This window comes from Lysinibacillus sp. F12 (assembly GCF_057773605.1).
In genome coordinates this window covers 1-115,343 of record NZ_JBYMLP010000004.1, presented here as the reverse complement: position 1 = coordinate 115,343, position 115,343 = coordinate 1, and the positions used below count along the sequence as shown (strand labels likewise).

At 37.7% G+C, this 115,343-nt stretch carries 114 protein-coding genes, 2 pseudogenes, 1 riboswitch and 1 other annotated feature (1 of these 118 running past the window's edge); of the genes and pseudogenes, 79 read left to right on the top strand and 37 right to left on the bottom strand.

Going from position 1 to position 115,343, the window contains the following annotated elements; all coding sequences use genetic code 11:
- Positions 1 to 259: the 3' portion of a restriction endonuclease subunit S gene (locus tag AC3CH7_RS18390; protein ID WP_488381810.1), read on the top strand. The gene continues 959 nt to the left of window position 1, outside the view; the window shows 259 of its 1,218 coding nt (coding positions 960-1,218); its start codon lies off the left edge, out of view; its stop codon occupies positions 257 to 259.
- Between the two features lie 1,059 nt (positions 260 to 1,318).
- On the opposite strand, the gene AC3CH7_RS18385 is transcribed toward AC3CH7_RS18390, so the two are convergent.
- Positions 1,319 to 3,064: a methyl-accepting chemotaxis protein gene (locus AC3CH7_RS18385; protein WP_488381809.1), complete on the bottom strand. Its 1,746-nt coding sequence runs from the start codon at positions 3,062 to 3,064 to the stop codon at positions 1,319 to 1,321.
- A gap of 405 nt (positions 3,065 to 3,469) precedes the next feature.
- Positions 3,470 to 3,722: a binding site (T-box leader), on the top strand.
- 81 nt (positions 3,723 to 3,803) lie between these two features.
- Between AC3CH7_RS18385 and AC3CH7_RS18380 the strand changes: the two genes are divergently transcribed.
- From AC3CH7_RS18380 to AC3CH7_RS18370, 3 genes are all read left to right on the top strand, one after another.
- Complete coding sequence (locus tag AC3CH7_RS18380) at positions 3,804 to 5,165, top strand: amino acid permease (protein WP_200990632.1); 1,362 nt, start codon at positions 3,804 to 3,806, stop codon at positions 5,163 to 5,165.
- 128 nt (positions 5,166 to 5,293) lie between these two features.
- Positions 5,294 to 5,443 carry a hypothetical protein gene (locus AC3CH7_RS18375; RefSeq protein ID WP_012292280.1) on the top strand — a complete coding sequence of 50 codons (150 nt, stop codon included), beginning with the start codon at positions 5,294 to 5,296 and terminating at the stop codon, positions 5,441 to 5,443.
- Between the two features lie 333 nt (positions 5,444 to 5,776).
- Positions 5,777 to 6,718: an alpha/beta hydrolase gene (locus AC3CH7_RS18370; protein WP_171821101.1), complete on the top strand. Its 942-nt coding sequence runs from the start codon at positions 5,777 to 5,779 to the stop codon at positions 6,716 to 6,718.
- A 154-nt stretch (positions 6,719 to 6,872) separates the two neighbouring features.
- On the opposite strand, the gene deoC is transcribed toward AC3CH7_RS18370, so the two are convergent.
- A complete protein-coding gene (gene deoC / locus AC3CH7_RS18365) occupies positions 6,873 to 7,517 on the bottom strand; it encodes a deoxyribose-phosphate aldolase (RefSeq protein ID WP_031417744.1) in 645 nt (214 codons plus the stop codon).
- Between the two features lie 396 nt (positions 7,518 to 7,913).
- Between deoC and AC3CH7_RS18360 the strand changes: the two are divergent.
- Positions 7,914 to 9,158: pseudogene (locus AC3CH7_RS18360) on the top strand (MFS transporter); the annotation flags it as partial.
- 66 nt (positions 9,159 to 9,224) lie between these two features.
- On the opposite strand, the gene AC3CH7_RS18355 reads toward AC3CH7_RS18360, so the two are convergent.
- On the bottom strand, positions 9,225 to 9,665 hold the full coding sequence (locus AC3CH7_RS18355; RefSeq protein WP_025116607.1) for a cell wall hydrolase: 441 nt from the start codon (positions 9,663 to 9,665) through the stop codon (positions 9,225 to 9,227).
- 141 nt (positions 9,666 to 9,806) lie between these two features.
- Positions 9,807 to 10,358 (bottom strand): ECF transporter S component, encoded by a 552-nt coding sequence (locus AC3CH7_RS18350; protein ID WP_012292287.1) that lies wholly within the window; start codon positions 10,356 to 10,358, stop codon positions 9,807 to 9,809.
- A 175-nt stretch (positions 10,359 to 10,533) separates the two neighbouring features.
- On the opposite strand from AC3CH7_RS18350, the gene AC3CH7_RS18345 reads away from it, so the two are divergent.
- Positions 10,534 to 11,382 (top strand): pyridoxamine kinase, encoded by an 849-nt coding sequence (locus AC3CH7_RS18345; RefSeq protein WP_012292288.1) that lies wholly within the window; start codon positions 10,534 to 10,536, stop codon positions 11,380 to 11,382.
- 63 nt (positions 11,383 to 11,445) lie between these two features.
- Positions 11,446 to 11,955: a GNAT family N-acetyltransferase gene (locus AC3CH7_RS18340; RefSeq protein ID WP_488381808.1), complete on the top strand. Its 510-nt coding sequence runs from the start codon at positions 11,446 to 11,448 to the stop codon at positions 11,953 to 11,955.
- Positions 11,956 to 11,985: 30 nt separating this feature from the next.
- Here the strand turns inward: AC3CH7_RS18340 and AC3CH7_RS18335 are convergent, their stop codons facing one another.
- Together AC3CH7_RS18335 and AC3CH7_RS18330 are read right to left on the bottom strand one after the other, a co-directional pair.
- A complete protein-coding gene (locus tag AC3CH7_RS18335) occupies positions 11,986 to 12,249 on the bottom strand; it encodes a hypothetical protein (RefSeq protein ID WP_416277942.1) in 264 nt (87 codons plus the stop codon).
- 107 nt (positions 12,250 to 12,356) lie between these two features.
- Positions 12,357 to 12,512, bottom strand: coding sequence for a YvrJ family protein (locus AC3CH7_RS18330; RefSeq protein ID WP_080695160.1), 156 nt, complete (start codon positions 12,510 to 12,512; stop codon positions 12,357 to 12,359).
- A gap of 172 nt (positions 12,513 to 12,684) precedes the next feature.
- Between AC3CH7_RS18330 and AC3CH7_RS18325 the strand changes: the two genes are divergently transcribed.
- Together AC3CH7_RS18325 and AC3CH7_RS18320 are read left to right on the top strand one after the other, a co-directional pair.
- A complete protein-coding gene (locus AC3CH7_RS18325; protein WP_036160539.1) occupies positions 12,685 to 13,236 on the top strand; it encodes a sigma-70 family RNA polymerase sigma factor in 552 nt (183 codons plus the stop codon).
- 3 nt (positions 13,237 to 13,239) lie between these two features.
- Complete coding sequence (locus tag AC3CH7_RS18320) at positions 13,240 to 13,437, top strand: hypothetical protein (protein WP_012292293.1); 198 nt, start codon at positions 13,240 to 13,242, stop codon at positions 13,435 to 13,437.
- 50 nt (positions 13,438 to 13,487) lie between these two features.
- Here AC3CH7_RS18320 and AC3CH7_RS18315 read toward each other — a convergent pair whose 3' ends face one another.
- Together AC3CH7_RS18315 and AC3CH7_RS18310 are read right to left on the bottom strand one after the other, a co-directional pair.
- Positions 13,488 to 14,387: a 3-hydroxyacyl-CoA dehydrogenase gene (locus tag AC3CH7_RS18315; protein WP_012292294.1), complete on the bottom strand. Its 900-nt coding sequence runs from the start codon at positions 14,385 to 14,387 to the stop codon at positions 13,488 to 13,490.
- Between the two features lie 226 nt (positions 14,388 to 14,613).
- On the bottom strand, positions 14,614 to 15,510 hold the full coding sequence (locus AC3CH7_RS18310) for a copper oxidase (protein WP_012292295.1): 897 nt from the start codon (positions 15,508 to 15,510) through the stop codon (positions 14,614 to 14,616).
- Between the two features lie 335 nt (positions 15,511 to 15,845).
- On the opposite strand from AC3CH7_RS18310, the gene AC3CH7_RS18305 reads away from it, so the two are divergent.
- The gene (locus AC3CH7_RS18305) at positions 15,846 to 16,907 is read left to right on the top strand and encodes an S-layer homology domain-containing protein (protein WP_488381807.1); all 1,062 of its coding nucleotides are present in this window, start codon (positions 15,846 to 15,848) and stop codon (positions 16,905 to 16,907) included.
- Positions 16,908 to 17,057: 150 nt separating this feature from the next.
- Here AC3CH7_RS18305 and AC3CH7_RS18300 read toward each other — a convergent pair whose 3' ends face one another.
- Positions 17,058 to 17,744 carry a ZIP family metal transporter gene (locus tag AC3CH7_RS18300; RefSeq protein ID WP_227256897.1) on the bottom strand — a complete coding sequence of 229 codons (687 nt, stop codon included), beginning with the start codon at positions 17,742 to 17,744 and terminating at the stop codon, positions 17,058 to 17,060.
- 229 nt (positions 17,745 to 17,973) lie between these two features.
- Between AC3CH7_RS18300 and AC3CH7_RS18295 the strand changes: the two genes are divergently transcribed.
- Together AC3CH7_RS18295 and AC3CH7_RS18290 are read left to right on the top strand one after the other, a co-directional pair.
- Positions 17,974 to 19,662 carry an FAD-dependent oxidoreductase gene (locus AC3CH7_RS18295; RefSeq protein ID WP_036217870.1) on the top strand — a complete coding sequence of 563 codons (1,689 nt, stop codon included), beginning with the start codon at positions 17,974 to 17,976 and terminating at the stop codon, positions 19,660 to 19,662.
- Positions 19,663 to 19,797: 135 nt separating this feature from the next.
- Complete coding sequence (locus AC3CH7_RS18290) at positions 19,798 to 21,417, top strand: GNAT family N-acetyltransferase (protein ID WP_488381806.1); 1,620 nt, start codon at positions 19,798 to 19,800, stop codon at positions 21,415 to 21,417.
- Between the two features lie 48 nt (positions 21,418 to 21,465).
- Here the strand turns inward: AC3CH7_RS18290 and AC3CH7_RS18285 are convergent, their stop codons facing one another.
- Positions 21,466 to 22,089 (bottom strand): hypothetical protein, encoded by a 624-nt coding sequence (locus AC3CH7_RS18285; RefSeq protein ID WP_012292300.1) that lies wholly within the window; start codon positions 22,087 to 22,089, stop codon positions 21,466 to 21,468.
- A gap of 279 nt (positions 22,090 to 22,368) precedes the next feature.
- On the opposite strand from AC3CH7_RS18285, the gene AC3CH7_RS18280 reads away from it, so the two are divergent.
- The 8 genes from AC3CH7_RS18280 (at position 22,369) to AC3CH7_RS18245 (ending at position 30,363) form a co-directional block, all read left to right on the top strand.
- Positions 22,369 to 22,818 carry an SACOL1771 family peroxiredoxin gene (locus tag AC3CH7_RS18280; RefSeq protein WP_012292301.1) on the top strand — a complete coding sequence of 150 codons (450 nt, stop codon included), beginning with the start codon at positions 22,369 to 22,371 and terminating at the stop codon, positions 22,816 to 22,818.
- A 140-nt stretch (positions 22,819 to 22,958) separates the two neighbouring features.
- Complete coding sequence (locus tag AC3CH7_RS18275) at positions 22,959 to 23,594, top strand: sugar transferase (RefSeq protein WP_012292302.1); 636 nt, start codon at positions 22,959 to 22,961, stop codon at positions 23,592 to 23,594.
- Between the two features lie 10 nt (positions 23,595 to 23,604).
- Positions 23,605 to 24,735: a glycosyltransferase family 4 protein gene (locus AC3CH7_RS18270; RefSeq protein ID WP_031417731.1), complete on the top strand. Its 1,131-nt coding sequence runs from the start codon at positions 23,605 to 23,607 to the stop codon at positions 24,733 to 24,735.
- Between the two features lies 1 nt (position 24,736).
- Positions 24,737 to 26,410 carry a GNAT family N-acetyltransferase gene (locus AC3CH7_RS18265; protein ID WP_099806075.1) on the top strand — a complete coding sequence of 558 codons (1,674 nt, stop codon included), beginning with the start codon at positions 24,737 to 24,739 and terminating at the stop codon, positions 26,408 to 26,410.
- Between the two features lie 22 nt (positions 26,411 to 26,432).
- A complete protein-coding gene (locus AC3CH7_RS18260) occupies positions 26,433 to 27,137 on the top strand; it encodes a hypothetical protein (RefSeq protein ID WP_036164330.1) in 705 nt (234 codons plus the stop codon).
- A gap of 4 nt (positions 27,138 to 27,141) precedes the next feature.
- Positions 27,142 to 28,134, top strand: a complete 993-nt coding sequence (locus AC3CH7_RS18255; RefSeq protein ID WP_036164311.1) for a polysaccharide deacetylase family protein — start codon at positions 27,142 to 27,144, stop codon at positions 28,132 to 28,134.
- 240 nt (positions 28,135 to 28,374) lie between these two features.
- Positions 28,375 to 29,367, top strand: a complete 993-nt coding sequence (locus AC3CH7_RS18250; protein WP_031417726.1) for an agmatinase family protein — start codon at positions 28,375 to 28,377, stop codon at positions 29,365 to 29,367.
- Positions 29,368 to 29,475: 108 nt separating this feature from the next.
- On the top strand, positions 29,476 to 30,363 hold the full coding sequence (locus AC3CH7_RS18245) for a 5'-3' exonuclease (RefSeq protein WP_171821103.1): 888 nt from the start codon (positions 29,476 to 29,478) through the stop codon (positions 30,361 to 30,363).
- A 90-nt stretch (positions 30,364 to 30,453) separates the two neighbouring features.
- Here the strand turns inward: AC3CH7_RS18245 and AC3CH7_RS18240 are convergent, their stop codons facing one another.
- On the bottom strand, positions 30,454 to 30,957 hold the full coding sequence (locus AC3CH7_RS18240) for a C39 family peptidase (RefSeq protein WP_036160547.1): 504 nt from the start codon (positions 30,955 to 30,957) through the stop codon (positions 30,454 to 30,456).
- Between the two features lie 59 nt (positions 30,958 to 31,016).
- Positions 31,017 to 31,334 (bottom strand): thioredoxin family protein, encoded by a 318-nt coding sequence (locus AC3CH7_RS18235; RefSeq protein ID WP_031417721.1) that lies wholly within the window; start codon positions 31,332 to 31,334, stop codon positions 31,017 to 31,019.
- A 376-nt stretch (positions 31,335 to 31,710) separates the two neighbouring features.
- On the opposite strand from AC3CH7_RS18235, the gene AC3CH7_RS18230 reads away from it, so the two are divergent.
- The 15 genes from AC3CH7_RS18230 (at position 31,711) to AC3CH7_RS18160 (ending at position 50,108) form a co-directional block, all read left to right on the top strand.
- A complete protein-coding gene (locus AC3CH7_RS18230) occupies positions 31,711 to 34,095 on the top strand; it encodes a 3-hydroxyacyl-CoA dehydrogenase/enoyl-CoA hydratase family protein (protein WP_031417719.1) in 2,385 nt (794 codons plus the stop codon).
- Between the two features lie 48 nt (positions 34,096 to 34,143).
- Entirely contained in the window at positions 34,144 to 35,316 is a 1,173-nt protein-coding gene (locus AC3CH7_RS18225) for an acetyl-CoA C-acetyltransferase (protein ID WP_031417718.1), read from the top strand.
- A 254-nt stretch (positions 35,317 to 35,570) separates the two neighbouring features.
- Complete coding sequence (locus tag AC3CH7_RS18220) at positions 35,571 to 37,355, top strand: acyl-CoA dehydrogenase family protein (RefSeq protein WP_012292313.1); 1,785 nt, start codon at positions 35,571 to 35,573, stop codon at positions 37,353 to 37,355.
- Between the two features lie 186 nt (positions 37,356 to 37,541).
- A complete protein-coding gene (locus AC3CH7_RS18215) occupies positions 37,542 to 37,898 on the top strand; it encodes an arsenate reductase family protein (protein ID WP_031417717.1) in 357 nt (118 codons plus the stop codon).
- An 81-nt stretch (positions 37,899 to 37,979) separates the two neighbouring features.
- Positions 37,980 to 38,360, top strand: coding sequence for a glycine cleavage system protein GcvH (gene gcvH, locus AC3CH7_RS18210; protein WP_025116632.1), 381 nt, complete (start codon positions 37,980 to 37,982; stop codon positions 38,358 to 38,360).
- Positions 38,361 to 38,451: 91 nt separating this feature from the next.
- Complete coding sequence (locus AC3CH7_RS18205; RefSeq protein WP_031417716.1) at positions 38,452 to 38,793, top strand: toprim domain-containing protein; 342 nt, start codon at positions 38,452 to 38,454, stop codon at positions 38,791 to 38,793.
- Between the two features lie 15 nt (positions 38,794 to 38,808).
- Complete coding sequence (locus AC3CH7_RS18200; protein ID WP_012292318.1) at positions 38,809 to 39,120, top strand: thioredoxin family protein; 312 nt, start codon at positions 38,809 to 38,811, stop codon at positions 39,118 to 39,120.
- Between the two features lie 56 nt (positions 39,121 to 39,176).
- A riboswitch (SAM riboswitch) is annotated at positions 39,177 to 39,280 on the top strand.
- Between the two features lie 83 nt (positions 39,281 to 39,363).
- A complete protein-coding gene (locus AC3CH7_RS18195) occupies positions 39,364 to 40,392 on the top strand; it encodes a methionine ABC transporter ATP-binding protein (protein ID WP_031417715.1) in 1,029 nt (342 codons plus the stop codon).
- The gene (locus tag AC3CH7_RS18190; RefSeq protein ID WP_031417714.1) at positions 40,382 to 41,050 is read left to right on the top strand and encodes a methionine ABC transporter permease; all 669 of its coding nucleotides are present in this window, start codon (positions 40,382 to 40,384) and stop codon (positions 41,048 to 41,050) included. The genes AC3CH7_RS18195 and AC3CH7_RS18190 overlap by 11 nt, the downstream gene beginning before the upstream one ends.
- Before the next feature lie 66 nt (positions 41,051 to 41,116).
- Positions 41,117 to 41,968 (top strand): MetQ/NlpA family ABC transporter substrate-binding protein, encoded by an 852-nt coding sequence (locus AC3CH7_RS18185; protein ID WP_036217875.1) that lies wholly within the window; start codon positions 41,117 to 41,119, stop codon positions 41,966 to 41,968.
- Positions 41,969 to 42,656: 688 nt separating this feature from the next.
- Positions 42,657 to 43,961, top strand: a complete 1,305-nt coding sequence (locus AC3CH7_RS18180; RefSeq protein WP_488381832.1) for a nucleotide sugar dehydrogenase — start codon at positions 42,657 to 42,659, stop codon at positions 43,959 to 43,961.
- A gap of 16 nt (positions 43,962 to 43,977) precedes the next feature.
- Positions 43,978 to 45,408: a polysaccharide deacetylase family protein gene (locus AC3CH7_RS18175; protein WP_416277936.1), complete on the top strand. Its 1,431-nt coding sequence runs from the start codon at positions 43,978 to 43,980 to the stop codon at positions 45,406 to 45,408.
- Positions 45,405 to 47,276: a glycosyltransferase family 2 protein gene (locus tag AC3CH7_RS18170; RefSeq protein WP_036164317.1), complete on the top strand. Its 1,872-nt coding sequence runs from the start codon at positions 45,405 to 45,407 to the stop codon at positions 47,274 to 47,276. Before AC3CH7_RS18175 ends, AC3CH7_RS18170 begins: the two co-directional genes overlap by 4 nt.
- Positions 47,273 to 49,024, top strand: coding sequence for a polysaccharide deacetylase family protein (locus tag AC3CH7_RS18165; RefSeq protein WP_012292326.1), 1,752 nt, complete (start codon positions 47,273 to 47,275; stop codon positions 49,022 to 49,024). The genes AC3CH7_RS18170 and AC3CH7_RS18165 overlap by 4 nt, the downstream gene beginning before the upstream one ends.
- A gap of 22 nt (positions 49,025 to 49,046) precedes the next feature.
- Positions 49,047 to 50,108, top strand: a complete 1,062-nt coding sequence (locus AC3CH7_RS18160) for a glycosyl hydrolase family 18 protein (RefSeq protein WP_099806109.1) — start codon at positions 49,047 to 49,049, stop codon at positions 50,106 to 50,108.
- Between the two features lie 323 nt (positions 50,109 to 50,431).
- Here AC3CH7_RS18160 and gltC read toward each other — a convergent pair whose 3' ends face one another.
- Positions 50,432 to 51,334, bottom strand: coding sequence for a glutamate biosynthesis transcriptional regulator GltC (gene gltC, locus AC3CH7_RS18155; RefSeq protein ID WP_031417711.1), 903 nt, complete (start codon positions 51,332 to 51,334; stop codon positions 50,432 to 50,434).
- A 521-nt stretch (positions 51,335 to 51,855) separates the two neighbouring features.
- Between gltC and sufC the strand changes: the two genes are divergently transcribed.
- From sufC to AC3CH7_RS18090, 13 genes are all read left to right on the top strand, one after another.
- Entirely contained in the window at positions 51,856 to 52,635 is a 780-nt protein-coding gene (gene sufC / locus AC3CH7_RS18150) for a Fe-S cluster assembly ATPase SufC (protein WP_016994918.1), read from the top strand.
- Positions 52,636 to 52,653: 18 nt separating this feature from the next.
- Complete coding sequence (sufD, locus tag AC3CH7_RS18145) at positions 52,654 to 53,961, top strand: Fe-S cluster assembly protein SufD (protein WP_012292330.1); 1,308 nt, start codon at positions 52,654 to 52,656, stop codon at positions 53,959 to 53,961.
- Positions 53,961 to 55,190: a cysteine desulfurase gene (locus tag AC3CH7_RS18140; RefSeq protein WP_012292331.1), complete on the top strand. Its 1,230-nt coding sequence runs from the start codon at positions 53,961 to 53,963 to the stop codon at positions 55,188 to 55,190. Before sufD ends, AC3CH7_RS18140 begins: the two co-directional genes overlap by 1 nt.
- A complete protein-coding gene (gene sufU / locus AC3CH7_RS18135; protein WP_012292332.1) occupies positions 55,180 to 55,605 on the top strand; it encodes a Fe-S cluster assembly sulfur transfer protein SufU in 426 nt (141 codons plus the stop codon). Before AC3CH7_RS18140 ends, sufU begins: the two co-directional genes overlap by 11 nt.
- Positions 55,606 to 55,703: 98 nt before the next feature.
- Entirely contained in the window at positions 55,704 to 57,101 is a 1,398-nt protein-coding gene (gene sufB, locus AC3CH7_RS18130) for a Fe-S cluster assembly protein SufB (protein ID WP_031417705.1), read from the top strand.
- A gap of 162 nt (positions 57,102 to 57,263) precedes the next feature.
- Entirely contained in the window at positions 57,264 to 58,259 is a 996-nt protein-coding gene (locus tag AC3CH7_RS18125) for an ABC transporter substrate-binding protein (RefSeq protein WP_488381805.1), read from the top strand.
- Positions 58,260 to 58,393: 134 nt separating this feature from the next.
- Positions 58,394 to 59,251 (top strand): DUF72 domain-containing protein, encoded by an 858-nt coding sequence (locus AC3CH7_RS18120; RefSeq protein WP_488381804.1) that lies wholly within the window; start codon positions 58,394 to 58,396, stop codon positions 59,249 to 59,251.
- Complete coding sequence (locus tag AC3CH7_RS18115; RefSeq protein WP_012292336.1) at positions 59,251 to 60,075, top strand: sulfite exporter TauE/SafE family protein; 825 nt, start codon at positions 59,251 to 59,253, stop codon at positions 60,073 to 60,075. The genes AC3CH7_RS18120 and AC3CH7_RS18115 overlap by 1 nt, the downstream gene beginning before the upstream one ends.
- Positions 60,076 to 60,110: 35 nt before the next feature.
- Complete coding sequence (locus AC3CH7_RS18110; RefSeq protein ID WP_036164322.1) at positions 60,111 to 61,475, top strand: bifunctional metallophosphatase/5'-nucleotidase; 1,365 nt, start codon at positions 60,111 to 60,113, stop codon at positions 61,473 to 61,475.
- Positions 61,476 to 61,511: 36 nt separating this feature from the next.
- Positions 61,512 to 62,621 carry an HD-GYP domain-containing protein gene (locus AC3CH7_RS18105; protein WP_012292338.1) on the top strand — a complete coding sequence of 370 codons (1,110 nt, stop codon included), beginning with the start codon at positions 61,512 to 61,514 and terminating at the stop codon, positions 62,619 to 62,621.
- A gap of 23 nt (positions 62,622 to 62,644) precedes the next feature.
- Complete coding sequence (gene yunB, locus AC3CH7_RS18100; protein ID WP_012292339.1) at positions 62,645 to 63,442, top strand: sporulation protein YunB; 798 nt, start codon at positions 62,645 to 62,647, stop codon at positions 63,440 to 63,442.
- Between the two features lie 106 nt (positions 63,443 to 63,548).
- Positions 63,549 to 64,466 (top strand): lipoyl synthase, encoded by a 918-nt coding sequence (gene lipA / locus AC3CH7_RS18095; RefSeq protein ID WP_031417697.1) that lies wholly within the window; start codon positions 63,549 to 63,551, stop codon positions 64,464 to 64,466.
- 32 nt (positions 64,467 to 64,498) lie between these two features.
- Positions 64,499 to 64,849, top strand: coding sequence for a YutD family protein (locus AC3CH7_RS18090; protein WP_031417695.1), 351 nt, complete (start codon positions 64,499 to 64,501; stop codon positions 64,847 to 64,849).
- Between the two features lie 161 nt (positions 64,850 to 65,010).
- On the opposite strand, the pseudogene AC3CH7_RS18085 reads toward AC3CH7_RS18090, so the two are convergent.
- Positions 65,011 to 65,589, bottom strand: a pseudogene (locus AC3CH7_RS18085) (transposase); the annotation flags it as partial.
- Between the two features lie 349 nt (positions 65,590 to 65,938).
- On the opposite strand from AC3CH7_RS18085, the gene AC3CH7_RS18080 reads away from it, so the two are divergent.
- Together AC3CH7_RS18080 and AC3CH7_RS18075 are read left to right on the top strand one after the other, a co-directional pair.
- Positions 65,939 to 66,466 (top strand): D-glycero-alpha-D-manno-heptose-1,7-bisphosphate 7-phosphatase, encoded by a 528-nt coding sequence (locus AC3CH7_RS18080; RefSeq protein WP_012292342.1) that lies wholly within the window; start codon positions 65,939 to 65,941, stop codon positions 66,464 to 66,466.
- A gap of 62 nt (positions 66,467 to 66,528) precedes the next feature.
- Positions 66,529 to 66,711, top strand: coding sequence for a hypothetical protein (locus AC3CH7_RS18075; RefSeq protein WP_031418564.1), 183 nt, complete (start codon positions 66,529 to 66,531; stop codon positions 66,709 to 66,711).
- A 128-nt stretch (positions 66,712 to 66,839) separates the two neighbouring features.
- Here AC3CH7_RS18075 and AC3CH7_RS18070 read toward each other — a convergent pair whose 3' ends face one another.
- A complete protein-coding gene (locus AC3CH7_RS18070; RefSeq protein WP_008178058.1) occupies positions 66,840 to 67,106 on the bottom strand; it encodes a DUF3055 domain-containing protein in 267 nt (88 codons plus the stop codon).
- 88 nt (positions 67,107 to 67,194) lie between these two features.
- Between AC3CH7_RS18070 and AC3CH7_RS18065 the strand changes: the two genes are divergently transcribed.
- Both AC3CH7_RS18065 and AC3CH7_RS18060 read left to right on the top strand, forming a co-directional pair.
- A complete protein-coding gene (locus AC3CH7_RS18065) occupies positions 67,195 to 67,647 on the top strand; it encodes a DUF86 domain-containing protein (RefSeq protein WP_031418562.1) in 453 nt (150 codons plus the stop codon).
- Positions 67,644 to 68,396 (top strand): TIGR01457 family HAD-type hydrolase, encoded by a 753-nt coding sequence (locus AC3CH7_RS18060; protein WP_488381803.1) that lies wholly within the window; start codon positions 67,644 to 67,646, stop codon positions 68,394 to 68,396. Before AC3CH7_RS18065 ends, AC3CH7_RS18060 begins: the two co-directional genes overlap by 4 nt.
- Positions 68,397 to 68,477: 81 nt before the next feature.
- On the opposite strand, the gene AC3CH7_RS18055 is transcribed toward AC3CH7_RS18060, so the two are convergent.
- A complete protein-coding gene (locus AC3CH7_RS18055) occupies positions 68,478 to 68,714 on the bottom strand; it encodes a YuzB family protein (protein ID WP_008178065.1) in 237 nt (78 codons plus the stop codon).
- A 269-nt stretch (positions 68,715 to 68,983) separates the two neighbouring features.
- Here AC3CH7_RS18055 and AC3CH7_RS18050 point away from each other — a divergent pair, with 269 nt between their 5' ends.
- On the top strand, positions 68,984 to 70,048 hold the full coding sequence (locus AC3CH7_RS18050) for an NAD(P)/FAD-dependent oxidoreductase (protein ID WP_036166460.1): 1,065 nt from the start codon (positions 68,984 to 68,986) through the stop codon (positions 70,046 to 70,048).
- Between the two features lie 46 nt (positions 70,049 to 70,094).
- On the opposite strand, the gene AC3CH7_RS18045 is transcribed toward AC3CH7_RS18050, so the two are convergent.
- Entirely contained in the window at positions 70,095 to 70,430 is a 336-nt protein-coding gene (locus AC3CH7_RS18045) for a YuzD family protein (RefSeq protein WP_031418558.1), read from the bottom strand.
- 84 nt (positions 70,431 to 70,514) lie between these two features.
- On the opposite strand from AC3CH7_RS18045, the gene AC3CH7_RS18040 reads away from it, so the two are divergent.
- Entirely contained in the window at positions 70,515 to 70,751 is a 237-nt protein-coding gene (locus AC3CH7_RS18040) for a NifU family protein (protein WP_004228295.1), read from the top strand.
- A 47-nt stretch (positions 70,752 to 70,798) separates the two neighbouring features.
- On the opposite strand, the gene AC3CH7_RS18035 is transcribed toward AC3CH7_RS18040, so the two are convergent.
- The gene (locus AC3CH7_RS18035; RefSeq protein WP_012292350.1) at positions 70,799 to 71,491 is read right to left on the bottom strand and encodes a DUF2225 domain-containing protein; all 693 of its coding nucleotides are present in this window, start codon (positions 71,489 to 71,491) and stop codon (positions 70,799 to 70,801) included.
- 186 nt (positions 71,492 to 71,677) lie between these two features.
- Here AC3CH7_RS18035 and AC3CH7_RS18030 point away from each other — a divergent pair, with 186 nt between their 5' ends.
- Positions 71,678 to 72,052 (top strand): HesB/IscA family protein, encoded by a 375-nt coding sequence (locus AC3CH7_RS18030; RefSeq protein ID WP_025116662.1) that lies wholly within the window; start codon positions 71,678 to 71,680, stop codon positions 72,050 to 72,052.
- A 240-nt stretch (positions 72,053 to 72,292) separates the two neighbouring features.
- Here the strand turns inward: AC3CH7_RS18030 and AC3CH7_RS18025 are convergent, their stop codons facing one another.
- Positions 72,293 to 72,814, bottom strand: coding sequence for a GNAT family N-acetyltransferase (locus AC3CH7_RS18025; protein WP_099806392.1), 522 nt, complete (start codon positions 72,812 to 72,814; stop codon positions 72,293 to 72,295).
- Between the two features lie 159 nt (positions 72,815 to 72,973).
- Entirely contained in the window at positions 72,974 to 73,525 is a 552-nt protein-coding gene (locus tag AC3CH7_RS18020) for a hypothetical protein (RefSeq protein WP_488381802.1), read from the bottom strand.
- A gap of 171 nt (positions 73,526 to 73,696) precedes the next feature.
- Between AC3CH7_RS18020 and AC3CH7_RS18015 the strand changes: the two genes are divergently transcribed.
- The 5 genes from AC3CH7_RS18015 to AC3CH7_RS17995 all read left to right on the top strand — a co-directional run bounded on the left by AC3CH7_RS18015 (position 73,697) and on the right by AC3CH7_RS17995 (position 79,164).
- Complete coding sequence (locus tag AC3CH7_RS18015) at positions 73,697 to 74,194, top strand: NUDIX hydrolase (RefSeq protein WP_099806393.1); 498 nt, start codon at positions 73,697 to 73,699, stop codon at positions 74,192 to 74,194.
- A gap of 24 nt (positions 74,195 to 74,218) precedes the next feature.
- Positions 74,219 to 75,970, top strand: a complete 1,752-nt coding sequence (locus AC3CH7_RS18010; RefSeq protein ID WP_036160556.1) for a sensor histidine kinase — start codon at positions 74,219 to 74,221, stop codon at positions 75,968 to 75,970.
- A gap of 6 nt (positions 75,971 to 75,976) precedes the next feature.
- Positions 75,977 to 76,720, top strand: coding sequence for a LytR/AlgR family response regulator transcription factor (locus AC3CH7_RS18005; protein WP_036217940.1), 744 nt, complete (start codon positions 75,977 to 75,979; stop codon positions 76,718 to 76,720).
- Positions 76,721 to 76,838: 118 nt separating this feature from the next.
- Positions 76,839 to 78,632 (top strand): carbon starvation CstA family protein, encoded by a 1,794-nt coding sequence (locus AC3CH7_RS18000; RefSeq protein WP_031418550.1) that lies wholly within the window; start codon positions 76,839 to 76,841, stop codon positions 78,630 to 78,632.
- A gap of 202 nt (positions 78,633 to 78,834) precedes the next feature.
- A complete protein-coding gene (locus AC3CH7_RS17995) occupies positions 78,835 to 79,164 on the top strand; it encodes a YuiB family protein (RefSeq protein ID WP_012292359.1) in 330 nt (109 codons plus the stop codon).
- 96 nt (positions 79,165 to 79,260) lie between these two features.
- On the opposite strand, the gene AC3CH7_RS17990 is transcribed toward AC3CH7_RS17995, so the two are convergent.
- A complete protein-coding gene (locus tag AC3CH7_RS17990; RefSeq protein WP_036160560.1) occupies positions 79,261 to 79,743 on the bottom strand; it encodes a divergent PAP2 family protein in 483 nt (160 codons plus the stop codon).
- 123 nt (positions 79,744 to 79,866) lie between these two features.
- Between AC3CH7_RS17990 and AC3CH7_RS17985 the strand changes: the two genes are divergently transcribed.
- The 7 genes from AC3CH7_RS17985 to cysI all read left to right on the top strand — a co-directional run bounded on the left by AC3CH7_RS17985 (position 79,867) and on the right by cysI (position 87,419).
- A complete protein-coding gene (locus AC3CH7_RS17985) occupies positions 79,867 to 81,375 on the top strand; it encodes a leucyl aminopeptidase (RefSeq protein WP_488381801.1) in 1,509 nt (502 codons plus the stop codon).
- Positions 81,376 to 81,509: 134 nt separating this feature from the next.
- Complete coding sequence (locus tag AC3CH7_RS17980; RefSeq protein WP_012292362.1) at positions 81,510 to 81,713, top strand: hypothetical protein; 204 nt, start codon at positions 81,510 to 81,512, stop codon at positions 81,711 to 81,713.
- Between the two features lie 394 nt (positions 81,714 to 82,107).
- Positions 82,108 to 82,881: a uroporphyrinogen-III C-methyltransferase gene (gene cobA / locus AC3CH7_RS17975; RefSeq protein ID WP_012292363.1), complete on the top strand. Its 774-nt coding sequence runs from the start codon at positions 82,108 to 82,110 to the stop codon at positions 82,879 to 82,881.
- 12 nt (positions 82,882 to 82,893) lie between these two features.
- Complete coding sequence (locus AC3CH7_RS17970; RefSeq protein WP_012292364.1) at positions 82,894 to 83,634, top strand: sirohydrochlorin chelatase; 741 nt, start codon at positions 82,894 to 82,896, stop codon at positions 83,632 to 83,634.
- Entirely contained in the window at positions 83,634 to 83,783 is a 150-nt protein-coding gene (locus tag AC3CH7_RS17965; protein ID WP_012292365.1) for a YezD family protein, read from the top strand. The genes AC3CH7_RS17970 and AC3CH7_RS17965 overlap by 1 nt, the downstream gene beginning before the upstream one ends.
- A 45-nt stretch (positions 83,784 to 83,828) precedes the next feature.
- Positions 83,829 to 85,613, top strand: coding sequence for an assimilatory sulfite reductase (NADPH) flavoprotein subunit (locus AC3CH7_RS17960; protein ID WP_488381800.1), 1,785 nt, complete (start codon positions 83,829 to 83,831; stop codon positions 85,611 to 85,613).
- An 87-nt stretch (positions 85,614 to 85,700) separates the two neighbouring features.
- Entirely contained in the window at positions 85,701 to 87,419 is a 1,719-nt protein-coding gene (gene cysI / locus AC3CH7_RS17955; protein WP_012292367.1) for an assimilatory sulfite reductase (NADPH) hemoprotein subunit, read from the top strand.
- 40 nt (positions 87,420 to 87,459) lie between these two features.
- On the opposite strand, the gene AC3CH7_RS17950 is transcribed toward cysI, so the two are convergent.
- The 4 genes from AC3CH7_RS17950 to AC3CH7_RS17935 are packed head-to-tail and all read right to left on the bottom strand — an operon-like array spanning position 87,460 to position 91,326.
- A complete protein-coding gene (locus AC3CH7_RS17950; protein ID WP_488381799.1) occupies positions 87,460 to 88,530 on the bottom strand; it encodes a sulfate/molybdate ABC transporter ATP-binding protein in 1,071 nt (356 codons plus the stop codon).
- A 15-nt stretch (positions 88,531 to 88,545) separates the two neighbouring features.
- Entirely contained in the window at positions 88,546 to 89,418 is an 873-nt protein-coding gene (gene cysW, locus AC3CH7_RS17945) for a sulfate ABC transporter permease subunit CysW (RefSeq protein WP_012292369.1), read from the bottom strand.
- Positions 89,419 to 89,428: 10 nt separating this feature from the next.
- On the bottom strand, positions 89,429 to 90,262 hold the full coding sequence (gene cysT / locus AC3CH7_RS17940; protein WP_012292370.1) for a sulfate ABC transporter permease subunit CysT: 834 nt from the start codon (positions 90,260 to 90,262) through the stop codon (positions 89,429 to 89,431).
- A gap of 11 nt (positions 90,263 to 90,273) precedes the next feature.
- Positions 90,274 to 91,326, bottom strand: coding sequence for a sulfate ABC transporter substrate-binding protein (locus AC3CH7_RS17935; protein ID WP_036217952.1), 1,053 nt, complete (start codon positions 91,324 to 91,326; stop codon positions 90,274 to 90,276).
- A gap of 453 nt (positions 91,327 to 91,779) precedes the next feature.
- Between AC3CH7_RS17935 and AC3CH7_RS17930 the strand changes: the two genes are divergently transcribed.
- The 4 genes from AC3CH7_RS17930 (at position 91,780) to cysC (ending at position 95,366) form a co-directional block, all read left to right on the top strand.
- Positions 91,780 to 92,481 carry a phosphoadenylyl-sulfate reductase gene (locus AC3CH7_RS17930; protein ID WP_012292372.1) on the top strand — a complete coding sequence of 234 codons (702 nt, stop codon included), beginning with the start codon at positions 91,780 to 91,782 and terminating at the stop codon, positions 92,479 to 92,481.
- Between the two features lie 12 nt (positions 92,482 to 92,493).
- Positions 92,494 to 93,558, top strand: coding sequence for a sulfate permease (gene cysP / locus AC3CH7_RS17925; protein ID WP_036166476.1), 1,065 nt, complete (start codon positions 92,494 to 92,496; stop codon positions 93,556 to 93,558).
- A 78-nt stretch (positions 93,559 to 93,636) separates the two neighbouring features.
- Positions 93,637 to 94,776: a sulfate adenylyltransferase gene (gene sat / locus AC3CH7_RS17920; protein WP_031418541.1), complete on the top strand. Its 1,140-nt coding sequence runs from the start codon at positions 93,637 to 93,639 to the stop codon at positions 94,774 to 94,776.
- The gene (gene cysC / locus AC3CH7_RS17915; RefSeq protein ID WP_012292375.1) at positions 94,773 to 95,366 is read left to right on the top strand and encodes an adenylyl-sulfate kinase; all 594 of its coding nucleotides are present in this window, start codon (positions 94,773 to 94,775) and stop codon (positions 95,364 to 95,366) included. The genes sat and cysC overlap by 4 nt, the downstream gene beginning before the upstream one ends.
- 56 nt (positions 95,367 to 95,422) lie before the next feature.
- Here cysC and mnhG read toward each other — a convergent pair whose 3' ends face one another.
- The 7 genes from mnhG to AC3CH7_RS17880 are packed head-to-tail and all read right to left on the bottom strand — an operon-like array spanning position 95,423 to position 101,178.
- The gene (mnhG, locus tag AC3CH7_RS17910; RefSeq protein ID WP_012292376.1) at positions 95,423 to 95,791 is read right to left on the bottom strand and encodes a monovalent cation/H(+) antiporter subunit G; all 369 of its coding nucleotides are present in this window, start codon (positions 95,789 to 95,791) and stop codon (positions 95,423 to 95,425) included.
- Entirely contained in the window at positions 95,775 to 96,056 is a 282-nt protein-coding gene (locus AC3CH7_RS17905; protein WP_012292377.1) for a Na(+)/H(+) antiporter subunit F1, read from the bottom strand. Before AC3CH7_RS17905 ends, mnhG begins: the two co-directional genes overlap by 17 nt.
- The gene (locus AC3CH7_RS17900) at positions 96,053 to 96,532 is read right to left on the bottom strand and encodes a Na+/H+ antiporter subunit E (RefSeq protein ID WP_012292378.1); all 480 of its coding nucleotides are present in this window, start codon (positions 96,530 to 96,532) and stop codon (positions 96,053 to 96,055) included. Before AC3CH7_RS17900 ends, AC3CH7_RS17905 begins: the two co-directional genes overlap by 4 nt.
- Positions 96,533 to 96,536: 4 nt before the next feature.
- Positions 96,537 to 98,024, bottom strand: coding sequence for a Na+/H+ antiporter subunit D (locus AC3CH7_RS17895; RefSeq protein WP_012292379.1), 1,488 nt, complete (start codon positions 98,022 to 98,024; stop codon positions 96,537 to 96,539).
- A complete protein-coding gene (locus AC3CH7_RS17890; RefSeq protein WP_012292380.1) occupies positions 98,017 to 98,358 on the bottom strand; it encodes a Na(+)/H(+) antiporter subunit C in 342 nt (113 codons plus the stop codon). Before AC3CH7_RS17890 ends, AC3CH7_RS17895 begins: the two co-directional genes overlap by 8 nt.
- Positions 98,358 to 98,780, bottom strand: a complete 423-nt coding sequence (locus AC3CH7_RS17885; RefSeq protein ID WP_012292381.1) for a Na(+)/H(+) antiporter subunit B — start codon at positions 98,778 to 98,780, stop codon at positions 98,358 to 98,360. Before AC3CH7_RS17885 ends, AC3CH7_RS17890 begins: the two co-directional genes overlap by 1 nt.
- Complete coding sequence (locus tag AC3CH7_RS17880) at positions 98,767 to 101,178, bottom strand: Na+/H+ antiporter subunit A (RefSeq protein ID WP_099806397.1); 2,412 nt, start codon at positions 101,176 to 101,178, stop codon at positions 98,767 to 98,769. The genes AC3CH7_RS17885 and AC3CH7_RS17880 overlap by 14 nt, the downstream gene beginning before the upstream one ends.
- 154 nt (positions 101,179 to 101,332) lie before the next feature.
- Between AC3CH7_RS17880 and AC3CH7_RS17875 the strand changes: the two genes are divergently transcribed.
- Entirely contained in the window at positions 101,333 to 101,896 is a 564-nt protein-coding gene (locus AC3CH7_RS17875) for a DUF5366 family protein (RefSeq protein WP_099806398.1), read from the top strand.
- A gap of 148 nt (positions 101,897 to 102,044) precedes the next feature.
- Here the strand turns inward: AC3CH7_RS17875 and AC3CH7_RS17870 are convergent, their stop codons facing one another.
- A complete protein-coding gene (locus AC3CH7_RS17870; RefSeq protein WP_197150249.1) occupies positions 102,045 to 103,895 on the bottom strand; it encodes a transglycosylase domain-containing protein in 1,851 nt (616 codons plus the stop codon).
- 237 nt (positions 103,896 to 104,132) lie between these two features.
- On the opposite strand from AC3CH7_RS17870, the gene AC3CH7_RS17865 reads away from it, so the two are divergent.
- Both AC3CH7_RS17865 and AC3CH7_RS17860 read left to right on the top strand, forming a co-directional pair.
- Entirely contained in the window at positions 104,133 to 104,720 is a 588-nt protein-coding gene (locus AC3CH7_RS17865) for a peptidylprolyl isomerase (RefSeq protein WP_012292385.1), read from the top strand.
- A gap of 22 nt (positions 104,721 to 104,742) precedes the next feature.
- Positions 104,743 to 104,955 (top strand): hypothetical protein, encoded by a 213-nt coding sequence (locus AC3CH7_RS17860; protein WP_012292386.1) that lies wholly within the window; start codon positions 104,743 to 104,745, stop codon positions 104,953 to 104,955.
- 40 nt (positions 104,956 to 104,995) lie between these two features.
- On the opposite strand, the gene AC3CH7_RS17855 is transcribed toward AC3CH7_RS17860, so the two are convergent.
- Both AC3CH7_RS17855 and AC3CH7_RS17850 read right to left on the bottom strand, forming a co-directional pair.
- Positions 104,996 to 106,417 carry a magnesium transporter CorA family protein gene (locus AC3CH7_RS17855; protein WP_036166487.1) on the bottom strand — a complete coding sequence of 474 codons (1,422 nt, stop codon included), beginning with the start codon at positions 106,415 to 106,417 and terminating at the stop codon, positions 104,996 to 104,998.
- Positions 106,418 to 106,528: 111 nt separating this feature from the next.
- Positions 106,529 to 107,704, bottom strand: coding sequence for a MalY/PatB family protein (locus AC3CH7_RS17850; protein ID WP_031418536.1), 1,176 nt, complete (start codon positions 107,702 to 107,704; stop codon positions 106,529 to 106,531).
- Positions 107,705 to 107,777: 73 nt separating this feature from the next.
- On the opposite strand from AC3CH7_RS17850, the gene AC3CH7_RS17845 reads away from it, so the two are divergent.
- The gene (locus AC3CH7_RS17845; RefSeq protein ID WP_031418535.1) at positions 107,778 to 108,038 is read left to right on the top strand and encodes a DUF1871 family protein; all 261 of its coding nucleotides are present in this window, start codon (positions 107,778 to 107,780) and stop codon (positions 108,036 to 108,038) included.
- 82 nt (positions 108,039 to 108,120) lie between these two features.
- On the opposite strand, the gene AC3CH7_RS17840 is transcribed toward AC3CH7_RS17845, so the two are convergent.
- On the bottom strand, positions 108,121 to 109,461 hold the full coding sequence (locus tag AC3CH7_RS17840) for a sodium-dependent transporter (RefSeq protein ID WP_031418534.1): 1,341 nt from the start codon (positions 109,459 to 109,461) through the stop codon (positions 108,121 to 108,123).
- Positions 109,462 to 109,670: 209 nt separating this feature from the next.
- Here AC3CH7_RS17840 and AC3CH7_RS17835 point away from each other — a divergent pair, with 209 nt between their 5' ends.
- From AC3CH7_RS17835 to yugI, 3 genes are all read left to right on the top strand, one after another.
- Positions 109,671 to 110,219: an RNA polymerase sigma factor gene (locus AC3CH7_RS17835; protein WP_012292392.1), complete on the top strand. Its 549-nt coding sequence runs from the start codon at positions 109,671 to 109,673 to the stop codon at positions 110,217 to 110,219.
- Positions 110,212 to 111,843, top strand: coding sequence for a hypothetical protein (locus AC3CH7_RS17830; RefSeq protein WP_012292393.1), 1,632 nt, complete (start codon positions 110,212 to 110,214; stop codon positions 111,841 to 111,843). The genes AC3CH7_RS17835 and AC3CH7_RS17830 overlap by 8 nt, the downstream gene beginning before the upstream one ends.
- 84 nt (positions 111,844 to 111,927) lie before the next feature.
- A complete protein-coding gene (gene yugI, locus AC3CH7_RS17825; RefSeq protein WP_012292394.1) occupies positions 111,928 to 112,305 on the top strand; it encodes a S1 domain-containing post-transcriptional regulator GSP13 in 378 nt (125 codons plus the stop codon).
- Positions 112,306 to 112,349: 44 nt separating this feature from the next.
- On the opposite strand, the gene AC3CH7_RS17820 is transcribed toward yugI, so the two are convergent.
- Positions 112,350 to 113,657, bottom strand: a complete 1,308-nt coding sequence (locus AC3CH7_RS17820) for an AAA-type ATPase lid domain-containing protein (protein ID WP_488381798.1) — start codon at positions 113,655 to 113,657, stop codon at positions 112,350 to 112,352.
- A 145-nt stretch (positions 113,658 to 113,802) separates the two neighbouring features.
- Between AC3CH7_RS17820 and pruA the strand changes: the two genes are divergently transcribed.
- Positions 113,803 to 115,343: L-glutamate gamma-semialdehyde dehydrogenase (gene pruA, locus AC3CH7_RS17815; RefSeq protein ID WP_061504551.1), on the top strand; the 1,541-nt coding region annotated here is incomplete at its 3' end.

Below are 115,343 nucleotides of genomic sequence, written 5' to 3'. Positions count from 1 at the left end.
AGATAAAATGCCGCAATTACTTTTTTATCATACTATAAATAAAATTGATTTATCCAACTATGGCTATGCGAGGCATTTCAAATTTTTAAAGGATTGTTTAATAGTTGTTCCAGATATGAGAACTGCAGATCAATTTATTAAACAAATTGATCCTATGTATAAATTGATTTCCCGTAAGATATTTGAAAACCTTGAACTAACAAAAATTCGTGATTGGCTGATGCCGATGCTTATGAATGGACAAATCACACTAGAATAGGGTATTCAAGGTTAAGGATAAGGGGAGGGCGAGTCAAATCTTAAGCACCCCTTCATCGAAAAATCGCATAATTCGCTAAGCTTGGATACTCCAAAAACTGCTAAAACAAAGATACATAACCTTGTAAGCCTTGATTTCAAAGGGTTTACGGGTTGTGTCGCTATTTTTATTTCGTCTAATAGTATAGTTTTTTTGCTATAAAATTACCTAATAAACCTTTAGTTTATCTTCATAATTCTTAGTTTAACTCCATCGTCTATAGACAGTATACGCTATTTGCCTTATCTATCGTTTTCCATACTTGGGGTGAGGTGAAAAGTATGGAGGGAAAACAAAAGAATAGTCATTAGTTTTTTTATATCGTGAAATCTGGGTAACAAAATACAGGTACGAGGTATTACATGGTCCAATAGCTATAAGACCATGTTTACACATGTGGAGTTAGTGTGGGTATAATCAGAAATATGGGTTTACAATTAATACCTTATGAATAACTTAAGATGCACAGACTTTAGGATTAATAAAGAAACTGTCTTGCCCCCGCAACGTAATACATTTAAAACGTAGTCAAAAACGTAGTCAAAAAAATCAATTGCCCCCGCAAGCATTGAGATAACAACATTCTGAGACGGTAGGTTCGACTCCCGCCGTCTCCATCATACAAAATTATTAGATTTCATGGAAAACCATGTGACTTAAAGCATAAATTTTATAAATGGAAATTTTATACTTTTAAGAATTTTACAGTTGAATATTATTCACTTCTTAGGTAATTCACTAAAAAAGTGTCTTATTAATAATAAAGTTGTTTTTCAACAAGAGAGCCATATTGTTAAACAACACCAAAAGAGTATGGATATCATTTTTTGAAATTGAAGTATCAACCTACCGAAAAACAAAAGCAACGAATCATTTGATTCGTTGCTTTTGTTTTACAATCTAGTGTATGTTTCATCAAAAACTCCAAACAGTCTGGAATGCCTTCAGTTTTGTAAAGTCTTTAAACCGGTTATTTTTTTCGGCTTAGGCCATGTTCAATGTTCATAACATTGCTAACTTTTATATAGTATATCGCTCCATTAAAGAATTTAATTCACGATTTAGTTCCGTTAGTTTTTCAGCAGCATGAGCTACATCTGTAATTGCTTTAATGTGCTCGTCGATGGAAGACGCAATTTCCTGTACTGAAGCGGCCGTCTGCTCTGATACGCTGGACGCACTTTCGATTCCTTCACTCATCAACTTATTATAGGATGTCATCACGTCCATTTCTTTATTAACGGCTAATATGGAATCTACAATTTGTTTAACAGAATCAGACATCTGATTGAATTTACTTTGTGTTAGGGCTACATCATCATTTAACTTTTTAGCAGTTTCCATTGTTCCTTCTACAGTTTCAACTGTTTTAGTAGTTTCTGAAACAATGGATGAAACTACGCCTTGTACTTGGTGGGTGGCCATTTTCGATTGTTCTGCTAGTTTTCTTATTTCATCGGCAACCACTGAGAATCCTCTACCATACTCACCTGCTCTTGCAGCTTCAATACTCGCATTTAAAGCTAGTAAATTGGTTTGTTCTGCGATTGTTTCAATGGTTTCCATCACCTGTGTGATTTGATTTATTTGATCATGTAATTTTTTAATTTCATCACTGACTTCTTGTGAGGCTGCTAGTGAAATAGTATTGGACTGTTGTAATTGTTGTACTATTTCAATTCCCTCGGATGATATTTTTTCTGCATGTTTTGTAATGTCGTACATAACTTTACTTTGTTTTTCTGTGGTTTCTATAGAATTGGATAATAGCTCTACTGTTTGGTTTATGGTATCCAAATCGTGGGCTTGTTCCTGTGTACCAGTAGCAATTTCAGTAATGGCTCTACCAACTTCGTCACTACTAGCAGATGTTTCTTCTGAAACGGCAGATAAGTTAGTTGCTGAATCCAATAAATGTTCACTTGTATTTTTAGTCTTTTCGACGAGCGTGCATAATTGCTGTGACATTTTATTGAAAGCGGTCGCAAGTTGTCCAATTTCGTCATTTGATTCAGGTAGATGGGTAACCATTATATGACCATCAGAAATTTTCGTTGCGGCTTCAGCTACTTCTTTTAACGTGTTTAATTTCTTCCGAATACCTAAATAAAATACCAGTGAGCTTAAAGTAATAAGTACGACTGTTGCACCAAAGATAATATATTGTAAAATGTTTAATCCTTCATAAAATTCATCTTGAAAGACAGCAATTCCAATAGTCCAGCCCCAAGGCTCAAAATATTCTGTATAGGCTGTTTTATCTTTAAAAGAACCATCTGGCTGTTTATCAGAATAAATGACAAAGCGATCTGATTCATTTTTGGACTTGCCGCCTGCAATGATTTTTTCGCGATTACTTCTGTTCAGGTCATCGGCAGGAGCTCCCCCTATTTTAGAAGGATGGAGTTGTAACACTAAATCCTCGTCAAAAGCTAATATATACCCATTTTCTTTGTAAGTAAAATTGGATTTTTGATAATCGTACTCTCCCATTTCATTGACGGGTCCATTTAGAATAATTCTGGCTTGTTCTTTTCCTTCTTCTAATGTTATTTTGCCACTTTCCACTTCTTCATTAATCAATTCTATTGAAGTATAGGCCCCTTTGACAATGCTTTGGAGTTCTCTTTGACCTGATTCTAAGAGCTGATCTTTGGCAACCCAATAGCTTGTTGAGCCGATAATCACAACTGTTACAAGTATAATAATTGTGATTAGTAGCATTAACTTCCCAGAGATGCTTCGTAACCGTAAATTTTTCTTCATCATTCGCTTCCTCCCGCAACTATATATAGGTATATTTCGACAGTAATCTACATAATTCAATAGTATGGAAATTATTTTTATAGTAGGCTAAAGGTTCTATCATAAACTAGAAGCAAATTCTTATGATTAAAAGGATGAATTTAATTCTATTATTGGCCAGTATGCTGAAGGAAAGTTAAAAACTAGTTAAAGACTATCATTAAAATTTGGCAATATTTGAATCAAATAATATAACAAGTAAAACGTCTTTCTTTATAAAAGGGCTAAATTACTGAATAAAATTTGGTGAGTTGTATGTATTTAGTAAAATGTCATATATAAGTTAAGCGGGTTATGAAGAAAATGGTATTGACAAAATATTTTTTTTCTGTAAAATGAAAAACAATTCAAAAATATTTGTATAGAACAAAGGCTATGAAAAGAAATAGTATCAGTTATTTTTACGAACAGAAAGTTACCGGTTGATGAGAGGTGCATGTAAAACGATTGAGAATTCATCTTGGAGCTGTGTACCGAAAGGATCATTCCTGAGTAGGCTACACCGGTAAGCATCCGTAATCATGTGCGAGAGTATCGTCAAATGACCGTACTTCTTAAGGTAAGTAATGTGAATTGCTTATAAATTAAAGGTGGTAACACGAGTTGAATCGTCCTTTTGGTTAATCCAAAAGGGCGTTTTTTTTTATTCCTTTTTTGAGCAAAGTATTTGAAAATCTATACGTATTAGGAGTTAGACATTATGAATGACAATCATCAAGATTCACAGCTAAAACGCGGATTAAGTACTCGTCACATGCAATTAATTGCACTTGGCGGGTCCATTGGGGTCGGTTTATTTTATGGCTCTAGTTCAACCATTCAAATGGCTGGACCATCTATTTTACTAGCTTATTTAATTGGCGGATTAGTTATTTTCACCATTATGCGTGCATTAGGTGAAATGGCAGTAGCGGAACCTGTATCAGGCTCGTTCAGTACGTACGCGAATAAATATTTAGGACGCTTTGCGGGGTTCTTATCGGGCTGGACGTATTGGTTTATGTGGATTGTCGTTGGTATGGCAGAATTAACAGTAGTCGGTGTATACATTAACTATTGGTTTCCGGATATTCCACAATGGGTAACTGCTCTTGTAGTACTTGTTATGATGACGCTTGTAAACTTAGCAAATGTAAAAGCCTACGGAGAATTTGAATTCTGGTTTGCGATGATTAAAGTTGTTGCGATTATCGGGATGATCGTTCTTGGATTAGCCATTATTTTCTTCGGTGTTGGTAACCACGGTGAAGCAATTGGCTTCGAAAATTTATGGGCACACGGTGGCTTCATGCCAAACGGTTTCCATGGTATTTTAATGTCACTTGTATTAGTTATGTTCTCATTCGGTGGGGTTGAATTAGTTGGTATTTCTGCTGGAGAAGCAAAAAATCCTAGCAAGTCCATTCCTTCTGCTATTAACAACATCGTTTGGCGTATTTTAATTTTCTACATTGGTGCATTGGGCGTTATGATGGTTATTTATCCTTGGAACGAAGTTGGTTCAGAAGGTAGCCCGTTCGTTCAAATTTTCGATTACGTCGGCATCCCTGCTGCAGCTCACATTATTAACTTTGTTGTTATTACAGCAGCAATGTCTGCATTTAATAGTGGTTTATACGGTTCAGGACGTATGCTTCACAACTTATCGGTACAAAAAAATGGTCCAAACTATTTTAAAACGGTAAGCAAAAACGGTAGTCCGCGTAGAGGGATTTTATTTTCTTCAGCGGTGTTATTAATGGCAGTTGTCTTAAACTATGTAGTACCTGAAAAAGTGTTCATCTATATTTCTGCTGTTGCGACTGTTGCAGTCATTACAAGCTGGATGATTATTTTATTTGCACAATTGAAATTTAGAAGGGCAAAAACGAAAGAAGAAGTAGCTGAACTAAAATTCAAAATTCCGCTTTATCCACTTTCTACGTATATTGCCATTGCCTTCTTATTAATGGTTATTGTGTTAATGGCGTTTATTCCGGACATGCGTGTTGCCCTATATGTCGCACCAATTTGGTTTTTCATCTTATTTGTTGGATACAAAGGTATCAATATTAAAAAATAGTTACAACATTTCATTTAACATCAAAAAAGTCCTTTTGGTTAACTCGGTTGGCTATGCCTATAATGTATACATCAGCAAATTAAGGTACAATAGAATATCTGTAAGACAGGAAAAGTAGGTGAACCAACATGGGGAAATATCAATTAGATACTAAAGGTAAGGTTGCTGTGGCAAAGTATCATGAAAAACACAAGCCTGCCAAATTTGATAAAAAGCAGCAACTTGAGAAAATACGTGCGGAGTATTTGAAAAAGAAGCAAGAACAAACAGATCAATAATATGAATTAAAACATAGGAAGATGAATATCTCCCTATGTTTTTTCAATTTGATAATAGCGTTTTTGATTCTTGACAAAAACTCGTCATCAGGTATCCATTCTTTGTTAATAGATTTTGACATTACGTGAACCGCCCTAGCATTTTTTTATTTGTTCATCCTCTGTTCATATGGTTGTCATGAGGGGGACATCTTCATTGTATAGGGTATTCTTAACGGCTTGCGAAAGTGGCCGGGATTGAAGAGGCGAAGTTGATAACGAAAGGGAGGAGTGGCACGAGATCAAAATAGTAAAAGGCTTTCACTGGCTGTTTTATATCGTCGTGCAAAGAGAATGAAAAAAAAGATAACCATTATAGGTAAAATACTAGCGGGTTTAGTTATAGCTATATTACTTTTTTTATTGATTGTTTTCTTAGTCAATACAATTTGCAGCAAAATGGAGCAGGGGAAAATAGAAACGTATGGTCAGTCTGTAAGAGTAGACGGAAAAAATATGAATGTTTTCATTCAGGGAGAGGGCGAGGAAATTGTCGTACTTTTACCTGGTTATGGAACGGCAGCACCGGGACTTGATTTTCAACCATTGGTAGATGAATTGTCTCCATTTTACAAGGTTGTTGTCGTTGAGCCATTTGGTTATGGATTGAGTGATTTAACTGAGAAGGAGCGGAGTTCAGAAAATATTGTTAGTGAAGTACATGAAGCTTTACAGCAGCTTCATATTGAGCGGTATATTCTAATGGGTCATTCGATTTCGGGCCTTTATGGACTGGATTATGTGAATAAATATCCTAATGAAGTGAGTGGATTTGTGGGGCTCGATAGTAGTGTACCGACGATTAGCGAGAAAAAGATTGGTGCTTCCATCATTACCACTATAAAATTCCTTAAACAATCGGGTTTAGCAAGATTGCAGGTGAAGCTGGGTGATGACCCATACGCCGAGCTATCATATGATGAAAAAACAAAAGAACAATTAAGAATGCTACAGCATAAAAACCTGTATAATTCCACTCAGTTAAATGAAGCTGAAATTATGTATGAAAATTTTAAAGCAGCTGAAAATTTATCATTTCCAAAAGATCTTCCTGTTATTTTCTTTATCCAAGCGAATCATCCAGTCACTGATAGATGGGTACCAGAGCATCAAAGGCAAATAAAAAATTCAGTGTATGGTCAGGTCGTGACATTTGACGGGGATCATTATTTGTATCGTGCACAAGCAAAAGAAATTGTGGATAGCTTAAGAGAATTTATGAAAGTGGTAAGGTAGTGAGCTAATCTGTAACATAGTCGAGTCAACTAGGTGAGTCATCAATTAAGCGTAAAAGCCTCATGGGTGCTACAAATAAACGCTCATTTAAATTTCCCTTTATGCATATGGCTAAGTGATTTAAAACCGCCCATTTGGACGGTTTTTTTCACTTTTAACGAAGTATTTTTACAGCAGAGCTAGTGCCTATTCTTGAGGCACCTGCATCTATCATAAATTTTATATCTTCCATGGTACTTACTCCGCCTGAAGCTTTTACCCCAACATTTGGTCCGACTGCTTGTCTCATTATCGCAACGTCTTTAGCAGTTGCTCCATGCAGTGAAAAACCTGTGGAGGTTTTAAGAAAATCGGCGCCAGCTTTTACGGCTATTTGGCATGCACGAATTTTTTCTTCATCTGTTAAGAGACATGCTTCTATAATCACTTTTACTAGCGCTTTTCCTTGTACAGCGTTGACAATCATTGAAATTTCTTTTTCCACTAGCATGTTGTTTTTGTTATTTTTTAATTCTGCTATATTCATCACTACATCTATTTCGGTGGCTCCGTTACCAATGGCATTTAAAGTCTCGAATACTTTCGTTTCAGTTGTGTTTGCACCTAAAGGAAATCCTATTACTGTGCATATATTCACATCCGACTCACGTAATAGATCAGCAGATAAGCTCACCCATGTAGGATTCACGCATACAGATGCGAACCCGTATTGTATGGCTTCTTGGCATAATTGAATGATTTCTTTTTCGGTCGTATTAGGTGAAAGTAATGTGTGGTCTATTAATTTTGCATAGTCCATAAATATATCATCTCCGGCTTCAAACTATGATTCTGACAAATAGGCGATAGGACATGTTTAGCTGGAAAGCGATGTTTCCCTACTAAAAAGGTCTGTAAGGATGTTAAGCAACCTACGTGTTATATATTAAAGGGTTTAACATTTTTTAGACCATCCAGTTTATGTGATTTTTCCTCATCCATTAGGACCTAGGTCTTTATGTGTTTTTAAGTTCAATTTTCTAGAAATTAAATATGGTCCATATATTTCCAACATTTAGCTTGCAGTTGGGTGCAATTGGGTATTTGAAATTTTTGAAATAGGTTTGAAATATTAAATGTGACACTGGCAAAAAAAGGTCTCCCCCCAACCACCAATTCATATACATAAGGTAAAAACTAATAGGAGTAGTGATTATTGGACAAACAACATCACAGGTATAGATGGGTTGTGTTTGTTGCGGTATTGTTTACGTATTTGTTAATGGCCAGTCAACGAACTGCTCCCGGGTTAATTACAGACCAATTGATGAGCGATTTTGGGGTGATGGCATCGACCATTGGGCTATTGACGAGTATCCAATTTTTTGTGTATACGAGTTTACAAATTCCGATGGGGGTTTTAGCTGATCGGTTTGGACCGAACTTGTTTCTTATAATGGGTGCTCTCCTTACAGGGCTAGGCACGATTCTGTATAGTCTAGGTACACATGAATTCATCCTATTTTTTTCTAGAATACTTACTGGTATAGGAGACGCGACCATTTGGGTGAATATGGTGCTTATTTTGGCACAATGGTTTCAGAAGAAGGAATTTGTTCGTTTAATTGGCTTTGCAGGTATGACAGGTAGTCTAGGGTTCTTATTGGCGACGGTTCCTTTTGCTACTTTGATTCTTTTATTGGGTTGGAGAATTTCATTTTTTTCAACGGGACTCTTATTATGTTTATGTGGTGTTCTTCTTTATTTTGTACTTGTTAAAAATGCGAAACGTATCTTTTCAGTAAAATCGATAGTGGAAGCTGAAGTGCTACAACGTGAGAAAACGTCTGTTTTATTACGGAAAATATTTTTAAATCGACAAGCTTGGGCTTTATTTTTTTGCCATTTTGGGGTTGTTGGGGGATATGTTGGCTTTATCAGTTCGTGGGCTGTTCCCTACGGAATCCATATGTATGAGATGACACGTTCAGAGGCCAGTCAGCTAATTATGATTGGTCTTTTTGGAGCACTTATCGGGGCTCCTCTAACAAGCTGGCTAGCTGGCCGGCTAGAAACGATTAAGAAGCCTTATATAGGTGTTCAATTGGCTGTTTTATTGAGTTGGTTATCCTTTCTCTTACGGAAGGGGCATCCGTCCCTTTATTTACTTATTATACTATTCTTCATCATCGGCTTTGGATATGGAGCAAGTGCCTTAACGTTCGCGGCGGTTCGCCAAACTTTTCCTATCAGTGAATCTGGTATCGTTTCTGGCTTTGCGAATACGGGAGGCTTTTTAAGCGCTGCATTACTACCGATTATTTTTGGCTATGTGTTGGATTATTTTCAATCCACTTCAGGTTATTTAGGGGATGGGTACTACTATGGGTTTTTCACCCCAGTTTTATTCTCCGCCATTGGCTTGATGGGAGTACTATTATTGAAGGAACAGCGTATGAGAGCAGGCAAAAAATGTCAAATAGATGAAAGGAATACCTGTAAAATAAGGTATTCCTCTTTCAACGACTTACCCCATATAAACACTTTCACAAGTATCTGGTGCTGGTTCATAGAAGCAATGATTTTTAAATTGCCCTGTAAACGGTTGGCCGTACCATGTTGGGGGACATGGGGCATACGGATTGAAGTACCAAAGGGCGTATTTGGCTGGGTGCTGACGCCAGAAGTCTAAGTTCTGTTTGGCTAATCTTTTTTCCGTTTCTCTGGCACGTTGGTAAAACATATTGCCTTTTTGAACGGCTTCAAATGAATAATTTCCTCCTTGCACTTGATAAATCACTTGCTCGATAGTTCTAACATCGTTAAAGTCTAAGCAAGATGCAACAGCGCGATTGACAATCACATTGCCTACGTATAACATACCTTGCTGTCCTTCACCTTCAGCCTCTGCTCGCATCATCCTTGCCATTAATGCAACGTCTGCATCACGGTATTTTACTCTTGGCATTTTTACCACCTCCACCATATAGTATGAAAATGATCGAGGCTAATTTCACGTTATCCTGAAAATTAGCCGTTTTCTATATACGAGGAAAGAAAAAAACGCCATTCGAGCTGCAAAATAAATGAGCAGGATGGCGTGTTTATATTAAAAATTCCTTTTGAAATAGGGGGTTTTTTTCAGAACGACACATACTGGAATAGCGATAATTAGGCCAACCATGTTTTGAATAACATCACCAGGAATGGATGCTAACGGTGCAATCCAGCTATTGAACATAATCGCTTGCCCGATATAATAGACGGCAATCATTACGGGCATGGATACAACAGCCCCTAAAATGTTTAAACCAATATGGTCGCCTTTATATCCTTTTGACCAAGCAATTTTACCAACGATAAAGCCTTGTAATGCGCGTGAAATAATAGTAGTGGGTGCCCAAATTAACCAGCCCCCTACGATATCGAACAAGCCCATTCCGATGGCTCCTGCAAGTGCTCCCTTTTTTGGACCAAATAAAATGGCTGAGATAAACAGCATGGATGTCCCTAAGTGAATCAGCCCACCTTGACCAAAAGGTAATTTTAGATTAATAAACATGGTTGCAACGAAAACAAGTGCCGCTAAAATGGCTGTAATGACTAAATCAAATGTTTTCGTACGTGGTCTTGTATAGGATGATCTTTGTATATTTTGCATCTTTATCTTCCTCACTATGATGAATATTTTGATGATTTTTACTTTAGCAAAGGACTGACTGTTGTAAAAGTGTCAATTTTATAAAAAAGTTAGAGGTCAGTTGATGGATATTTTCGCATTTTACGAATTGTGATACGATGAGGTGAGTATAAACAGGATGAGTTAGGTGGAATGTATGATGAAAAAAGTGGCTGTAATTCAGGATATGTCATCCTTTGGGAAGTGCTCGTTAACGGCTGCAATGCCTGTATTATCTGTGATGGGTATGCAGGCGGTGCCATTGCCAACTGCGATTTTAACGGCGCAAACAGGATACTCGAGCTTTTATTGTGAGGATTTAACCTCAAGGATGGACTACTTTATGGATGAGTGGAGCAAACTTGGGGCGAGCTTTGATGGCATTCATACGGGCTTTGTTACAGGGAAAGAGCAAATCGATAATATTTTTCGTTTTTTAGGCGTGTTTCACTCAACAGATACAACCTTGCTAGTTGATCCTGTAATGGGGGATCACGGTGAGGTATATAAAATGTTTACGGGCGACTTACTGGAGCGAATGAAGGAGCTAGTAAAGTGTGCCGACATTATTACGCCAAATGTGACGGAATGTTGCTTGCTCACAGGTTTGTCGTTTGAGAGGATGCAAAGCTATCAGCATGAAATAGATTATATTCAGGTCCTAGAAGAAGCGGGTCAGCAGCTCCAACAGGCCACTGGTGCAAAAGTCATTATAACTGGCTTGAATCCACCAACAGCTGCGGGCAAGCGTTATGTGGGCAATATGTTTGTCGATGCGGAGCGGTCTTTCCATAGTATTCGTGACTATAATGGTGAAAGCTACTCAGGCACGGGTGATCTATTTGCGTCTGTTATTATGGGCGGCATGATGCGTGGGCAGGATTTAGTGGAATCCATGAAGCTAGCAGAGACGTTTTTAGCAGCTGCTATTGAAGCGACTTCCAAGGAGCAAGTACCGCGCGAGGCAGGTGTTCATTTTGAACAATTTTTACGGATGTTACTTTAGAAAAAAGTTTTTAACGTTTTAAAAACGTTGTTAGCGATCAATAGAAATGGGAGGGGAAGACATATGGAAATTAGGTTATTAACAGCACAAGATGCTACATCCTATCGAACATTAAGATTAGAGGGATTACAAACAAATCCTGAGGCATTTGGTTCAAGCTTTGAAGAGGAAAAAGATATGGCGCTTGAGTTGTTTGCAAATAGACTGGAAGCGCAAGGTTCTTTTACCTTCGGAGCATTTGATCAGAATGAGTTGTGTGGGATTGCCACATTAGTGCAGGAAAGCAAAATGAAGCTAAAGCATAAGGCAAGCATTTTTGCTGTTTATGTGTCTCCCAAAAAGCGAGGGCATGGCTTAGGTAAACGTTTGATGCAGGAAATAATCAAGCAAGGAAAGCAATTAGCCGATGTAGAGCAGATTAACTTAACCGTAGTATCTTCTAATGAATCGGCAAAAGGACTGTACACATCATTAGGCTTTCTAATGTTCGGGACAGAGAAGAGAGCTTTAAAAATAGACCAGCAATGCTTTGATGAAGATTATATGGTTCTATATGTAAAGCCTTTGAAGTAAATCCAAACTTCAAAGGCATTTATGCAAAATTCAAAAAAACAATACAATGAATAAAGTAATGACCGCAATAAAAAGAGCTAATAAAGTGCTAACCGTACTTACTTTCTTTTTCAGTAACCATAAGCTTAGCGCAACAATAATGATTGATAATGGGAGTATCAGCCAAAATACAAGATTGCCCAAGTATTCAATTTGAATGGGGAATGAATCATAAAAGTAATTATAAGTGATGCCTAGCATGAAAAAAATGGTTATGGCTATATCGGCTGATACCATTGTATTGTGAGTAATCATAATCCCCTCCCATCTCAGAAATATTTATTTTTACATATATTGTATGCAAAGACAGAGCGAAATCACACGGCAGCATTCATTAATAGGATGCTGCCGTATTTTTTTTACTATTCCTCATGTTTATTTAAACTTCTGATGATGACAGCTTCTAAATTTTCCATTTTCTTTTCAAATCGCATAAAGAGATAGATGGTGATGGCCATTGGAAATCCTGAATTACCAATTAAGTTCATCCACATTTGAATATTTTCGGGTGTTAGCATGACATCTTCCTCCTTCACCAATGTTGTGTCTTACATATGTAAAAGTGGTTTTAAGTTAAATAAAAACAATATTAATTTGATTTTTAAGAACATTTGTTCTTATTTTGGTTTATAATAGATAGATGATAGTCACTTTATTTAGCAAGAAGGCGGATAGATAGGAGTGATGATGATGAAAAACGAGAACTATAAAATCGAGAATTTTTTTGGCAGGAATATGGAACAGATAAAAAATCCAATTATCAAAAGCTTTTTGGCTAATGCTAAAAACCTTTATTTGGTTGAAAAAGCAATTTTATATCCAACTGATTGTAATATGAAATTGGTTGATGAAACATTTCAATTACACTATATAAATGTTCAAAAAATAAAATATGTCAGTAATTTAATTTATTTCTATAGCTTGGATTTTGATAAAAAAAGGAGAAGATTACACGACCGTTTCTTATTAATTGTAGACGATGGTCTATTTGAGACTGGGATGGTGAGAAAGGACGAAATCATTCAAGAAGGGTTATTAGACGCTGTTGAAAACGAAGAATTATTTCAATCTTTGAAAAGCTTAACGGATAAGCAGCTTCAAATTTTAGAAATGATTTATGCTCATGATTATTCGATAAAAGCTGTTGCTGAAACATTACAAACAACACCCCAAAATATATCGAATCTTCATCGAAAGGCATTAAAAAAACTACAACAAAAGCTTCGTAAAGAGGAGGGGTAAGGGATGGAAAGGGAAAATAGCTATCACGAGGAGTCACTTCAATTCATCGAGAATTTTTCACCTAAAATTAAACAATGTCTCCATCAGACAAGCTATCAGGAAAGAGAAGATTTGGAGCAGGAGATTAAATTAAAAATTATTGAAAAACTTGCGACAAAGGAATTTATCAATACCCCTAGCTTTTGGGATTTCTTCACCTAAGCCAAAAAAAGAGCAATTATCCTTGTTTGTGGACAATTGCTCTCTTTTCATTAACCTTTTAAGAAATCTGGTTTAGCAAAGCTTGGGTTTGGATAGGTATAGAAGCCCTCACCTGTTGCACGACCGAGCTTACCTTTTTCGATGTACTCTGTTTTCAGTAGGTTGGCAAGCTTTTTCATGTTTTCATCACCAGTAGCCGTTGCTTTTGCTTCAACAATGTTATAGGCAGTGTTGATACCAACGATGTCTAAGATGGCGAATGGACCAAGAGGCGCGCCTGTACCAATCATCCATGTTTTATCAATCGTTTCCGGGTCTGCCACTTCTTTTACTAATAAAGATTCGGCGGCATCTAAAAATGGTACGAGCAATGAGTTTAAAATATAGCCAGGTTGCTCCTTATATAATGGTAGTGGAACCATGCCGATTGCACGTGCAAATGCAACAACCTCATCGAATACTTTCATATCTGTGCCTGGGTGTTTCATAATTTCAGCTGTGTTGTTTTTCCAAATAGTATTGGCAAAATGTAGAGCTAAAAATTTCTCAGGACGGCCTGTTGCTTCTGCAAATTGGCTAGGTAATAAAGTAGATGAGTTAGTCGCAAAAATTGTTTTGGCAGGTGCTACTTTGCCAAGGTTCGTATAAAATTCTGTTTTAATTTGGACAACTTCAGGGATTGCTTCAATTACAAGATCAGCATCAGCAACAGCTTGTGCTAAGTCGCTTTTAAATGTTAGTCGAGCATAGGCAGCATCTACTTCTTCTTGTGTAGCTCCTAAGTCTTGTTGATAAAGTGGTTTCAATTTTGTAATACGATCCTGTGCATTTTTCAACGCCTCGTCGTTAATATCGTAAATGGTTACTTGAAAACCTTTAAAAGCAGATTGATAAGCAATTTGACTTCCTAAGACACCGCTACCTGCGACCGTAATATTTTGATAATTCATCGAAATTCCTCCTTTAAAATTGTTACATTAATATAATAGTGTGGATATGTAAAAAATCCTTCGATACTATTCCATACTACTTCTTTAGGTAATATAAAATCAAATGATAGCCTCTATTATTATAATGATATAAAGTTTATGGTCTTGCTCCTTTACAAGTATGTACCCAATATCGACTAAACATAACTGTAGAAATAAAAAAGACAGCAACTAAGCTGTCCATGTCTTAACAATAATCCACTGTGGTAAACATCCCGCCAACATCAGGAGCGCCGTTATTGGTAACGTGGTGAGGCATATGACAATGGAGAGGCCAAATGCCTGGGTTATTGGCCAGAAATTCTATATCCCACGTTTCACCAGATGCCACAAGAATAGTGTTTTTTGCGATTTGGGTATGACGAGCAATTGGAAAACCATCTGCGCCAACAACATGAAATTGATGGCCATGCAAATGGATGGGATGGTGATGCATTTGGATATTGCCAAAACGAATTTTTACTGTATCACCGAAATTTACAGATAAGGATTTGGTGAAGGGATAGCACTTCCCGTTCATCGTAAAAAAATTAAATTCTGGCTTCTTAAAATTTAAAGGATACGTGCCCTTCGTAAGAGCCCCCCAGGGTAATTGATCAACTGCCCATTCCTGTAATAAACATAAATAATCTTTGTGCTGTGAAAGGTTCTGTTTGCTTGGATCTTCAACAATAAACCCTCCTAATAGGCCAGCATTATCTTGCACAGCTACATTTACATGAGAGTGATACATATACGTCCCTGGTGGATTTTTTATCGTAAAGTGATAATCAAAATAATGCCCCGGTTCAATAAAAGGGGATGGTTCAATAGGTGGTACACCATCCATAGCATTTGGCACCATTAAGCCATGCCAATGTACACTTGTTTTTTCGGGCAACCGATTAATTACACGAATACAAACACGATCCCCTGGAAAAACGCGGATGGTCGGACCGGGTGTAGAACCATTGTAGCCCCATACCTGAATGAATATCCCATTTACTAGCTCCCATGTTATTTCCTCTGCAGTCAAGGTGAACAGCTTTGTTCCATCTACTTGAATTCTATAAGGTAAATCTGAAATACCAGGGGTAATAACCATTTAGCACCCTCCTGAAGGTTAATCTTCACTATTGTATGTCAATGGTGATTCAATGTAGGACTAGTTACTTTATACCTATTTTTTCATATTTATTACATTAGTAGCATATATAAGGGGAATGATGTTTTGTAAATGACTAGCCTATGCATACATAACATAAAAACTTATCTTATTTCTTCAATGGTCTTTGCTGTGAGTGAAAATAGAGGTAGTCCTATTATAATAGGACGAAAATAGGTCTTTTTATATAATTATTGTAGAATTTACATATTTTTATAGAAATACAAACTATTGATTTAGTACACTGAATTTATAGATCAAAGGAGGAAATAGTAATGAAGAAAATATTGTTAGCCGGAGCACTAAGCATTGTATGTTTTACAGGAGGATTTGGTGGACAAGCGTATGCACAGGAAGCGGTAGATGTTGCAAATTTGATTCATCAAAAGCAAACAGTAGCAGCTGCTGATCAATTACAAGCCATGTCCTATCAAGATATCTATAAAATATTACTACTATCTAAGGTAGGCTATGAAAATAATGAGGTTACAATCGTTACAACAAATACAAATATAACCGTGAAAATTTCACTAGAGGCGATTCTTCAATCCTATAAAGATGGTACAAATCTTTATCCGGAAGGCGAAAAAGATTTTACGGAAAACTATGAAGAAATTAAGAAATTATTCGGTAACGCTATTCAAATTCGAATTACGCAAACTGGAAATGGCTTTAAGAGTGAAATCTTTACGGCAAATAAATGGGAAGCTATAAGTGCGGCAGATTTAAATAGTATGTTAGTAGTATTTGCTCGTGCAGATGTGGAATTAAAACCAGGTGGGTACTTCAAGGATGCAATTGGACATTGGGCAGAGAGCTATATTCAATTGCTCTATCAAGCAGATATTATAAATGGCTCATCTGCCACAACATTTAATCCAAATGGACAAGTTACTCGTGGAGAACTGGCAGCTATTATTTTCAGAGCATCAGGTTTAGATGTAAATGAAGATTATGAAGGACCAGCTACTTATACGGACCTTAATGGCTTTTGGGGTGCGAAGGAAGTAGCCATTTTAGAAGAGTATGGCTTAATTGATATTTTCGATGGTAGTAAGTTCGAGCCCAAAAAACCTGTTACACGTGAGGAAATGGCATACGTGACAGCGAGATATTTAGAAGCTATGGAAGTGGATCTTTCTAAAGTAAGCAAGACCAATACATTTACAGATAAAAATCAAATGCGCAAGGAAACAGTAGAGTCTATTGGTTTATTGCAGCAATTAGGGATTTTAAATGGTACGAATGGTAAGTTTAATCCGAAAGGAAATCTTACTCGTGCAGAGGTTTCAAAAATTCTTACACTCACACTAATGGAATTAAGTGACGAGGAATAACAATAAAAAGCAATCCACCTTATGATTGTGGATTACTTGAATTCATGGCAAAGGTCGTCGAAAAGCTCACTCTCGATGGCCTTTGTCATTTTTTCTCGCAGCTCATGGCAAAGCAAGTAGGAATAAACGGTTTTACTTTAATTTCATAGTCTATTCGACCAGTGTATGGAAGATATAGCTTAGGAGATAGCCTAAAATGAGATACATAAAAAATGATCTGAACGAGACATACCTTAGTTGATGCAAAATGAATTCAGAGATGCTGGCTGTGGCAATCAACCCTATAGATATGCCCATTAAGATACCCTGTGCCTTTTCGGGTAATGCCCAATATTGCCCAAACCAGATGAAAATACTGAAAAAGACAGAGAAGATAAAGAAATAAATAAAAAGTCTCCATAGCCTCTCGCCCTGAGAAATGAGTGCGGTTGATAGGGCAAAACCTTCAGGAACATGGTGAAGAATAATGGAGGCTGTGAGAGAAATACTTAGTGCTGCATTACCAAGTAAATTGCCAACAGTAAGACTAATGGGTATGGTATGAATAATCATGGCAAGGGTTAGTAGGGAGACAGAGGGATTTTGCGCATGAGAAGCATGGAATAAAGTATCTAACAGTTGAAAAATGAAATAGCCAATAAAAATACCGAGTATAATTCCAAATGATTGATAGATTTGAAAGGAAGAAGGAATGATATCTAGAACGAGTAGGCCTACTAGAAAACCACCACATAATAATGACAGCCCTTGTGTTGTATGTTGAAATAGCTTAGAGAAAATCCAGGCAATTGCGCCACCAAAGCTCACACTGAAAAATAGAAATCCACCAAGTATCATTGCACTCACCTGTAAAATCCCCCGCCTCATCATAAACTTAAAGTCGTTTTTTCAAATATATGCTAAGTAAAGTTGAATATGCTTGTAGCAAACTTTCTTGAAATGGGATGTCAGCTTTATGTAGGAAAATGGCGAACCTATTAAATTGACTGAAAATTAGTTTAATTCTATACTTCTTTAAGAGGGAGATTATATTCATCGATTTAGCTCATAGGGGAGGAATGGTTGAATGAAGTGGGATGCAAGTTTTGATGTAGTTGTAGTAGGGTCTGGAGCAGCGGGATTGACAGCAGGTTTATCAGCAAAATTACAAGGATTGAAATCATTAGTCATTGAAAAAACAGATCGTTATGGTGGTGCTTCTGCAATTTCTGGTGGTGCCTTATGGATTCCCAATAATCATGTTATTAAAGGTGAAGGTGTCCCAGATACACATGAACTTGCACGCCAATATTTAGATGCCACAATAGGTGATCGTGTACCCGAAGCGTTAAAGGAAGCTTATATCACGAAAGGGCCAGAAATGTTGCGTTTTTTATACAATAAAACGAACCATATGCGCTTCCAATATGCCAAAGGCTATTCCGATTATTATCCTGAAAAATTGGGTGGTTTGTCGCAGGGACGCTCCATTGAACCACTTATTTTCGATTTAACAAAAATGGGCTCACTAGCTGATCATATGCGTCGAGCAACTCTATCGACCAAAGGCTTTACGATGAATAGTTACGAGTTTCATAAGGTCAATATGATTACGCGAACGTTCAAAGGGAAAACAACAGCATTGAGATTAGGAATACGTTTAGTGAAATCTAAGGTGACAAAGAGCGAGCCAGTAGCGCTAGGTGAAGCATTAGTGGCTCGTCTACGATTATCACTTGCCGAAGCAAATGGAGAGCTTTGGTTATCAACGGCTTTTAAAAATTTCATAATGGATAATGAAAGAGTAGTTGGCGTGATAATTGAACGTGATGGACAAGAGCAGCGGATAGAGGCAAAAAGAGGTGTTGTCTTGTCGTCGGGTGGCTTTTCACATCATCAGGCATTGAGGGAAAAGTATTTACCAGCTCCTACTAATGCTGCTTGGACATCTTCACCTGTGGGGCAAACAGGGGATATCATTGAACCTAGTGTGACAATTGGAGCTACTCTCGATTTAATGGATAAGGTATGGGGAGCACCTTCTGTTATTGATCCACAAGGACAGCCATTCTTCCTTGTGGCTGATAGGGGTGTACCTAATATGGTGGTTGTAGATAGTGCAGGACAACGCTATGTCAATGAAGCAGCACCTTATCATGAGTTTGTAGATACAATGTACAAACATCAAGAGGAGACGAAGCAGGCTGTACCTTCCTGGATACTTATTGATACAGCTGCTAAAAGCCGTTATATTTTTACAGGACTGTTTCCTGGACAAGCGTTTCCGAAAAGCTGGTATGACCATGGAATCGTGAAAAGTGCCGAAACGATTGAGGATCTTGCGAGGCAAATGGATGTGCCGAAAGAAAACTTAGTCGAGACGGTCAATCGTTTTAACATCTTTGCACACAATGGTCATGATGATGACTTTAATCGAGGCGATAGTGCTTATGATAATTACTACGGGGACCCGACATTACCTAACCCTAATTTAGCAGAGTTAAAGAAAGCTCCATTTTATGCTTTGCGTCTCTATCCTGGAGATATTGGTACAAAGGGTGGAGTAGTAGTGGATGAATTTGCTCGTGTTGTGAAAAAGGATGGCCAACCAATAGAAGGATTGTATGCATCAGGTAATTGCTCAGCGTCTATTATGGGGGAAACCTATCCAGGACCAGGTGCAACGATTGGACCTGGTATGACACTTAGCTATATAGCAACTACACATATGGCTAATGCCGTCACTAAAATAGAGGAACCACTTATAAAGGTATAGTGTGTGCGAAACCCTTCCTATTCATTTGAATAGGGAGGGTTTCACGTTGGTGGACTGTTCTAATACTTTCTTGCTAGGAATATAGTGGCTACTAAATATGTGGTGAGGATAACGAAAAGGGAGCGATTCAGTGCGGTGCTAGACTATAAAATAATCACTTCAATGGACATGTTAGAGCCCTATCGAAGTACTTGGTCAGGTATACTCGAACAAGGAAAAAATAATAATCCTTTTATTGAATACGAATGGGTTACGACATGGTGGGCAACGCTTGGTATACATGACAATGTAGAAATATTTATAGTCGAGCATCAAGGGACCGCTGTGGCATTTTTTCCGTTAGTTCATACTGTCGGTTTTGGTAAAATTCATTACTTTGGTTTTTTAGGACAAGGGTATGCGACTTATATGGAAGTGATAGCAGAGAAGCAATGGATGGAGCGGGCCATTCATTATATATTGAAGGTGTTCACGCAAAAATATAAGCGTTATTTGCTCGTGTTTCAGGGGCTCATTGAAAGTAAAGATACTTCTCAACAACTTGAGAAATATGCGATAGAATACCAGATGCCTTATTCTATATTTCGAACTGTAACGTCATTTATAGATTTTCAATCAATGACAGTTGATGACTTTTTAAAAAAGCATCGCAAGACATTTAAAAGCATTAAGCGTTATGAGAAGAAATTAAAATTATTTGGACACCTTGACTTTCAGGACGTTGGCGTCAATCATTTTCATAAAATGTTTACGCTTTTTACGCGAAGATGGCGCAAGAAGCTGGACAAAAGTCGATTTACCGAAGCACAGACTCGATTGTTTTATGAACGCTTGGCTGATGTCTCTAATGAAGCCTTTAGAGTCGAGGTTGACAGTTTGCAATTTGAAGGGCATTGGATTAGCTTTACTATTGATTTATGCTGTAGAGATCGTAATTTTTGTCAGGCTATGGGCCATGAGCCTGATTTCAATAGGTTTGGCCCTGGCAGTTTAATAGAAAAGGAAAACATGCTCAAAGCACATGATTCAGGCTTTCGTTATTATGATTTTGGTAGTGGCTATGAGCCCTATAAGTTTCAATGGTATACCGATATTGATTTTACACGAAAATTTATTATGAGTACGAAAGGCACTACTGAGGGCTTTATTCGATCATGGATGGTATTACGAGATCGGGTAAAAGGAAAATTAACAAACAATCACCAGCTTGTGAAATTGAAGCGGGACAGGTTAGGGGAATTGTTGTATTTTTTAAAGCATGCTCGAACAAGAGAATGGTTACGATTAATGAAAGGGGTCCTTCAACGAATCGTAGCTATTCATAGGATAGACATCTATATCGCGGAGCAAAAATACGATCAAGGATATATGCCCTTTGAAGAGCTACATATGAAGGATATTATGACACTGAATGAGCGGCCTGCTTATATCGCGCATTTTTATAAGGGAAATCGTTTTTTTGGTGATGGAGATCAAATTGTTTATAGGAGGCACGATCATATAGCGTACGAAGAAGTGAGCGGCTATACGTACGAGCTATCTGCCAATATGTCTTTCATCAGAGAATACGACACCCAGCTACTAAAGGAAATTGTTGTAGAAGTGCAGCGTGAAGGGCGATCCGTCTGTACAATCGCTCCGTGGTATGAGGGGCGAAGACGACGAAAGCTGAAGCAGGCGGGTTTTCATAAAGTGAGCCAAATTACCTTAGTTAGGTTGTTCAAATGGCGAAAAGAATTTCATGCTAAACAGTAAACCCTCAGTGTTTTCAACTGAGGGTTTACTGTTTAGTAGAGAATTAGATTAAAAATGGATACCAGGTTTATCGATTAGCTTACAACCTGTCCCGTATTTTGCTTTTAAGGCACCTTTGAATTGAGTTTGCTCTACCTCAGGGAATGTTTGTTTCCAAAGTTCAAAGACATTATGACTGGAAGCCTTTCCGTCCTTTGTAAGTCGTGCAATATGGAAGCCATATTCGTCATTACAACGAGCTAATGGACGATTTTCACGTACAGTAATAATGCGCCCACTTACTGTCATTTTATATAGGTCTTCATAGCCTGCAATAGCACGGCTTTCTTCGGTTTCATCAACGACTGCTACTTCTGCTACTTCTGCTGCTACAGCTTTCTCTTCTAACGTTGCTTCGTTTTCAGATGTTTGCGTTTCAGCAACGTTATTTTGAGTTGGAAGCTGTTCTACAATGACAAAATCCTTATTGGATGCTTTGTCACTCATCGTTGCCATAACATTCATAATAGAACCAACATAACGTAATGGCTTCTCTTTTCCTTCCTCAAAAACAAAAATATTATAATCGGTTTTATTCATCTTTTTCATAATAATATTACCTGTTGTAATAGTAAAACCGATAAACTTGTTCTTTTTAAGTGCCTGTATTGCTTCTTGCTTTGTTAAAATCATTTTAAAATCTCCTAATGAATTATTTATTCTATTCTACCATAAAATTTATCACATTGTTTTTTGTAAAATAATAGTTAGTTTTTATGTAGTAAAGTAAAATATTCCTATTTTAGAACTTAACGCTTATTTCGAGCATACCGTTAAAATGTGGTAGAGTTAGAGACAGCAGTATCATAAAATGGTGGCGTTACGTATCTCTTATCATAATTGGCGTTGAATGCTCGTCTTCTCGGGAGAACGAGCATTTTTCTGTCATACGTACGTAAAGGAGGATTTAAAATGGTTCAGCATAAATTTACAATGGACTTAACTTGGTCGGATGGAAGAAATGGTACTGGAACTATCAACGCTAGCAATCTGAAAACGCAAATTTCTATTCCTCAGGAGATGGATGGACCTGGCATTGGTACAAATCCGGATGAAATGTTATTAGGGGCTTCAGCGACTTGTTATTTAATTACATTAGCGGCTCTTCTTGAAAGATCCGAGGTGGCTGTACATGATTTATCTCTGCAGTCTGAAGGGTATGTCAGTGTAGTAAATGGTGTGTTTACCTATGAAAAAATTATTCATAAGCCTAAAATAGTTATCTTAAATTTAACAGAGCATCTTGAAACAAAAATTACTCGCTTCGCACAAAAAGCGGAACAAACATGTATGATTAGCAAAGCATTAAAGGGTAATGTGGAAATCGAATGTGATGCCCAAATTTTAGGAGCGCGCATATAATAAGAAAAATCGAGTTATTCAGCATGTGCCGCTGGTATAACTCTTTTTTTCATCTAGACTCACTTTTCTTAAAATAGTTCTATAAATGTTCAAAATGAATATATAGTGTTAAGTAGTAAAAAAATGCAAAGGATGGTGAAGTGCACGTTTCGACAACTAAGAATCTCACATTCTATGGTCAGTATGGCAAAAGAATATTTGATATTACCGGGGCATTATTATTACTTTTTATGACAATCCCTCTAATGCTAGCTGTATTCCTCATTTTACTCTTCACAACAGGTCGCCCCATTTTTTTTAAACAAATACGAACTGGCCTGGATCATCACCGCTTTGTTATTTGGAAGCTACGCACAATGTGTATACAGGCAGTTCCAATCAATATGCCAGCTATATGTACGAATGGTATCCCAGATGACTACTTTTTTAAAGTAGAGCAGGATACACGGATTACCAAAGTAGGGGCTATCCTTCGAAAGCTAAGTATTGATGAAATTCCACAGCTGTTAAATGTATTAAAAGGAGAAATGAGTATTGTGGGGCCTCGTCCGGAGGTTCCGACCATTACAAATGCCTATAACAATTTACAGGCCAGAAGACTAGAGGTAAAACCAGGTTTAACAGGTCTTGCCCAGATTAACGGCCGTTCTAATATTTCCCATGGACAAAAAATTTCATATGACATTGAATATGTTGATCATTACTCCTTTTGGATGGATGTCCAAATTGTTTTGAAAACCCTTTATGTAGTCCTAGCAAGAACGGGTGCCTATTAAATTACGGGGAGTGGCCATACTGAAAATTGTTCAGCTTATTACACGAATGGATAAAATCGGTGGAGCACAAAAGCATGTGGAGGCATTAGCCATCCAACTCAAGCAAGATGGGCATGAAGTAACTGTCGTGACTGGCTCCTACCAGCCATCCCTTTGGCGCTTACAAGAGGAAAAAATTACGGTTATCCGTATTCCCGCTATGCAACGTGCAATTCATCTAGCAAAGGATTTCCGCACATTTTGGCAATTAAGAGCCGTTATCAAACGTTTACACCCTGATGTGGTAGCCACACATTCATCTAAGGCTGGTGTGATAGGTCGTATAGTGGGTAGTTTACTGCACATCCCAACAGTTTTTACTGCACATAGTTGGAGCTTTACAGAAGGTGTTCCTCAAAGGAAACAGATGCTTTACTATCGAATGGAAAAATCGGTTCAGCGATTCTCCACAAAAATTATAACGGTATCTGATTATGATCGGGAGCTAGCACTCATGAAAAAAGTTGCTCCAGCTCATAAACTGCTTACTATTCATAATGGTATTGCTCCAATAGACAGTAATCCTTCAACAGAAAAGACTTATACGGAGCAGCCAGTCATTGTGATGGTTGCTCGTTTTGAAGTGCCAAAAAGACAAGATCTATTGCTGGAGGCTTTAGCAGAACTGACGGATGTTCCGTGGCAACTTCAATTAGTTGGAGATGGTTCTCTACGACCTGCCCTAGAAGAGTTTGTTGCACAGCATAATTTAACAGATCGCATAATATTTTTAGGTGATCAATTAGATGTACACACCTATTTGGAGAAAAGTCATGTATTTGTTTTGTTGTCAGATTGGGAGGGGCTGCCAATCTCTATTATTGAAGCCATGCGTATAGGCCTCCCTATTGTTGCAACAAATGTGGGTGGTGTTAAAGAGTTAGTTGTGGATCATGGCAATGGTTTTTTAGTAGAGCGAGAGGATAAAGAATTATTGAAGCAGAGGCTTCGTCATTTATTATTGGATGCTACCTTAAGCCAAAAAATGGGCAATGCGAGTGAACGACGCTATTTACAGTATTTTACGTTTACCCCTATGTATCAAAAAACGTTAATGGTCTATCAACAAGCTGTTTCAGAACTCGTAAAGAAAGGAGATTAACTTGCAATTAATACGCATAAGAACAGATGATGAGCTCATGTGGTACAAGGAAATCTGGGATGGCATTTTAGAGGAAGAGGACAATGATAATCCTTTTATTGAATTTGCTTGGTTTTATAATTGGTGGCAAATAGTTGGGCGAAAAGAACGAGTAGAGCTTTTCGCTATTGAACATGAAGGAGTCATCCTAGCCTTTTTCCCCTTTACGGTGACTAGTCGATGGGGAATTAGGGTGTATTCCTTTGCGGGTGAAGGTATTGCCAATTATACAGGGGTTGTTGTCAAAAAAGAGTGGTTAATGAACACTACAACCTTTGTGTTCGATGAACTTATTAGAAAGCATCGGCACGTAATTTTTTCACTGCATGGCTTATTAGAAAGTAAAGTGTCTACTAAAGTCATTGAACAATATTTCGTGGAAAGACAGTTACGAGCAAATATTTTCCGTGTGGTCACTCCCTATCTCGCTTTTTCTGAGGTAGATTTTCTACAACATTTCCAGCAACGCCGGAAACTGCATGGGGTCGATCGGCGGGAAAGAAAGCTACGGAAGCTAGGTACAGTAACAAGGAGAGTTCCCGCACAGGACGAGCTCTGGCAAATGTTTCGATTGTTTGATCGACGATGGGCAAAAAAACTGGATACGAGTGACTTTACAAAAGGGAAGAAAAGAGACTTTTTTGAGCGCTTAACCATGCTTAATGGAGAGGCATTACAAGTAGAGGTTGATGCACTTGTCTTTGAAAATCAGTGGATTGCTTTCACATATGGACTTTTTTGTCGTGGACGCTATGTAACCTACGCGCTTGCCCATGAACCGACATTTAATGTATTTGGTCCCGGGCGTATAGTCAATCAGGAATCTATTCAGCGAACTTTTGCTGCTAATTATCGGCTATTTGATATGAGCATTGGCTATGAGCCTTACAAATTTGATTGGCGTACGAATATCGATTTTACTAGGCGGATGCTTGCCAGCAGTGGGACAAAGCGTGCAAAGCTAGTGACAGGTTTAATGCTGCTAAAGGAACGGTTCAAGGAATATGTAAAAAGTAATCAACGAATTGTAGACTGGAAACGCAATACACTTGGCCGTTTTCGCTATTTAGTAAAGTATGGAAAGCTCAGAGATTGGCTAGAATATGGACAACAATTCGTAGATAGGTTTATTCGTTTGAAGCACGTGGAGCTCTATGAATTATCTCCAACAGAGGATGTGTCACCACAGCAACCTGTGGGCAACTTATTTGAGGAAATGACTATTCAGGAAGCGATGCAGCTTGATCAGGAAGAAGTCATTGCTCTCTATTATAAAGGGTACACGGTTTATAAGGATTCCTTTGCGGAGACAAATAAGCCAGCATTTGCATTACACGCGACAAATTGGCGTGTAGATTCGCTGCAAATAATAGAAGCATTACCGAAGCAAACGTATTTTTTAGCCTATGATATGTTCAAGCAGATCGAAATTATAACGGCCTATTTCAGAAAAGTCAAACCGCGACAAACATTGTGGGTAACGGCAAGCTTTTGGCAATGGAGAAAACGGAAGCGCTTAGGACAGCTAGGCTATAAACCTATTATTCGAATGAAACATTATAAAGTTGCTCGTTTTGAGCGACAACATGTACAAAAAAATACGGAGAGTGGGGGCGATGTTCATTCTGTCCATTAAAAGTAAGCGGTGGAATATTGCGATGCAACATTTTTATTTTTTAGAAAAGCCAGCCAATGTTCGAAAATCCATGAAAGTAATAGGCTATACAAATTCACTTGTACCAAGTCGAAAGCTTGTTAAAAGTGAAGCGATTCATATTGATCTCCAAGGGCATGAACTTTCATTGTATTTAGCACTTTCTGAAGGGAATCGTAAAATATTGCGACGGGCACATAAAGAATATTACCAAGTTATTTTATATAAAGAACCTTCCGTCCAAAACTTACGAGCTTTTCAGCAATTTTATAATCATTTTGCTAAAAGAAAAAAGCTTGAGGGTATTGGTAAATCACAAATGGAAACGATCATGCTTCTCAACAAACAGGGAGCATTATTATTATCTGAAATCCAAAGTATCTGTGGACAGACACTGTGCTATCGATTGGATATTGTACATGAGAATAAAGCGATGTCTTATTATGAAGCTACCTGTGCGGCGTCAGCCATATCGACACATTTAAAGAGACCTTACCGCTATGCAAATCGTTTTTTAATCTGGCATAATCTTCTTCATTTTAAGGAGCAAGGTTTTGTTTTATATGATATGGGTGAATTAACCGATAATCGAAATGTACGTGCCTTCAAACTAAGCTTTGGTGGACAAGTTGTCAATGTTTACTCAGGCTACATTACCCAATCAAAAATACGTGCACTATTACTAGGCGTGCAAAAATGGAGGAAGTAGCAACATGAATGGTGGGGGTCTCGTTATTTCATTAGATTTTGAGCTGAATTGGGGCGTCCATGATGTATTTCGATATGGACAATACAATAAAAACCTATATGGTGTACGGAAAGCCTTGCCCAGTATACTTGCGTTATTTGAGCAATATGACATTCATGCAACTTGGGCGACAGTCGGACTATTGTTTGCAGAATCAAAGGCTGAAATGGCTCATTATTTACGAGGTATCCCTGTTAAGTATGACAATATGCGCTATGCAGCACATAGCCAGCTAGCTAAAGTAGGCGAAAACGAACAAGAGGACCTCTTACATTTTGGTAAATCTTTGATAGAGGAGATTAAACGTACACCACATCAGGAAATTGGTAGCCATACCTTTTCCCATTATTACTGCTTGGAAAAAGGTCAAACAGAAGCTGCCTTTTGTGCAGACTTAGACGCGACAAAGACCATAATCGAGGGTTATATTCCGCCCATGAAGTCCATGGTTTTTCCGAGAAATCAAGTGAATAAAGACTATTTTAAAGCATGTGTAGAAGCGGGCTATGTTTGTTACAGAGGAACAGAAAATCATCCATTGTATGATGCTCAAAAGTTTACGAAAAAAGGCAGATTTTTGGGAGCGAAAAAATGGCTTGATAGCTATATTAATCTTACTGGTCATCATATGGCAACATTGGAGGAAATGCGGGACGAGCAACTGATTAATATTCGTTCAAGTGCCTTTTTAAGACCCTACTTTCGTCCATTGCATGTATTCGAGGGCTCAAAGGTAAAACGGATAAAGGAAAGTATGCTCGAAGCTGCAAAGGCCCAAGCTTTTTATCATTTATGGTGGCATCCCCATAATTTTGGGAAGAATACAGCTAAAAATTTAGCGATGCTAGAAGAGCTATTACGTTATTTTCAAGAATTACGCAGTCAATACAATTTTGAAAGCTATTCCATGTATGAGGTAGCTGAACTTTGTGAAAATATTTCCAAACAACAAAAGTAACAAACTAAAAACCTCATTGAACACTGCGCCAACTCATATGAAATTTGAAGCAAACTGATTTTTAGTTTGCTTTTTTGTGTTTCAAATTTAAAAAGAAAAGAGGAAAAAAGAAAAAAATGACGAAGATGAATGTACGAATGGTACTATATAGAAAGAGTAGGAATTGGGTAGGACATTTGAGGGACATGTGAAAAAATGTAGGTTCATTTAACTTGAATAGAAAAGATATAAAGGTGGTAGATGTATATGTTTATAGAACCGGAATGCCGATGGAAGCAAGAGAATGGATCGGCCATGCATCAGTGGATAAAGCAGCAAACAAATCCAAACCCAAATGATGTGGATATTGTCGTGTATGGGGCTCTTTTATCATATGCAGAAGAAGCATCTGGAAAAGCGCAATATCCAACTGCGTTTCGTAAAGTATGGCCAAGCTTCCAATCATATAACTTAGACGAGCAAATAAATTTACGCGCATTATCAGTCGTTGATATTGGCGATGTGGCGATTCATGAACAAGATAGAATGCTTTCTGAATCTGCCATCGAGGCTGCAGCAGAGAATTTGAGTATAGCTTTTCAAAAAAGCTTTACTTGCTTGATTGGGGGAGACCATGCCATTACCGCCTGTTCACTAAAAGGAATAAAGAATGCCTTTCCGCAGGATCGTATTGGTATCATTCAAATTGATACACATTTAGATGCAAGAAACCAAGAGGAAATTGGCTTGGCTCAAGATTCTCCTATCCATCAATTGATTGCCTCAGGCATTGTGGAAGGGAGACATATATATAATGTCGGATTGCACGGTTTTTTTAATTCACCTGAAATGATTCATTATGCTAGAGAACAGGGCATTCATATGATTACATTAAAGCAAATGCGACGTGACGGTATTCAGCTCACCATACATGAAATGTTACGTCAGCTTATGTATGAGGTTGATCGAATTTATGTTTCAGTGGATTTAGATGCACTTGATATTATGTTTGCACGAGATGTTCCAGCTGCCACACCAGGCGGTCTAACAGCCTATGAATTATTTGATATCCTCAAACTTATAGGTGAAAATGAAGGGGTTCGCCATATTGATTTTGTTTATGCAGACCCTAAGGAAGGAACGCTACGTCCAGAAACCGTTAAGATTGGTGTGACAGCATTTTTACAATGGCTAACAGGTATTCAGCTTGATCATCGCAATCGCATCTCAAATAAAGGAAAAGTGACGTTATAAGCATATTGCCGTGTATTGACAATGCCGATTGTTAAAAGTTTGCTATAATATTTCGTAGGTATCAAAAATTTATATAAACTTTGCACGGTTATAGAGAGGAAATTTATGATGACAACAAAACCAAAACTACTGATTGTTGACGGTATGGCATTGTTATTCCGTTCATTTTTCGCCTCGGCTGCCATGGGCCACTTTATTCGCTTGGCGGATGGCACTCCAACGAACGGAGCACAAGGCTTTGTACGACATGTACTAACTGCACAATCTTTAATGAAGCCAACACATATGGCAGTTTGCTGGGATATGGGGGCACATACCTTCCGCAATGAGCTATTTGATGGCTATAAAGCAAATCGCCCAGCGCCACCTGAGGAAATGTTGCCTCAATTTGATATGGCAAAAAACCTATCTCTCCAAATGGGCTGGCAAAATTTTGGCGTGAAGGGCATGGAGGCTGATGATTTAATTGGTTCTATGATTGCCAAATGGCAGGACGACGCAGATATTACCGTAATTAGTGGGGATAAAGATTTACTTCAACTTTTAAGACCATCTACAGAGATTGCTTTTATGAAAAAGGGCTACACAGAATATGATATTTATACGCATGGGCGTTTTAAAGAGGAGTATAGTATTGAACCAGCGCAGTTTGCACAGGTGAAAGCCTTTATGGGAGATACGAGTGATGGTTATCCAGGCGTTAAAGGTATTGGTCCTAAGCAAGCACTCACATTAATCCAAACATATGGCTCGATTGATAGTGTGCTAGCGTCGCTCGGTGAATTAAAGCCAGGTCAACGAACAAAAATTCAAGACCAAATAGATATGCTGAAATTATCGCATGAGCTTGCAACGATTCAAACGGATGTCCCTATTGAAGCAGACCTTTCTAGCCTCGTATTACCAAATTATGAGCCACAAATATTTAAAGAGATGGAAGAGAGTGGCTACACGCTTATTGCCAAGCATGCCCGTTCTTTGTATTCCCTTATTTAATCAGTTATCGCAGAGTATAGTATTATGCTCTGCTTTTTTTATTGGTGGGAAAAGAATAGAGAGCAAATAGTAGGCTATTCGATAGTTGCTCTAGTGAGGAACCATTTTTACAAAGGATAATACTTTTTCATTGTTTTGATAGAGTACCTGACGAATGATGCTATCACGATTTGATGTACCATTGTCATGGAAAATTAACCATAGCTGATTATTTTTAATATCATAGCCAATTAGCGGTACCCAATGATAGGCGAAAGTAGAGGTTTGATCTCGCCAACGAAAACTAAAATAACGATCAAAACGCATAGCAACTGGACGCCCTGCATCAATTTCCTGCAAAGCTTCTTTTAATGAACAAGTACGAACATCCCACGATGGATATAATTGGCGTAATTTGCGAATCAATCGCCATTTGAATAAACCAATTTTTGTACTACCAAGCTGTTTATAGAGTTCATTAATTGAAGGAGCGGACCCATTCAAATAATTTAAAATAACGTGTACTGTAGTAGGACCACAAGCAGAATTACGATAGTTTGGCGCAATCGATGCATCATATTGTGATTTTCCGAGTAGTCCCAATTGTTGGCGCATAATGGTATCTCCTTTCAAAAAGAGCTGCATTTCATGAAGAAATGCAGCTCTCATTATTGTTATTGTTGAGCAGATAAAAATTCCGTTACTTGTTGAGGTGTTTTTGCATTGGCACTGTGTAAGTGAGCAAGCTTTTCACCGTTTTGGAAAATTAATAAACTTGGGATGCCCATTACATCATATTTGTCTGCGATTTCTGGAAGCTCGTCACGGTTTAGTTCATACCAATCAAATTGGTTATACTCTTCAATGATTGGGTCGATGAACATGTTCATACGTGTACAATCTGGGCACCAGCCAGCGTAAAATTTCACTAGTACTTTTTGGTCGCCATTGATTAATTCATTAAATTGTTCTGCAGTAGTAATTGTTTTCATTAAGTATTCACTCTCCTTGCTTACCATTCTACACATTTTTCCCGTAACCTGAAAGTTTTCTGTTTGACTGTGGTGATAGCTACTTATTGTCTCCTTTTAGCTCGTAAACAACAAAAAAAGATGTATATCGCGAAAATAATTCTTGAAAAAAGATTGCTAAATTAGACAAAATAATCTACACTAAAAATAGAAAAGTAGTTTTATCTTCATTCATTAGCAATCTTTTGAAACGGAGATAAACCTTAGGGCTCCTTGGTTGAATTGAGTAAATAGTCATTCAGCAGAGGAACAAAAATCCACTAAGGTACACTTGATATTTTTTTGGCCAAAAAATGAATGGCTATTCATTCAATGGAAGAATAAGGGGGAATTGCTTGTGACTTATAACATTAAAAAAGCTGCTGTTCTAGGTTCTGGGGTGATGGGCTCTGGAATTGCAGCACATTTAGCTAATATCGGTATACCAACATTACTATTAGATATTGCACCGAAGGAACTAACACATGAGGAAGAGGCAAAAGGTCTTTCCTTAGAGCATCCAGCTGTAAGAAATCGTCTTGTTAATGGAGCTTTGCAAAAGTTGTTAAAGCAAAAGCCAGCACCACTTACTTCTAAGAAAAATTTATCACTACTAACGGTCGGCAACTTTGAGGATGATTTAGGGAAACTAAAAGATGTAGATTGGATTATTGAAGTTGTTGTAGAAAACTTACCTATAAAACAAAGTTTATATGAAAAAATCGATGCTATTCGTACACCTGGAACAATTATTAGTTCAAACACATCCGGGATTAGTATTAATGCAATGGCAGAAGGACGTTCAGAGGATTTTAAAAAGCATTTTCTTGGCACACACTTTTTCAACCCGCCTCGCTATTTAAAATTATTAGAGGTGATTCCAGCTGATACAACTGCACCTGAAGTAGTGAGCTTTATGAAAACATTTGGTGAAGATGTGCTTGGAAAGGGCGTTGTGCTAGCAAAGGATACACCTAATTTTATTGCTAACCGCATCGGCACTTATGGGTTACTCATCACGTTACAAGAAATGTTAAAAGGTGGTTACTCAGTTGGGGAAGTGGATTCCGTGACAGGTCCACTTATTGGTCGTCCTAAATCGGCAACTTTCCGAACGCTAGATGTTGTTGGTTTAGATACATTTATTCATGTAGCTAAAAATGTCTACGATCAAACAACAGGTGAGGAGCAGCAAGTATTTGCTGTACCAGAGTTTTTGCAAAAAATGGTCACGAACGGTTGGCTCGGGGCAAAATCAGGCCAGGGCTTCTTCATAAAGCAAGGAAAAGAGATTCATGAAATTGACCCAATGACTTTGGCGTATAGTCCTGTGAAAAAATTAAAGACACCTTCCATTGAAATGGCGAAACAAACTCGTGGATTAGCTAATAAAGTGAAGGCTTTAACATATGCAAAGGATCGTACAGGTGAATTACTATGGGGGATATTTGCTCCAACATTAATTTATTCTGCTCAGCTATACGGTGAAATTGCAGATGATATTGTGGCTATTGATAATGCGATGAAATGGGGATTCGGCTGGCAACAAGGACCATTTGAAATTTGGGATGCTATTGGCGTGAAAGAAGCTGTCGCAAAAATGGAGACAGAAGGTCGAGAAGTACCTGCCTTTGTAAAAGAGATGATAGCCAATGGGTTTGAAACTTTCTATTCCGATATAGATGGTGACTTGGCTTACTATAATGGGTCGGAGTATGTTAAAGTGCCTGTCAATGAAAAGGAAATCGATTTAAAACGATATAAGAAAAAACATGGCGTGATTAAATCCAATACAGGTGCTAGTTTAATAGACTTAGGTGATGGAATTGCATTATTAGAGTTCCATTCACAGTCGAATGCTATAGGCTTGGATATTATTCAAATGATAAACTTTGCCATCGATGAGGTAGAAGCTAATTATAAGGGCTTAGTGATAGGAAACCAGGGGAAAAACTTCTGTGTTGGTGCAAATCTAGGAATGATTTTAGTCGAAGCACAGGATGATAATATCTTTGAACTAGACTTTGTCATTAAGGCTTTCCAAGATGCGATGCAAAAAATTAAATATTCACGTAAGCCGGTTGTGGCGGCTCCGTTTGCGATGACATTAGGTGGTGGTGCAGAGGTTTGCTTACCTGCTGCACATATCCAGGCAACGATGGAAACATATATGGGCTTAGTAGAAGTAGGCGTTGGATTAATTCCAGGTGGCGGAGGGAATAAAGCGCTTTATCAAAAATTCCTAAAGGGTCTACCAAATGGTGTAGAAATAGACTATCAACATATTGCAAATAAAGTATTTGAAACAATTGCCATGGCGAAAGTTTCAACATCTGGTGAGGAAGCACGTGAAAATAACTTCTTAAACTTCGCAGATGGAATTTCTGTTAACCCAGACCATCAATTATATGACGCGAAACAAGCGGCTTTAGCACTTTATGAAGCAGGCTATCAACCACCTGTCCCAACAAAAGTTCCTGTGGTGGGTGCATCAGGCTACGGTACATTACTCATTGGTGCGCAAGGTATGTATGAGTCAGGCTTTATCAGTAAGCATGATTTGAAAATTGCTAAAAAGCTAGCTTATGTGATTGCGGGTGGTAAGGTTCCATATGGCACATTAGTAGATGAACAGTATCTATTAAACTTAGAGCGTGAGGCATTCCTTAGCCTTGTTGCTGATCCACTTTCACAGCAAAGAATGCAACATATGCTGTTAAAGGGGAAACCACTTCGTAACTAATGGACGAAATAGACAAAACTTGCACATGAAACAAAGGGGGATTATACGATGCGTGAAGCCGTTATTGTAGCAGGAGCACGAACTCCAATTGGAAAAGCAAAAAAAGGTTCTTTAGCAACAGTAAGACCAGATGACTTTGGTGCTGCCGTTGTCAAAGAAACATTAAAAAGAGCAGGCTATGAGGGACCGATAGATGATTTAATTTTAGGCTGTGCTATGCCAGAAGCAGAACAGGGGATGAATGTAGCTCGTAGCATCGGTGCACTTGCCGGACTACCAGATACAACTCCTGCACTAACCATTAATAGATTTTGTTCTTCGGGTCTACAGGCGATTGCCTATGCAGCTGAGCGAATCATGCTCGGGCACTCAAAGGCCATCCTCGCTGGTGGTGTTGAATCAATGAGTATGGTACCAATGGTGGGGAACACGCCCCGCTTAAATCCAACGTTAGCTGAAACAGCTCCACAATATTATATGGGAATGGGGCATACAGCTGAGGAAGTAGCTCGTCAATACAATGTAAGTCGCGAAGATCAAGATGCTTTTGCTGTTCGCTCACATGCACTTGCTGAAAAGGCAATTAAAGAAGGTAAATTTAATGATGAGATTGTACCTATAGAAGTGGAACAACATTATGTTGATGAGAACAATAAGCCACAGGTGAAAAAATTCACTTTCAGCATGGATGAGGGTGTCCGTTCAGGTACATCGGTTGAAGGTTTAGCGAAGCTTCGTCCAGCTTTCCATGTGAAAGGGAGTGTGACAGCAGGGAACGCTTCTCAAACATCTGATGGTGCAGCAGCTGTATTGGTAATGGAGCGTGAAGAGGCAGTCAAGCAAGGTTTAACACCAATGGCAAAATTCCTAGGTTTTGCAGTGGGTGGTGTACCACCTGAAGTAATGGGGATTGGTCCCATTGTGGCGGTACCAAAAGCGTTAGAAATCGCAGGTTTATCAATAGATGCGATTGATCTATGGGAAATCAATGAAGCATTTGCATCGCAATCCTTACAGGTGGTCCGTCATTTAGGCATCGACCAAGATAAGGTCAATGTAAATGGTGGAGCTATCGCATTAGGACATCCACTTGGTGCAACGGGTGCTATTTTAACACTAAAACTTATTCATGAATTAAAGCGTCAAGGTAAGAAATATGGCGTGGTAACTATGTGTATTGGTGGCGGCATGGGAGCCGCTGGAGTATTTGAAATTCTATAATTTTTCACTAGATCAGCTTGAGGTGTACTGTTTCCGGTTGCCTCCGAGCAAGTATATTTCAAGCTTTTCTATATATTTGTCTTCACTCAGCAAAAGGTTTTTGGACCAAAATGAAAGCGTCAGAAACCTTCTCTAAAAGGTAGGAGAGTAGGCTGAATAAAAATCAAGCCTCTGAGCAAATACTACAGATTTTGAAGAGGCAGCATTCAATAGGGGATTAAACTATCAAAATAGATAAATTGGGAGGATTTTATATGACTGAAAAAACAACGGATTTCATTAAAGGCGGCGGATTTCTAATTGAAGATGTGGAATTAGATCGTGTGTTTACACCTGAAGATTTCACTGACGAGCATAAAATGATTGCCAAAACAACAGAAGAATATGTAGCAAATGAAGTTTTACCTGTAGTTGAAAATTTAGAGCATCATGAATTCGAGCACTCAGTACGTCTCCTTAAAAGTGCTGGTGAATTAGGCTTGCTTGGAGCAGATGTGCCAGAAGAATACGAAGGACTAGGCTTAGATAAAGTTTCTTCAGCATTAATTGCAGAAAAAATGTCTGTAGCAGGTGGTTTCTCCATTACTCATGGTGCACATGTAGGGATTGGCTCATTACCAATCGTGCTATTCGGTGACGAGAATCAGAAGAAAAAATATTTACCTAAGCTTGCCTCGGGTGAATTAATTGCTGCTTATGCTTTAACAGAGCCAGGTTCAGGCTCGGATGCTTTAGGGGCAAAAACAACTGCGAAACTAAACGATGCAGGCACACATTATATTTTAAATGGTGAAAAGCAATGGATTACAAATGCGGGCTTTGCAGATGTATTTGTTGTTTATGCTAAAATTGATGGTGATAAGTTCTCTGCCTTTATTGTGGAACGTACATTCAATGGTGTTTCAGTCGGTCCTGAGGAGAAGAAAATGGGGATTAAGTCTTCATCTACCCGTACACTTGTGTTAGAAGATGCAGAAGTGCCAGTAGAAAATTTATTAGGTGAAATTGGTCGTGGGCATGTCATTGCCTTCAATATATTAAATATCGGTCGCTATAAACTAGGGGTTGGAACAATTGGTGGATCAAAACGCGCATTTGAGCTAGCGGTACAATATACAAACCAACGTCAGCAATTTAAAACAAAGCTATCTGACTTCAACCTAACAAAAGAAAAATTATCAACAATGGCTTCTCATTTGTATGCATCAGAGTCATTAAACTATCGTACTGTGGGTTTATTTGAAGACCGTTTAAGCCAGCTAAGCCCAGAGGAGCAAAAGGAAGGAAAAGTGATTGCAGGTGCTATCGCTGAATATGCGATTGAATGCTCCATTGCTAAAGTATTTGGATCAGAAACATTAGATTATATTGCAGATGAAGCTGTACAATTACACGGCGGTTATGGCTTTATGGCTGAATATGAGGTAGAGCGTATATACCGTGATTCTCGTATTAATCGAATTTTTGAAGGTACAAATGAAATTAATCGCATGATTGTACCAGGTACATTTATGAAAAAGGCACTAAAAGGTGAGCTGCCATTATTACAGGTTGCGCAAAATTTACAGCAAGAGCTTCTAATGCTAATGCCAGAGGATATCGGCACTGAACCACTAGCTCAGGAAAAATACTTAGTGAAAAATGCCAAGAAGATTGCTGTATTAGCTGCAGGCTTAGCCGCACAACGCTTTGGTGCGAAGCTTGATCAAGAGCAAGAAGTATTAGTGAATATTGCTAATATCGCTAATCAATTATTTGCAATGGAATCAGCTGTATTACGCACAGAAAAAGCGATTGCTCGTGATGGCGTTGAAAAAGCACATCAAAAATTGCTATACACTCAAATTTTCTGCCAAGAAGCATTTGCAGAAATCGAAAAAGAAGCAAAAGATACAATTCTGGCTTCCGCAGATGGTGATGCAGCACGTATGACATTATCTGCATTACGTAAATTAACACGTAATAATCCATACAACCTCATTACGAAGAAACGTGAAGCATCTGTGAAATTAATTGAAGCAGAAAAATATATCGTTTAATCGTAGGAAAATGCTAGCTATCCGTAAGTGGGTAGCTAGTTTTTTATTGTGCCAAATAAATTATTTGTCAAAGTAACGGATAAAAATACAAAATGGATGGATAGACTTACGGAAATGAGCGAAGTTCCACCATTCTCGATGATTATGATGGTATACTACAGAAAAAGACAGCAAAGGAGCATTTTAATGACGATTCAATTTTTCCATTATCCCAAATGTACAACATGTAAAAAAGCGCAAAAGTGGTTAAATGATCATGACGTTTCCTATGAAGAGGTACATATCGTAGAGCAGCCGCCAACAAAGGATGAAATAACAGCTTTATGGCAAGTCAGTGGTCTTCCTTTGAAGAAGTTTTTTAATACTTCAGGCATGAAATATCGTGACCTTGGTTTGAAGGACAAGCTAGCTGATATGACTGAGGAAGAACAGCTTGAGCTACTTGCTTCGGATGGGATGTTAATAAAACGTCCACTCGTAACAGATGGAAAAAAAGTAACTTTAGGGTTTAAAGAATCTGATTTTGAGCAAGCTTGGATATAGCCGTTTTTATTCTTGTTTTTATAGGAGAAGTATGGCACACTGAAAGTGAATATATTACATAATTATGGAGGGGTTTTTTGCATGAGCACACCGAAAGACTTACGTTACTCTGAAGAGCATGAATGGGTTAAAGTAGAAGATGGAAAAGTACGTATTGGTATTACGCACTTCGCACAATCTGAATTAGGAGATATCGTTTTCGTTGAGCTTCCACAAGTTGGCGATGAAATCAAAACGGATGATCCATTCGGTAGCGTAGAATCAGTAAAAACTGTTTCTGAATTATATGCACCAATCTCAGGTACTGTAGTTGAAGTTAATGCAGATTTAGAAGATAGCCCAGAATTCGTTAATGAATCACCATATGAAAAAGCATGGATGATCGTCGTAGAGCCTGCTGATGCATCAGAAGTTGATAAACTTATGACAGCAGAACAATACGAAGAGATGACAGCAGAATAAGACAAGCCATAATCAAAAAACGTCGGAAACTACCGGCGTTTTTTATTATATAATAACGTATAAGTGGGAATGTCTAAATGGAGGTGGCGTAATGTTCGATGGGAAATGCTTGATAGTAGAAGGACGCTCAGATAAGCTACAAATTGAGCCAATTTTAAACGAGAATGTTACAATACTATGTACGAATGGAACAATTGGTGTGCATCAATTAGAAGAGCTAATCGATCCCTATGAGGGCTATGAGCTATTTACCTTTTTTGATGCCGATACTTCAGGCGATAAGCTACGTGCATTAATGGACAGACATTATCCTGAAGCGGAGCATTTACGGACAATGCCAACATATAAGGAAGTAGAAACGACACCTAGAAAAGTGTTAGCCATGATTTTACTTCGTGCGCATTTCTCAATCCATAATGAATATATTTTGTAAGGTTGCGTGAACTAAATGGAAGAATGGTCGAAAGAGCAGTGGGAAACGGCATTACAGTCCGGAGAAAAAGCTGCGTTTTATTTATATACACCGATGTGCGGTACTTGTGCAGTGGCATCGAAAATGATGTCAATTGTAGAACAACTATTACCTCACCTAAAGCTAGGGAAAGCAAATATTAATTTTTTGGAGCAAATTGCTTTTGAGCATCAAATTGAAAGCGTTCCGTGCTTACTTGTTTGTGACGGTGGCAAAGTGACAGAAAAGATTTATGCTTTTCAATCCGTACCTTTTTTGTACGAATTGTTAAAAAAATCAATTGACTGAACTTTATTAGCGTGGTAAAGTAACAAATATATTACTAAAACATTAAATATATCGAACTCTTATGAAGAGCGGCGGAGGGAAGTGCCCTATGAAGCCCGGCAACCATCACATAGTGAAAAGGTGCCAAATCACCCAAAGATTTTTCTTTGAAAGATGAGAGAACGGTTCAACGTATAATACGTGACCCCTTCTACTTGTCTATAAGTGGAGGGGTTTTTTTATATAAGAAAAGGAGTATTCGCTATGATACAGCTTCAAAATATAACGAAGAAATACAAAACAGCAAATGGCGAATTAACGGCAGTCAAAGATGTTAACCTGACTATTAATAAGGGTGAAATTTTTGGCATTATCGGCTATAGTGGCGCTGGTAAAAGTACGATGATTCGTTTACTTAATGGCTTAGAGAAACCAACAACAGGAACAGTAACAGTGAACAATCAGGCTTTTTCATCGATTAAAGGTCAAAAGCTTAGAGCAGCTAGACAAAAGGTTAGTATGATTTTTCAACATTTCAACCTACTTTGGTCACGAACAGTTGCAGAAAACATTGCCTTCCCATTAGAAATCGCAGGTGTATCAAAAGCTCAACGTGAGGCACGGGTGAAGGAATTGATAGCACTTGTTGGCCTAGAAGGTCGTGATCAAGCATATCCATCACAGCTCTCTGGTGGACAAAAGCAACGTGTAGGGATTGCGCGAGCATTAGCCAATAATCCAGAGGTTTTACTATGTGATGAGGCTACATCTGCTCTAGACCCTGAGACAACAGATGCCATTCTTGATTTACTGGTGGATATTAATGAACGTTTAGGGTTAACGATTGTCCTCATTACTCATGAAATGCATGTCATCCGCAAGATTTGTCATCGTGTAGCAGTGATGGAGGCAGGCGAAATTGTAGAGCGTGGAGAAGTATTGCAAGTTTTCCAGGCTCCTCAGGCTGCCATTACTAAGAAATTTGTAGCGCAAATTACCAATACAAAGGAAACACAGGATACAGTAGAACAAATCAAAGCAAATTATCCAACTGGACAACTTGTCAAATTGATTTTTGTTGGTGAAAAAACAGAACAGCCAGTTATTTCACATCTAGTAAAGCAATTCGATGTGGAAGTAAGCATTGTACATGGGAATATTTCGCAAACCAAAAATGGTGCATATGGTACTCTCATTGTGCAAATTGATGGGTCGAAAGCAAACGTGACTGAAGCCTTAAGCTATTTAAATACAGTGGAAGTGCAAACGGAGGTGATTGCAGATGCTAACTAATCTCTTTCCGAATGTAGACTGGGATAGCATGTGGCAGGCTACATATGAAACATTATATATGACGGCCATTTCAACAGTTATTACATTTATTCTAGGGTTAGCCATTGGGATTGTTCTGTTTTTAACTAGTCCGAATCAGTTATGGGCTAATAAAATTGTTAGTTTTTTAACAGGGTCACTCGTTAATATATTCCGTTCTATTCCATTTATCGTGTTAATTATTTTATTAATTCCATTTACTAAGTTTTTACTTGGTACAATCCGTGGAGCCAATGCTGCTTTACCTGCTTTAATTATCGGTGCGGCTCCGTTCTATGCGCGTATGGTATTAATTGCGCTACGAGAAATTGATAAGGGTGTTATTGAAGCAGCTCGTTCAATGGGGGCTAAAACAGCCACAATTATTTGGAAAGTACTGATCCCTGAATCATTACCAGCACTCATTTCGGGTATTACTGTTACGGCTGTAGCACTTGTCGGTTATACAGCAATGGCAGGGATAATCGGTGCAGGGGGTCTCGGGAACTTAGCCTTCCTAGACGGTTTCCAAAGAAATCGCCAAGATGTGACATTAATGGCAACTATTTTGATCTTAGTAGTAGTCTTTATCATCCAATGGATAGGTGATTTCATTACAGAAAAAATTGATAAACGTTAATAAAACTGAGGTTATTCCGGTTCTTACCGCTAACATATTTTCATTAAAATAAAGGGAGTGTCATACATGAAAAAGTTATTAACAGGATTATTTTTATCAATACTTGTACTAGCATTAGCAGCTTGCGGTACTGATAAAAAAGAGGATTCAAATGCAGCATCTGGTGATAAAACAGATAGTAAAGAAAACGTTACTTTAACAGTGGGAGCTTCTAATACACCACATGCAGTAATTTTAGATAAAGCAAAACCGATTTTAGCTGAGAAAGGTATTGACCTTAAAGTAGAAACATATACAGACTACGTGCTACCAAACCAAGATTTAGAATCAAAAGAGCTGGATGCAAATTACTTCCAACATATTCCGTATTTAGAGTTGCAAATTAAAGACAATGGCTATGATTTCGTCAATGCTGGTGGTGTTCATATTGAGCCAATTGGTATTTACTCTAAAAAGTATAAGTCTTTAGAAGACCTTCCAGAAGGCGCAACAATCTTACTTTCTAACTCGGTATCAGACCACGGTCGTATGCTGTCATTATTAGAAGCTAAGGGCTTAATTAAATTAAAAGATGGTATTGATAAAACAGCAGCAGAAATTAAGGATATAGAAGAGAATCCTAAAAACTTTAAATTTGATGCGAATACAGCACCAGAAATGCTTGTACAAATGTACGAAAATAATGAAGGGGACGCAGTACTTATCAACTCTAACTTTGCTATTGATAATGGCTTAAACCCTATTGAAGATGCTATTTCTCTTGAAGACAAAGAGTCACCATACGTTAACATCATCGCAGTACGTGCTGGAGATGAAACAAGACCTGAAATTAAAACATTATTAGAAGTATTAACTTCTAAAGAAATCCAAGACTTTATCTTAGAAGAATGGAAAGGTGCAGTAGTACCTGTTCAATAATCTACAAAAAAGGGTACGTAAGTATTGAGTTACTTACGTACTCTTTTCTTTTGAGGTTGCTTACCTGCTTTTAATAGTGATTATCGATAGGATGTCGATTTCCGTGGAAATAAAAATAGCTATATCAAGTATTTAAAAGCTCCTATAATCCCCTATTCTACATGTTTGTCTAATCCCTCCAGTATCGGTGAAAGCCAATGCTGTGAGGGATTTTTAGCAACTTCCTGAAAAGGAAAAATGTTAATTCCTATTTATTAACATTCTTCAGTGTTGCCTAGCATCTTTTTCGTTTACGCTTAATAAGTGACTCTGAATATATTTGTTAAATATCTTAGTAATTAATGAATTATTTTGTTGTGTATGTGAAAAAAAGTAGGTGTTTTTTCGTGAGTAAAGAAATTATTTAGAAATTGTTTAGTTACGAGTAGTACTATATAATTGTTAGAAAAGTTTTTTTGTGAAATTTGGATTTTATTAATCTATTTTGACTAAAAAAATCATACTAAAGTATGTGGAGAAGAAAGGGGTTTGTACAGAATGGCGATGAGGAAAAGAAATAACCTATTACGTTGCAAAATACTCGATATGACTAAATATTGAGGATGAATAGATAACGGAAAAATGGCGATAAAAATTACATGTAAGTTTAGCCAAAGGAGTTATTGTTATGACGATAAACACGAAATCGATGAGCTCAGCTTTATTAAATAAAATTCAATTAAAAAAAGCGACAATTGGGGTAATTGGTCTCGGCTATGTAGGCCTACCATTTGCCATTGAAATTGTCCAGAAAGGTTTTCATGTTTTAGGCTTTGATAAAAATCAAGAAAAAATCGCCATGCTGCAAAACGGTGAGAGCTATATAGCTGATATCCCGAAAGAAAATATACAGCAAATATTAAAAGATCAACATTTTGAAGCAACCTTTGATTTTTCCAAACTTGCTTCTGTAGATGTCGTCATTATTTGTGTACCGACTCCTACAACAGTGGATGATACTCCTGATATTTCCTATATAGAAGAGGCAGCACATGACATCGGGCGTTATATTAAAGCAAATGCATTAGTTATTCTTGAAAGTACGACCTATCCTGGGACAACAGAGGAAATTGTTCAGCCTATTTTGCAAAAGCATGGCTTTGCTGTGGGTCAAGATTTATTCTTAGCTTATTCACCAGAGCGAGTGGACCCTGGTAATAGTAATTTTTCAGTTTCCAATACACCCAAAGTTGTTGGCGGTATTACTTCTAATTGTTTGGAAGTTTCAAAGGGTTTTTATGAAACAGTCATTCATACTAGTGTATTTACGGTAACAAGTCCCAAAGTTGCCGAAATGGAGAAATTGCTGGAAAATACATTTCGCCAAATCAATATCGCCCTTGTCAATGAGCTCAGTCAAATGTGCTATAAAATGAACATTGATGTTTGGGAAGTCATAGATGCTGCCTCAACAAAGCCTTATGGGTTTATGCCATTCAAGCCTGGCCCAGGAGTAGGGGGGCATTGTATCCCTGTCGATCCCAAATATTTATTATGGGCGGGTCAACAGCATGGTATCTCAGCAACTTTAATTGAAGCAGCAGATAAAATAAATGATTCGATGCCTAATTTTGTTGTGGAGAGGCTGGAACAGTACTTACGTATTCAAAATATTGAGCTGTGCCACGCAAAAATTGTTATTATTGGTGTCACTTATAAGCCAGATATAAACGACTCACGCGAATCTCCTGCACTACGAGTCATTCAGCAATTACTTGATAGTCAGAGCTCATTACAGATTATCGACCCTTATATACAAACGTTCCCGGTAGAACAAACTCTTTTAAACACAGTTCCTTTAACAGAGAAAAGTGTTAAAGATGCAGATGCTGTGTTGATTTTAACCAATCATTCCAACATTGATTATTCATTAATTGATCAGGAAGCCTCATTAATTTTTGATACTCGTAATACCCATTTTTTATTTAAGAATAAAAATTATTACAGACTATAAGGAGAGTTCGTGGGACATGAAACAGCTAAAAATATGTGGGCTTCTAATCCTGATGTTCTTAGCAGGATGTCAATCCACTCCACAAAAAACGATTCAACCAATTGATTCTTCTATAGAGATTAAGGAATCTGATGGTACGATGAGTGATTCAATCAGTCATGTCGATATTATTAAGCCAAAAGTAGCTCTAACGTTTAATGGCTTTGCGGATAATCAAACAATGGAGCTACTATTGGCGAAATTAGATGAATCTAATATGAAAGCCACCTTTTTCTTAGAGGGGCTACGTGTGGCACAGGAACCAGAGCTTGTTCGAGACATTCTAAAAAGAGGCCATGATGTACAAAACGGTACATTGTCATTTCCAGATGTCACAGGTTTAAACTATGACCAAACCTATGAGGAGATTTATTTAACGAATCAAATATTTGAAGAACATTTAGGATATAAGCCGAAATTTGTTCGAAGTCGTTCAGGTGATATTACAGATAATATGCGCTTAGCAGCTGCTGCACTGGATATGAAGGCAGTGATAGGTTTATCCATTAATCCACTTGATCGAAAAATGCAAAGTGCCCAAGATTTGATTGATTATATTGACAAATATATTGATAGAGGTTCTATTATTCATCTCAACACTTATATTAATCCTGCTATTATAGATGCCATTCCTTTACTAGCACAATTAGCAGAAAAACATGATTACACCATTACGACTTTAAGTGATGTGATAGATGAGAGATATTTAACAAAGTCTTTAGAAGAAATAGCAGGTTATGATGCCGTCAAACCTAATTTGAATTATGAAAATGTTGAACCACATTTGTATTATCGAAAAGAGACCTCTAAAAAAGAAATCGCCATTACCTTTGATGATTGGGCACATGAACAGCAGGTGAAAGCTGTTTTAGATGTATTAAAAAAATATAATATTAAAAGTACATTTTTTTTAATCGGTAGTGGGGTGGAGAAAAATCCACAATTAGCCAAGTTAATACTAGAGGAAGGTCATGAAGTGGCAAGTCACTCTTATTACCATTTAGATGTAACTAAAATGACGCCAGAGGAAATACAAGATGATTTAGTGAAGGCCCATAATGCTCTTACTTATGCGTTACAGGAGCCACCATTACTTTATTTTAGACCAGCACAAGGAATTATGGATGAGCGTACTGCTAAAGTGATTACCGCTGCCGGAATTAAAACCATTGCCATGTATGATATTGCTTCCTTTGACTGGAATTTAGATTACAGTGCTCAGGACATTTATGATCGGGTCATATCTAGAGCAGCACCAGGAAAGGTTATTGTCATGCACATCTTAGACGGTACGAAAACAGTTGAAGCACTTCCATTAATTATTGAAAAGTTGCAACAAGATGGTTATAGCTTTAGTAAAATGTCAAATTGGATTGAAGAAGATGCAAATGGGGATGTGAATAAATGATAAAAACGAAAAAAGAGGTTTTAACAGTACCGCGCTCAGATCGTCGGATTCTATCAAATATTCCTGATCCCGAAAATGTCCGAAACCTTGTCAATCGTCGAGGTGCATCTTATCAGAAAGAAGAAATTGATCCGACAGATGTCAATGAAATTTATCGTCTTCAACAGCTTAGCTTACGCTATGAAACTCATTTTGAGGTTCAGGTTAGAAGAGCAAGACATAAAATGAGTTCAGACAAATACTATGCTGAAGATATTTCCGTAACGGGAATTCTTGTTTATTCTCAACAGCCTCAGCAATTATTAATTGATGAAATTTTAGAAATGAATTTTACGATCCCAGGTGGGGCAATGCCTGAAGGATATGAGGCAAAAGTGAAGTTGAAGGCAAAGGTGATCCGGCATTTTACCAAAGAGGTAGATGGTCAAACGCTATATTACTTTGCTTGCGAATTTCTCCAACCTTTAAATAAATATATGGTAAAAAAACGTTGGGGCATTTCTGTTTTTATGGCGAGTTTATTCTTATTGGTTGTCTCACTTATTGTCATGCTGATGAGAGCAGAAAGTGTTATTTATTTTAGATTCAATAAATTTTTATACCTTTATAGTATTATAGCGGCAACGTTTCTATTAAGTAGATACCTATTTGGTATTTTTTATAAAAATGTACCCATCAATCCAAACTATGAGCCCGGTGTATCCATAATTATCCCTGTGTTTAACGAGGAAGAATGGATACATCGCACGATTTCAAGCTGTATTAATCAGTACTATCCTGTAGATAAGTTAGAAGTCATTGTCGTGGATGATTGCTCTACGGATAGGACGGAGGAAAAAGCTAAGGAAATGATAGATCTTATTCATTTTGAGGGTGGGCGTTTTAAAACTACCGATCGCTTAAAGTTTTCTAAGCTTCCTCAAAATGGTGGAAAACGTGAAGCGCTGGTAGCCGGTGTTCATCAAGCAAAGCATGACTTAGTGGTTTTTGTGGATTCCGATAGTTTTTTGGAGCCACATGCAATCCGCAATCTAGTCCAGCCTTTCCAAGACCCTAAAATGGGTGGTGTAGCTGGACGGACAGAGGTAGAAAATAAATTTACAAATGCTCTGACAAAATTACAGACAGTTCGTTATTATATTGCCTTTCGTATTATGAAGGCCGCTGAATCTTGGTTTGATACGGTGACTTGCTTATCAGGACCATTAGCTTGTTATCGAAAAGAACTTATTTTAAAAAATGAAACAGCCTGGCTCAATCAAAAATTTCTTGGGCAGCCTGCTACATTTGGTGATGATCGTAGTATGACAAACTATATTTTGAAAACACATCGAACAGGTTATCAGGATAATGCCATTTGTTCGACGATTGTTCCCTCTGACACTAAAGTTTTTTTATCTCAGCAAATGAGATGGAAACGTTCTTGGCTAAGAGAATCTTTACGAGCCTTTCTATTTATGTGGAAAAAAGAACCCTTCATGTTCCTTTTCTTCATAATAGGCTTAATTGTCCCAATTGCGGCACCAATTGTCGTCGTCTACAACTTAATCTATGTGCCAATCATGTATGGTGTTTTTCCGACTACCTTTTTACTAGGCTTACTTTTAATGGCCATGCTCATGAGTTTGGCTCATCTATTCTTTAGGAAAAGTAAATTATGGTTATTCGGGTTTATCTTCGTTCTTTATTATGAATTTATTTTGCTCTGGCAAATGCCAGTTGCATGGGTAACATTCTGGAAATCAACATGGGGAACAAGGGAAACACCACAAGACGTTTTGGCAAAAGAAAAGAAAATGGAAAAGCAAAAATTACGAAAATCCCGATTTTCAATGTTGAAAATTAGAAAAATGGGTGAGAAGGAATGAAAGAAAAAAATGTAATTTTACAGCCAGCTAAAAAAAATCGAAGGAAAATTATACGCTCGATTATACAATTAGTAGTTGTTATCTTTTTAGCAGTCGTGTTAATTAAAGCCGTCTTTCTGACAGACAAGCGATTTGCTGAGGCGGTCCCGTTAAACAATAAAGACGGATTTATTGCACTGTCCTATTTTGGTGTAAGTAGAAATGACTCCTCTAAATACGTGTCAAAGAAAAATTTAGAAGAACAGCTTACATTGCTTGAAAAACAAGGCTATCAAACGATTACACAAAAGGATATATTGGATTTTTATCAAAAGAATAAACCACTACCAGAAAAAGCCTTGTTTTTATCATTTGAGGATGGCCGTACCGATTCTAGTATTTTCGCACAAAACGTTATGGAAAAATTAAATTATAAGGCTACGATGTTTACGTATGCCAATAAAATGGATACCCGCGACCATAAATTTTTAAAGCCAAAAGATTTGAAGTTGATGGAGAAAAGCGGCTATTGGGAATTAGGCTCTAACGGATATCGACTAACCTACATTAATATTTTTAATGATAAAGGGCAGTCCTTAGGGATGATTGACGAAAATAATATACCGAATAAAACAACAATTGAATACTATAACCACTATTTAATGGATTTTATTCGTAATCAATATATGATCCCAAGTGAAACTCGACAAGAGATGGAAGCTCGAATTAAGAAGGATTACAAGCTTATGCAGGAAATTTATCAGCAAGAGTTTGGGGAAGTTCCTAAAGCCTATGCCATTATGCATGCTAATTCATTGTATAATAATATGGACCCTCTGGTGCAGAGTGTGAATGACAAGGAAATTAAAGACAAGTTTCGTATGCACTTTAATTTAGAATTGAGTGCCTATAATGATAAAGATAGTGATCTATATAACTTGAATCGATTACAAGTTTCTCCTTATTGGTCAACCAATCATGTCATGATGAAAATTAAACAGGCAAGTAATCAAAATATCGAATTTAAAATAGGAGATCCTCAATTAGCCCAAAAATGGCAAACCATTAATGGGGCAGCAGAATTTGATAATAATGAAGTTACATTAACATCGGCTCCTTCTAGTGAAGGTAGGATTCTCTTAAAGGAGATGATGCCACAGCAATATAACGTGAACTTTACATTTAAAGGTAATGTTGTTGGTGAACAAGCGTTGTATGTAAATTATGATGAGAAAACAAATAGCTATTTACGTATTGCCTTGGTAGACAATGAGCTTGTAGTGAGTGAAAAATTACCTGCTTCAGATATTGTGGAAAAGGCTCGTTTCCCATTGAATGAGATTAAGTGGAATGAAGAGGAGTATGCGTTTAATAAGGCGACCGTCTATACGTATCAGGACACCCAAAAGGGATCGCGGATTGTTGAAGAAGAATACCCAAGAAACTTAACTAAAAATAGAGTATTTAACATTACAGTAAATAAGGATAAAATAAAAGTAGATGTAGATCATGTATTATCTGAAACTATTCAAATAAACCCTGGCCTCCATGGCTCTCAAATTGGATTTGGAGCATTGTTTAGCCATAAAGATACATCTCATGAACAGTATGCAGATGATATATACGATACAATAATTGAAGATATTTTAATTACAGATAGGAAAGATCAAACTATTTTTACAAACCAATATACGAATTTCGAGAAGGTTAAGCATAAAAGCACAACATTGTTTAATCATGTTGTAGATTTCTTTATTGAAACCTTCTAATTTGGGGTGAAATTTGAAACAAGTGAAAAATTTTATATTATTTATCTGTATAGCCCTGTTGTTTATCACTGCTTGTAGTAATAGTAAAGAACCACCTGCTATAGCAAAGGAAGAATTAAAGGATAAAGCGAAGTTGCGTTTATCGATGTGGTTACCTGAATGGCAAAATCAATCAGCCTTAGAAGATGTCCAAAACTCCCAACAAGGATTACAAGATATGCGCGTTTTCGGTGCCTATTTTAATCATAAAGATGAATTGCTATTAACGGATAATGCAGTCGATATGTTGCGACAGACACAGCAGCAATTCAATGAATCACATCATGTAATTCTAACGCTTATAAATGATTATGTGACAGATAATGCCTCTTCTGTTCAAAAGGATAGTACACTTTTGCATAGGTTAGTACAGGATTCTTCAGCAAGAAAAAAGCATATCAATAATATATTGCAGGTAGTTGAACAATACCAACCAGATGGCATTGAAATTGATTATGAAAAGATAGCTAAAGAAGACCTTTCAAAATATGTTCAATTTTTAAAGGAGCTATACCGAGAACTTGCGAAAAAGAATGTTACACTGCATGTAGTGCTAGAGCCGAGCTTTCCATTTGATGTGAAGTTACCGAATGGGCCTAGCTATACCGTAATGGCTTATAATGTACATGGCTATCATAGTGGTCCAGGTGCGAAGGCTACATTTTCATTTCTTAATGATTTAATAAAAAATATCAAAAAATCCAACCAAAAATTAGCTATCGCCTTTGCTACAGGTGGTTTCGATTGGGTAGCTCAAGGTAATACGGTTGCATTAACGGAACTTGAGGCGGAGAAAGTATTAGCTGAAACAAACGCAAAGAAACAACGAGATAAAGCAAGTGGTGCTGTTTATTTTACGTATACAGATACTAGCAATATGAGTCATGAGATTTGGTATGCTGATCAGGAAACACTTGAAAAATGGGTCAAATATGTCCAAAGGAAAAGCTATCATGATGTAGTGTTGTGGCGTGCTGGTGGATTAGGTGTCAAAACATTACAGTGGATTAATGAGCAAGAAACTGGTGAGCGTTTGTCTCCCTAAAAAATCGGTAATATAGACACGTTCAACAAAAGTCATCGAGAAGTTCACGCTCGATGGCTTTTTGTCATTCTCTTGTTCGATTTTTGGAGAAACAAAACAGAAATGATGTTGACAAAGAATGAAATCAATAAACGTAACGATTTGCCAATTAGTTACCCAAAACCCTTCAATTTGGGAAAGTCGAGCGAACGTAGAGAGGGAAGCGGCTCGCCTCGGCCGTCATATCCAGGTTTTACCTTATTTGATTGTAAAAAAAGACTATCGGCAAACTCAAAATTTTTGAGTTTATCTATAGTCCCAAATCGCCAGTAAAGGCAATTTTTTTATTGAAATTGAGATAGACGTGAAAAGAAATCTTTGACGAAATTTAAAAAAATGGCTTCTGATGGGGCGATTTCTCGATTTACAGGAGAAATAATACCAACCGTCCTTGGAATGGAGGGTGATTCAATAGGCACCTTTACAGTAAAGCGAGCAGCAGAATCGTAAAGTGAACTTTCTGGTAACAGACTAACGCCTATTCCAGCTGCTACTAAGCCTTTAAGTGCATCCAAATCTTCACCCTCTGAAATAATATTAGGCATAAAGCCTGCAGCACGACAAGCATCCATTGCCACTTTATGTAATATATAACCATTTGGAAATAACACAAATAAATCATTTCTCAATTCAGCAAGCTGAATACTCTCTCTTTTTGCTAACGGATGATTAGCTGGTAGAAGAGCGGCAATATTTTCCGTAAACAATATAGTCGACTCAATGGATTCATCTTTTGGAGGAAGCGGACCTAAAAAGGCAAGGTTTAACTCTCGATTTTTGACAGCATCAATTAAAAATCGATAAGATCCTTGTCGTAGCTGAAATTGCAAATTGGGATACTCTCGTTTAAAGGCTGAGATAACGGTTGGCAGTACATAGCTTGCTAAACTTGTTGGAAAGCCAATCTTAATAGAGCCCTTAGCAGGATCAAGATACTCTTCTACTTGTTTGGCAGCAAAATCAATGGCCTTCAATGCCGTAATGGTATGTTCAAGAAAGGTCTTTCCAATCGGCGTTAATTTCACATTGCGTCCCACTCGTTCAAATAACGGAGTGCCTAACTCATCTTCAAGATTTGCGATTTGCCGACTAATGGCTGATTGAGCGACGTGAAGATGCTCAGCAGCTTCTGAAATATGCTCGCGTTCAGCAACCTCCACAAAATAGCGTAATTGACGTAACTCCACTAACATTTCACCTCTATTAATCTAAAAATAAGATTGATTATAGCTCAATTATATAATATTGAAGATAAAAAGTGACTGTAAATACAAAAAAAGTTTAAGTATTCAGTAATCTTGCACAATAGAATTTTTTAGTGTGTAAAAGAGACTGCCATGAAAATATCTTATTTTTAATTGATTCCATTTTAATGAAATAGGTTATAGTATAGTTATGGTTGTTACTGCAAATTTGTCACAAAACCTCTACAATTAGCCCTTTTCACGAGGTTTACACTATGTAGCTAGATGAAATCAATTCTCAATTAGAGATATTTCATTGAAAATGAAGAAAGTCTATTCTCAATATCTATTCCAGATAGTAATAATCTGAAAATGCTTACAAAGCCTTTATTTTTCAAGATTTTATTTGAGGAGAAGGAAAGTAATTGAAATGGTTTGCATAGAGAACGATTTTCAGTTAAGATTAGAATGATGATAATTAAGGAATGGTTGACCCATTCACTGAACACTATGGAGGTATTTTCATGTCAACTTTAGTTATTAAAGATCTTCACGTTGCTATCGACGGAAAAGAGATTTTAAAAGGCGTAAATCTTACAATTAATACAAACGAAATTCACGCAATCATGGGACCAAACGGAACTGGTAAATCCACACTAGCTTCTGCTATTATGGGTCATCCTAAATATGAGGTTACTTCGGGTACTGTTGAGCTAGATGGCGAAGATGTACTTGAGATGGAAGTAGACGAGCGTGCTCAAGCTGGTTTATTCCTAGCTATGCAATACCCATCTGAAATTGCGGGTGTTACAAATGCTGATTTCTTACGCTCAGCTATCAATGCTCGCCGTGAAGAGGGCGATGAAATTTCATTAATGAAATTTATCCGTGAATTAGATAAAAACATGGAATTCCTAGAAATGAACGAAGATATGGCTCAGCGTTATTTAAATGAAGGTTTCTCTGGCGGTGAGAAAAAACGTAATGAGATTCTTCAATTAATGATGATTAAACCGACGTTCGCAATTTTAGACGAAATTGACTCTGGACTTGATATTGATGCACTTAAAGTAGTATCTAAAGGAATTAACGCAATGCGCGGTGAAGGCTTTGGCTGCTTAATGATCACGCACTATCAACGTCTACTTAACTATATTACACCAGACCATGTACACGTAATGATGCAGGGACGTGTTGTGAAATCAGGTGGTGCAGAGCTGGCACAACGCTTAGAAGCAGAAGGCTATGACTGGATTAAAAAAGAATTAGGTATTGAAGAAGAAACAGAAGAACAAGAAGCATAAGAGGGAGGACGAACTAGCATGACAGTGGAACTTAACTTGCCTGTAACAGTACAGGACGTGCGCTCGTTCTCAGAAGCAAATGGTGAACCAACTTGGTTTACAGAGCTTCGCGCGGCAGCACTAGACAAAGTAACTGGTTTAGATTTGCCAAAACCAGATAGAACTAATATTACAAAATGGGATTTCATGAACTTCCCAGCATTTACAGTTCATAGTGAGGCATTTCCATCGTTGGATGCTTTACCTGAAGAAGCAAAAGGGTTAATTGACCTTGAAGCGCAAGAGAATCTTTATATTCAGCGCAATAATACACCAGCTTACATTAAAATATCACAAGAGCTTGTTGATAAAGGCGTTGTTTTTACGGATATTTTTACAGCAGTTCGTGAACATGGTGAGCTTGTTCAAAAATACTTTATGACTGAAGCTGTTAAAGTGGATGAACATAAGTTAACAGCGCTTCATACAGCACTAGTTAATGGTGGCGTATTTGTTTACGTCCCAAAAAATGTAGTCATTGAACAACCACTTCAAGTTGTTTTCTTAAACGATAATGCTGAAGCATCATTATACAACCATGTATTAGTAGTGGCAGAAGCAAATTCTGCTGTAACATACGTGGAAACATATGTTTCCACGGTGGAACAAGCAAAAGGCCAAGCAAATATTATTGCGGAAGTAGTTGTCCAAGATAATGCGCAAGTAACATATGGAGCAGTAGATGTACTTGCAAAAGGCTTTACGACTTATGTAAACCGTCGTGCACGCTTAGCACGTGACGCAAAAGTAGATTGGGCTCTTGGTTTAATGAATGACTCAGATACAATCTCAGAAAATATTACTCATCTAATTGGTGACGGTTCACATGCAGATACAAAAACAGTAGTTGTTGGTCGTGGAGAACAAAAACTTAACTTCACTACGGAGGTTCGTCACTGGGGTAAAAACTCAAACGGGCATATCTTAAAGCATGGTGTTATGAAAGATGCAGCTCAATCTATCTTTAATGGTATTGGCTATATCGAACATGGTGCGACGAAAGCAGATGCACAGCAAGAATCACGTGTATTAATGCTTTCAGAAAAAGCTCGTGGGGATGCAAATCCAATTTTATTAATTGATGAAGATGATGTAACAGCAGGACACGCAGCATCTGTTGGTCGAGTAGATCCATTACAGCTTTACTATTTAATGAGCCGTGGTATCTCGAAAGCAGAAGCAGAGCGCCTTGTTATCCATGGATTCCTTGCGCCAGTTGTTACGCAATTACCAATTGAGGGCGTTCAAAAGCAACTGACGGAGGTTATCGAAAGGAAAGTTCGCTAATGATGAATAAAGACATTAAAAGCTATTTCCCAATTTTAAATCAGGATGTAAATGGTCATAGACTTGTTTATCTTGATAGTGCGGCAACGTCTCAAAAACCTGTTCAAGTGATTGAGGCAATTAAAGCCTATTATGAATTTGATAATTCCAATGTTCACCGTGGAGTGCATACTCTAGGGAACCGTGCTACAGATAAATATGAAGGTGCACGTGAAAAGGTTCGTAAGTTTATTAACGCTCAATCAACACAAGAAATTATTTTTACTCGTGGAACAACGACCTCTTTAAATACAGTAGCAGCCAGTTATGGACGTGCAAATGTTGCTGAGGGTGATGAAATTGTCATTACTCAAATGGAGCATCATTCCAATATTATTCCTTGGCAACAGTTAGCCAAAGAAAAAAAGGCGACATTGAAGTACATTGAGCTAGAAGCTGATGGAACGATTAGTCTAGAAAAAGTACGCGCAACGATTACACCTCAAACGAAAATCGTTTCGGTGTCAATGGCATCAAACGTGCTTGGAACTATAAATCCAATTAAAGAAATTGCGCAAATTGCACATGCTAATGGTGCTGTTATGGTAGTTGATGGAGCTCAAGCGGCTCCGCATATGAAAATTGATGTGCAAGAATTGGATGTAGATTTCTTAGGGTTCTCTGGGCATAAAATGTGCGGACCTACTGGAATAGGTGTACTATATGGTAAAAAGGAACACCTTGAAAAGATGGAGCCAATTGAATTTGGTGGCGAAATGATCGATTTTGTTGGGTTATATGATTCAACGTGGAAGGAATTACCGTGGAAATTTGAAGGTGGAACGCCTATTATTGCAGGTGCAATAGGATTAGGAGCTGCTATTGATTTCTTAACTGAGATTGGGCTAGATAATATTGCAGAACATGAACATAAGCTTGTTGGCTATGCAATGGATCAGCTTGAAACAATTGACGGTTTGAAAATTTTCGGCCCACGTGACCCAATGAAACGTTGTGGACTTGTGACATTTAATTTGGATGATGTCCATCCACATGATGTGGCAACGGTGCTTGATATGAATGGTATTGCTGTTCGTGCGGGTCATCATTGTGCGCAACCACTAATGAAATGTCTTCAGCAAGTAGCGACAGCGCGTGCAAGCTTCTATCTGTACAATACAGAGGAGGATATTGACCGTCTTGTTGCAGGGTTACGTTCTGCGAAGGAGTATTTTGGCGATGTCTTTTAATAATTTAGATCAACTATATCGTTCAGTCATTATGGATCACTATAAAAATCCTCGTAATAAGGGTTCTTTAGAAGGTGAAGCTGTAACGATTGATATGAACAATCCGACATGTGGAGACCGTATACACTTAACATTAAAAGTGACTGACGGTGTTGTAGAGGATGCCAAATTTGAAGGTGAAGGCTGTTCAATTTCTATGTCCTCTGCATCCATGATGACTCAACTTATCAAAGGGAAAAAGGTAGATGAAGCTTTAGAGCTTGCTGATATTTTTTCTAAAATGATGATGGGTGAAGAGTATAGCGATAAATATGACCTTGAGGATGTTGAAGCACTGCAAGGTGTCTCTCAATTCCCTGCACGTATTAAATGTGCAACATTAGCTTGGAAAGCAATGGAAAAAGGTGTGAAATAAAGCATACTGCCTTGTCAGCTGGGTGAAAGTGACATACTTTCACTCATGGCAAAGGTTGAATACCTCGAAAATATAGCTCAATGAACGGAGGAGAAACGATGGCTAAAAAAATGCCTGATATCGGCGATTACAAATACGGTTTCCATGACAAGGACGTATCAATTTTCCGTTCAAAACGTGGTTTGACTGAAGAAATCGTCCGTGAAATTTCAAATATGAAACAAGAGCCAGAGTGGATGCTAGAGTACCGCTTAAAGGCACTTGAAACATTTTATACAAAACCAATGCCGCAATGGGGTGGCGATCTTGGCGATTTAGATTTTGATGAAATTACGTACTATGTGAAACCATCAGAAGCGACACAAAAATCATGGGATGAAGTTCCTGATGAAATCAAAGCTACTTTTGATAAATTAGGTATTCCAGAAGCAGAACAAAAATATCTTGCGGGTGTATCTGCGCAGTATGAGTCAGAGGTAGTTTATCACAACATGAAGCAAGACCTTGAAGATCTTGGTATTGTGTTTAAAGATACAGACTCAGCATTACGTGAAAACGAAGATATTTTCAAACAATATTGGGGTAAAGTAATCCCATACACAGATAATAAATTTGCGGCATTGAACTCAGCTGTATGGTCAGGTGGATCATTTATCTATGTACCACCAGGCGTTAAAGTTGAAACACCTCTACAAGCTTACTTCCGCATTAACTCTGAAAACATGGGTCAATTCGAACGTACGCTAATTATTGTGGATGAAGGCGCACATGTACACTATGTTGAAGGTTGTACAGCCCCTGTTTACACAACAAACTCTTTACACTCAGCTGTTGTAGAAATTGTTGTTCGTAAAGATGCCTACTGCCGTTATACAACGATTCAAAACTGGGCAAACAACGTATACAATCTTGTAACGAAACGTACAGTTGTTGAAGAAAACGGTACAATGGAATGGATTGATGGTAACATCGGTTCTAAATTAACAATGAAATACCCAGCATGTATCCTAAAAGGTGAAGGCGCTCGTGGTATGACGCTATCTATCGCATTAGCAGGTAAAGGTCAACATCAACATGCTGGAGCGAAAATGATTCATATGGCACCAAACACATCTTCTACAATCGTTTCTAAATCGATTGCTAAACAAGGTGGTAAGGTAACATATATGGGACAAGTTCGTTTCGGTCCTAAAGCTAGTGGTGCTCGTGCCAATATTGAATGTGATACGCTGATTATGGATAACCAATCAACATCTGATACAATTCCATACAACGAAATCCTTAATGATAATGTTTCTTTAGAGCATGAAGCTAAAGTTTCAAAAGTGTCTGAAGAACAATTATTCTATTTAATGTCTCGCGGAATCTCTGAAGAAGAAGCGACAGAAATGATTGTAATGGGCTTCATTGAGCCATTTACAAAAGAATTACCAATGGAATACGCAGTAGAAATGAACCGTCTTATCAAGTTTGAGATGGAAGGTTCTATTGGGTAATTTATCAATTAACCCTTGTCACAACGATGTGTGTGGCAAGGGTTTTTGTTTTGTAAAGAAAACAACTTCCTTAATATATTGAAATAATAGTGGATTTTTATAAGGAGACATACTAAAATGATAATGAGAATCAATATCAATTAAAGAAGGGAGAATGAATACGTGAGAAACAAGTTTCTATTTATTAGTATCATAGCGGTATTTATGCTGAGCCTCGCTGCATGCGGAGAGAAGAAAACAACAGAGGAAGATAGGTCCACAGAGTCGATGAAAGAGGAAGTGGCACAAACACAAGATAGTACTACCAATGAAAATTTGACAAGAACAATAGATTATCTAGGAGAAAGCTATGAAGTGCCAGAAAAGGTCGAAAGAATTGTTGTGACGGGTGCGATGGAAGCCATGGAAGATATGGTGGTACTTGATGTCCATCCAGTAGGAGCGATTGCGGTTGGTGGTAAATTCCCTGAGTTATACGCTGCTGTTACAGATAAGGCAGAGTCGATTGGGGAGAAGATTAAGCCAAACTTTGAAAAAATATTAGAATTAGATCCAGATGTGATTTTAGGCTCAACGAAATTTCCAGAGGAAGTACAAAGTAAATTAGAAAAAATTGCTCCAACCATTTTAGTTTCGCATATCTCTACGAATTGGGAATCTAATTTAAACTTATTAGCTGAATTAACAGGCAAGCAAGCAGAGGCAGAAAAAATATTATCTACATATAAGGCAGATATTGAAACGGCAAAGTCTAGCTTAACAAAAAAACTAGAAGACAAAAAAGTAGCAGCCATTCGAATTCGTGGGGGACAAGCTTATGTCTATCCAAAAGAAGTATTTTTAAACCCTGTTCTATATGGTGAGCTTGGTTTAGAAGTTCCTGCTGAAATTGCTAAGGCAACATCTCAAGAAGCGATTTCTGTTGAGCAACTAGCGGATATGAATCCAGATTTTTTATTTGTCCAGTTTTCAACGGATGAAAATGCGGATGCTCCAAATGCGTTAGAAGATTTTAAACAGAATCCCATTATCCAAAATATAAATGCCTTTAAAAATGAGCAAGTGTTTGTTAATGTTGTGGACCCACTAATGGAAGGTGGCCCAGCGTTTAGTCGTATTACTTTTTTAGAGGCAATCCAACAAAATCTTGATAAATAGCTTGTTTGGCATGAGTTCAATCCTATAAGGACTCATGCTTTTTCTTGTGAAAAGCTATATTTTTTTTACATGATGTTTAATTGTAGGAGAAGACTGTATGCTATGATTATGTTGTAGATAAAGGAGGATGTCACATGATTGTAGTTGGATTAACTGGATGGGGCGATCACCCTTCACTTTATAGTGGAGTGACTTCTTCAAAGGATAAATTATTTGACTATACAGGTCATTTTTTAGCGGTGGAAGTAGATACTTCTTTTTATGCCATACCATCCAAAGATAATGTTCGTAAATGGTGTGAGAATACACCGGAGAATTTTCGTTTTGTAGTGAAGGCCTATCAAGGCATGACTGGACATTTACGGGGAGATATTCCCTTTGAATCAAAGAATGATATGTTTAACGCTTTTATTGAATGTGCCCAAGAATTTAAACGTTTTGGAAAATTAGGAATGATTTTAGCTCAGTTTCCACCATGGTTTGATTGTCAGTCAAAAAATGTTCAATACTTATTGTATATTCGTCAACAATTAAAGGATTTCCAAGTGGCTATCGAATTTCGCAATCAAACATGGTATGCAGATAATGTAGTACAACAAACAATGGACTTTTTAAGAGAGCATCAATTTATTCATACGATTTGTGATGAGCCGCAGGCTGGCGTAGGATCGGTACCCTTCTATCCTGTAGTAACTGCCGATAAGGCGCTGGTGCGTATTCATGGGCGAAATATACATGGCTGGCGTAATACAGGGAATGCAGAAAACTGGCGCAAAGTGCGCTTTTTATATGACTACAATAAAGAAGAATTGCAACAGCTTGGGCAGCAAATTCTCAAGCTTGAGCCAGAGGTGCAGGAACTTTTTATATTATTTAATAATAATTCAGGTAATCATGCAGCGAAGAACGCAAAGGAATTACAGGGTGTTTTGAATATTAAAGATGTTGGGTTAGCGCCTAAACAATTAAACATGTTTGAAGGGGAAGTATAATGGCGTTTATTTTATTAGTAATTATTGCATTATTTTCAGGTCTCCTTGGCTCATTAGTTGGGCTTGGTGGTGGCGTGGTATTAGTGCCAGCAACTTTATATATCGGTTTAAACCTTGGTATGATCCCAGATATAACACCACAAAAAGTTGTTGGTTTATCTGTTGTCATGATGATTTTTACAGGACTTGCCTCGACATTAAGCTATATGAAATCGAAAACGGTGGATTATAAAACTGGTTATATATTTTTTATCGGCAGTATTCCAGGCTCCATTTTGGGTGCATGGGTTAATAAAGGATTAGATTTACCATCCTTCAATTTATACTTTGGTATTTTGCTTATTATTTTATCCATTATTTTACTTGTCCGCGACAAATTGAAGCCGGTAGAATGGTTTGTGAAAAATGGCCTGCAACAGGAGTTTACTGATGCACAAGGGAAAACCTTTGTCTATGGCTATCCGATTTGGTTTGCCATTTTATTTACATTTGGGGTAGGGTTTGCCTCAGGTCTGTTTGGTATAGGTGGGGGCTCAATGATTGTGCCAGCTATGATTATTTTGTTCTTATTTCCACCACATGTAGCAATAGCAACTTCGATGTTTTTAGTTTTTTTAACGTCTGTTGTAAATACGGCTAGCCATATATATTTAGGGCATGTTCCATGGCTTTATACAATTCCCGTAATACCAGGAGCATATATTGGAGCGAAGCTAGGTGCAGCCTTAAATAAAAAAATTAAATCAGATACGCTTGTACTGGTTCTTCGGATTATTTTATTATTATTAGGAATTCGTTCCATCGTTGAAGGGATATTGGCTTAATCGGCTATACTAGCGAATGAAATGAGGTGGCTTTAATGCTTGAAAAAATCCATATTTTTCACACAAATGATTTGCATAGTCATTTTAAGTATTGGCCACGAATGCAAAGCTATGTGAAAGAGAAGCGCAGCAGTCTAGCGAAAATAGGGGAAACAAGTTATTTGTTTGATGTGGGGGATCATTTAGATCGCTCTAATATTTATACTGAAGCGACGATTGGTAAGGGGAACGTACAATTACTTAATGAGGCAGCATACGATGTAGTGACAATTGGGAATAACGAGGGCATTACATTGTCCCATGATGAGCTTTTTCATTTATATGATGATGCGAATTTTGATGTTGTCGTAGGTAATATTGATGCGTATCAGGGGAGAAATCCAGCCTGGCTGAAGCCCTATGTTGTGCTTACAACGGAAAAGGGTACGAAGCTAGGAATAATTGCAGCAACGGCTATGTTTGAAGTGTATTATCAGGCGTTAAATTGGCAAATGGTTGAAGCACGAAGCACACTTCTTCGTTTAGCTCATCAACTACGTAAAGAGGTTGATATTGTTTTATGCCTATCCCATTTAGGGATAACTGAAGACGAGCTATTAGCAGAGGAATGTCCAGAAATTGACGTCATATTTGGATCACATACACATCATGTCTTGCCAGAAGGGAAACTCGTCAATGGTGTTTTATTGACAGGTGGAGGAAAATTTGGTCAATACACAGGACATCTTGTTATCGAATATGATAAAAAAATGAGGAAAATTGTTGAAAAAAAGGATGCTTTAATTCATAATAAGGACTTGCCAAATATCCAAAACGAACAGCAAATTGTACAATCCCTAGAGGATGAAGGAATTAGAATATTGGATACGCCAGTATTTACGACAAAGAAATCTTATAATAAGGAATGGTTCCACTACTCACAGCTATCTGATTTATTTGCACATGCTATTTTAGAAAAAAGTGGTGCTGATTGTGCCTTGTTTAATGCTGGTATTTTTTTAGACGGTCTCCCAAAGGGAACTGTGACAGCATTAGATTTGCATCGAATTTTTCCACATCCTATTAATTTATGTACAATTGAATTATCTGTTATGGAAATGAAGGAAATCTATATGCAATCCAAAAATGAGGAATGGCCTTATATTGAATTAAAAGGATTAGGGTTTAGAGGTGTGATCTTTGGAAAAATGTTGACATATGGTTTTTCCATGAACGACAATCGTCAGTTGTTAATTAATGGTAAGCTGGCAGATGACAATCACATCTATAAACTTGTTACATTAGATTTGTTTACTTTTGGATATTTTTATCCAAGTTTCAAATATGCAAAGAAGCAATATATTTTACCAGAATTTTTACGAAACATTATGATAGATTATGGTCAAAGTTTCTTTAAGTAATAGAGTGAGCTTAAAGAATGGATTGGGGAAGAAATCATGCGATTAATTTCAATCGATGTATTAAAAGAAGGAATGGTATTAGGCAGAACCATTTGGAATGAGGCGGGGCATCCGCTTTTAAAGAAGGATGTTATCATTAATGACCGTATTATTCAGCGACTTCAACAGTTAAATACACATTACCTATACATTGACGATGATATTTCGGAGGGCATTGAAGTAGAAGAAACTGTGCCACCTGCAATGCGAAATAAAGTCATTACAACAATTAAAGATTCATTTCAATCAATCGATGGTTTAAATTCAGTAAATGCCTCTTATATATTAGATCAACAATCAAAGACAATTGTCTCGATTGTAGATGAATTACTTTCTGCTGTTACTGGAAATGATGAAATTTTAACGATATTAACAGATGCTTATTTATTTGATGAGTATTTATATCAACACTCCTTTCAAGTGACACTTTACTCGATAGCCATCGCCAAAGAGCTCGGCTACTCTGCTGAGGATTTACGGTTAGTAGGGATAGGTGCATTACTACATGATGTAGGTAAACTAATGGTACCAAAAGATATCCTAACGAAACCAGGTCGCTTAACCAATGAAGAATTTGAAGCCATGAAAATGCATGCCCGCTATGGCTTTGATTTATTACGCAATTTACATTCTATTTCATTGCTTGTGGCCCATTGTGCGTTTCAACATCATGAGCGTATAGACGGTAGTGGCTATCCACGAGGACTAGTTGATTTTGAAATTCACCCATTTGCCAAGATTATTGGCGTGGCTGATGTTTTTGACGCGGTTACGACTAATCGAGTATATCGTGAAAAAATGCTTCCTTCACAGGGACTAGCTATTGTAGAGGCAGGCTCTGGTACGCTATATGATGCTCGCATTGTAAATGCCCTAAAAAGAGCAGTCGTTCATTATCCAAATGGAGTTATCTTAAAATTATCAGATGGTCGACGTGGCATAGTATCTAGACAAAACCCGTTGGATGCCGCATTACCATGGATTCGTATTTTTGAGGAGCAAAATCAATTGCTCGCAGCTACATATGAAATCAATTTAGTGGACTTTCCTAGCATTCTAATTGAAAATGTTGAGACGGATTACATGGTTCCTGCAAAGGTAGAATAAAATACTCCTCCTGTTCATACGTTATGGAACAGGAGGAGATTTTTTTGTTTTTCCCTCGAAAAAGGATGAAATTGCGCTCTTATCATAAAAGGGGAATACGTCTTAATCGTTTAACCATTTTAATTGTTAGTATGGTTGTTTGTCTTATATTATTTATTTATTATTTAAATGAACGGCTCATGCCCACCTATTTGCAATATGCAGAAGTACAAACTACAAAAATTGCATCATATGTAGTAAGTAAAGCCATTAACTCACGTACCTCCAATGTATTAGATGTAAATGATATCATTGAAGATATTCCTCCAGGTAGTTCTGATATGATGACAACCAAGTTTAATACGGAAATTATTAATCGCGTTCGAGCGGAGACATTAGAGCTTGTAAAAATGTATTTAGAGCAGGCAGAACAAGGAGAACTATCACATTTACCTGAATTAGATAATGTTGAATATGATATTAATAGAATTCAGGAAGGGGATGGTATTGTCTTTTTTGTACCACTCGGGCAAGCAGCGAATATTCCTTTGCTCGGAAATTTAGGACCAAAAATCCCTATACGATTCCATGTGATAGGAAATGTCCATAGTAACGTGACCTCATCTATTCAGGAATTTGGGATTAATAGTGCGTATGTTGAGGTGGGCATTCATTTAGAGGTAAATGTCCAAATTATTGTTCCTTTTGCAAGTAAATCTTCAACCGTTGCACAGGATATTCCTGTTGCTATGGGGTTAACTAGAGGTCCAGTACCGAACATCTATACCAATAGCAGTGATGCACCTCAACCTTCCATTGAAATACCTGTGCCTTTTAAATAGAAATGTTTACTGTGATAGTTGTTGGAGTTCATTTAATATGTTACATTGACAACAGTGAAGATAGTTAATATAAAAAATGCATATTTTTGATAGGGGCGATATCCGTATGACATCTTGTAAACCTACAAGTAAAGAAGAACATTTAAGAAAACCAGACTGGCTAAAAATAAAACTAAACACTAATGATGAATATAAAGGTCTTAAAAAGCTTATGCGTGAGAAAAATCTTCATACTGTTTGTGAAGAGGCTCGCTGTCCAAATATTCATGAATGCTGGGGAGAAAGACGTACGGCTACAATGATGATTCTTGGTTCGGTTTGTACACGTGCTTGTCGATTCTGTGCAGTAAAAACAGGTTTACCAAATGAGTTAGACTTGGCAGAGCCAGAACGCGTTGCAGATTCAGTAGCTATTATGAACCTAAAACACGTTGTCATTACTATGGTAGCGCGTGACGATTTAAAAGATGGTGGAGCGGAAGTTTTAGCAGAAACAGTACGTGCTATTCGTCGCAAAAGTCCTTTCACATCTGTTGAAGTATTACCATCTGATTTAGGTGGTATGAAGGAGAATCTTCAAATGCTAATGGATGCGAAGCCAGACATTTTAAACCATAACATTGAAACCGTACGTCGTTTAACACCAAGAGTCCGTGCTCGTGCAAAATACGAGCGTTCTTTGGAGTTCCTACGTCTAGCTAAAGAAATGCAACCAGAAATTCCGACGAAATCATCGTTAATGATTGGTTTAGGAGAAACGCATGAAGAAATTTTAGAAGTAATGGATGATTTACGAGCAAATAATGTGGATATCATGACGATTGGTCAATATTTACAGCCTACGAAAAAGCATTTACCAGTTAAAAAATATTATTCACCGATAGAGTTTGGGAAACTGCGAAAAATTGCTATGGAAAAAGGCTTTAAACATTGCGAAGCTGGCCCACTTGTACGTAGTAGTTATCATGCTGACGAACAAGTAAATGCTGCAACAAAAGAACGTCAGTTACAAGCAGAGCTCTAAACGTCAAGGATGAACAAGAGGGTGGTGTCACTTTGATCATAGTTGAAGGATTAGAATATGAACTATTAGAAGATTTTCGCGAAGCCTTTCAGGAGGAAGTTTTTCAGGAAAGGTATTCCGATATATTAGCTAGATACGACTATATAGTAGGTGATTGGGGCTATAATCAATTACGATTAAAGGGCTTTTTTGATGATAAAAATCAAAAGTCAACTTTTGATACGAAAATAAGCACGCTTCAAGATTATTTATATGAATATTGTAATTTTGGCTGCGCTTATTTTGTCTTACGTAAAACAGGGAAAGTTATGAAACAGCCAGAGGTGCTGGATGTGAATGAAGTAACTGCACAGCCAACCGACCAAGAACCATTAGCAGAATAAAAAGAAGAAACTTGATGTGATCATACATCAAGTTAGACTGTAGACAAAAGTCATCGAGAAGTTTATTCTCGATGGCTTTTGTCATGTTTCTTTCTCTTTCATTTTCAATATCTGGTAAATCATTGCTGTATCCAACATACTCTTCGAGCATAGAGGCTCTCTTAAGCTGTCTGCCACGTCCAAGTAGCTAGTTTCTTTAAATTCATGGCAGCAAAAGTAAGCATCGCCTGCACATGGACCATTTTTTTAGACCTCTTAAGGTTGTCCATCGCATACCATGCTTTTCTTTTGCATCCGCAAAGACACGCTCAATCGTTTCTTTGCGCTTGGCATAAATCTGTTTGATGTCATAGGAAGGGCGTAAATGTTCAGCTTCCTCCACATACGACGCCCAAATATGACGTTGAATGAGTTTTTGATGATGCTTACTTTCTGTACATTGGGAAAGGCTTGGACACCTCGCACAAATCAAAGGATTCGATTTATATTGGCGATATCCTTCCTTCGTCGTTGTCGCATACTTCAATATCTGCCCTTTGTTTCTTTCCATTCTTCCTTTTCAAACTTCTCCAGGGGAAGGGGCTTTTTTCCGTGTTCTTCACGATCCATATTTAACTCTAATGGAAGTTTTTCTTCATAAGCCCGTGTTTCTTTTCGCACAACCTTTTTATCATACTTCCGTTTATTCACACTCGCTTTCACATGCGTGGAATCATAAATAAATGGTCTGCATGGAGCATTTACTTTTCAACACCCTATGTAGATGGAGTACTTTATGTAGAAGTTGATGGGAACGAAGGGCGGCGACTCCTGCGGGAAAAGCGGGAAAGTCGAGATCCTGGACTGAGCGAAGCGAGGGAAGCAGCTCGACCCCGCCCGCGGAAAGCGTCCGCCCGTAGTGGAAATCAACGGCTTTACTTTATTTCATTGTAAAAGAAAAAAGACTGTAGGCAAACTCTCAAATTTTTTGAGTTTGTCTACAGTCTGACTTGATGTGATAATACATCAAGTTTTTTCTTTGTTTTTATTAGCTTTTGTATAATTGGGGAATAATAAAGCTCAAAACAGCTGATTAAAGGTGAGATACAAATGAAAAGAGCCGTCTTTTTAGACCGTGATGGTGTGATCAATGAAGTATTAACAAAACGTGTGAAATTTGTTAATAAACCTAGGGATTTATACTTTTTACCCCAAGTTCCAGAAGCCATTCGAAAATTAAATAAACATTTTGACTATATTTTTGTTGTGACAAATCAGGGTGGCGTGGGTTTAGGTTTTATGAGCGAGAGTGGTTTGCAAAAAATACATGAACATATGGTGAAGGAGCTAAAGAAAAAAGGCGCCATTATTCATGAAGTTGTTTATTGTCCCCATAAGCCTAAGTCGGGCTGTGCCTGTAGAAAACCTAATAGTAAGCTCATTATTGATTTAGGAAAGAAATATAACATTGATTTATCGAAATCCTATATGGTTGGCGATACGGATACAGATATTATAGCGGGAAAACAAGCGGGTACAAAGGGCGTATTTTTAGGCGAGGATGACCCCTTAGCAGATGCAATTTTTCCTGATTTGATGAGAGCTGCGCGATGGATCATAAAAGATGCAACAGCTTAAGCAATGAAGGTACAAGAAGTATAAAACTTTGAAAAAGGGATAATTTATGAGTGGAGGTGATGATGTTGACGAAGGATAAGCGCAATAAAAAGCACCTAGATCGTGAAGAATACGGATATGGTTTTGATATTAGTGTAGATGATTTAGGCGTTATTGGTCAAAATAATGAAGCGAAAAAGCAAAATGACAATGAAAATAAAGACAAGCCACATAATAAGGATAATCCATCCACGCTCAATAAATAATCGACCTTAAAAGATTTCGCAAAAGCCGACTGGTGAGCGGAATTTTTTTATCTTGATTTAAAAATCCTCAGAAAAATATCTAGTGCAATGTAATGATGTCATACAAAAAACACCCTGTAAAAAGGGTGTTAATTCAATAGTTCACGTAAATATTCTCGAAGTTCTTCGGTTTCGTCTTCTGTCCGATTGTAAACATGTTCTAAATAGCCAGGCTCTTCTACATCATCAGGGCCAATAATAGCAAAGCGACCAAATTGAATATCCATGACAAGTACTTTCCCAAAGAAGCGGCCAGATTGTAATATCGCTAAATCATAGCGTAGTTTTTTTCCTGCAAAGCTAACAAAGCGTGTTTTTGTATCTTCTACATCATCATATAAAAAAAAACGTTCCATCTTTTAATCTCCTTCCAGTCCTATAGTTATGGTACTATAGAAGAGAAAAGACTATCAACTTTTAAAGATTTGAATGGGGGCTTTCCTTGTGTATTTTGTAGATCGTAATAAAATCACAAAAAATTTACAGTACTTAGATGGGCTATTAGCCATTTTGGAGACAGAGAATAACTGGTCTCAAAATGATATAAAGAAATTAGCTATCGAGCGAATTGGACACAACATTATGGAGTCAATGATGGACGTAGGAAATTTAATGATTGACGGTTTCATAATGCGCGATCCAGGAAGCTACGAGGATATTATTGATATATTAATCGATGAAAAAGTCGTAGTTGCTGAAATGGAGGCACCATATAAAGCAGTTGTTGGCTTGCGTAAAATGCTTGTACGTGAGTTTATAGAAGTAGATATTGATGAAGTTATACACGTACTTACAGCCAATTTATCGGCATTAAAGCAATTTTCACCTGCAGTCCATCATTATTTAACAAATGAGCTAGGCCCAGTTTCTGCATTTTTACCAGAGGATCATCAATGAGAGCGTATAAGGCCTATTGCTTTGATTTAGACGGCACTGTTTACCGTGGAAAGCAAGGAATTCCTTCTGCGATTGCATTTATTCATCGCTTACAGCAAGCAGGAATTGAGCCTTTTTATGTCACGAATAACTCTTCTAAAACGCGAGAACAACTGCAAGATGCTTTACTGTCTATAGGGATTCGTGCACCATTAGAGCATATTTATTCAAGTGCGTCCGTCACAGCGAAGTATGTAGCACTCCATTATGCAGGAAAAAAAGTAGCTATGATGGGTTCAGATGGTATTCGTCAGGCATTACTTAGTGAAAATATTGTGCCTGTTGAAGACGAGGCGGATGTATTTGTCATGGGGATTGATCGAACGCTTGATTATATGGCACTTGCTAGAGCGGCAATTTTTGTCCAAAAAGGAGCAATTTTTATTGCCACTAATCAGGATATTAAGTTCCCAACAGAATATGGCTTCTTACCAGGGAATGGTTCTTTTGCTCGTTTAGTAGGAGAGGTTGCGGGCGTTGATCCTATTTATATAGGAAAGCCATCACCTGCTATCCTAGAAGTGATTGCGACAGAACACAATTTTTCTAAAGAAGACATGGTTATGATTGGTGATAATTATGATACGGACATTATGTGCGGTATTAATTTTGGCTGTGATACAATCCATGTGAATACAGGCGTTACGCCCACAAAGGTTGTACAAGAGAAAGAACTTCAACCTACATATGTAGTGGATGCGTTACAATAAATAAAGGATGTTATGCAGATTTATTAGCATAACATCCATTTTTTTTGTTCAAATTTATTTATATAGGTGCGTTTTAGGAACCTACCATAAAGGGTTTTCTTCAATAAACTGATAAATGGCTTTCGTTAACGCTTCTGGAGAATCAGCTTCTACTAATTCACCATTGACAATAGCATAAAAAGATTCTGAGCACTTTGTACAATAACTGAGGCAGCCATATTCCAAAACGTCAATATTCGGATCGCGTTCGAGTACTTCATAAGTTGCTTGAGAGCCATTTGCTAAATTACTAATACAAAATTCAACCATTGGATTCATCCATGTCACCTCACCAAAGTAATGCTACTCGGTTTTACGAATTTCGTCAATTATTTAAGTTGAAAGTATTAAAGTGTTTTTATATAAAAAATAAAGGGAAAACCGTTATTAATTGCTTAAAAGTCTATCGAAATGAACATCTTTTCATTTATTTTGTGAAATCTTTCACAAAATTTCATTCTGATATTGTGAAACTTCTCACAATCGGTTATACTCGTTTGTGGATACTTTGTGAACAATTATTAAAAGAGATATAAAAGGAGAATATTATGGGTAAATTAGTACTTTTAGGTGGCGGCTATGGCAATATGCGTGTCATGCTTCGTCTATTAAATAATCTGCCATTAGACAGAGAGGTAGTCATAGTAGATAGAGCCCCTTTCCATAGTTTAAAAACGGAGTTTTATGCGCTAGCAGCAGGAACTGCTACCGATAAAGAAATTCGTGTAAGCTTCCCTGAGCATGAACGTTTAACGCCTGTATATGGAGAAATAACTGAAATTAATCGTGCGGAAAAAGTAGTCGTTTTAGAAGATGGACAACGTATTGAATATGATGATTTAGTCGTTGGTCTTGGTTGCGAAGATAAATATCATGGTGTACCGGGTGCAGAGGAGTACACTTATAGCATTCAAACGATGGGGCAATCACGTGCCACACTTCAAGCGCTATGTGGTTTACCTGCTGGTTCTACAGTTGGGATTGTAGGGGCTGGCTTAAGTGGTATTGAACTTGCAAGTGAGCTCCGTGAAAGTCGATCTGATTTAAAAATTAAGCTATTTGACCGAGGGCCACGTATTTTAAAGGATTTCCCAGAAAAATTAAGTAAATATGTAAAAGATTGGTTTGTTAAGCATAACGTTGATGTTATTGCCAATTCCAATATTACTAAAGTGGAACAAGGTAAAATTTTCAATCATGAGGAAGAAATTTTACTCGACAAGGTGGTATGGACTGCTGGCGTACAGCCTGTCAAAATCGTACGTGATATGGATGTTGAGAAGGATAAACATGGTCGTCCACTAGTAACACAGTATTTTAATGTACTTGACGATGAACATGTATATATTGTTGGGGATTGTGCTTCCTCAGATTTACCTCCAACGGCACAGTTAGCAGAGGAACAAGCAGAGCTAATTGTAAAAGTACTTCGTATGCGTTGGAAGGGCGAACAATTACCTGAAAAAATGCCAGAAATTAAATTAAAAGGTTTCATGGGTGCGCTTGGTAAAAAACAAGGCTTTGTCTATTTGGCAGATACAACAGTTACAGGCCGTATTGCTCGTTTAATGAAATCCGGACTATTATGGTATTATAAACGTCAAAATGATTAGTTAGTAAAAGGGATTGTTTCCATTTGAAACAATCCCTTAGCTTTGGTTATACTGTTTCATCTGGGACAAAACCTAAACCTTCAAGTGCAGTAAATACAGGTTTCAGCTGTACATAACCTTCGCCTACAACTTCATTATTTATGAGGACAAGCGGATAGAAAAACTCATCCTCCTGGATACGAGTCGCATAGTCTTGATCACGTTCATTCTCAATTGGTCCTTCAATATCGATATAGCGAATATCGTATTGTTGATCTGGATATTTTCGATCGATAGCTGCTTGTAGCCACTCATATGTATCTTTGGAAGATGGAGCATTGACACAGCTAGCGCAAATTACAGCTGTTCCATAAATTTCAATCATAGGTTTAGTTGGTTGCATCGTATTTTCTCTCCTTGTGATTCAATATTGGATTTTTTCTGTTGCTAACATTATAATCATTATAAGGAAAGGAGTCGAGATAAAATGGCAGAAGCAACAATTAACGACCAAGTTCAAGAGGTATTAGATAAATTACGTCCATTCTTACTACGTGACGGTGGAGACTGTGAATTAGTAGATGTTGAGGATGGCGTTGTAAAATTACGTTTATTAGGTGCTTGTGGCAGCTGCCCAAGTTCTACTATTACATTGAAAGCTGGTATTGAACGTGCATTATTGGAAGAAGTACCAGGTATTGTGGAAGTAGAGCAAGTATTCTAAGACATTAAAAAGTTCTAGCTGAATCTCAGACTAGAACTTTTTTTAAATTATATGTGGCGCGCATGCTCTTTTTCTTCACGGATGATAGCCCATTGCTCTTTTGCCATATCTACAATTTTAGCCTCGCCACCGCTACTTTGTTTTTCAATCACTCTCGAAAAGAAACGTGTCGCATTTTCAATGTCTCCGATTCTTCTTGATAATTCCGCAATCATATACATGATGCGTACAGCAGACATTTGTGTAGAACTGTAATCTTCTGTGGAGTACGATTCCATATAATGATCACGTGCTAGTTTCATAAAGCGTTCCTCTTGCCCACTATTTTTGAGCGAACGGTAAAGCCAAGCAAGACGTAAAGCTAAACCAGCAATAGCGACATGTTTTTCTTTTTTTATTGTGCCACAGAGGAAAGCTAATTTATAAGCTTGTATGGCCTGAAAAACAGTACGCTCTCCCTTAAAATCATGATGCACCCACTTTTTTGTAATTTGTGTGTGTATTTCATCTTGAATACCTGGTGCAAAATATTTTGTAAAGTCCTCTGTAAACGAAAAGCCACAATGCTCGCAAACGAAGACATTGTAATAAAGCGCATTCACATCATCTGTGTAAATAGGGTGGAAATCGGTTTCTGTATGTTCTACTTTAATAAATTTAGAACGTACTTTTAACGTCGGAAAATCCTTTTTACAATTCAAACATTGAATTTGTTTTTCATAATACGGTGAAATATCCATATATATTACCCCCTACATAGAAGTCATTGTAACTATTATACCAATGGAGCTGTTAGAAGCATGAACAAAAAATCCTAAACATGTGAAAAATATAAGAACTATCACTAAAATTTACCTTGAAGCTGAATGTTTGTCATACATTGGTCAAAATTGATATGATAATACGTAAGAAGGAAGGTGATGGGGATGACAAGTACAAAGCAAGTTATTGAAATTACACAGGCTGCCGGCTTTCATATTAATGAAATGATGGAGCATAACGAAGAGCAAGGTTCTTTTTTACGTGTAGTAGTAAACGGTGGCGGCTGTAGTGGACTATCCTATGGCATGCATTTTGATCAAGAGAAAAAAGAGGATGACTTTGTAGATGTACAACATGGTTTAACAATTCTTGTTTCCCGTGAAGATGCGCCGATTTTGATGGGAACAAAAATTGACTATAAACAATCGCTAATGGGCGGTGGCTTCACAATTGATAATCCAAATGCCATTGCATCGTGTGGCTGCGGTACATCTTTCAAAACAGCAAAGCGTGAAGGTACACCTGAGATTTGTGAGTAATTAAACGTCATATAAATGTAGAAGAAGGATTGTAAATAACGGTTAGAATTGATGTGTACACAATCCAGATTATATGTAAACACAACCCTAAAATAGCGTATTTAGGGCTGTGAATACCAAGCCTTTTTGATTTGTTTGTTTTGATAACAACAAATTGAAGAGGCTTTTACTATGGCTTGAAAACATCAAAACCTAAAACAAAAGCCCTGTTTACATAATTAAACAACGCATTCGGATTATTTAAAATCTATAATACCAAAAAATTGCTATTTCATTTGCTGTTGGAAAGTTTGAATAAAGCATGGTATCCACTGCACCTATTACAAATTGATTTTTGGCATAAAAATGACAGGCTGAAACATTGATATCCTGTGTTTCAAGCATGAGACCACAGTAATTCCTTTCTTTTGCCCACTCAATGGCTTTATTTATTAAAGCTGTACCAATGCCATCTTTTCTGTAATCTTTTGCAACAGCAATGTCTTCAATAAGTGCATATCCATTCCAGTTAGAGCACAACTTAATCTGCCCTACACAATTGGATTCAATATAGTAAAAAAATACGGCTTTCTCCATATCGTTTATGTAGCTAAGGTCAATTTCATCATCTTCATATTTTTTAAAAAAAGGCTCAGTGCCTATTTCCTCTGTAAATGTCCAAACTTTATTTTTGTATGTCGGTATAATTTTTCCTGAGACTATAAAACCGTGGTTTGATTTATTATAATCCTTCATATTAGAAGAAGTCATTTTTATAATCATTTTACTCTCCCTTTCTGTATTCATCCATGAGGTAGGACGTGAGGACGTGAAGGGCTTTTATTTTATGAAAATCTATATCATCTCTCAGCTCCTGCTGGATATTGAAATATCAGAAAAGTGGTCTTTTCCTGAAGATCAATAAAGCCTTTTCGCATTGAGTTAATCCAATTTTTCGCGTTCCGTAAACTTTACCCCATTTAAAACAGCTAGCTTATAAATGGCCCTCTTTTCGTCGAGACCAAATTGTCCGTTCTCCACAATCATAAATTGTTCATTGTTTGTTGTTAGAAAAAAATAGGTTCCCACTGTACCTATTTCGTATTCATAGGTAACCTCCTTTATATCTTGCCATTTATAAATAGTTTGGTGGTGATACTGTTGAAAAACGATTTCCTCCTTTTTTATAGCGCTATAGCTTAATAAAGAACAATAACCTAAGACGATACTACCTAAGATGATTACACATGCGAGGATGTAGATTTTTGTATTCCTTTTTAAACCGAGTACTAGTAAAACTAAGAAAATCAATCCTAAGGCGATTAAAAGCATAATAAAGTTGCTAGGTGGTGTCATCAGGACGACATCCTCTCTATGAGCATAGAATGTCTGCGATATGGTTAGAGGCATAAAAAAGGCTAAAAAAGGCGTGAGTATCGCGAATATAAGGGCTACTATAAAGTACTTTGCTCGTACTGATAGTGCATGTAACATACAATCCTCCTTTCGTACTTAAAATGATGAGTTTCATTAAGTGTAACATATTGACAAATGAGGATTGTAAATGTATTTTTTCACTTTATAAGGATTGGTCTTAAAATTCTGAATAAAAGCTTTTTTCCATTGAAAGCAAGCAGGTATAATAGATATATAGAGGTGAAGGTTATGAGAAAAGATCGAGGGAAAATATGGTTGGGTGTATCAGGTGTTACAGTTAATGAGCTTGGACAATGGTTAGTGGTGAAAAAGGCTTATAGTGGATTGAAAGGACGTTGGTCATTACCAGCAGGATTTGTTAACGCAGGAGAAACCGTGGATGAGGCAGTCATTCGTGAAATAAAAGAAGAAACAGGGATAGATTGCAGCGTATCAGGGTTAATTGGATTTCGTACAGGCGTCATCCGTGAGGATATCAGCGATAATATGGCAATTTTTTATTGTCGTATGCTGGATGAACAGCAGCAAGTATGCATTCAGGAGAAAGAAATACTAGAAGCCAAATGGTTGTATCCTCAGGAGCTCGCACAAGATGAAGCAACCTCCGTTATGTTAAAAGAAATGGCAACTAATCAATTTCAAAAGCATCAATTAGAAGCGATAGAGGGGATTAATCCTGGGGATATTTTTGGTTATACCTCTTATCGACTGTTCTTTAAAAAATAATATGACTTCGAGAGGGGACCTATGATGGAGCTATTTTTATTTATGTTAGAGCGAGTTGGGCTGATCATTGTGTTTGCCTTTTTAATGTCGAGATGGAGACTGTTTCGAGAGAAGCTATTTCAGGAGCAAGGGACGAAGGAGAAAATATGGCTCATCATTACCTTTAGTAGCTTATGTATTATTAGTAGTTATACAGGGATTAAAATTGAAAGCGGTACGATACATCCTTTAAATCAGATGATACATAGTACGATTAACGCTGAGGAGGCTATTGCCAATACGAGATTGATCGGTGTAGCCATTGCAGGTATTTTTGGTGGGCCTCTTGTTGGTGTATGCGTGGGGATTATTGCAGGTATTCACCGCATGACACTTGGGGGCTTTACAGCAATAGCCTGTGGCATTTCGACGATTTTAGCGGGCTTTATGACTGGTGGTTTAAGCAAACGTTTCAAAATACGTCAAACTTTTTCCTACAAGAAAGCTGTCATCATTGGAATTTGTGCGGAAACGATTCAAATGATTGTGATTTTAGCTGTTGCGAAACCATTTGAGCAAGCTTTGCAGCTAGTCACGTTAATTGCCATGCCAATGATTTTGATGAATGCTTTTGGAATCTTTTTATTTTTTATGATTATAAAAACATTTATTGATGAAGAAGAACGAACAAAGGCATTGCAAACACATCAAGCTTTTTCAATTGCCCAACAAACGATTGAGCATTTCAGAAAAGGATTGAATGAGGAATCCTGTCAAACGGTGGCTGAAATTATTAAAAGAGAAATTAAAGTAGAGGCGGTCGCTATTACCGATAAAAACGGTGTATTAGCACATGTTGGTGTTGGAGAGGACCATCATTTAATTCATCGGGAAATTATGACGGCTTTGACGAAGCGAGTATTAGAGGAAGGCAAAATTTTAATGGCTACCTCGGCAACGGAAATTCAATGTCCACATGAGGATTGTCCTTTAAGCGCTGCCATTGTTTTACCTTTAATGGTACAGCATCGTACTGTTGGAAGCCTCAAGCTGTATTTCACGAAAGCAGATTCATTAACAGGGGTGCAGAAGGAGCTTGCGGAGGGCTTAAGTAGACTATTCTCTTCACAGCTTGAATATGCTGAAATTGAACAACAGCGGAAGTTATTAAAGGACGCTGAAATTAAAGCGTTACAGGCACAAGTGCATCCGCATTTCTTCTTTAATAGCCTTAATACCATATCAAGCTTGATCCGTACAGATGCAGATGAGGCAAGAGCATTATTAATCAAACTTAGTACTTTTTTTAGAAGCAATTTGCAAGGCGCACGGCAAATGCTCATTCCATTGAAAAATGAAATTGATCATGTTGAGGCATATTTATCTATTGAGCAAACAAGGTTTCCTAATCGTTACGAAGTTGAGTTTTTTATGGATGAATCACTTTTCGATGTACAGATTCCACCATTTACATTACAGCCTCTTGTTGAAAATGCTATTTATCATGCATTTAAAAATCGTAAGGAAGGAAAGATTTTTGTCCAAGTACAACGAGTAAACGATAAGCTAGTCCTGTTAACAGAAGATAACGGCTGTGGCATGAGAAAAGAGCAGGTAAAGCAGCTTGGTAAACGGATTATGCAATCGGAGCAAGGGACTGGAACGGCTTTATGGAATATTTATCAGCGTATTCATGAAATTTATGGCACAGAGGCTGATTTTCATATAACCAGTACATTGGATGTAGGAACAAAAATAATGATTCAGCTGCCGTTAAAGGCGACTAGATGGGAGTAGAATAGAGTGAATGTATATATTGTGGATGATGAACCGTTGGCACGTGCTGAATTGCGCTATTTATTAGAGCAAACAGCGTTAGTAAATATTTGTGGTGAATCTGAAAGTCTAGATGAATTCTACCATACGACACAGTATGAACAAGTAGATTGTTTATTTTTGGATATTGAGTTAGGCATGAATAATGGGCTCGATTTGGCTAAGCAATTACTGTTGCATGAACAAAAACCAGAAATTATTTTTGCTACTGCCTTTGATGAATACGCATTACAGGCATTCGAGGTCAATGCTTTTGATTATATTTTGAAACCTTTCGAAGCACAGAGAGTACAAGCTGCAGTAGAAAAGTTAGTAGCTAAAAGAAGAGCCGCACAGGTGAAAACAATAGAAGAAATAAAAGTTTCACAGCTGGACAAGCTTGATAAATTAACGGTTTATGTCAACGATCGAATTTTATTAATGAAAATACAGGATATTTTATATTGTACATCAGAGGACAGTAAAACGGTGGTTGTGACAGAGCAAGGGAGGTTTTTTGCTTCGGAGTCATTGGCGGCATTAGAAAGGAAGTTGACATTAAAAGGATTTGTGCGTGTCCATCGTGCGTTTATCGTGAATTTAGAGCATATTGTGGAACTAGAGCCTTGGAGTAGCTCTAAATATAATTTAATATTGTACAACAGACATTCCATTCCAGTCAGTAGGCTCTATATGAAGGATGTACGAAAAATTTTTGACCTATCGAGATAATTGCATTTCAACAGAAGAATACTACGTTTCAACTTTTAATTCTGACATTTCAGTTAATTTTGCGAATATAGTGGACATTCCTTTGCTATGATGTGGAAAAAGTATAAGGGGTGTTGATATGAATGCGATTACAATTGTGATAGGTTCTATTTGTGTTTTGGTGATTAGCTATCGTTTGTATGGCATATTTTTTACAAAAAAGGTACTCAAAATAAAAGATGACACGCCCACGCCCGCCCACGCTTTGGAAGATGGTAAAGACTATGTTCCGACGAATAAATGGGTAACCTTTGGGCATCACTTTGCAGCAATCGCTGCTGCGGGCCCATTGGTAGGGCCGATTTTAGCTGCTCAATTTGGTTACTTACCTGGCCTTCTATGGTTATTGATAGGGGCGGTCATTGGGGGAGCTGTACATGATGCAGTGGTATTATTTGCTTCTATGCGCCATGGTGGGAAGTCTTTATCAGAAGTGATGAAGGAAGAGCTCGGCCCAATAGCTGGCTTCTGTACAGGCCTTGCGATGCTGTTTATTATTACAATTACAATGGCAGGTCTATCTATGGTGGTTTTAGGAGCTTTAGAACGAAATCCATGGGGGACGTTTGCCGTAGGGATCACCATTCCAATTGCTATGCTTGTAGGTATTGCTTATCGTAAAACAGGCAATTTACTTGCCACGTCAGCAGTTGGGTTTATTTTATTAATGATAGGTGTATTTATTGGACCGCTTATTCAAGGAACTGCATTTGGTGATTTTTTAACATTTGATCGTGATACATTAGCAATTATTTTACCTATCTATGCATTTTTTGCGGCGGCATTGCCTGTGTGGCTATTATTGGCTCCACGTGATTATTTAAGTAGTTTTATGAAAATAGGGGTGTTCATCGCTTTAATTATTGGCGTATTTTTCGTTAACCCAGCTATTCAGTTCCCACCATTTACAGAGTTTATTCATGGTGGAGGTCCGGTAATTGCTGGTCCTGTGTGGCCATTTGTATCCATTACGATTGCCTGTGGAGCTATTTCTGGCTTCCATGCCTTTGTAGGCTCAGGAACGACACCTAAAATGATTGACCGTTGGGAAGATATTCGAATTGTTGGCTTTGGAGCAATGTTAGTTGAGTCGTTAGTAGGTGTGATGGCATTGATTGCAGCTACCGCTCTTCATCCGGCAGACTATTTTGCTATTAACTCAGCGCCAGCAGTTTTTGCTACATTAGGAATGGAGCCTGTTCATTTACAAGCATTATCTCAAAGTATTGGAATGGACTTAGAGGGACGAACAGGAGGAGCCGTGACATTAGCTGTCGGAATGACGGATATTTTTACAGGTATTCCTTGGTTTGCGGAGTTATCCTCCTATTTCTATCAATTTGTCATTATGTTTGAGGCTGTGTTTATTCTAACAGCGATAGATGCAGGAACACGAGTGGCACGCTATTTAATTCAAGACTTTGGGGGCAATGTTTATAAGCCATTGAAGCGAACTAATTGGATACCGGGCACAATTTTTGCTAGTGCACTGGCTTGCTTTATGTGGGGTTACTTATTGTATTCAGGGGATATTAGCTCCATTTGGGTATTATTCGGTGTTTCTAATCAGCTCATGGCAGCAATTGGTTTAGTATGTGGAGTGACGATGGTACTGAAGGTGGCAGATAAACGAATCTATGCACTAACTTGTTTTATCCCATTAACTTATTTATATATCACTGTGAATGTTGCAGGCTATTGGATGATTAAAAATGTTTATTGGAATCCAGCAGCAGCCGGCTTCAATATGTTAAACGGCATCTTATCCGTTATTATGCTGATGCTTGGGCTACTCATTGTTATTTCAGCCTTTAAGAAATGGGCACAGCTGTGGAAATCTCAAAAGTTTGTATTAACTCAATCAACTTCATAATGTAAGAGAAGAAACTATTGTAGATAAGAAATTGTCTTCAATAGTTTTTGTGGTATTTGCTAGGATAAAATATCCCTGATTAATCACAATCGATGAAAATGATTTCCTAAATATGTCGAACAAGCGAAAACAAGGATATGTTCATTGAAAGCGTTGTCGTAATCATGTAAACTAATGAGAGGAAAACGGAGGTTATACATACATGGATGGTCCAGTTTCATTAGTACAGTTAATCATTTCTATTTTGTTATTTTTCGTCATGTTCTTTGGTATCGGATTCTTATTAAACATGCTGTTACGTATGACGTGGTTAATGGCGATTGTATATCCAATTGTTGTGATCTTTATCGTGGATGAAGTAAGCTTCTTAGATTATATTTTCAAGCCAGGTTCTGCATTTCCAGCGTTAATCGATAAATTACAAGCTCTTCAGTTTGTAGATATTGCTATTTTATCAGGTGGCTTGGCAGGCTCAATCGTTGCAGGTATTGTGATGATTTATTTACGAAAAAGTGGATATCGCATGTTCTAATTTGCTCAGTATTCTTCTTTCTATTGATGAAAGAAGAGTACTTTTTTTATTCGATAAAAAACACATCCTTCATTATTAAAAGGATGTGCTTAGCTATCATATGAAAAATTCGTAGGTTATGATGGCGATAAAAATACCTGTGAGAGCCCCAAAAAATACTTCGCTTCGTTTGTGTCCTAATAACGTTTTTAATTCCTCCATTTTCTCTTGCCCATCCATCTGAGGCCATTTTTTTAAATCATGAAGTAGTGTTTGGAAATCCTTACGCAATTGATTTAAAATCGCAGCATGTTGCCCAGCTTGGTAACGTACACCGCTGGCATCGTACATAACAATGATGGAAAACATAGCGGCTACCGCAAAAATTGGAGATGCTAAACCTGTCTCATAGGCAATAGATGTTGCCAGTCCAGTAACAGAAGCGGAGTGAGAGCTAGGCATTCCACCTGTAGAAGTAAAGAGGCTCCATTTCACCTGTCTGGTCATTAGAAAATGAATGGGAATCTTGACAAACTGAGCAAAGATAACTGAAAAGAGGGCAATCAGTAATGGGGTGTTTTGGAGTAAACTCATATTCATCACAACCTTCGCAAATAATTGCTTTTATTATAACATTCATTATTTTCTAAAAGAAGATATAGGCAAATATTACGCGCTTTTCAGAAACTTCGTTATAATAGGAGATGGAATGGAGGAATTTACATGAATATTTTAAAAGAAGCAAAGACATTTGAAACGATTTCGACTGAATTATTAGTGGTGGGTGTCACAAAACACCGTGAACAAATGCAGAATTGGACAAGCTTTTCATCTTTTTATGGTGAATCTCTTGATATGTGGGTTAGCGCAGGAGATGTGTCAACTGAACTTAAGAAGTTAACGAAGTTACCATTTGTGAAGGAGCATGCCAATCTAAAACGTATTTTATTTGTAGGGCTGGATGAGCGTAAAAACTTAACAGAAGGGGATGTTCGAGCAGCCTTTGGTTTAGTTGGGAAAGAGTTAAGGGCTTTAAAAGTGAAAGAGTATTCGATCTGGCTTGAGTCATTTACAACGGAAACAATCTCAGTGACAGATGTAGCTTTCTTAGCAGGTGAGGGAATTGGTCTAGGCTATTATTCTATTCCTCATTACAAAACAACTTCAAACGAAGTGGATAAACGTATTGAAGCTGTTCATCTTGTGACAACAGCAGGGGATTTAGATGAAGTTGTAGCAGGCTTCGAGGTCGGCGTCATTTATGCGGATGCAGTAAATGAGGCACGTAGTCTCATTAATTTACCACCGAATTTACTAACAGCAACTGATTTAGCAAACTATGCGGAATCTCTGGCAAGTGAATATAACTTTGAAGTAGAGATTTTAGGTAAAGCGCAATTGGAAGAACTTGGAATGGGCGGTATTTTAAGTGTCAACCAAGGCTCTTATGAGGAACCTCGATTAATCACATTAAAATATAAAGCGACTGATGATTTTGAAAATCCAATTGGTCTCGTTGGTAAAGGTGTAACATATGATACAGGTGGCTATTCCTTAAAACCAAAGGACTCAATGGTTGGGATGAAAGGCGATATGGGCGGTGCAGCAGCAGTGCTCGGTGCTATGAAAATTATCGGTGAATTACGTCCAAATAAAAATGTAGTAGCCGTTATCGGATCTACTGATAATATGGTATCTGACACAGCATTTAAACCAGATGACGTAATTACAACGTATAGTGGAAAAACAGTTGAAGTATTAAATACAGATGCAGAAGGACGTTTAGTTCTGGCAGATGCAACTACATATGCAAAGCAGCAGGGGGCTGCATCACTTATTGATGTAGCTACTTTAACAGGAGGCGTTATTACTGCGCTAGGTATGGATAAAACAGGTGCTCTTTCTAATGATGATGAATTTTTTGCAGCATTTATGGAAGCAGCAGGGGAAACGGATGAATTTGTTTGGCGCATGCCTTTAACAGAGAGTGATAAAAAGAGAATTCGTAAATCTGATGTGGCAGATTTAAACAATTCACCTGGCCGTGATGGTCATATGATTTTTGGTGGGGGCTTTGTCTGCGAGTTTGTTGGTGAAACACCTTGGATTCACCTTGATATTGCTGGAACATCAGATGCAGTAGCTGCACACGATCTAGGTCCTAAAGGTGGGACAGGTGTAATGGTACGTACACTCGCTAATTTTGTGCAACGTTTAGGAGAAGAAAAATAAGAGAGCATTTGAAACAGCGGGGTTGTCTTCCCGCTGTTTCTTTGCATTTTAAGTACTTATCCCGATAGAATAGGCATTGTACATATGATAGATGTATCTTCCTTCATACGATAGAGTAAAAAGGGAGGTAGCATATGCGTAATTTCGGAGGTTACCCAGGAGGAGGATTTGGAGGTTTTATTTGGCCATTCGGTGCACCGTTTTTTGGTGGCTTTTTAGGAAGTTTCCTTGGCTCTCAATTTAATCAATATCCTTACAATCCATATTATCCAAACTATCGGCCGTATCCACCTGGTCCATTTTACCGACCAGGACCACGGTATCGTAGACCTTGGTAAGAACATAAAATGAAAAAACCAGTTGCCTATTCAAAAATCGGCAACTGGTTTTTTTGTTGTGTGGAGGAAGTATCAAATTTTGTGTTGACAGAATATACTAAATTATTTATTATTCTTATTATATTACTAAGAATTAAATAAGTAGCTGACTAGCAAACTAGAGGCTTTTATTGTCCATAGGCATTTTTGTGCCTAGGGATAATATTGGCCTTTTTTCTTTATCTTGTTTATAGAAAATTTTTCCTCTATAGGAAGAATCAAAAGCTTTGTTCAAATGTCCACCCAATGGGGACATCGCCTCTTGCAGATGTCAAAGAGTGTGGTGATAACTACTCGTTAACTAAAAAACTGGACCCTATGACGCGGGCACAACGAATAGAAGGAGTGAAATGGAATGGGGAAAGTATATATCGTTGGTGCTGGTCCTGGAGATGTTGATCTCATTACGGTCAAGGGATTACGTTGTATTGAATGTGCAGATGTCATTTTATACGACAGACTCATTAATAAAGAGCTATTAAACTATGCTAAACAAGATGCTCAATTGATATTTTGCGGAAAACTGCCACAACAACATGCCATGATTCAGGAACATATTAACCAAACACTTGTCAGTTATGCACAGCAAGGATTAATCGTTACCAGATTAAAGGGAGGTGACCCATTTGTCTTCGGAAGAGGGGCAGAGGAGGCTGAAGTGCTAGTCAAGCATCATATCCCATTTGAAATTGTACCAGGGATTACTTCAGGTATAGCAGCCCCTGCTTATGCAGGAATTCCTGTGACACATCGGGACCTAGGCTCAAGTTTTGCCATGGTTACTGGACATATGCAGGAAGGAAAAGATGATGCAATACGTTGGGAAAGTCTTGCGAAAGGGATCGATACGATTGCTATTTATATGGGGGTAGGTAATCTGCCGTACATCCGACAGCAACTTCTCCAATATGGGCGTGGAGAAGAAACGCCTGTAGCTGTTATTCATTGGGGAACTTTTACTGCTAAGCAAAAAACGGTTACGGGTACTTTAGCGACAATTGAAGAAATCGTTCAAACAGAAAATATTCAGAACCCGAGTATCATTTTAGTTGGGGAGGTTGTGAGATTAAGAGAAACTATTCAATGGTTCGAGCATAACGGTCCACAACCAATTCAAGTTACGGGATAAGGATGTGACTTTATGCAGGCTATTTTATATATTGCCCATGGTAGTCGTGTTAAGGCAGGCGTAGATCAAGCTGTAGCTTTTTTACAAGGGGTTCAACAAGAGGTTCAGGTTTCTATTCAGGAAATATGCTTTTTGGAGCTTGCAACACCCACCATTGGAGAGGGGATTGCAAACTGTGTTAGACAAGGGGCAACTAGGATTGCTATTGTACCCATTCTACTGCTAGCTGCACAGCATGCAAAGGAGGATATTCCAATAGAAATTGCAAAAGCTCAAAAGCTCTTTCCACATATCCTATTTTCCTATGGTGAGCCATTAGGCATTCATGAACGAATCATCGACTCGTTACAGGCTAGAATTCTTGAAAAGCAGCAGCCTAAGCATGAAGCCAGTGTTTTACTAATAGGACGTGGCAGTAGTGATCCGGCCGTAAAGAGAGATTTAGCTGAAATTGCAGCAAGGTTGCGAATGAAATACAACTATCAAACAGTAGATACTTGCTTCTTATATGGAATGGGTCCGAGTTTTGATGACTGGCTCCAGCAAGAAAAAGAGAGGCAGCATCAAGTTTTTATTGTGCCGTATCTCTTATTTACAGGTATTTTACGGCAAAGCATTGCAAAACGATTACAAGGGTTATCAAACAACAACATGGTGTTATGTGAAAGCTTGGGTTATGACGTCAATGTAAAAAAAGTGTTAGTGGAACGTATTAATGAATTACTACATTTCAAAGAGGAAGGTGTTTCGTAATGGTAGATAAAAGGCTTGAAAATGTAAATCTAGCATTAGATAATGTCCGCCAAATGCTAAATACTGTGAACCATGGTTCGATTACATTGATTGTTCAAAACTCTTATGTGGTTCAAATCGAAAAAAAAGAAAAAATAAGACTCCGATAATTTTTTTAGAGGATGAAATGATGACGATTCGCGAGGTGGCAAAGATTGAAACTGCAAGTTATAAACAGTCCATTTAATGAAGAGCAGGTAAAATTATTAAACGAACTTTTACCTCAATTAACACTGGAGCAAAAAATTTGGTTAAACGGTTATTTAAGTGCAGCACAAGCTACTCAGGAGCCCATAGTTGTAACTGCTCCAGCTACAACTCAATCGATTACGAAAACGATGACGATTTTATATGGGTCGCAAACTGGTAATAGTCAAGGGCTAGCTGAAAAATATGCATCTCTATTAGAGGCTCAAAACGTAGACGTTACTGTCTCATCATTAGGGAAATTTAAAGCAAGTAACTTAAAGAAAATCACAAATCTATTACTTATTGTGAGTACACATGGTGAGGGTGATCCGCCAGATCAGGCGATTCAATTCTATGAATTTTTGCATAGTAAACGAGCACCAAAATTAGAGCATCTTCAATATTCGGTACTGGCATTAGGGGATAGTTCCTATGAATTTTTCTGCAAAACAGGTAAAGACTTTGATGAGCAATTTGCTAAACTAGGTGCAACAAGAATGGTTCCTCGTACAGATTGTGATGTGGATTATGATGACGCGGCTGCACAATGGTTCTCAGCGGTTCAACAAGAATTTCTCAAACAAGCTACTGCAATATCGGTAACTTCAACAGAGAGCGATGAAATCCTAGGAGCTACTACATATTCAAGAAAAAATCCATTTTACGCTGAAGTGTTAGAAAATATTAATCTAAATGGTCGTGGATCCAACAAAGAAACACGACATTTAGAATTATCCATTGAAGGTGCTAATTTTCAATTTGAGCCGGGGGACAGCATTGGTATTCAACCAGAGAATAGTGAATCATTAGTCGATGCATTACTGGTAGCTCTGCAATTTGATCCAGCTACTGAGGTGACTGTTTTTGATGAAATCTTGTCCTTAAAAAATGCTTTACAAAAAAGATTGGAAATTACAGTGTTATCTAAGCCTGTTCTTGAAAAAATTAAGGCTTACACAGAACATAATGAGTTTTCAAGGTTATTGGAAGAACCTAATGCGTGGAAGGATTATGCCAAAGGAAGGGATTTACTTGATGTTGTAGAAGATTTTGCTCCTTTCACATGGAGTGCGCAGCAATTCGTGGACATTTTGCGAAAAATTCCATCACGACTGTATTCTATTGCAAGTAGCCAATTGGCGAATAATGATGAGGTACATTTAACGATTAGCAAGGTAAGCTATGAGACGAACGGTCGACAACGTCTGGGAGTTTGTTCAGGTAGTGTGGCGGACCTTCAAATTGGCGATACATTACCAATCTATGTTCATAAAAATCCAAATTTCAGATTACCAGAGCAGAAGGAAACACCAATAATTATGATTGGTGCTGGCACAGGTATAGCCCCATATCGAGCTTTTCTAGAGGAACGAGAAGAGTTAGGGGTTGTGGGTAAAGCTTGGCTCATTTTTGGGGATCAGCATTTTGTTACAGACTTCCTCTATCAAACAGATTGGCAACGCTGGCTAGCTTCTGGTACTTTAAGCCAAATGCATATAGCCTTCTCACGTGATACCGATAAAAAAATCTATGTTCAACACAAAATAGAAGAGAATGCGGCAAATTTTTATGAATGGCTTGAACAAGGTGCTGTCATTTATGTATGTGGCGATGAGAAATCAATGGCAGCTGATGTGGATGCAACTATTCACCGTATTATAGAACAGCAGGGGCAAAAATCGTCTGAGCAAGCAAAAGCCTTTGTACAAGAACTAAAGCAACAAAAACGATACCAGCGGGATGTTTATTAACTGTATTCGGGAAAAAAACTTCCTTGTAGGAAGATGACTATTTGCTAGCAAGCGGAGCCTCTGGAGAGGTTAAAGGAGCGATAAAGAATGACAGAGAAAATTGTTTTGCCTCCACAATCAGGGAAACCAAGTGATGTAGAGCGCATTAAGACTGAAAGTAACTATCTTCGTGGGACACTTGAACGGACTATGAATGATCCATTAAGTTCTGGTATTCCTGAGGATGACAATCGTTTAATGAAATTCCATGGTAGTTACCTACAGGATGACCGAGACCTTCGCAATGAACGACAACGACAAAAACTAGAGCCTGCCTATCAATTCATGGTACGTGTACGAACACCTGGAGGAGCGGCTACTCCAGCTCAATGGCTGGTCATGGATGAAATGGCTAGAAAGTATGGCAATGGCTCCTTAAAACTAACGACACGTCAAGCGTTTCAGGTACACGGCATTTTAAAATGGAATGTCAAAAAATATATGCAAGAAATTAATGAAGTGTTATTGGATTCTCTTGCTGCCTGCGGGGATGTAAACCGTAATGTCATGTGTAATGTAAATCCAAATCAGTCAGCATTACATGAAGAAGTTTATAACTGGTCTGCTAAACTAAGTGAGCATTTACTACCTCGTACACGTGCATACCATGAATTATGGTTAGACGGAGAAAAGGTCATAGACAGTCAGGATGATGAAATTGAACCGATTTATGGAGCACAATATTTGCCACGTAAATTTAAAATTGCCATTGCGATTCCGCCAAGTAATGATGTCGATGTGTTCTCACAAGATATCGGGCTTATCGCGATCGTAGAAGATGAAAAGCTTATTGGCTTTAATGTAGCTGTTGGTGGAGGAATGGGGATGACGCATGGAGATCATGCTACCTATCCACAGCTTGCGCGAGAAATTGGCTTTATTACACCTGATAAACTATTGGAAACAGCAGAAAAGATTATAACAATTCAGCGGGATTATGGGAATCGCTCTGTCCGTAAAAATGCACGTTTCAAATATACGATTGATGCGAGAGGACTAGAATGGTTTAACGAAGAACTAACTAGACGTTTGGGTTGGAGCATTCAAGAGGCACGTCCTTATACGTTTGAGCGTACAGGAGATGAGTTCGGTTGGATTAAAGGGGCTGAGGGTAAATGGCATTATACGCTATTTATTCAAAATGGTCGCATTAAAGATTTCCAAGATTATAAGCTGTTAACAGGGTTACGTGAAATAGCTAAGGTGCATACAGGTGATTTTCGTTTAACACCTAACCAGAATTTAATGATTAGTAATGTAACACCACAGAAAAAGAAAAAGATTGCTGCTATTATCGAGCAATATAAGCTGACAGATGGTGCACATTATTCCGCACTGCGTCGTAATTCTATTGCCTGTGTCTCCTTACCAACCTGTGGTTTAGCCATGGCAGAGGCGGAGCGTTATTTGCCATCTCTTATTACTAAAATAGAAACAATCATTGATGAAACAGGGTTAAATGATACAGAAATTGTTATCCGGATGTCAGGCTGTCCAAATGGTTGCTCCCGCGCAGCGATGGCTGAAATAGGCTTTATCGGTAAAGGTCCTGGAAAATATAATTTGTATCTTGGGGCAAGTTTTACTGGTAATCGATTGAATAAAATCTATCGTGAAAATATAGGGGAGGAAGAGATACTAGCGGAGCTCCGACCAATTCTTGTACATTATGCGAAGGAACGTTTAGTCGGTGAGCATTTTGGTGATTTTGTCATTCGTGCTGGATATGTGACGGCTGTTTATGATGGTAGAGAATTTCACGTCTAATATAAATGCCATGTAGCAAAGAAATTTGCTACATGGTTTTTTAAATGGAGTAATCTTCGGGGATAAAGACCTTTAATTGCTTCGGCCTAACAAATATATGATCACCCACTTCAAGCTGAAGGTGAAGGAACTGTTCTTTTGATAATTCTGCCTCTAAAAATTCATCTAAATCCTCACGGCGTAGCTCAATTTGGACAATAGGTCCCAACAGATGGATATGATTGATTTTGACGGGTACCGTACCTGGAATATTTACCTTTTCTATTTGTATATCATGGGGGCGAACATAGCCAATCACATTATCCTTGCTATGTGATTGTACATCAGGCACATCCAGTGCGACTTCTCCGTGCATCAGCTTACCGTTATGTAAGCGTCCTTTAAAAAGATTGACGTTCCCTAAAAAATCATAGACAAATGGACTTTTAGGATGCGTATATACTTCATCTGGACTTCCGATTTGCTCAATTTTGCCATTGTTCATGACAACTATGCGATCTGCTACATCCAATGCTTCCTCTTGATCATGCGTAACAAAAATACTTGTAATATGAAATTCATCGTGTAACTTTCGTAGCCAGCGACGCAACTCCTTGCGAACCTTTGCATCGAGTGCTCCAAATGGCTCATCGAGTAGAAGAACTTTTGGCTCTACTGCAAGTGCTCTCGCTAGTGCCACACGCTGTCTCTGACCACCTGAAAGCTGTGTGGGATAGCGGTCAGAGAAATTTTCAAGTTTAACTAATTGTAGCAATTCCATCACTTTGTCTCGTATTTCTTGCTTAGTAGGTCTAGTTTTCCGAGTGCGAACCTTTAGGCCATAAGCGACATTTTCAAAGACGGTCATATGACGAAATAGAGCATAATGCTGAAACACAAAGCCTACATTACGTTCCTTTGGATGTCGATCCGTCATGGAATGTCCATCAAAAAAAATATCACCCGTATCGGCGGTTTCCAGCCCTGCAATAACACGTAATAGAGAGGTTTTTCCTGATCCAGAGGGGCCGAGCAATGCAACAAGCTCCCCTGACTGAATATGAATAGAAATATCCTCTAATGCTTGAAAAGATCCGTATATTTTCGAGACATTTTGAATTTGAATACTCATGTTAATTATCTCCTTTTAACTAGATTTGGACTTCCATGCAATGATATCTTTTAAAATTAATGTAAAGATAGCTATGACACTCATTAAGGATGCAACAGCAAAGGCGGCTGAAAATTGATATTCATTATAGAGAATTTCAATATGAAGGGGCATTGTATTCGTCATGCCTCGTATATGGCCAGATACAACTGAAACTGCACCAAATTCTCCTATAGCTCGTGCATTACACAATATGAGACCATAAAATAAACCCCATTTAATATTGGGTAAGGTGACGTACCAAAAGGTCTTAAAGCCACTCGCACCAAGAGAAATCGACGCCTCCTCCTCAGACGTTCCCTGTGCTTGCATTAGAGGTATTAGCTCACGGGCAACAAAGGGCAGTGTGACAAATATCGTCGCAAGGACAATGCCTGGTAGCGCAAAAACAATTTTAATATCTTTGGCGAATAACCAATCACCAAATAATCCCTGCGATCCAAATAGTAAAATAAATACCAAACCTGCGATAACAGGGGAGACCGCAAAAGGTAAATCAACAATGGTTAGTAAAAGATTTTTCCCCTTAAAATTAAATTTTGTAAGGGTCCATGCAGCCATTACGCCAAAGATTGCATTTAGGGGTACAGCAATCGCTACAACTGTTAAAGTGAGCTTAATAGCAGCTAATGCATCTGGGTGTGTGATAGCTGCCAAGTAAACATCCACACCTTTTTGAAAGGCTGTAATAAAAATTGAAGCTAATGGCAGGACGATAAAAAAAGCTAAAAAGACTAGTGCAATACATGTAAGTGTATAGCGAATAACACGAGGCTCCTGTAGGGCGACAGACTTAGGTACCTTATTTTTTTCAGGACTAGCCTGTTGAATAAATGCTGATTGTTCCATAAAGCTCCTCCTAATGTACAAACCGACGATTGGCTAGCCATTGTATGACGTTAATGGTTAATAATAAAATAAATGAAGTAACAAGCATGACTACCGCAATTGCAGTGGCACCAGCATAATCGTATTGCTCAAGTTTAGTCATAATAATTAAAGGGGTAATTTCGGTTTTCATAGGCATATTTCCCGCAATGAAAACAACTGAGCCATACTCACCAAGAGCACGAGCAAAGGCTAATGAAAAGCCCGTTAATATGGCTGGTAATAACTCTGGCAAAATGACTTTACGAAAGGTTTGTAAACGATTTGCTCCAAGGCTGGCAGAAGCCTCCTCAACTTCAGCACTAATATTTTGCAATACTGGCTGTACTGTTCGTACAACGAAAGGAAGCCCAATAAAAGTTAAGGCAATAATAATACCAAGGGGCGTAAAGGCAATTTTAAAATCAAAAAACTGGCCAATCCAACCATTGGGGGCGTAGAGAGATGTTAAAGCAATCCCTGCTACAGCAGTAGGTAAAGCAAAAGGCAAATCTACTAATCCATCCATCATTCTTTTAAAAGGGAACTGGTAGCGAACCAGAACCCATGCGATAATTGTGCCGAAAAGTACATTTAATAGACCTGCAATGAGGGCTGTGCTAAAGCTAACTTTATAGGAAGCAACAGCACGAGGATCAGTGATAATATCAAGAAACACTGTCCAGCTTAAGGACATTGTATGGAAAAAGATCATAGAAAGTGGTAATAACACTAGTAAACTAACATATAACATCGTATATCCAAGAGATAGGTGAAATCCTGGAATAATGCGACGTGATTTCTTCGTCAGGGTTAAACTACTCATCAGAACACTCCTTATTGTGGCAAGTAAATTTCATCAAAGGTACCGCCGTCTTTAAAGTGAGTTGCTTGTGCTTTGGTCCAGCCACCAAAATCATCGATTGAAACAAGTTCAAGCTGTGGGAATTGGTCTTTATATTTAGCTAGAACAGCCTCGTTGCGAGGGCGGTAATAATTTTTGGCAGCAATTTCTTGACCCGTATCGCTATATAAATGCTGTAAGTAAGCCTCCGCTACTTCCCGTGTTCCTTTTTTATCGACGATTTTGTCAACAATCGCCACTGGTGGCTCCGCTAAAATACTTAATGATGGAGTAATTATTTCGAATTCGTCCTTCCCTAATTCATGAAGTGATAAGTAAGCTTCATTTTCCCATGCAATTAAGACATCCCCAATTTTGCGTTCCACAAAAGTTGTGGTAGCACCTCGGGCACCAGAATCCAGTACTTCAACATTGCTGTATAGTGATTTCATAAATTCTTTGATTTTTGTTTCATCATTGTTATATAACTTTCCAGCATAGCCCCAAGCAGCTAGGTAGTTCCACCTTGCACCACCAGATGTTTTTGGGTTAGGGGTAATGACGGATACATCTTTTTTGATGAGATCATCCCAATCTTGTATATCTTTCGGGTTGCCCTTGCGTACTAAAAAGACAATAGTGGATGTATAGGGAGTAGAGTTATGGTCAAATTCGGTTTGCCAATCTTTATTCAGCAGCTCACGAGTTTGGGCAATTTCATCAATATCATAGGCGAGAGCAAGGGTGACAACGTCTGCTTCAAGACCATCAATCACTGCTCTACCTTGTTTTCCTGAGCCTCCATGAGATTGTTTAATCGTGACATCTTGCCCTGTTTCATCCTTCCACTTTTTTATAAAATCTTGATTGAACTCATCGTAAAGCTCGCGTGTTGGGTCATAGGATACATTTAATAGCTCAACGGACTTATTACCTTCCTGGCCACTTGTATCTTCATTTGAGTTAGCACTACTACATCCTGTTACAGATAAAGTTAATACAGCTAGCAGTGCCAAAGATTGAAAGACATTCTTTCTTTTCTTCATTCTATGTCGCTCCCTTTCTGGCTGAAGAATGCAAAAAGCCATCCCCCATAACGATAATTCGTCATAGGTAGATGGCCTTCAGATCCTCTGATCAGCATTTTAGTAGTTGTGTCAAAGCTTTAGATAATACATTAAACACATATTTCCTATTAGTCAACAAGGAATTATAAAATGTTGAAAATCATGGTGATTACCTAGCTGTCAATTATCTTATGCAACTAAGAGTGTCAAAAATGGGTTTATTGCATAAGATATTTGAAAAAACCTAGTTGACTGCTTGGTGTACTTTAGTATATATTTGGTAATAAGAAAAACGATTAAAGAACGAGGTAGCAATTACTAGTGAAAAATCGTTGAATAATGAGCTGGCTAGTCAAACTAGAGGCGTTTTAACAAAGGCATGTTTTTGGGTGTCTTTAGTTAGAACGCCTTTTTTGCTATGAGGGGGATTCTATGTTAACACATGCAAATTGGCAAGAACCAAACATTAATTTTCAAGTTGATGAAATGTATAGGGGAGCATTAGAGGTTTTACGATGGAGCTATCAAGAGTATGGGAATGAAATAGTTTATGCCTGTAGCTTTGGGATTGAGGGCATAGTCTTAATTGATCTCATTTCGAAGGTAAAGCCAAATGCAACCATTGTCTTTTTAGATACAGATGTCCATTTTAAAGAGACCTATGAAACGATCCGGCGAGTAAAAGAAAAATATCCACAATTAAACATTGTGATGAAAAAGTCTGCACTCACACTTGAACAACAAGCAGCTCAATATGGTGAAGAACTTTGGAAGTCAGATCCAAATCAATGCTGTGCTATACGCAAGATTAAGCCTCTACATGAAGCCCTTTCAGGCACAAAGGCTTGGATATCTGGTTTACGACGTGAACAATCGCCAACACGTCAACAAACAAATTTTCTTAATCGTGATGATAAATTTAAGTCGATTAAAGTTTGCCCACTTATCCATTGGACTTGGAAGGATGTTTGGCGCTATGTCTCGAAAAACAATCTGCCATACAATCCGTTGCATGATCAAGGCTATCCAAGTATCGGTTGTGAGCATTGTACAAAGCCGGCATTTACGATGGATGATTTACGTTCAGGTAGATGGCAAGGCTCTGGGAAGACAGAATGTGGGTTACATGAATAAAGGAGTTATGCCATGCTTGAATATTTTGCCATAGCTATTAGTTTATTTTTTGCCATGAATATAGGTGCAAGTGGGGCAGCAGCTTCAATGGGAGTTGCTTATGGGGCAGGTGCTATTAAAAAGGCTTGGCAAGCATTATTATTATGCGCCATAGGCGTTTATAGCGGAGCGGTGTTGGGCGGAGGAGAAGTAGTCAAAACGATTAGCTCAGGTATTATGCCTCAGGAGTACATTACGGTTAAAATTGTTATCATTATTTTAATTTCTGCAACAAGCAGTTTATTTTTTGCCAACCTTTTAGGCATCCCATTATCTACCAGTGAGGTTACCGTCGGCGCAGTTGTTGGTGTGGGAATAGCTTATAAAGTGTTATTCGTCCAATCTTTGCTGGTCATTATGTCCTTTTGGGTTATTGTCCCACTTATAGCTTTTGTAATGGCCCTTATATTGGGGAAGTTGTTATATAAATTACAACTTAGGGGGCTATTAAAAGATCATCCGATTTTAACGATTCTACTTGTATTAGCAGGATTTTTTGAAGCCTTTTCGGCAGGTATGAATAACGTGGCGAATGCAGTTGGGCCGCTGGTAGGTGCTGGCATGATGGATGTTACTATCGGCATTATGCTTGGGGGTGCATTTGTAGCTGCAGGAGCTATCCTACTTGGTAAACGAGTTCTTGAAACAAACGGTAAAAAAATTATGCGTTTTCAAAAGGCAGAGGGTATTTTAATTTCAAGTACTGGGGCGCTACTCGTAGGCATAAGCTCTATTTTTGGACTTCCAGTACCACTAACGCAAGTAACATCTTCCTCTATTATCGGCATGGGAATGGCGAAAAACGGAAAACAAATTTTTCATAAGCATATTGTGAAAAAGATTATTCGTATATGGGTTGTATCCCCCATCTTTTCATTAGCCATTTCTTATTTTTTAGTACAGTTGTTTTTAGAAAAAGATCTATATGCGGTTATTATAAATGGCAGCATTATCGTTGGAACGCTTGGAGTTATTAGTTTAATGCGTACCATTCGAGAAGAAGAGCAATCCATATATGATGCAGGTGAGGGAATTTAATTTTACTAGTGTTACTACATCATTGATGTTGATCTTACTATTAAACTTAGTATTTAACTAGAATTAGGAGGAGATAATATGAGTTTACAACCACATGGAGGGTTTCTTGTGCAAGCTTTTCATCCCGATAAGGAAATAACATCTATTCATAAGGAGATTGAGCTGGATGCCATTTCTTTGAGTGATTTAGAGTTAATTGCCATAGGAGGCTACAGTCCCATCCAAGGGTTTTTAACACAAGCAGATTATGAATCTGTGGTGGAAAAAAGTCGATTAGTATCAGGTATAGTATGGAGTATTCCAATTACCCTCCCAGTGACGGAAGAGAAAGCAGCAACCTTACAACCTGGTGAAGAGGTAAAACTAGTCTATCAAGGTGAAACTTTTGGTGTTATTCAGGTGGCTGATATTTTTGAGCCGAATAAGCGAAAAGAGGCTTTACTTGTTTATGGCACTGAGGATTTAGCACATCCTGGAGTTCACAAGCTACATGAACGTCCTGCCATATATGTTGGTGGAAAAATTACGTTAATTAAACGTCTAGCACAAAAGTTTCCTACGTATTCATTTGATCCAGTGGAAACCCGACAACTATTTGCTTCAAAGGGTTGGCAAACCATTGTGGGCTTTCAAACGCGTAACCCAGTGCATCGGGCCCATGAATATATCCAAAAGGCAGCACTTGAAACGATAGATGGTTTATTTTTAAACCCTCTTGTTGGTGAAACAAAATCGGATGATGTATCTGCGGCTATCCGTATGGAGAGCTATGAGATTTTATTGAAAAATTACTATCCTGAAAATCGTGTGCAATTAGGTGTATTTCCAGCTGCTATGCGTTACGCAGGACCAAGGGAGGCCATTTTCCATGCGCTTGTAAGGAAAAATTATGGCTGTACACATTTTATCGTGGGTAGAGATCATGCAGGTGTTGGGGATTACTATGGCACGTACGATGCCCAAAAAATCTTTGAACAGTTTACGGAAGATGAATTAGGGATTATTCCATTGAAGTTTGAGCATAGTTTTTATTGTCAGCAGTGTGAAGGGATGGCTACTACAAAAACTTGTCCCCATGATAGCTCTGCCCATATTATTTTATCAGGTACAAAAGTACGAGAGATGCTTCGCAATGGAGAAGTACCACCAAGTACATTTAGCCGTAAAGAGGTAGTAGACGTACTAATAAAAGGCATGCAGAAGGAGGTAGTCAAATGAGTTCAAATATTGTTTGGCATGAAGCCTCTGTTACAAAAGATGAGCGTCGCTCTCAAAATAAACATCAAAGCTTTATTTTATGGTTTACGGGTTTGTCTGCTTCAGGAAAATCATCTATAGCCAATGCATTTGCCCGTCAATTATATGAAAGGGGTAATCAAGCTTTTGTGTTGGATGGCGATAATGTCCGTCATGGCTTAAATAAGGATTTAGGTTTTGATGAGTCAGGGCGTAAAGAAAACATCCGTCGTATAGGGGAAGTTTCGAAGCTTTTTATAGAAAGCGGTCAAATTGTGCTAACGGCATTTATTTCACCTTATCGAGAAGATCGTCAAGTAGTTCGTGAGCTTGTTGAAGATGGTGAATTTATAGAAGTCTTTGTAAAGTGTTCAGTAGAAACATGTGAAAAAAGGGATCCAAAGGGACTATATAAAAAAGCTAGAAAAGCAGAGATTGCAAATTTTACTGGTATTAGCGCTCCTTATGAGGAACCCGAAAACCCAGAAATTATTTTAGATTCAGAACATCATACTGTAGAAGAATGTGTGGAACAGTTGACTAGTATTTTAACTGCCAAAGGCTATATTTAACTAACCAATAAAAAAATCTGCTCGTTCATAATGATTGAGCAGATTTTTTATATGTTTTATCGAACATCTTGTTCTTTTTTCATTCTGTCAATTTCAGGGCCTAATTCATCACGTACTGTACCTTTCCAAGGCTTTACACCAGCAATATAAGAGGATCGAGTCATAATATGTCCTCCAACAGGGCCAGTGATGAAGAGGAATAGTATACCTAATAATATACGTGGATTAAAATGATCTTCAATTAGCCAAAAGTGAAAGAATACACCAATTAGTACGCACATAACACCAAGTGTAGCACTTTTTGAGGCAGCATGTGCTCGCGTATATAAATCAGGTAGGCGGATAAGCCCAATGGCTGTGACGACAATAAAAAGTACTCCAACAGAAATGAAAAAAATAACTAAACTATTAGCGAGAATTGTCACGTTTAATGATATCTCCTTTCTCTATGAATTTAGAGAAAGCAACTGTCCCAATAAATGATAAAATCGCTAGTAATAAAATAATCTCAAGGAAGAAGCTTGTTTCCACTAGTATTGAAAATAATCCAATCAAGGAAATAAGAGAGACACCCAGTGAATCCAAAGCGACAACACGGTCAGATGCAGAAGGTCCTTTAATCATTCGATAAATGACCGCAATCATCGATAAGCAAATCACTACAATGACTGCAATAATAAATGTTGTCATGATTTACTCACCTCCAAAATCGCTTTCTCAAATGAATCTCGAATGGAAGCAACAGCCTCATCCACATCGTTTATATCAATAGCATGTACATATAATGTTTTAGCATCATCGGATACATGTACGACTACAGTCCCGGGCGTTAAAGTAATAAGGCTGGATAGTAAAGTAATTTCCCAGTCTTCCGTTAATACAGTAGGGTAAGCAAAAAAGGCAGGCTGCATGTCCAATTTAGGCTTTAATACTACCTTCAGGACTTGCACATTCGCTAATACTAACTCTTTAAAGAACAGCGAAGTCAATTTTAAAATGGCCCATAGTCGGTAGACATAAAGACGAGACTTAAAAAATCTTCGCATTATTATGAGCAGAATGATACCCATTAAGAACCCAATTATAAAGCCGGTTGCTGTGTAATTAGAGGATAGGAACATCCATACGAAGGCAAGTACAAAGTTTAAAATCATTTGAAATGCCATAGCGTTAATCCCCCTTCATCACAGCATCTATATAGATTGATGGATCATTTAAAAGTTTTGCTGCATCGTCCATAAATGGCGTCATCCATTCGGAACCCACACCATATACGACAGAAATAAGTACTAATAGGGCTGAAGGCATAAACAGCATCTTGTAGATAGATTTGTCAACGGTACCCTTTGTTTCTTTCTCCTCGCCCCAAAAGGCATAGATGAAGATACGGATGACTGATAATAGTACGAGCAGTGAGGACGCTAATATGAAAATACTACTCCACATATTTCCCGCTTCAAAACCACCTTGAACAATCAAAAGTTTGCCCACAAATCCGCTAAGTGGTGGAATTCCGGCTAAGCCAAATGCTGCAATTAAATAACACCAACCAAGCACCGGGTATTTCTTCATCAGGCCACCCATCTTACGCAAATCAGATGTACCTGTAATGTAGATGATAATACCGATTAACATAAAGAGTGCAGCCTTTATGAGCATATCGTGTACTAAATAAAACATCGCTCCCTTTAAAGAAGCTTCATTCATTTGTGAGACACCAAATAAAATAACTCCTACAGCAATGACAATATTGTAGATAATAATAAGTTTGACATCAAAGTAGGCGAGTGCCCCAATGCATCCAGCTACAATTGTAGCAATGGCAAGTACCATCAATAAATCATGAGTATATGATAAATCGTGTACAAAGAATAGTGTATAGGTACGTGTAATTGCATAGACACCTACCTTTGTGAGCAATGCACCGAATAGTGTTAATACAGGTATAGGCGCTGCTGCATACGAAGTAGGAAGCCAAAAATACAATGGGAAAATGGCTGCTTTTAATCCGAAAACCATTAAAAAGAGTACAGCTATAACCGTAATGATACCTGGCTGATTGATTTCAGCTATTTTAACGGCAATATCAGCCATGTTCAATGTTCCTACAACCGAGTATAAAAAGGCTACGGTAATGACAAATAAGGCCGACGAAATAACATTAATTAAAATATATTTGATCGATCCTTTCAGTTGCCCTTTCTCGCCACCTAGCACGATCAGTAAATATGAAGCCATTAATAATACTTCGAAGAAAACGAATAAGTTAAAAATATCACCTGTAGTAAAAGCCCCATTAACCCCAGTTAAAATAAACATGATACCAGGGTAATAAAAGAATCTTTCCCGTTCCTTCGTAATAGAACCAAAGCCATACCAAACAACAAAAAAAGCAATTAACAATGTTGTTGTAACGAGCAATGCGGATACCATATCAGAAACCATGGTAATGCCATAAGGGACAGGCCAATCTCCAAAGGTAACCTTTTGGATACCATCATGTTTCACTTTCAATAGAAGTGAAATGGCAGTAATCAAGGATATCCCGATTCCAAGTAATGAAAATGTTCGTTGATACATTAAATTTTTTTGCCCAAACATTAAAATCATACCGAAGAAAAACGGAATGATGATAGGCAGCAGTAGGAAGTTATTCATCCTCATCACTTCCTCTCATTAAGCTAATATCATCAGTTTGTAGCTCCTGATAGGAACGATATGCTAGCACAAGGAAAAACGCTGTGACGCCAAAGCTAATAACAATAGCGGTTAAAATAAGTGCCTGGGGTAATGGATCTGCAAAGGGTTTAGCTCCTTCGTTTAACACGGGTGGAGCCTCACCACCAAGACCACCCATCGTTAATATCAGTAGGTGAGCACCGTGACTTAAAAGTCCCGTACCAATAATAATTCGTAATAAACTTTTTGATAAAATTAAATAGACAGCTGCCATAAAGAGGAAGCCAATGACAAAGGCCATAATTATTTCCATTATTCATCCTCTCCAATCGTTTGAATAATGGTCATCGTAACACCCACAACAACCAGATAGACACCGCTATCAAAAAGCATAGCCGTGTGTAAAGACTGTTTGCCTAGAAGCGGTAAATCGAAATAATTAAAGAAATGCGTAAAAAAAGGTTCGCCAACAAACATAGGAAATGCCGCAGTGGCAAGGGCTAATAATAAACCAATAGCCGTTAAATACGTGTAATTAATAGGTAAAATATGTCGTACAGTACGAATATCAAAGGCTAACACTAATAGCACGATGGCACTGGAGGTTAAAAGTCCTCCAACAAAGCCACCACCAGGCGTGTAATGACCTGCTAAAAAAATATGAATGGAGAAGAAGAAAATAATGAAAAATACAATTTTAGCCGTAAATTGTATTATCACATCATTTGTTTTCATGTGTTTTCTCCTTTCTATTCATGCGCAATTTAATCATAGCCAAAATGGCCATTCCAGCAATACCGAGCACTGTAATTTCAAACAATGTATCAAAGCCACGATAGTCTACTAAAATTACATTAACAATATTTCCTCCGCCCGCTAAGGAGTAAACGGTTTCCTCATAGTATTTAGAAATAGAAGGAATAAGTTTTTGTGAATGAGCAGATAATGCGACAAGTGTTACCATGGCACCTATTGTAATAGATACAACAGCTCGATTTAATTGAAATCTCATACGTTCTTCTCGTTTACCAAGTTTTGGCAGATGGTAGAATGCCATTAAAAAGAGAGCAACAGATATAGTCTCTATAACAAGCTGTGTTAAGGCTAAATCTGGCGCATTAAAAATAACAAAAAATAATGCTACCGTATAACCAACAGAGCCAAGACCTATAATGGCTGTTAAACGCGATTTGGCTAGTATAGTGATAGCTGTTCCAATTAATAAAACCACGACTAAAATAATTTCATAGGGTCTAATTGGAGCTGTCTCTTGGAATGAAAAACTAAAGGCATTTTTCACAAAAAGCGAACCAATGACGATAATAGCAATACCACTAAACATATAAAGTAGATAATGACGCATTGACCCCGTCATGTAGAGTCGAGAAAGGCGATTCAAGCCAACATCTAACCCCTGCATAATTTTGTCATAAGCATTATTCAAGGTGAAAGCCTTTGGGAATCGTTGATACATCCCTTGCCATTTCGGTAGTGATACAAATAGCAGTACTCCTATGATAATAATTCCTATCGTCATTAGAAGCTCTGGATTGATTCCATGCCAGGCAGATACATGAATGTCAATATCTTGTGGTACCTCGTATAAAAATGGCTGAATCGCTAGTACAGCAGGTTTGACAAATGTATCACCAATAAAATTCGGGATAAAGAATATAAGCACAACTAATCCTGCTAAAAGCATTGGAGAAACTAGCATCCCAATAGGTGCTTCATGTGGTTTATGCGGTAATTGTTCTGGTTTGTAGTTGCCATTAAATGTTCGGAAAACAAAATAAAAGCTATAAATAAATGTGAAAATACTAGCAACCCAAGCCACGATTGGGAAGAGCACTCCCCATGTATCGAAGCCAAAAAACTCAAACTTTTGAAGCGCGAGCATGGCTGTTAAAAACATTTCTTTACTTAAGAAGCCATTAAACGGTGGAAGACCAGCCATCGATAAGCTTCCTATTGCCGCAACTGTAAAACTGATAGGCATAATACTCATTAACCCACCCAATTTACGAATATCACGTGTCCCTGTTTCATGATCGATAATCCCAGCAATCATGAATAGGCTACCTTTAAATGTAGCGTGATTGATCAGATGGAAGATGGCAGCAAATGCCGCAAATTTAATTGTATCTAAGGATTCGTTGGCATGAAACGCAACTGCGCTTGCCCCAAGTAGTGACATAATAAGTCCAAGTTGACTGACGGTCGAGAAGGCAAGAATCCCTTTCAAGTCCGTTTGTTTGACTGCAAAGAATGAACCCCAGAATAAAGTTAAAATACCTATACCTGTTACAAGCCATACCCAGAGCTCAGAAGCCGCAAAAATTGGGGTAAAGCGTGCTACTAAATAAATACCTGCTTTGACCATTGTGGCAGAGTGAAGGTATGCACTTACTGGTGTAGGTGCTTCCATTGCATCTGGTAGCCAAATGTAAAATGGGAATTGAGCCGATTTTGTAAATGCTCCTAGAAGGAGTAACACAAGCGACCAAGTAAATAAAGGGTGATCAACTAGATTTGGAGCCATAACCATTAGCTCTCGAATGGAATAAGTTCCACCCATTAAGTAGAGAAGAACGAATCCACCTAACATCATTAAGCCACCGCCAACTGTTATCATCATTGACTTCAGTGCTCCAAGGCGTGACGCATCACGGTTATACCAATAACCAATGAGTAGGAATGAGGAAATGGACGTTAATTCCCAAAAGAAATAAAGTGTAATTAAATGATCTGACTGTACTACTCCAAGCATTGCAGACATAAATAACAGTAAGTAAACATAAAAATTATGTAATTTTTCTTTATGTTTATCTAAGTAAAAAATGGAGTAGAGGACAACTAATGATCCGATCCCAGTAATTAGTAGCGAGAATAATAAGCTAAGGCCATCCAAATAGGAGACGAAGGAAATATCAAGCGATGGAATCCAAGGAAGTTTAGCTGTAAACACTCCACCTTTAGCTACTTGTGCAATATAAGATGCATAAATCACCACGAGCGTAGCTGGAACAGCGAGAACAAACCAGCCAGTATGAATATTCTTTATGCTTTTATATAAAAATGGTACGAATATTGCAGCAAGCATGGGAATGAAAATATAAAGTACTTGTAACAAAAAAACCCTCCTTTATGCAGGTAAGTATATCAATTATAACGTACTTTAATCGGGAATGCATACGTACTATTGGGATTTAGCTTGCGGTAGTAGGAGAATTTTCGTTATATTATAAATAGGAAGTTATCAATAAAAATAGAGGAAAAAATTTTTTATGAAGAATCCGTATATCTATGGTTATTTACCATTAATTACAATTTTATTGTTTAGTTTGACATTTGGTATGTATGCAGTTGGAGAATCTTTACAAATTTTTCGAGCAATCGGTGTATATTCAGGTATGCGAGAATTTTTGTCTGATGTTGAATTACGTGTATTTTTACTCATTGTGTTTGCTATTGTTTTTTTTATGCTATTTTCAGCACTCAAACTAGTAGGAGAAACAATCCATGAGTTAGGAATGCTCTTTTTTTCAAAAGACAACGATGGAGCAACTGTTAGTCAAGCACGAGGCGGCTATATTATTTTGTTTATTGGTGCCATGTGTTCAGCATTTGCCATCCAATTTATTTATGTGTTAATAGGAATTTTTGTTCTAACTGTTTTTACATATTTCATTTATCTTATTTACAAAATGAGTCAATTTATGTCAATGGGCGGCACAATCGGTCTATTAATCTTTGAGCTTTTTATGTGGACTATTCTATTAACATTCATCGTTTATGTTGTATTGAAACTATATAATGGAATATTAGCAAGTCTGCCATTTGCTCAATAAATGCATACTGTAGGCAAAAGCCCTCGAGAATCTCAATCTCGAGGGCTTTTGCTATTTCTTAAATGACGGTTTGCATGGGGGTTCTGTTATTTTGCCTGGCACGTCCAAGTAACCCGTTCCTTTTTGTCATACAACCAAACTACTAATTTTACTCAAGTAAAACATTAAATAATTGATGATGAATTTTGTATTCTTCTAATTTTTGCATGGATTGAGGCTTATCATAGCCAATCCATACGGCCGCTGTATAGGTATCATTAAGTCCGGCAAGCCAATAGTCTCGATAGTCATTCGTTGTCCCTGTTTTGGCCCCAACGTAGCTGCTATTACTGTAGACTCCCTGTCCCGTACCGTTCGTCACAACATCGGCAAGTAGCTCACGCATGTATTTTACTGTTTTAGGAGACCAAATTTGATCACGCTGTGTATCCCAACTATAGAGTTCTGTTCCATCTAAAGCTGTCACTTTACGAATGCTATGTGCTAGAACATAAGATCCATCAATAAAGCTTGTATAGGCATCTGCTAGCTCTAAAGCTGTTACACCGTAAGTAAGCCCGCCCAAGGAAGCTGCATAATTATGGTCCTTTTCTACAATGGAGCGAAAATGAAAGCGATCTAAATATTGAAATGCTGTATCAATGCCAACTGTCTGGAAGAGTCGCAGTGCCGATGTATTGTAGCTATGTCGAAATGCAGTGCGCAGCGACACATCCCCATACTTGTAGCCCCCGTAGTTTTGAGGGCAAAATGATCCGACACAATAACTGCCACCATTTACAATCGAATCAGGTGTATGTGTTGTTGTTTCAAAGAAAGGAGCATAGACGGCCAGTGGCTTAAACGCGGAACCTGGCTGCCGTGTTCCCTGAAATGCACGATGATAATCAAACTTTTCATAGTTTTTTCCTGCATATAAGCTAACGATTTCTCTTGATTGGTTTTGAATAACAGCACCTGCTGCTTGCAATGAACCGGCACCTAAGGTAGCTGTCATTTGTTGTTCATCATGCCGCTGTTTTTGTGGATCCAACGCAGTGTTAATAATCAGTCCATTTTGAAATAATGAATCAAGTCGATTGTCTAATTGTGTCTTAATTTTTTTCTTCTCTTCCTCATTATCTGTATGGTTAAGTCGATCCGCATAGCCTTCTTTTTCTGCAACTAACCATTTTAATTCTTGAAGAACGTAAGTACTGTACATAGGATAGCTTTGAATTTTATCCTTAATATGCAATGTAATCGGTTTTGCCTTATAAGTTGTCGCTTCTTCCTTTGTAATGCTACCTTTCACGGCAAGTGTATCTAATAAGCGTTCTTGACGTGCTTTAGTTTGTTCAAAGTTTTTTAAAGGGTTATAAAGTGAAGGGTTATTGGGAATCGCTGCAATAAAAGCAATTTCAGCTATAGATAATTGCTGAAGTGGTCTTTGAAAATAATAGGTTGCTGCTCCACCAATACCGTAAACTTGATTGCTAAAATAGGACTCGTTAAGATACATGGTTAATATTGCTTCTTTATCGAATTCTTTTTCTAATTCATAAGCATAAAAAAGTTCGGTTAATTTTCGTTCATATGTTTTTTCATCAGATAAATAACGCATTCGAACAAGCTGCTGTGTAATCGTACTGCCACCCTGTGAGCTAGTACTTGTACTTGAATTGGCGACTACTGCACGCATAATAGCACTTAAATCAAAGCCAATGTGTTCATAAAAGTCGGCATCCTCACTTGCAATGAATATTTCCTGGGCAATTTGTGGAATTTCTTGCAATGTTAATGGCTGCCGCCATTCGACATATTCTTCACTAAATGTTTGCCCATTTTGATCCTTAAGTGTTATAGGGAGCTGGGGTTGTACTTCAGGTAAATGAATCGCCTGTGAAATTTGTTCTTCATGTGCTTGTGCTGTATTGATTTCTGTTCGTATGTTTGTGCTAATCCACCATAGAACAGGTAGGGAAAGAAGTATAATAAAAAACCCAAAAGCCTTTTTCATGTGTGCCTCCACTCTTTCTATGAATCCTTCAACAGAATAACATATTTTGGATTGATTCCAAATACTCGGTCAGACCTATTTCCATTGTTTTTAGAAAGGAAGTTAAAAGTGCATAAATCGTCAATACTTTGTTGAAGAAAACCAATCGGAATTATGTTAGACTAAAATGAGGTCAAGAAGGATGAATTGTCATCTTTTTCATTGAAACTGAAAATTATCATTAAAGGAGAGACTTCCATGTTTCCACAATTAACAACAGACGTACAAGCAGGCGAAGTGCTTGTAGAAATGAACACAACATTAGGTGCAGTTAAAATTAAGCTGTTCCCAGAGTTTGCACCAAAAACTGTTGAAAACTTTTTGGGTCATGCTAAATCAGGTTATTATAACGGCATCATTTTCCACCGAGTTATTCAAGACTTTATGATTCAAGGTGGTGACCCAACAGGAACAGGTATGGGAGGAGAGTCAATTTGGGGTGATTCTTTTGAAGATGAATTCTCAGATAAATTGTTTAACCTACGTGGTGCGCTATCAATGGCTAACGCTGGTCCAAACACAAATGGTTCTCAATTCTTTATCGTACAAATGAAACATCTTCCAAGCGATATGCTTCGTCAATTACAAGGAGCAGGCTTCCCAGAGGAAATTATCGAAGCTTATGCACAAAATGGTGGTACTCCTTGGTTAGACCATAAACATACTGTATTCGGTCATGTTGTAGAAGGAATGGATATTGTAGATAAAATTGCGGATGTAGAAAAAGATCCTCGTGATAAGCCATTAGAAGATGTGAAAATTGAGTCAATTACAGTCTTTGAATAATAATTATAAGGACGTGTAGAGCATGGAAAACTTAATGTATCAATTTTTATATTTCCCTGAAGATAAATCAGGATATATTCCAGCAGCATTTGAATTTTTAATCATGCTTATTTTATGTGTAATCGTGTTTACGCTTTTCCGAAAAATTTCTAAAAAGCAGGAAATGAAATCAAAGGAAATTGAAGCGCGTATATTAGCAGAAAAGAAAAGCACAAACAACCAACAAAATGTCTAATGAAAAAGAATCTGCCTCCAATGGAGACAGATTCTTTATTTTAAATTTTTCTTTTTGAACGACGAACCATGTTTTGTATTGTTTTGAAGGCATGGAAGCAAACGAGTACAATGGATAGGCCAATTCCACTTAAGGCGGTAATGAAGGCAACCCATTCGAACGGTGTATAGCTCCAAACACTATCTAAATCATTACTGTCCTTCCATTCTTCAATGACTAAATTCATTCCGTAAATACCGGAAATAACCGTAAATACGGTTAAAATAAATAGTAAATTATTGCTTCGATTATCGGATTGATCTTCTTGTGTTCGATATAGGCTGTTCAATGTCGCTTTTGTTCCTACATAATGTTCATTAATACGGAAATGCTTTCGTAGCATTTGAGCTATTTCTCTACCTTCAGTCCGAACAACGACCTCTTCAAAATAATAACGTGCAGAAAACTCTGTGATAAGTTCGATTAATTCATTAACAATTTGTTTATCTTTCCCCCATTTAATTTCACTGTATTCATAGGAAAGCTTTAGAAGCATCATTTTATAAAAATAATGAATGAATAAATTGTAATAGTGAGTCCCCATAAACTCCTGAATGCTATGTGAACAATGTTCAAAAGGCCTATTTGTAAGTGTCATTTGTGACTGTGCTGAAGAGATAATAAAACTATTAGGTGCCCACCGTGTATGGGCGTGTTCCTGCACATAGTTTGAAATATATTGAGAGTTAGTACTCGAAATAAAGGGCTTGCCATCAGGTGTTCTTCCATCTACTTGCCCTAATCGAAAAAGATGCTCAGGTAATAGTTCTGCTTTTTCATCACAAATTAAATAGGCTGAGGAAAACATTCGCTCATCTTCAAAAAAAGGTAACCCTTCATAGGTATGGTCTTGGTGATGCTGAAGGAACGGTTTTAAGAAGGGGATAAAATAGTTGAATAATAGTTCACTTGTTGAATCACAATGACCGAATGAGAAATGATGACTAGCGCCTTTTTCCTCTCGCAGTTTTGCCTCCAGCACCCTAAAGTAATGAATAAAATTTAAAATATCACTAATATCATATTGGTTGTCTATGCTTGTTCGAACGGTGACGATGCCATTGCCGAAAGGGCATAGTGTCACATCGATGCTCATAAGCTCGTAGTTAATACAATTTTCATGATGGTGTAAGGCTCCTTGTGTATAGAATGCTTTTGAGAAGCGAAGAAAGTCTGGGCTATCCATTTTATTTGGAAATAATTTATCCTCAAGAAAGGGATAGAAAAATTGGGCAAGCTCCTCATGTATAATTGTTATGTCTCCATAAAAGGCATGTTCAAGATTAGCGTTGTTCAATTCAAAAAAAGAAAATCCTTCTTCTAAAAGGGTATGACCAATCTTTTGCCGATCTTTTATTTGGTAGGCGAAGGGAAATAAGAATGTCATATATGCACGCTCAATTGTTAAAGGAACTAAGTCCATTTGAAAACACCCCTTTTTCCATCCGTTTGTTAAGAAACTTTTCCACATCGTAAGAATTTTAAACATATAAAAAGAAGGAATCCTAAATAATCAGAATTCCTTCTCTTATTTTTATTGTTCAAAGGCTTTTTTAAAGCGCTCTACGCCGTCTCGTACTGTTTCAAATGAACAAGCTACATTCATACGTAGGAAGCCTCGACCCTCTTCTCCGTATTTTGTACCTGGCTCTAATGCCAGTTGACCAATTTCTAATAGTCGTTTCATAATGTCTTTTTCTTCAAGCTTAAGCTCTCGATAATCAATCCATATTAAATAAGTGGATTGTGGTTTAATGATGCGAATGCCTGGAATCTGCTCTAACTCGGCTTTGACATAATCCATATTTGCTGAAATATACGGCAGCAATTCATCTAGCCAAGGGGTGCCTTCCGTATACGCAGCTTGCAATGCTACAGAGGCAAAAGTATTTAAAGAGCCTTGTCCACTTGCCATATTCACGGCTTCTAGCTGTAGACGTTTTTTCTTATCTGGCACAATCATATAGGAAACTTGAATACCTGCTAAATTAAATGTTTTAGTAGGAGCCATACACGTTACGATCCGATTGATTTCATCGCCTGCTATTTTGGCAATAGGAATATGCTTTTCTCCATTGATCATTAAATCAGCATGAATTTCATCTGAAATAATAAGAACATCGTATTGAGCACAGAGTCTTACAATTTCCTTTAAAGTAGCTTCATCCCATACATAACCTCCAGGGTTGTGAGGGTTGCATAATATGTAGGCTTTCACATTTTGAGCTAGTGCCTGTTCAAAAGCTTCAAAATCTACGATAAATTTACCATCATTTTTTTCAACTAGCGGACAGCTTACCACTTCGCGTCCATTGCTTTTTGGAATGTTAAAAAATGGTGGGTAAACGGGTGTTGATATAAGGACTTTATCTCCTGGATTAGTAAAGGCTACAATGCTATTTGCTAAGGCGGCAACAACACCATTACAGAATACGATAGAATCCTTGTCAATTTGCCAATCATGACGAGTATTTTGCCAGTCCACTATTGACTGTATTGCTTCCTCGCTCATAAAGCTATAACCAAAAACAGTACGTTCAGCATGTTCCTGCAATGCTTTTGAAACGGCTGTCGGAGCAGCAAAATCCATATCAGCTACCCACATTGGCAATATCTCGGACGCATCGTTTAGTCCATAAACCATTTTCATTGCGTCCCATTTTACGGAGTTTGTAAAACGGCGTTTGATAGTTTGATCAAAAATAGACAAGCAAATCACTCTTTTCTTTTTTATTTACTATGGTATCATACGATTATGATCAAAGGATAAATAGGTGAGTATTTTGGAAAATGTAAAAATGAATCAAGCAGCTGTGCATCTGCTAGAGGAGTGGGATCCATTCCACTTAGGTCCAGACCATTATGATACGGAAACAGCAGATGTTGTAGCGGCATTGCAAGGAATCGATGATCCGTCGACACTTGCAAAAGTTATTCAAGAAACATATGAGCATTCGTTTGAGCAATGGATTCCTTTTGAGGAATGTGTAGCCATTTCTTACAAACTGATTGCTATTAAATTTGAAGCAAAATGTATTATTTAAAATATTTTGCATATTTCCTATAAAAAAGGGGTTGTCATGTGACAACCTCTTTTTTCATCCTAATGTTAGAGGTTCTTTATTCTTATTTAAATAATGGTAAGATGCCCTGAATGAAAATAATTAATATAGCAATAGGGGACACGTAGCGAATTAACATGTACCAAATTGTAAATATCCAACTAGATGCGGCTAGCTCTTTACGTGAAATATCTTTTGTATAATAATAACCTGCAAAAATTGATATGAGCAGAGCACCAATAGGCATTCCGATGCTGTTGGTCATAAAATCAACAAAATCAAAAATAGAACGGTCTAAAATCTTCACATCTGATAGTATACCAAATGACAATGCACTAGGAATACCAACAATAAAGATAATGATGCCACCAATCCATGCAATTTTTTTCCGTTTTTCTGGCTTATCTCCGATTGCTATTGCTACGACAATTTCTAACATGGAGATGGAAGATGTAACTGTGGCAAATAGTAATAAAATAAAGAAGATGGTTAAGAAAAGAGCACCGAGAGGCAGTTGCTCGAAAACAGCCGGCAAAATAATGAATACGAGGCCAGGTCCTTGATCGGGTGTATAGCCAAGTGCGAATACTGCTGGGAAAATAACAAGACCAGCAAGTAAAGAGATGATGATGTTCATAGATGCAACATTAATGGCTGAGTTACCAATTTTTTCTGTTTTCGATAGATAGGAAGCATAGGTAATCATAACCGCAATACCAACACTTAATGAGAAAAATGCTTGTCCTAATGCCATTAAAAATGTTTCGGCATTCAGGTAAGACCAATCTGGCACAAACATAAATTTAACGCCTTCCATTGCTCCATCCAATGTTAAAGAGCGTATGACTAATATAATGAAGAAAATAAACAAGAGCGGCATCATCCATGTGCTGGCTTTTTCAATGCCACCCTTAATACCAGCTGACACAATGACTACTGTCAATAACATAAATAGCCCTTGCACAAGAACTGCTTCAAATGGACTCGCAATTATATTGCCAAATAAATCTGCATAATTGATGTCAGAACCTGCATTCGTTAGCTTAAAAGTAAAGGCACGACCCAAATAGCTTAAAATCCACCCACCTACAACACTATAGAAAGATAAGATAAGGCCCGCAATGACCATACCGCCCCATCCAATTAAATACCATGGCTTTCCTGGCGCCTGTTCTTTAAAGGATGTGACAGCATCCTTTTGTCCACGACGACCAATCATAAACTCTGCAATGAGTACTGGTAAGCCGATAAAGAATGTACATAAAACGAATAATAAAATAAAGACACTACCACCATTAGTACCAGCCATATATGGGAATTTCCAAATGGCTCCTAGTCCTATAGCACTTCCAGCAGCAGCTAAAATAAACCCAATTTTAGTTGTAAATTGATCTCTTGATGACACAAAAATAAAGCCTCCTTATACTAAAGTTTTATTTTACCGCATTATTTTCATAACACAAGCAAATATCTGAATATTGACTAGGGTGTTTCTACACTAGTAGCCATTGAGATGGAATTTTAGTTGGGTACTTCCTTTATTGGTAAAAAATCTTATTGATATGTAACAATTAGGATATTTCTGTCGTTCCATAAACAAAAGGAGGGATCGCTTTGGTAGAGGCCGATTTAATAGCAAGAGCACAGCAAGGAGACAAAGATGCCTATATCGACCTAATTCGAATTCATCAACAGACAGTTGAAAGGTTTGCCTTTCAGTGTGGCGTACATAGCAATGATTTAGCTGATGTTTCACAGGAGGTATTTGTTAAACTGTATCGCTTTTTACATCAATTTAAACAGGATCGGTTTACGACATGGCTCTATAAAATTACATTGAATGCTACACGGGATTATTATCGGAAGGAACAGAGAGAACTGGCGAAAGGGGACAAGCTTAATGCGCATCGTCAAACTATTTTTCTCTCTGCTGAAGACGATGTTCTTTTATTTGAAGAAGATAGAACTTTACATAATGCTATTCAATCCCTAGATGAAAAATATCGGTACCCTATCGTACTGTATTATTTTCACGAGTTAAAATACGAAGAAATCGCAGAGGTTTTAAATATTTCATTATCAACGGTCAAAGTACGGCTATTACGTGCGAAAGAAAAGTTGAAGGCAGCATTAATGCAAGAAGGGAGTGTTGAAAATGGATGATAAACAATTTAATCAACGTATAGCACTACTGAAAAAATCCTATGAGCGAATGGAGTCAAAACTAGATCCACAACATGTACTTCAGCAAATTGAAAATGAAGATGCCATTAGGGATTCTCAAGAAACCATAAATACGATTCTAAAGTCTTCAGCAAAATGGCAAAAGCCTGCTGTTTGGATTGCTAGCATCGCCAGCGTTTTATTAGTTGGACTATTAATATCATCGTTTATGCTCCACCCATCAACTCTCGTGCATTCAAATGAAGAAAAGATAGAAAGCAGCTATGAAGAATGGTTCTCTAGCTTACAAAAGAAGTATCAAGAGAAACGTGAAAAAACACGTGTTGAGCTTGACATACCTGAGGAAGACTTTAAGAAACTCTCGTTTGTTGAATCTGCTGATTATAAATACAATGATAAAGCTAAAAATAAAAAAATAGTACTAAATAAAATGGCTTATGATCCTAAATATTTAACACAGTTAGAGCAAGAGATACTAGACAGTTTGCAAACACCTCGAGAGCTGATAGAGCGGATTGAAACGTACGAAAATCCGATGTCATTTGCCGAGTCTAGATATTTCTTTAGCATATATTACCCAACAAAAGATGTTTTGCAATATTATACAAATGAACTTTCCCAATATAATAAAGTACTGTCACAAAAAAAGAAAGATTATCCTAAAGAACTAAATCAATTAATTGCAACGGCCAAAAAACAATATTTCGAGTTGTCTTATGATGGACAAAACTATAGTTTTAGAACGAATCCGATTTTTATGAAAGATGCACCAGTATCCATTGACCGTCTTCATCCTGATATATTAGGTTATTTTAAATATTTGGCTACAGGCTCTTTATTCAATGGTGAGGATTTACGTTTTTCTGCAGAAGAATCTGCTCGTATTTTAAAATTATACGAAAGAACATTAGTTAATGATTTATCAAATTCATACCTCGATTTCCAATTGCGAAATTTAAACAAAGAGTTTGAAAATACGTGGCTTGTACTTTTGAAAGGTGATGACAAAACTAGATACTCACCAGAACATATAGAGCTATTAAATGATACGGCTAATGGGAAGTATGGGGAATCGATGCGTTTGACCGCACAATTCATCCTCGAAGAATTTAAGAGAGAAGGAACATCCAAAACCATAGACAAACTAACAAGACAGGATATTAGGATGGAGCTTTCATATTTGAGTAATGAAGTCTATATAGAAATATATGATGGTTCAACAGGTTTACAAATTGATAACCGTTGGATTATCCAAACGGAAGGTTTATACAACGCGTATGTGTCAAGTAAAGATGATACCATCCTAGATTCATTAAACCCAATGAATGTTGTGAGCCTATTCTTATATGCACAAGGAAAAGGCGATCAAGAAACAGTAAAACAGTTAGTGTCTCAAGCTGTAGATGTGGATAAATTGGTTCAATTTGATGGTATGCAACATTTTACAGTTCTATATGCAACAGATACATCCCAAACAACCATTAAAGTAGGTGTTAAACCAGAATCCATTCAAATGATTGGCCAGCGCTTAACCTTCCAATTAGGTACAGTTCCTATAGAAAAAGGAGAAAAACGTTTCATCATTACAGCTATTCCCGAATAAGGAGATTTTTTGCCCCGTTTTTACACGTATGTTATAATTTAAGCGATATATACGTAGCAAACCAAAAGAAAGTGGGCAAAGGTTATGGTAAAAAAATATGAATTAGGAGACGTGTTGACCGGAAAAGTTACAGGTATTCAACCATACGGTGCATTTGTTGCATTAGATGACAATACGCAAGGCCTTGTGCATATTTCGGAAATAACATACGGCTTTGTGAAGGACGTTAGTGAATTTTTAGCTGTTGGGCAAGAAGTAGCGGTCAAGATACTTGAAATCGATGAAGAGGCCGAAAAAATTAGTTTATCGATGAGAGCGCTACAGGAACGCCCAGTAACCGTAAGAAAAAAAGAATCACCACCACGAAAATCATTGCAGGACCGTGTAGATGAATCGGATGCGAATGGTTTTAATTCCTTAAAAGATAAATTACAGGACTGGATTGAGCAATCTGGACAATAAAAAAGCGAGGATACTTTCAGCGTGAAGGTATTCCTCGTTTTTTATTATTGCTTTTTTATTTTTCGGATTCGATATTGAAGGTTTTGTCTACTCATCCCAAGTGCATTCGCTGCTTTTGTAATATTGCCCTCATATAAATTTAAGACATTTTGCACATAATATGATTCGGCTTCGCGCAAATAAGCATCTAATGGCATGACATCGTGATTTTGATGGAACATAAAGAATTCTGGTTCACGGTTATTGGTATCTTGCTGCTGTACCTTGAAGCGGAAATGAAGCGGCAATAGATCGGAGGTAACCGTAGATTCTATCGTCATAAATGAAACAATTTCATCCAATAATAACTCGAGTTCCTTTAAATTGCCAGGCCAATCATATTGTAAGAATAATTCCTGTACATCTGGTGCTAGCTCTGTAACTTGTGAAGCAAATCGTTCTCGATGTCGGCTAAAATAATCATCCACAAATGGGAGAATATCTTCTTTTCGATCAGTTAAATTGGGAATCGTAATAGCCATCGTTGCAAAGAAATAATAAAGTGATTTGGACAGTTTTTTTTCAGCAATTAATGTAATCGGATCGCTACCTACACTGCCAATTAACATATACTTGGACTGCGGTAGAGATTGGAGTATATCTAATAGCTGTTCTTGAATGTCTAAGCTCAAAAAATCAATGCGCTCAAAGAAAAAGGTATAGTCTTTATCTTCTTCTAAAAGCTGATTTAATTTATCAAGCACCGATTGAGCTGAACGACGACTAACGAGTGTCATAAAGGCTTCAGGATCTGGTGAAGCTGCGTGGTGGATGCCTTCAGCTACTAAATCCTTGCCTGTCCCGGATTCCCCAATTAATAATACCGGTAATTTTACAGCCGCTGCTTTTTTAGCATTTTCGATGACTTGCTTCATTGCTTCAGATTTAGCTTTTATCATGTCAAACGTCAAAGGCTCATCATAACGACGAAGGGGTTGATAAACAAGCTTTTCCAATGATGTAATATCACGTGCAAATTCTATTGCACCATTTAGTTTTCCTTCTACAATAAGTGGAAAAGTATCATTAATGGTTGTAATTTCATGGCCATTTTTATTCCAATAGGTTTGTTTAACATTAATTTCTTTCTTTCCGGTTTGCAATACACGCATTAATGTACTTTCGTGCTGACGGAAGGAAAACATTTCAATAATCGAACGATCCGCAAGTTCATCAAAATGGAATCCTTCAATTTCTTTCATTTTTGTATTATAAATAATCGTCTTGCCGGATAGGTCTACTGCATGAATACCAACGGATACATTTGTTGCAATAAACTCATAAAAAGGTAGTAAAGGTTCAGAATTTTTCATAAAAATGTGCACCTCAAAAATTTTTTACTTGAAATATGCAACGAAATTTTGCATTATAATAAGTGTAAGAATATTTTATACGCAAAGATATTTTGCGTCAATGTTTTTTGCATACCCAAATACATCTCACAAGGGAGGATTAAGTATGATTCCATACAAACACGAACCATTCACAGATTTTTCACAAGAGGCAAACTACAATGCTTATGTAGAGGCTTTAAATAAAGTTGAAGGTTACTTAGGGCAAGACTACCCACTTATTATCGGTGGTGAGCGTATTACAACGGAAGATAAAATTGTTTCGTACAATCCTGCAAAGAAAACAGAAGTTATCGGCCGTGTGTCAAAAGCAAGCAAAGATTTAGCTGAAAAAGCGATGCAAGCAGCAGATGAAACATTCAAAACTTGGAAAAAGGTAGATCCAGCTATTCGTGCAGACGTTCTTTTCAAAGCAGCAGCTATTATTCGTCGTCGTAAACATGAATTCTCAGCATTATTAACAAAAGAAGCTGGGAAACCATGGGCTGAGGCAGATGCAGATACAGCAGAAGCAATCGACTTCTTAGAATACTATGGTCGCCAAATGCTACGCATTAAAAACGGTCAACCAGTAGAAAGCCGTCCAGGTGAATACAACCGCTATGACTATATTCCACTAGGAATCGGTATCGTCATCTCACCTTGGAACTTCCCATTTGCGATTATGGCTGGTACAACAGTGGCTGCTTTAGTAACAGGTAACACAGTATTACTAAAACCAGCTTCTACAACACCAGTAGTGGCATATAAATTTATCGAAGTATTAGAAGAAGCAGGTCTTCCAGCAGGAGCTGTTAACTTTGTACCAGGTTCTGGTGCAGAAGTGGGCGACTACTTAGTGGATCACCCAAAAACTCGTTTCATCAGCTTCACAGGTTCACGTGATGTTGGTTTACGTATTAACCAACGAGCATCTGTCCTAAATGATGGTCAAATTTGGATCAAACGCGTTATCGCTGAAATGGGCGGTAAAGATACAATCGTTGTCGATAAAGAAGCAGATCTTGAATTAGCTGCACAATCGATCGTGAAATCAGCATTTGGTTTCTCAGGTCAAAAATGTTCAGCATGTTCTCGTGCTGTTATCGTAGAAGATGTGTATGACCAAGTAGTGAACCGTGTAGAAGAGTTAACAAACGCACTAACAGTTGGAGATCCAACAGATTTCAGCAACTTCATGGCAACGGTTATTGACCAAGCAGCATTCAATAAAATTACGGAATACATCGAAATCGGTAAAGGCGAAGGTCGTCTAGTAGCTGGTGGTACAGCAGATGATACAGTAGGTTACTTCGTACAACCAACTGTATTTGCGGACGTAGAGCCTTCTGCACGTATTATGAAAGAAGAAATCTTCGGACCAGTAGTAGCGATTGCAAAAGCAAAGGATTTCGATCATGCGATTGAAATTGCGAACGATACAGAATACGGTTTAACAGGTGCTGTCATTACGACAAACCGCATGAACTTAGAAAAAGCACGTGAAGAATTCCATGTTGGAAACCTTTACTTCAACCGTGGTTGTACAGGTGCGATTGTTGGCTACCAACCATTTGGTGGCTTCAACATGTCAGGTACAGACTCAAAAGCTGGTGGCCCAGACTACCTACAACTTCACATGCAAGCAAAAACAACTTCTGAAATGCT

Bases quoted from the DNA above. Each gene is read 5' to 3' on its own strand.
- AC3CH7_RS18240 (WP_036160547.1), bottom strand. From the start codon at position 30,957: ATGCGCCAACAATTGGGACTACTCGGAAAATCACAATATGATGCATCG.
- AC3CH7_RS18080 (WP_012292342.1), top strand. From the start codon at position 65,939: ATGAAAAGAGCCGTCTTTTTAGACCGTGATGGTGTGATCAATGAAGTA.
- deoC (WP_031417744.1), bottom strand. From the start codon at position 7,517: ATGGACTATGCAAAATTAATAGACCACACATTACTTTCACCTAATACG.
- AC3CH7_RS17900 (WP_012292378.1), bottom strand. From the start codon at position 96,532: ATGGCATTTCAAATGATTTTAAACTTTGTACTTGCCTTCGTATGGATG.
- AC3CH7_RS18020 (WP_488381802.1), bottom strand. From the start codon at position 73,525: ATGTTACATGCACTATCAGTACGAGCAAAGTACTTTATAGTAGCCCTT.
- AC3CH7_RS18165 (WP_012292326.1), top strand. From the start codon at position 47,273: ATGAAAGAAAAAAATGTAATTTTACAGCCAGCTAAAAAAAATCGAAGG.
- AC3CH7_RS18235 (WP_031417721.1), bottom strand. From the start codon at position 31,334: ATGAAAACAATTACTACTGCAGAACAATTTAATGAATTAATCAATGGC.
- AC3CH7_RS18345 (WP_012292288.1), top strand. From the start codon at position 10,534: ATGATGAAAAAAGTGGCTGTAATTCAGGATATGTCATCCTTTGGGAAG.
- AC3CH7_RS18350 (WP_012292287.1), bottom strand. From the start codon at position 10,358: ATGCAAAATATACAAAGATCATCCTATACAAGACCACGTACGAAAACA.
- AC3CH7_RS17855 (WP_036166487.1), bottom strand. From the start codon at position 106,417: ATGGACTTAGTTCCTTTAACAATTGAGCGTGCATATATGACATTCTTA.
- AC3CH7_RS18330 (WP_080695160.1), bottom strand. From the start codon at position 12,512: ATGCTAACACCCGAAAATATTCAAATGTGGATGAACTTAATTGGTAAT.
- cysI (WP_012292367.1), top strand. From the start codon at position 85,701: ATGACAGAGAAAATTGTTTTGCCTCCACAATCAGGGAAACCAAGTGAT.
- AC3CH7_RS18015 (WP_099806393.1), top strand. From the start codon at position 73,697: ATGAGAAAAGATCGAGGGAAAATATGGTTGGGTGTATCAGGTGTTACA.
- AC3CH7_RS18355 (WP_025116607.1), bottom strand. From the start codon at position 9,665: ATGCCAAGAGTAAAATACCGTGATGCAGACGTTGCATTAATGGCAAGG.
- AC3CH7_RS18305 (WP_488381807.1), top strand. From the start codon at position 15,846: ATGAAGAAAATATTGTTAGCCGGAGCACTAAGCATTGTATGTTTTACA.
- cysW (WP_012292369.1), bottom strand. From the start codon at position 89,418: ATGGAACAATCAGCATTTATTCAACAGGCTAGTCCTGAAAAAAATAAG.
- AC3CH7_RS18225 (WP_031417718.1), top strand. From the start codon at position 34,144: ATGCGTGAAGCCGTTATTGTAGCAGGAGCACGAACTCCAATTGGAAAA.
- cobA (WP_012292363.1), top strand. From the start codon at position 82,108: ATGGGGAAAGTATATATCGTTGGTGCTGGTCCTGGAGATGTTGATCTC.
- AC3CH7_RS17980 (WP_012292362.1), top strand. From the start codon at position 81,510: ATGCGTAATTTCGGAGGTTACCCAGGAGGAGGATTTGGAGGTTTTATT.
- AC3CH7_RS18315 (WP_012292294.1), bottom strand. From the start codon at position 14,387: ATGAATTATCAAAATATTACGGTCGCAGGTAGCGGTGTCTTAGGAAGT.
- AC3CH7_RS17870 (WP_197150249.1), bottom strand. From the start codon at position 103,895: ATGAAAAAGGCTTTTGGGTTTTTTATTATACTTCTTTCCCTACCTGTT.
- AC3CH7_RS17875 (WP_099806398.1), top strand. From the start codon at position 101,333: ATGAAGAATCCGTATATCTATGGTTATTTACCATTAATTACAATTTTA.
- AC3CH7_RS18260 (WP_036164330.1), top strand. From the start codon at position 26,433: ATGCAACATTTTTATTTTTTAGAAAAGCCAGCCAATGTTCGAAAATCC.
- sufU (WP_012292332.1), top strand. From the start codon at position 55,180: ATGTCTTTTAATAATTTAGATCAACTATATCGTTCAGTCATTATGGAT.
- AC3CH7_RS17885 (WP_012292381.1), bottom strand. From the start codon at position 98,780: ATGAAAACAAATGATGTGATAATACAATTTACGGCTAAAATTGTATTT.
- sat (WP_031418541.1), top strand. From the start codon at position 93,637: ATGAGTTTACAACCACATGGAGGGTTTCTTGTGCAAGCTTTTCATCCC.
- AC3CH7_RS17895 (WP_012292379.1), bottom strand. From the start codon at position 98,024: ATGAATAACTTCCTACTGCTGCCTATCATCATTCCGTTTTTCTTCGGT.
- AC3CH7_RS18320 (WP_012292293.1), top strand. From the start codon at position 13,240: ATGGAAAGGGAAAATAGCTATCACGAGGAGTCACTTCAATTCATCGAG.
- sufB (WP_031417705.1), top strand. From the start codon at position 55,704: ATGGCTAAAAAAATGCCTGATATCGGCGATTACAAATACGGTTTCCAT.
- AC3CH7_RS18335 (WP_416277942.1), bottom strand. From the start codon at position 12,249: ATGATTACTCACAATACAATGGTATCAGCCGATATAGCCATAACCATT.
- AC3CH7_RS18220 (WP_012292313.1), top strand. From the start codon at position 35,571: ATGACTGAAAAAACAACGGATTTCATTAAAGGCGGCGGATTTCTAATT.
- yunB (WP_012292339.1), top strand. From the start codon at position 62,645: ATGGAACAGGAGGAGATTTTTTTGTTTTTCCCTCGAAAAAGGATGAAA.
- AC3CH7_RS17935 (WP_036217952.1), bottom strand. From the start codon at position 91,326: ATGAAGAAAAGAAAGAATGTCTTTCAATCTTTGGCACTGCTAGCTGTA.
- AC3CH7_RS18200 (WP_012292318.1), top strand. From the start codon at position 38,809: ATGGAAGAATGGTCGAAAGAGCAGTGGGAAACGGCATTACAGTCCGGA.
- AC3CH7_RS18310 (WP_012292295.1), bottom strand. From the start codon at position 15,510: ATGGTTATTACCCCTGGTATTTCAGATTTACCTTATAGAATTCAAGTA.
- AC3CH7_RS18040 (WP_004228295.1), top strand. From the start codon at position 70,515: ATGGCAGAAGCAACAATTAACGACCAAGTTCAAGAGGTATTAGATAAA.
- sufC (WP_016994918.1), top strand. From the start codon at position 51,856: ATGTCAACTTTAGTTATTAAAGATCTTCACGTTGCTATCGACGGAAAA.
- AC3CH7_RS18325 (WP_036160539.1), top strand. From the start codon at position 12,685: ATGAAAAACGAGAACTATAAAATCGAGAATTTTTTTGGCAGGAATATG.
- AC3CH7_RS18300 (WP_227256897.1), bottom strand. From the start codon at position 17,744: ATGATACTTGGTGGATTTCTATTTTTCAGTGTGAGCTTTGGTGGCGCA.
- AC3CH7_RS17965 (WP_012292365.1), top strand. From the start codon at position 83,634: ATGGTAGATAAAAGGCTTGAAAATGTAAATCTAGCATTAGATAATGTC.
- AC3CH7_RS18035 (WP_012292350.1), bottom strand. From the start codon at position 71,491: ATGGATATTTCACCGTATTATGAAAAACAAATTCAATGTTTGAATTGT.
- AC3CH7_RS17990 (WP_036160560.1), bottom strand. From the start codon at position 79,743: ATGAATATGAGTTTACTCCAAAACACCCCATTACTGATTGCCCTCTTT.
- AC3CH7_RS17995 (WP_012292359.1), top strand. From the start codon at position 78,835: ATGGATGGTCCAGTTTCATTAGTACAGTTAATCATTTCTATTTTGTTA.
- AC3CH7_RS18045 (WP_031418558.1), bottom strand. From the start codon at position 70,430: ATGCAACCAACTAAACCTATGATTGAAATTTATGGAACAGCTGTAATT.
- AC3CH7_RS18175 (WP_416277936.1), top strand. From the start codon at position 43,978: ATGAAACAGCTAAAAATATGTGGGCTTCTAATCCTGATGTTCTTAGCA.
- AC3CH7_RS18250 (WP_031417726.1), top strand. From the start codon at position 28,375: ATGTATATGTTTATAGAACCGGAATGCCGATGGAAGCAAGAGAATGGA.
- AC3CH7_RS17985 (WP_488381801.1), top strand. From the start codon at position 79,867: ATGAATATTTTAAAAGAAGCAAAGACATTTGAAACGATTTCGACTGAA.
- AC3CH7_RS18000 (WP_031418550.1), top strand. From the start codon at position 76,839: ATGAATGCGATTACAATTGTGATAGGTTCTATTTGTGTTTTGGTGATT.
- AC3CH7_RS18060 (WP_488381803.1), top strand. From the start codon at position 67,644: ATGAGAGCGTATAAGGCCTATTGCTTTGATTTAGACGGCACTGTTTAC.
- cysP (WP_036166476.1), top strand. From the start codon at position 92,494: ATGCTTGAATATTTTGCCATAGCTATTAGTTTATTTTTTGCCATGAAT.
- AC3CH7_RS18185 (WP_036217875.1), top strand. From the start codon at position 41,117: ATGAAAAAGTTATTAACAGGATTATTTTTATCAATACTTGTACTAGCA.
- AC3CH7_RS18055 (WP_008178065.1), bottom strand. From the start codon at position 68,714: ATGAATCCAATGGTTGAATTTTGTATTAGTAATTTAGCAAATGGCTCT.
- AC3CH7_RS17830 (WP_012292393.1), top strand. From the start codon at position 110,212: ATGGATGATAAACAATTTAATCAACGTATAGCACTACTGAAAAAATCC.
- AC3CH7_RS18010 (WP_036160556.1), top strand. From the start codon at position 74,219: ATGGAGCTATTTTTATTTATGTTAGAGCGAGTTGGGCTGATCATTGTG.
- cysT (WP_012292370.1), bottom strand. From the start codon at position 90,262: ATGAGTAGTTTAACCCTGACGAAGAAATCACGTCGCATTATTCCAGGA.
- AC3CH7_RS18385 (WP_488381809.1), bottom strand. From the start codon at position 3,064: ATGAAGAAAAATTTACGGTTACGAAGCATCTCTGGGAAGTTAATGCTA.
- cysC (WP_012292375.1), top strand. From the start codon at position 94,773: ATGAGTTCAAATATTGTTTGGCATGAAGCCTCTGTTACAAAAGATGAG.
- AC3CH7_RS18280 (WP_012292301.1), top strand. From the start codon at position 22,369: ATGGTTCAGCATAAATTTACAATGGACTTAACTTGGTCGGATGGAAGA.
- AC3CH7_RS17865 (WP_012292385.1), top strand. From the start codon at position 104,133: ATGTTTCCACAATTAACAACAGACGTACAAGCAGGCGAAGTGCTTGTA.
- lipA (WP_031417697.1), top strand. From the start codon at position 63,549: ATGACATCTTGTAAACCTACAAGTAAAGAAGAACATTTAAGAAAACCA.
- AC3CH7_RS18110 (WP_036164322.1), top strand. From the start codon at position 60,111: ATGCTTGAAAAAATCCATATTTTTCACACAAATGATTTGCATAGTCAT.
- AC3CH7_RS18380 (WP_200990632.1), top strand. From the start codon at position 3,804: ATGAATGACAATCATCAAGATTCACAGCTAAAACGCGGATTAAGTACT.
- AC3CH7_RS18285 (WP_012292300.1), bottom strand. From the start codon at position 22,089: ATGATTTTAACAAAGCAAGAAGCAATACAGGCACTTAAAAAGAACAAG.
- AC3CH7_RS18340 (WP_488381808.1), top strand. From the start codon at position 11,446: ATGGAAATTAGGTTATTAACAGCACAAGATGCTACATCCTATCGAACA.
- AC3CH7_RS17970 (WP_012292364.1), top strand. From the start codon at position 82,894: ATGCAGGCTATTTTATATATTGCCCATGGTAGTCGTGTTAAGGCAGGC.
- AC3CH7_RS18030 (WP_025116662.1), top strand. From the start codon at position 71,678: ATGACAAGTACAAAGCAAGTTATTGAAATTACACAGGCTGCCGGCTTT.
- yugI (WP_012292394.1), top strand. From the start codon at position 111,928: ATGGTAAAAAAATATGAATTAGGAGACGTGTTGACCGGAAAAGTTACA.
- AC3CH7_RS17820 (WP_488381798.1), bottom strand. From the start codon at position 113,657: ATGAAAAATTCTGAACCTTTACTACCTTTTTATGAGTTTATTGCAACA.
- AC3CH7_RS17890 (WP_012292380.1), bottom strand. From the start codon at position 98,358: ATGGAAATAATTATGGCCTTTGTCATTGGCTTCCTCTTTATGGCAGCT.
- AC3CH7_RS17930 (WP_012292372.1), top strand. From the start codon at position 91,780: ATGTTAACACATGCAAATTGGCAAGAACCAAACATTAATTTTCAAGTT.
- AC3CH7_RS18075 (WP_031418564.1), top strand. From the start codon at position 66,529: ATGTTGACGAAGGATAAGCGCAATAAAAAGCACCTAGATCGTGAAGAA.
- AC3CH7_RS18140 (WP_012292331.1), top strand. From the start codon at position 53,961: ATGATGAATAAAGACATTAAAAGCTATTTCCCAATTTTAAATCAGGAT.
- AC3CH7_RS18190 (WP_031417714.1), top strand. From the start codon at position 40,382: ATGCTAACTAATCTCTTTCCGAATGTAGACTGGGATAGCATGTGGCAG.
- AC3CH7_RS17860 (WP_012292386.1), top strand. From the start codon at position 104,743: ATGGAAAACTTAATGTATCAATTTTTATATTTCCCTGAAGATAAATCA.
- AC3CH7_RS17905 (WP_012292377.1), bottom strand. From the start codon at position 96,056: ATGACAACATTTATTATTGCAGTCATTGTAGTGATTTGCTTATCGATG.
- AC3CH7_RS18105 (WP_012292338.1), top strand. From the start codon at position 61,512: ATGCGATTAATTTCAATCGATGTATTAAAAGAAGGAATGGTATTAGGC.
- AC3CH7_RS18025 (WP_099806392.1), bottom strand. From the start codon at position 72,814: ATGATTATAAAAATGACTTCTTCTAATATGAAGGATTATAATAAATCA.
- sufD (WP_012292330.1), top strand. From the start codon at position 52,654: ATGACAGTGGAACTTAACTTGCCTGTAACAGTACAGGACGTGCGCTCG.
- AC3CH7_RS18205 (WP_031417716.1), top strand. From the start codon at position 38,452: ATGTTCGATGGGAAATGCTTGATAGTAGAAGGACGCTCAGATAAGCTA.
- AC3CH7_RS17950 (WP_488381799.1), bottom strand. From the start codon at position 88,530: ATGAGTATTCAAATTCAAAATGTCTCGAAAATATACGGATCTTTTCAA.
- AC3CH7_RS18170 (WP_036164317.1), top strand. From the start codon at position 45,405: ATGATAAAAACGAAAAAAGAGGTTTTAACAGTACCGCGCTCAGATCGT.
- AC3CH7_RS18120 (WP_488381804.1), top strand. From the start codon at position 58,394: ATGATTGTAGTTGGATTAACTGGATGGGGCGATCACCCTTCACTTTAT.
- AC3CH7_RS18295 (WP_036217870.1), top strand. From the start codon at position 17,974: ATGAAGTGGGATGCAAGTTTTGATGTAGTTGTAGTAGGGTCTGGAGCA.
- AC3CH7_RS18215 (WP_031417717.1), top strand. From the start codon at position 37,542: ATGACGATTCAATTTTTCCATTATCCCAAATGTACAACATGTAAAAAA.
- gcvH (WP_025116632.1), top strand. From the start codon at position 37,980: ATGAGCACACCGAAAGACTTACGTTACTCTGAAGAGCATGAATGGGTT.
- AC3CH7_RS18370 (WP_171821101.1), top strand. From the start codon at position 5,777: ATGAAAAAAAAGATAACCATTATAGGTAAAATACTAGCGGGTTTAGTT.
- AC3CH7_RS18195 (WP_031417715.1), top strand. From the start codon at position 39,364: ATGATACAGCTTCAAAATATAACGAAGAAATACAAAACAGCAAATGGC.
- AC3CH7_RS18070 (WP_008178058.1), bottom strand. From the start codon at position 67,106: ATGGAACGTTTTTTTTTATATGATGATGTAGAAGATACAAAAACACGC.
- AC3CH7_RS18050 (WP_036166460.1), top strand. From the start codon at position 68,984: ATGGGTAAATTAGTACTTTTAGGTGGCGGCTATGGCAATATGCGTGTC.
- AC3CH7_RS18245 (WP_171821103.1), top strand. From the start codon at position 29,476: ATGACAACAAAACCAAAACTACTGATTGTTGACGGTATGGCATTGTTA.
- AC3CH7_RS18255 (WP_036164311.1), top strand. From the start codon at position 27,142: ATGAATGGTGGGGGTCTCGTTATTTCATTAGATTTTGAGCTGAATTGG.
- AC3CH7_RS18115 (WP_012292336.1), top strand. From the start codon at position 59,251: ATGGCGTTTATTTTATTAGTAATTATTGCATTATTTTCAGGTCTCCTT.
- AC3CH7_RS18375 (WP_012292280.1), top strand. From the start codon at position 5,294: ATGGGGAAATATCAATTAGATACTAAAGGTAAGGTTGCTGTGGCAAAG.
- AC3CH7_RS18180 (WP_488381832.1), top strand. From the start codon at position 42,657: ATGAGCTCAGCTTTATTAAATAAAATTCAATTAAAAAAAGCGACAATT.